Source organism: Microcoleus sp. FACHB-1515, assembly GCF_014696105.1.
Taxonomy (GTDB): Bacteria; Cyanobacteriota; Cyanobacteriia; order Elainellales; family Elainellaceae; genus JAAUTJ01.
In genome coordinates this window covers 169,346-258,422 of sequence record NZ_JACJPO010000056.1, presented here as the reverse complement: position 1 = coordinate 258,422, position 89,077 = coordinate 169,346, and the positions used below count along the sequence as shown (strand labels likewise).

86 protein-coding genes, 1 tRNA gene and 1 pseudogene are annotated in these 89,077 nt (G+C 52.5%); 46 read left to right on the top strand and 42 right to left on the bottom strand.

The features are described from left to right. The first annotated feature begins 159 nt into the window (after window positions 1–159). The 3 genes from H6F67_RS19820 (at window position 160) to H6F67_RS19810 (ending at window position 5,029) form a co-directional block, all read left to right on the top strand. Window positions 160–2,727, top strand: coding sequence for a GAF domain-containing protein (locus H6F67_RS19820; protein WP_206753920.1), 2,568 nt, complete (start codon window positions 160–162; stop codon window positions 2,725–2,727). Between the two features lie 85 nt (window positions 2,728–2,812). Next, on the top strand, window positions 2,813–4,057 hold the full coding sequence (locus H6F67_RS19815) for a sensor histidine kinase (RefSeq protein WP_242020718.1): 1,245 nt from the start codon (window positions 2,813–2,815) through the stop codon (window positions 4,055–4,057). Window positions 4,058–4,216: 159 nt separating this feature from the next. Beyond that, window positions 4,217–5,029 carry an alpha/beta hydrolase gene (locus tag H6F67_RS19810; RefSeq protein WP_242020717.1) on the top strand — a complete coding sequence of 271 codons (813 nt, stop codon included), beginning with the start codon at window positions 4,217–4,219 and terminating at the stop codon, window positions 5,027–5,029. A gap of 15 nt (window positions 5,030–5,044) precedes the next feature. Here the strand turns inward: H6F67_RS19810 and H6F67_RS19805 are convergent, their stop codons facing one another. Then, window positions 5,045–6,523, bottom strand: coding sequence for a hypothetical protein (locus H6F67_RS19805; protein ID WP_190768343.1), 1,479 nt, complete (start codon window positions 6,521–6,523; stop codon window positions 5,045–5,047). 96 nt (window positions 6,524–6,619) lie between these two features. Here H6F67_RS19805 and H6F67_RS19800 point away from each other — a divergent pair, with 96 nt between their 5' ends. Continuing rightward, window positions 6,620–8,209: a glycoside hydrolase family 57 protein gene (locus tag H6F67_RS19800; RefSeq protein ID WP_190768342.1), complete on the top strand. Its 1,590-nt coding sequence runs from the start codon at window positions 6,620–6,622 to the stop codon at window positions 8,207–8,209. A gap of 296 nt (window positions 8,210–8,505) precedes the next feature. On the opposite strand, the gene H6F67_RS19795 is transcribed toward H6F67_RS19800, so the two are convergent. From H6F67_RS19795 to hpxO, 6 genes are all read right to left on the bottom strand, one after another. Next, window positions 8,506–9,669 (bottom strand): fasciclin domain-containing protein, encoded by a 1,164-nt coding sequence (locus tag H6F67_RS19795; protein WP_190768341.1) that lies wholly within the window; start codon window positions 9,667–9,669, stop codon window positions 8,506–8,508. Window positions 9,670–9,771: 102 nt separating this feature from the next. Then, the gene (locus H6F67_RS19790) at window positions 9,772–11,949 is read right to left on the bottom strand and encodes a putative PEP-binding protein (protein WP_190768340.1); all 2,178 of its coding nucleotides are present in this window, start codon (window positions 11,947–11,949) and stop codon (window positions 9,772–9,774) included. A 155-nt stretch (window positions 11,950–12,104) separates the two neighbouring features. Further along, entirely contained in the window at window positions 12,105–12,608 is a 504-nt protein-coding gene (gene uraD / locus H6F67_RS19785) for a 2-oxo-4-hydroxy-4-carboxy-5-ureidoimidazoline decarboxylase (RefSeq protein ID WP_190768339.1), read from the bottom strand. A gap of 22 nt (window positions 12,609–12,630) precedes the next feature. Beyond that, the gene (locus tag H6F67_RS19780) at window positions 12,631–13,206 is read right to left on the bottom strand and encodes a GNAT family N-acetyltransferase (RefSeq protein WP_199304523.1); all 576 of its coding nucleotides are present in this window, start codon (window positions 13,204–13,206) and stop codon (window positions 12,631–12,633) included. Between the two features lie 7 nt (window positions 13,207–13,213). After that, window positions 13,214–13,567, bottom strand: a complete 354-nt coding sequence (uraH, locus tag H6F67_RS19775; RefSeq protein WP_190768338.1) for a hydroxyisourate hydrolase — start codon at window positions 13,565–13,567, stop codon at window positions 13,214–13,216. A 13-nt stretch (window positions 13,568–13,580) separates the two neighbouring features. Continuing rightward, entirely contained in the window at window positions 13,581–14,738 is a 1,158-nt protein-coding gene (gene hpxO / locus H6F67_RS19770) for an FAD-dependent urate hydroxylase HpxO (RefSeq protein WP_190768337.1), read from the bottom strand. 185 nt (window positions 14,739–14,923) lie between these two features. On the opposite strand from hpxO, the gene H6F67_RS19765 reads away from it, so the two are divergent. Continuing rightward, on the top strand, window positions 14,924–15,175 hold the full coding sequence (locus tag H6F67_RS19765) for a hypothetical protein (RefSeq protein ID WP_190768336.1): 252 nt from the start codon (window positions 14,924–14,926) through the stop codon (window positions 15,173–15,175). A gap of 188 nt (window positions 15,176–15,363) precedes the next feature. On the opposite strand, the gene H6F67_RS19760 is transcribed toward H6F67_RS19765, so the two are convergent. Continuing rightward, on the bottom strand, window positions 15,364–17,364 hold the full coding sequence (locus H6F67_RS19760) for an iron uptake porin (protein ID WP_199304522.1): 2,001 nt from the start codon (window positions 17,362–17,364) through the stop codon (window positions 15,364–15,366). Between H6F67_RS19760 and H6F67_RS19755 the strand changes: the two genes are divergently transcribed. The 4 genes from H6F67_RS19755 to H6F67_RS19740 all read left to right on the top strand — a co-directional run bounded on the left by H6F67_RS19755 (window position 17,357) and on the right by H6F67_RS19740 (window position 20,796). Beyond that, the gene (locus H6F67_RS19755; protein WP_190768335.1) at window positions 17,357–17,560 is read left to right on the top strand and encodes a hypothetical protein; all 204 of its coding nucleotides are present in this window, start codon (window positions 17,357–17,359) and stop codon (window positions 17,558–17,560) included. The two genes, H6F67_RS19760 and H6F67_RS19755, sit on opposite strands and share 8 nt — an antisense overlap. A 410-nt stretch (window positions 17,561–17,970) precedes the next feature. Next, on the top strand, window positions 17,971–19,104 hold the full coding sequence (locus H6F67_RS19750) for an ABC transporter substrate-binding protein (RefSeq protein WP_206753919.1): 1,134 nt from the start codon (window positions 17,971–17,973) through the stop codon (window positions 19,102–19,104). 104 nt (window positions 19,105–19,208) lie between these two features. Then, window positions 19,209–20,033 (top strand): ABC transporter ATP-binding protein, encoded by an 825-nt coding sequence (locus H6F67_RS19745; RefSeq protein ID WP_190768334.1) that lies wholly within the window; start codon window positions 19,209–19,211, stop codon window positions 20,031–20,033. Between the two features lies 1 nt (window position 20,034). Next, window positions 20,035–20,796 carry an ABC transporter permease gene (locus H6F67_RS19740; protein ID WP_190768333.1) on the top strand — a complete coding sequence of 254 codons (762 nt, stop codon included), beginning with the start codon at window positions 20,035–20,037 and terminating at the stop codon, window positions 20,794–20,796. 58 nt (window positions 20,797–20,854) lie between these two features. Here the strand turns inward: H6F67_RS19740 and H6F67_RS19735 are convergent, their stop codons facing one another. The 5 genes from H6F67_RS19735 to H6F67_RS19715 all read right to left on the bottom strand — a co-directional run bounded on the left by H6F67_RS19735 (window position 20,855) and on the right by H6F67_RS19715 (window position 26,362). Next, window positions 20,855–22,192 (bottom strand): TldD/PmbA family protein, encoded by a 1,338-nt coding sequence (locus H6F67_RS19735; RefSeq protein ID WP_190768332.1) that lies wholly within the window; start codon window positions 22,190–22,192, stop codon window positions 20,855–20,857. Continuing rightward, entirely contained in the window at window positions 22,189–23,628 is a 1,440-nt protein-coding gene (locus tag H6F67_RS19730; protein ID WP_190768331.1) for a TldD/PmbA family protein, read from the bottom strand. Before H6F67_RS19730 ends, H6F67_RS19735 begins: the two co-directional genes overlap by 4 nt. 160 nt (window positions 23,629–23,788) lie before the next feature. Further along, the gene (locus H6F67_RS19725) at window positions 23,789–24,778 is read right to left on the bottom strand and encodes a hypothetical protein (RefSeq protein WP_190768330.1); all 990 of its coding nucleotides are present in this window, start codon (window positions 24,776–24,778) and stop codon (window positions 23,789–23,791) included. Window positions 24,779–24,964: 186 nt separating this feature from the next. Then, window positions 24,965–25,714, bottom strand: coding sequence for a hypothetical protein (locus tag H6F67_RS19720; protein WP_190768329.1), 750 nt, complete (start codon window positions 25,712–25,714; stop codon window positions 24,965–24,967). 3 nt (window positions 25,715–25,717) lie between these two features. Beyond that, entirely contained in the window at window positions 25,718–26,362 is a 645-nt protein-coding gene (locus tag H6F67_RS19715; RefSeq protein ID WP_190768328.1) for an AAA family ATPase, read from the bottom strand. Between the two features lie 74 nt (window positions 26,363–26,436). On the opposite strand from H6F67_RS19715, the gene H6F67_RS19710 reads away from it, so the two are divergent. Further along, window positions 26,437–26,781 carry a hypothetical protein gene (locus H6F67_RS19710; RefSeq protein ID WP_242020716.1) on the top strand — a complete coding sequence of 115 codons (345 nt, stop codon included), beginning with the start codon at window positions 26,437–26,439 and terminating at the stop codon, window positions 26,779–26,781. A gap of 92 nt (window positions 26,782–26,873) precedes the next feature. Further along, a complete protein-coding gene (locus H6F67_RS19705) occupies window positions 26,874–28,124 on the top strand; it encodes an MFS transporter (RefSeq protein WP_190768327.1) in 1,251 nt (416 codons plus the stop codon). Between the two features lie 18 nt (window positions 28,125–28,142). Here the strand turns inward: H6F67_RS19705 and H6F67_RS19700 are convergent. Continuing rightward, a tRNA-Arg gene (locus tag H6F67_RS19700) sits at window positions 28,143–28,216 on the bottom strand. A gap of 35 nt (window positions 28,217–28,251) precedes the next feature. On the opposite strand from H6F67_RS19700, the gene moaC reads away from it, so the two are divergent. Next, entirely contained in the window at window positions 28,252–28,827 is a 576-nt protein-coding gene (gene moaC / locus H6F67_RS19695; protein ID WP_190768326.1) for a cyclic pyranopterin monophosphate synthase MoaC, read from the top strand. Window positions 28,828–28,837: 10 nt separating this feature from the next. Here moaC and H6F67_RS19690 read toward each other — a convergent pair whose 3' ends face one another. The 3 genes from H6F67_RS19690 to H6F67_RS19680 all read right to left on the bottom strand — a co-directional run bounded on the left by H6F67_RS19690 (window position 28,838) and on the right by H6F67_RS19680 (window position 31,168). Then, on the bottom strand, window positions 28,838–29,179 hold the full coding sequence (locus H6F67_RS19690; protein WP_190768325.1) for a hypothetical protein: 342 nt from the start codon (window positions 29,177–29,179) through the stop codon (window positions 28,838–28,840). Between the two features lie 372 nt (window positions 29,180–29,551). Further along, window positions 29,552–30,223 carry a queuosine precursor transporter gene (locus tag H6F67_RS19685; RefSeq protein WP_190768324.1) on the bottom strand — a complete coding sequence of 224 codons (672 nt, stop codon included), beginning with the start codon at window positions 30,221–30,223 and terminating at the stop codon, window positions 29,552–29,554. Between the two features lie 168 nt (window positions 30,224–30,391). Continuing rightward, window positions 30,392–31,168 (bottom strand): glutathione peroxidase, encoded by a 777-nt coding sequence (locus tag H6F67_RS19680; RefSeq protein WP_190768323.1) that lies wholly within the window; start codon window positions 31,166–31,168, stop codon window positions 30,392–30,394. 139 nt (window positions 31,169–31,307) lie between these two features. On the opposite strand from H6F67_RS19680, the gene H6F67_RS19675 reads away from it, so the two are divergent. Continuing rightward, window positions 31,308–31,595 carry a DUF2288 domain-containing protein gene (locus H6F67_RS19675; RefSeq protein ID WP_190768322.1) on the top strand — a complete coding sequence of 96 codons (288 nt, stop codon included), beginning with the start codon at window positions 31,308–31,310 and terminating at the stop codon, window positions 31,593–31,595. A 20-nt stretch (window positions 31,596–31,615) separates the two neighbouring features. Next, on the top strand, window positions 31,616–32,695 hold the full coding sequence (locus H6F67_RS19670; RefSeq protein ID WP_190768321.1) for an AI-2E family transporter: 1,080 nt from the start codon (window positions 31,616–31,618) through the stop codon (window positions 32,693–32,695). Between the two features lie 13 nt (window positions 32,696–32,708). On the opposite strand, the gene H6F67_RS19665 is transcribed toward H6F67_RS19670, so the two are convergent. Beyond that, window positions 32,709–33,206 (bottom strand): Crp/Fnr family transcriptional regulator, encoded by a 498-nt coding sequence (locus tag H6F67_RS19665; protein WP_190768320.1) that lies wholly within the window; start codon window positions 33,204–33,206, stop codon window positions 32,709–32,711. A 477-nt stretch (window positions 33,207–33,683) separates the two neighbouring features. On the opposite strand from H6F67_RS19665, the gene H6F67_RS19660 reads away from it, so the two are divergent. Then, window positions 33,684–35,057, top strand: a complete 1,374-nt coding sequence (locus H6F67_RS19660) for a cation:proton antiporter (RefSeq protein WP_190768366.1) — start codon at window positions 33,684–33,686, stop codon at window positions 35,055–35,057. A gap of 48 nt (window positions 35,058–35,105) precedes the next feature. Here H6F67_RS19660 and H6F67_RS19655 read toward each other — a convergent pair whose 3' ends face one another. After that, a complete protein-coding gene (locus H6F67_RS19655; protein ID WP_190768319.1) occupies window positions 35,106–35,252 on the bottom strand; it encodes a hypothetical protein in 147 nt (48 codons plus the stop codon). 175 nt (window positions 35,253–35,427) lie between these two features. Between H6F67_RS19655 and H6F67_RS19650 the strand changes: the two genes are divergently transcribed. The 4 genes from H6F67_RS19650 (at window position 35,428) to sds (ending at window position 39,976) form a co-directional block, all read left to right on the top strand. Further along, complete coding sequence (locus tag H6F67_RS19650; protein WP_190768318.1) at window positions 35,428–37,266, top strand: N-acetylmuramoyl-L-alanine amidase; 1,839 nt, start codon at window positions 35,428–35,430, stop codon at window positions 37,264–37,266. 146 nt (window positions 37,267–37,412) lie between these two features. Continuing rightward, window positions 37,413–38,249, top strand: a complete 837-nt coding sequence (murI, locus tag H6F67_RS19645; protein ID WP_190768317.1) for a glutamate racemase — start codon at window positions 37,413–37,415, stop codon at window positions 38,247–38,249. A 533-nt stretch (window positions 38,250–38,782) separates the two neighbouring features. Further along, complete coding sequence (locus H6F67_RS19640; RefSeq protein ID WP_190768316.1) at window positions 38,783–38,944, top strand: hypothetical protein; 162 nt, start codon at window positions 38,783–38,785, stop codon at window positions 38,942–38,944. A gap of 60 nt (window positions 38,945–39,004) precedes the next feature. Continuing rightward, complete coding sequence (sds, locus tag H6F67_RS19635; protein ID WP_190768315.1) at window positions 39,005–39,976, top strand: solanesyl diphosphate synthase; 972 nt, start codon at window positions 39,005–39,007, stop codon at window positions 39,974–39,976. A 162-nt stretch (window positions 39,977–40,138) separates the two neighbouring features. Here sds and H6F67_RS19630 read toward each other — a convergent pair whose 3' ends face one another. Next, complete coding sequence (locus tag H6F67_RS19630) at window positions 40,139–40,540, bottom strand: gamma-glutamylcyclotransferase (protein WP_190768314.1); 402 nt, start codon at window positions 40,538–40,540, stop codon at window positions 40,139–40,141. Between the two features lie 144 nt (window positions 40,541–40,684). Here H6F67_RS19630 and xdhA point away from each other — a divergent pair, with 144 nt between their 5' ends. Genes xdhA through H6F67_RS19615 form a run of 3 tightly spaced genes read left to right on the top strand, consistent with a single transcriptional unit; the run spans window position 40,685 to window position 45,387 of the window. Continuing rightward, a complete protein-coding gene (xdhA, locus tag H6F67_RS19625) occupies window positions 40,685–42,073 on the top strand; it encodes a xanthine dehydrogenase small subunit (protein WP_190768313.1) in 1,389 nt (462 codons plus the stop codon). A gap of 28 nt (window positions 42,074–42,101) precedes the next feature. Beyond that, the gene (gene xdhB / locus H6F67_RS19620; RefSeq protein ID WP_190768312.1) at window positions 42,102–44,423 is read left to right on the top strand and encodes a xanthine dehydrogenase molybdopterin binding subunit; all 2,322 of its coding nucleotides are present in this window, start codon (window positions 42,102–42,104) and stop codon (window positions 44,421–44,423) included. A 1-nt stretch (window position 44,424) separates the two neighbouring features. Continuing rightward, window positions 44,425–45,387: an XdhC family protein gene (locus H6F67_RS19615; protein WP_190768311.1), complete on the top strand. Its 963-nt coding sequence runs from the start codon at window positions 44,425–44,427 to the stop codon at window positions 45,385–45,387. A gap of 22 nt (window positions 45,388–45,409) precedes the next feature. On the opposite strand, the gene H6F67_RS19610 is transcribed toward H6F67_RS19615, so the two are convergent. Continuing rightward, a complete protein-coding gene (locus tag H6F67_RS19610; RefSeq protein ID WP_190768310.1) occupies window positions 45,410–45,577 on the bottom strand; it encodes a hypothetical protein in 168 nt (55 codons plus the stop codon). A 365-nt stretch (window positions 45,578–45,942) separates the two neighbouring features. Here H6F67_RS19610 and H6F67_RS19605 point away from each other — a divergent pair, with 365 nt between their 5' ends. Together H6F67_RS19605 and H6F67_RS19600 are read left to right on the top strand one after the other, a co-directional pair. Next, window positions 45,943–47,478 carry a calcium-binding protein gene (locus H6F67_RS19605; protein WP_190768309.1) on the top strand — a complete coding sequence of 512 codons (1,536 nt, stop codon included), beginning with the start codon at window positions 45,943–45,945 and terminating at the stop codon, window positions 47,476–47,478. Window positions 47,479–47,608: 130 nt separating this feature from the next. Then, a complete protein-coding gene (locus tag H6F67_RS19600) occupies window positions 47,609–47,800 on the top strand; it encodes a hypothetical protein (protein WP_206753918.1) in 192 nt (63 codons plus the stop codon). Here H6F67_RS19600 and H6F67_RS19595 read toward each other — a convergent pair. Next, window positions 47,788–48,141: a hypothetical protein gene (locus tag H6F67_RS19595; protein WP_190768307.1), complete on the bottom strand. Its 354-nt coding sequence runs from the start codon at window positions 48,139–48,141 to the stop codon at window positions 47,788–47,790. The two genes, H6F67_RS19600 and H6F67_RS19595, sit on opposite strands and share 13 nt — an antisense overlap. Before the next feature lie 168 nt (window positions 48,142–48,309). Here H6F67_RS19595 and H6F67_RS19590 point away from each other — a divergent pair, with 168 nt between their 5' ends. Next, window positions 48,310–49,947 (top strand): CTP synthase, encoded by a 1,638-nt coding sequence (locus H6F67_RS19590; protein ID WP_190768306.1) that lies wholly within the window; start codon window positions 48,310–48,312, stop codon window positions 49,945–49,947. Between the two features lie 66 nt (window positions 49,948–50,013). Here H6F67_RS19590 and H6F67_RS19585 read toward each other — a convergent pair whose 3' ends face one another. From H6F67_RS19585 to H6F67_RS19570, 4 genes are all read right to left on the bottom strand, one after another. Then, window positions 50,014–50,775 carry a hypothetical protein gene (locus H6F67_RS19585; RefSeq protein WP_190768305.1) on the bottom strand — a complete coding sequence of 254 codons (762 nt, stop codon included), beginning with the start codon at window positions 50,773–50,775 and terminating at the stop codon, window positions 50,014–50,016. A gap of 257 nt (window positions 50,776–51,032) precedes the next feature. After that, complete coding sequence (locus tag H6F67_RS19580) at window positions 51,033–51,323, bottom strand: helix-turn-helix domain-containing protein (RefSeq protein WP_396798507.1); 291 nt, start codon at window positions 51,321–51,323, stop codon at window positions 51,033–51,035. Continuing rightward, window positions 51,257–51,478, bottom strand: coding sequence for a helix-turn-helix transcriptional regulator (locus tag H6F67_RS19575; protein ID WP_242020715.1), 222 nt, complete (start codon window positions 51,476–51,478; stop codon window positions 51,257–51,259). The genes H6F67_RS19580 and H6F67_RS19575 overlap by 67 nt, the downstream gene beginning before the upstream one ends. After that, entirely contained in the window at window positions 51,475–51,675 is a 201-nt protein-coding gene (locus tag H6F67_RS19570) for a helix-turn-helix transcriptional regulator (RefSeq protein WP_277874615.1), read from the bottom strand. The genes H6F67_RS19575 and H6F67_RS19570 overlap by 4 nt, the downstream gene beginning before the upstream one ends. A gap of 167 nt (window positions 51,676–51,842) precedes the next feature. Between H6F67_RS19570 and H6F67_RS19565 the strand changes: the two genes are divergently transcribed. Next, entirely contained in the window at window positions 51,843–52,073 is a 231-nt protein-coding gene (locus H6F67_RS19565; protein ID WP_190768302.1) for a hypothetical protein, read from the top strand. 39 nt (window positions 52,074–52,112) lie between these two features. Beyond that, the gene (locus tag H6F67_RS19560; protein ID WP_190768301.1) at window positions 52,113–52,973 is read left to right on the top strand and encodes a 3'(2'),5'-bisphosphate nucleotidase CysQ; all 861 of its coding nucleotides are present in this window, start codon (window positions 52,113–52,115) and stop codon (window positions 52,971–52,973) included. On the opposite strand, the gene recJ is transcribed toward H6F67_RS19560, so the two are convergent. Together recJ and H6F67_RS19550 are read right to left on the bottom strand one after the other, a co-directional pair. Next, the gene (gene recJ, locus H6F67_RS19555; protein WP_190768300.1) at window positions 52,964–55,300 is read right to left on the bottom strand and encodes a single-stranded-DNA-specific exonuclease RecJ; all 2,337 of its coding nucleotides are present in this window, start codon (window positions 55,298–55,300) and stop codon (window positions 52,964–52,966) included. The two genes, H6F67_RS19560 and recJ, sit on opposite strands and share 10 nt — an antisense overlap. A 49-nt stretch (window positions 55,301–55,349) precedes the next feature. After that, complete coding sequence (locus tag H6F67_RS19550; RefSeq protein WP_190768299.1) at window positions 55,350–55,496, bottom strand: hypothetical protein; 147 nt, start codon at window positions 55,494–55,496, stop codon at window positions 55,350–55,352. 398 nt (window positions 55,497–55,894) lie between these two features. Here H6F67_RS19550 and H6F67_RS19545 point away from each other — a divergent pair, with 398 nt between their 5' ends. Together H6F67_RS19545 and H6F67_RS19540 are read left to right on the top strand one after the other, a co-directional pair. Then, on the top strand, window positions 55,895–56,404 hold the full coding sequence (locus tag H6F67_RS19545) for a hypothetical protein (protein ID WP_190768298.1): 510 nt from the start codon (window positions 55,895–55,897) through the stop codon (window positions 56,402–56,404). A 220-nt stretch (window positions 56,405–56,624) separates the two neighbouring features. Continuing rightward, the gene (locus H6F67_RS19540; RefSeq protein ID WP_190768297.1) at window positions 56,625–57,368 is read left to right on the top strand and encodes a calcium-binding protein; all 744 of its coding nucleotides are present in this window, start codon (window positions 56,625–56,627) and stop codon (window positions 57,366–57,368) included. A 55-nt stretch (window positions 57,369–57,423) separates the two neighbouring features. Here H6F67_RS19540 and H6F67_RS19535 read toward each other — a convergent pair whose 3' ends face one another. Continuing rightward, the gene (locus H6F67_RS19535) at window positions 57,424–59,355 is read right to left on the bottom strand and encodes a tetratricopeptide repeat protein (RefSeq protein WP_206753917.1); all 1,932 of its coding nucleotides are present in this window, start codon (window positions 59,353–59,355) and stop codon (window positions 57,424–57,426) included. 117 nt (window positions 59,356–59,472) lie between these two features. Between H6F67_RS19535 and H6F67_RS19530 the strand changes: the two genes are divergently transcribed. Then, window positions 59,473–60,288 (top strand): dienelactone hydrolase family protein, encoded by an 816-nt coding sequence (locus H6F67_RS19530; protein WP_190768295.1) that lies wholly within the window; start codon window positions 59,473–59,475, stop codon window positions 60,286–60,288. 52 nt (window positions 60,289–60,340) lie between these two features. On the opposite strand, the gene hemC is transcribed toward H6F67_RS19530, so the two are convergent. From hemC to H6F67_RS19500, 6 genes are all read right to left on the bottom strand, one after another. Next, on the bottom strand, window positions 60,341–61,324 hold the full coding sequence (gene hemC, locus H6F67_RS19525) for a hydroxymethylbilane synthase (RefSeq protein ID WP_190768364.1): 984 nt from the start codon (window positions 61,322–61,324) through the stop codon (window positions 60,341–60,343). 164 nt (window positions 61,325–61,488) lie between these two features. Then, window positions 61,489–62,268 carry an HAD family hydrolase gene (locus H6F67_RS19520; RefSeq protein ID WP_190768294.1) on the bottom strand — a complete coding sequence of 260 codons (780 nt, stop codon included), beginning with the start codon at window positions 62,266–62,268 and terminating at the stop codon, window positions 61,489–61,491. Window positions 62,269–62,401: 133 nt separating this feature from the next. Further along, window positions 62,402–62,857, bottom strand: coding sequence for a D-aminoacyl-tRNA deacylase (gene dtd / locus H6F67_RS19515; RefSeq protein WP_190768293.1), 456 nt, complete (start codon window positions 62,855–62,857; stop codon window positions 62,402–62,404). Next, window positions 62,854–63,753 carry an alpha/beta fold hydrolase gene (locus H6F67_RS19510; RefSeq protein WP_313926868.1) on the bottom strand — a complete coding sequence of 300 codons (900 nt, stop codon included), beginning with the start codon at window positions 63,751–63,753 and terminating at the stop codon, window positions 62,854–62,856. Before H6F67_RS19510 ends, dtd begins: the two co-directional genes overlap by 4 nt. Window positions 63,754–64,113: 360 nt before the next feature. After that, window positions 64,114–64,560, bottom strand: coding sequence for a hypothetical protein (locus H6F67_RS19505; RefSeq protein ID WP_190768292.1), 447 nt, complete (start codon window positions 64,558–64,560; stop codon window positions 64,114–64,116). Window positions 64,561–64,745: 185 nt separating this feature from the next. Next, the gene (locus tag H6F67_RS19500; protein ID WP_190768291.1) at window positions 64,746–65,111 is read right to left on the bottom strand and encodes a hypothetical protein; all 366 of its coding nucleotides are present in this window, start codon (window positions 65,109–65,111) and stop codon (window positions 64,746–64,748) included. Window positions 65,112–65,162: 51 nt separating this feature from the next. Here H6F67_RS19500 and rppA point away from each other — a divergent pair, with 51 nt between their 5' ends. The 5 genes and pseudogenes from rppA to H6F67_RS19475 all read left to right on the top strand — a co-directional run. Continuing rightward, window positions 65,163–65,834, top strand: a complete 672-nt coding sequence (gene rppA / locus H6F67_RS19495; protein WP_190768290.1) for a two-component system response regulator RppA — start codon at window positions 65,163–65,165, stop codon at window positions 65,832–65,834. A gap of 19 nt (window positions 65,835–65,853) precedes the next feature. After that, window positions 65,854–67,089 carry a cell wall metabolism sensor histidine kinase WalK gene (locus H6F67_RS19490; RefSeq protein ID WP_190768289.1) on the top strand — a complete coding sequence of 412 codons (1,236 nt, stop codon included), beginning with the start codon at window positions 65,854–65,856 and terminating at the stop codon, window positions 67,087–67,089. Between the two features lie 65 nt (window positions 67,090–67,154). Further along, window positions 67,155–67,568 carry a DUF6152 family protein gene (locus H6F67_RS19485; RefSeq protein ID WP_190768288.1) on the top strand — a complete coding sequence of 138 codons (414 nt, stop codon included), beginning with the start codon at window positions 67,155–67,157 and terminating at the stop codon, window positions 67,566–67,568. A gap of 80 nt (window positions 67,569–67,648) precedes the next feature. Then, window positions 67,649–68,920: a M28 family peptidase gene (locus H6F67_RS19480; protein WP_190768287.1), complete on the top strand. Its 1,272-nt coding sequence runs from the start codon at window positions 67,649–67,651 to the stop codon at window positions 68,918–68,920. Between the two features lie 9 nt (window positions 68,921–68,929). Next, window positions 68,930–69,667: pseudogene (locus H6F67_RS19475) on the top strand (trypsin-like peptidase domain-containing protein); the annotation flags it as partial. Window positions 69,668–69,876: 209 nt separating this feature from the next. Here H6F67_RS19475 and H6F67_RS19470 read toward each other — a convergent pair. The 4 genes from H6F67_RS19470 to H6F67_RS19455 all read right to left on the bottom strand — a co-directional run bounded on the left by H6F67_RS19470 (window position 69,877) and on the right by H6F67_RS19455 (window position 76,693). Then, complete coding sequence (locus tag H6F67_RS19470; protein WP_190768285.1) at window positions 69,877–70,311, bottom strand: hypothetical protein; 435 nt, start codon at window positions 70,309–70,311, stop codon at window positions 69,877–69,879. A 317-nt stretch (window positions 70,312–70,628) separates the two neighbouring features. After that, on the bottom strand, window positions 70,629–73,703 hold the full coding sequence (locus H6F67_RS19465; RefSeq protein ID WP_190768284.1) for a non-ribosomal peptide synthetase: 3,075 nt from the start codon (window positions 73,701–73,703) through the stop codon (window positions 70,629–70,631). 59 nt (window positions 73,704–73,762) lie between these two features. Next, window positions 73,763–74,233: an SET domain-containing protein-lysine N-methyltransferase gene (locus H6F67_RS19460; protein ID WP_190768283.1), complete on the bottom strand. Its 471-nt coding sequence runs from the start codon at window positions 74,231–74,233 to the stop codon at window positions 73,763–73,765. Window positions 74,234–74,464: 231 nt separating this feature from the next. Next, window positions 74,465–76,693 (bottom strand): ATP-binding protein, encoded by a 2,229-nt coding sequence (locus tag H6F67_RS19455; RefSeq protein ID WP_190768282.1) that lies wholly within the window; start codon window positions 76,691–76,693, stop codon window positions 74,465–74,467. A gap of 301 nt (window positions 76,694–76,994) precedes the next feature. On the opposite strand from H6F67_RS19455, the gene codB reads away from it, so the two are divergent. Together codB and H6F67_RS19445 are read left to right on the top strand one after the other, a co-directional pair. After that, the gene (codB, locus tag H6F67_RS19450; protein ID WP_190768281.1) at window positions 76,995–78,293 is read left to right on the top strand and encodes a cytosine permease; all 1,299 of its coding nucleotides are present in this window, start codon (window positions 76,995–76,997) and stop codon (window positions 78,291–78,293) included. Between the two features lie 108 nt (window positions 78,294–78,401). Continuing rightward, on the top strand, window positions 78,402–78,593 hold the full coding sequence (locus H6F67_RS19445) for a hypothetical protein (protein ID WP_190768280.1): 192 nt from the start codon (window positions 78,402–78,404) through the stop codon (window positions 78,591–78,593). A 4-nt stretch (window positions 78,594–78,597) separates the two neighbouring features. Here H6F67_RS19445 and H6F67_RS27515 read toward each other — a convergent pair whose 3' ends face one another. From H6F67_RS27515 to H6F67_RS19435, 3 genes are all read right to left on the bottom strand, one after another. Beyond that, window positions 78,598–78,813 (bottom strand): hypothetical protein, encoded by a 216-nt coding sequence (locus tag H6F67_RS27515; protein ID WP_106176044.1) that lies wholly within the window; start codon window positions 78,811–78,813, stop codon window positions 78,598–78,600. Further along, window positions 78,800–79,246 (bottom strand): PIN domain-containing protein, encoded by a 447-nt coding sequence (locus H6F67_RS19440; RefSeq protein ID WP_190768279.1) that lies wholly within the window; start codon window positions 79,244–79,246, stop codon window positions 78,800–78,802. Before H6F67_RS19440 ends, H6F67_RS27515 begins: the two co-directional genes overlap by 14 nt. 208 nt (window positions 79,247–79,454) lie before the next feature. Next, a complete protein-coding gene (locus H6F67_RS19435) occupies window positions 79,455–79,922 on the bottom strand; it encodes an SMI1/KNR4 family protein (RefSeq protein ID WP_190768278.1) in 468 nt (155 codons plus the stop codon). Between the two features lie 340 nt (window positions 79,923–80,262). Between H6F67_RS19435 and H6F67_RS19430 the strand changes: the two genes are divergently transcribed. The 9 genes from H6F67_RS19430 to H6F67_RS19390 all read left to right on the top strand — a co-directional run bounded on the left by H6F67_RS19430 (window position 80,263) and on the right by H6F67_RS19390 (window position 88,716). Next, window positions 80,263–80,388, top strand: coding sequence for a hypothetical protein (locus tag H6F67_RS19430; protein WP_190768277.1), 126 nt, complete (start codon window positions 80,263–80,265; stop codon window positions 80,386–80,388). 152 nt (window positions 80,389–80,540) lie between these two features. Further along, a complete protein-coding gene (panB, locus tag H6F67_RS19425; protein WP_190768276.1) occupies window positions 80,541–81,338 on the top strand; it encodes a 3-methyl-2-oxobutanoate hydroxymethyltransferase in 798 nt (265 codons plus the stop codon). A gap of 47 nt (window positions 81,339–81,385) precedes the next feature. Further along, the gene (locus H6F67_RS19420) at window positions 81,386–82,075 is read left to right on the top strand and encodes a Uma2 family endonuclease (protein WP_190768275.1); all 690 of its coding nucleotides are present in this window, start codon (window positions 81,386–81,388) and stop codon (window positions 82,073–82,075) included. A gap of 38 nt (window positions 82,076–82,113) precedes the next feature. Further along, window positions 82,114–83,421, top strand: a complete 1,308-nt coding sequence (locus tag H6F67_RS19415) for a glutamate-5-semialdehyde dehydrogenase (protein ID WP_190768274.1) — start codon at window positions 82,114–82,116, stop codon at window positions 83,419–83,421. A gap of 5 nt (window positions 83,422–83,426) precedes the next feature. Next, window positions 83,427–83,918 carry a hypothetical protein gene (locus tag H6F67_RS19410; protein ID WP_190768273.1) on the top strand — a complete coding sequence of 164 codons (492 nt, stop codon included), beginning with the start codon at window positions 83,427–83,429 and terminating at the stop codon, window positions 83,916–83,918. Next, window positions 83,915–84,277, top strand: coding sequence for a dihydroneopterin aldolase (gene folB / locus H6F67_RS19405; protein WP_190768272.1), 363 nt, complete (start codon window positions 83,915–83,917; stop codon window positions 84,275–84,277). Before H6F67_RS19410 ends, folB begins: the two co-directional genes overlap by 4 nt. Window positions 84,278–84,338: 61 nt before the next feature. Continuing rightward, window positions 84,339–85,037, top strand: coding sequence for a hypothetical protein (locus H6F67_RS19400; RefSeq protein WP_190768271.1), 699 nt, complete (start codon window positions 84,339–84,341; stop codon window positions 85,035–85,037). 486 nt (window positions 85,038–85,523) lie between these two features. Then, entirely contained in the window at window positions 85,524–86,774 is a 1,251-nt protein-coding gene (locus tag H6F67_RS19395) for a glycosyltransferase family 4 protein (protein WP_190768270.1), read from the top strand. Window positions 86,775–87,057: 283 nt separating this feature from the next. Next, window positions 87,058–88,716: a Ppx/GppA phosphatase family protein gene (locus tag H6F67_RS19390; RefSeq protein ID WP_190768269.1), complete on the top strand. Its 1,659-nt coding sequence runs from the start codon at window positions 87,058–87,060 to the stop codon at window positions 88,714–88,716. Window positions 88,717–89,077: the final 361 nt, after the last annotated feature.

The following is an 89,077-nucleotide window of genomic DNA, read 5'->3' as shown; positions in this document are numbered from 1 at the left end:
GATCTTCCAGGCTGGCAAAATGGTTGAGAATGGTCGGAGCAATCGTCAATTCATCCATGACATGGAGCAGATTTAGCGTAAGCCTGCATCCTACCCCAATTACTCCAACCTCAATTTAGATGCGTTTGCCCTGAAGCAGAGCAATTGCAGCAGATGCGATTGGCCGCTTTGCGTGCAGATATTGGAGCCGCCCTGACCGAAGCGGAATCGCTACACGACATGCTGCAACGCTGCGCGATCGCGCTGCATGAACACCTCGGTGCATCTTTGGCTCGAATTTGGATGCTGGACGAATCAGAACGGGTGCTCACTCTGCAAGCCAACGCCGGAACATCCACCTCTGTCAACCTCAACCATCGCCGTGTTTCAGTGGGTCAATACAAAGTCGGCTGGATTGCTCAACACCGACAGCCATACTTGACCAATCAGGTTGTCACCGATCCGCGCACCAGCGATCGCGAGTGGGCAAAACGAGAAGGAATTGTTGCCTTTGCAGGCTATCCTTTGACCATCAAAAATCGACTTTTGGGCGTGATGGCAATCTTTTCCACTCAGCCTATAACTGAGCAATCTCTGCGGGAAATGGCCGCGATCGCCAGCGCCGTTGCAGTCGGCATCGATCGAAAAGTCGCGGCAGAAGTGCTGTGGCAAACCGCCGAACGAGAGCGAACCGTTGCCCTCATCTTGCGCCGGATGCGTGAAACGCTAAACTTGGAAACGATTTTTCACACGACCACTTCGGAACTGCGGCAGGCGATTGAGTGCGATCGCGTCTTGGTCTATCAGTTCGATGCGAATTGGAGCGGGCAAGTTGTAGCTGAATCAGTCGGCGATCGCTGGACTCCCATGATTCCCCTGCCCCTGAACAATTCAGAACTGGATCAGGTAGTCGATCGAGCGAACTGCATTGTCAAACAGCTTGACGACACAGAAGTACTGATTCGAGATACTTATTTGCAGGAAAATCAAGGCGGGCTGTATCGCCAGAAATCAAACTATTGCTGTGTCACCGATATTTATCAGCAAGGATTTGATCACTGCTACTTAGAATTATTAGAAGCTCTGCAAGCTAGAGCCTACATTATTGTTCCAATCTTCTGCGGCAATCAGCTATGGGGATTACTTGCCACCTATCAAAATGCCCGACCTCGGCAATGGCAGCTTGCCGAAATTCAAATGGTGTCCCAAATTGGCAATCAGCTTGGAGTTGCCGTCCAGCAAGTAGAACTGTTTGTGCAAACGCAACACCAAGCCGCAGAATTGCAGCAGGCGAAAGAAGCAGCGGACTTTGCGAACCGAGCCAAAAGCGAGTTTCTTGCTAACATGAGCCACGAACTTCGTACCCCACTCAACGCGATTTTGGGCTTTACTCAGTTGATGCAGCAAGATTCATCTTTAAGCGCAGAGCATCAGCGATCGGTCAAGATCGTCAGTCAAAGCGGTGAGCATCTGTTGGGACTGATCAACGATGTGTTGGAAATGTCCAAAATTGAAGCGGGACAAGTCACCCTCAACAAAACCGATTGTGACCTGCATAAGCTGCTGCACAGCCTAGAAGATATGTTGCAGCTTAAAGCGCGATCGAAAGGATTACATCTCCAATTCGATTGGGATGCAACCACACCGCAACTGGTTAAAACAGATGAAAACAAATTGCGACAGGTGTTGATTAACCTGTTAGGAAATGCGGTCAAATTCACGCAAGAAGGCAGTGTAACGCTGCGGCTGAAAGTAGAAACCTCAGATTCGGCTTTCTGCTTATTGAGCTTTGAAGTTGAAGATACCGGAGTCGGAATTGCAGCCGACGAGTTAGGAGATTTGTTTGAAGCCTTTAAGCAAACTCGCTCTGGGCAGCAGTCGCAAGAAGGAACAGGTTTAGGATTGCGGATCAGCCAGCGATTTGTGCAGTTAATGGGTGGCAAAATTAGCGTGCGGAGCGAATTTGGAAAAGGCAGTTGTTTTGCTTTTCAAATTCCAGTTGAGCCGCCTGAAGCAGCATCCTTGAAAGCAACAACAAACGCTTTCCGAACTGCTCCTTTCGTTGAGTTTGCTCCTCGATCGATCGAGCACCGCATCTTGATTGTAGAAGACCATCCGGCTAACCGTTTACTATTAAATGCGCTTTTAGAGGACTGGGGATTTGAAATTCAAGAAGCTGAAGACGGACAAGCCGCGATCGAGCTTTGGCAGCAGTGGCAACCTCATTTGATTCTCATGGACATGCACATGCCAATTGTAAATGGCTATGAAGCAACTCGAAAAATTCGAGCTTTGGAGCAGCAATGCAAAGGGAATCAATCTTCCACAAAAATTATTGCCCTCACAGCTAGCGCCTTTGCAGAGCAGCGACAAGAAAGCATAGCAGCAGGCTGTGACGATTTCATCAGCAAACCTTTTCAGCAAGAAGAACTGCTGAAAGCGCTATTTCAGCATTTAGGAGTGTCAAACAGAGAAACTGTTGCAGAAAAATCAGCTTCTTGCCATCCTACAACCCCTCATCAGATTGATCGCATTGACCCAACCATCCTCGCCACAATGTCATCAGATTGGATTGCTCAGATGTGCTTTGCTGCCGCTCAAGGCAACGATACTGCTAGCCTCAACCTGATTGCCCAAATTCCCTCTGAACATCAAGCATCGATCGCAGCGCTCACTCATTTGGTTGAGAACTATCAGTTCGATTCTATTCTGGAACTCATTGAGCTAATTCGTGTTGAGACCAGGTAGAGCAGCCGAATAAACCATGAGACTCATTTTCTAGCCAAGCTCAACGAGTATGGATACCGAAACCACTGAATTTGAAGCAGACATTTTGATTGTTGATGACAAACTTGAAAATATTCGCCTTCTATCGGATTTCTTGTCCACACAACAATATCAAATTCGTAAAGCAATCAATGGCCGAGCAGCATTAACCGCTGTTAAGACGATTCCACCTGATTTGATTCTCCTGGATATTAATATGCCAGGAATAAGCGGCTATGAAGTTTGCGAACAACTCAAAAGCGATTCCAAAACAAGCTCGATTCCAGTCATTTTCTTGAGTGCGGGTGATGATTTAGCCAATAAAGTTCGAGCGTTTCAGGTAGGCGCTGTAGACTACATTACAAAACCGTTTCAACTTGAGGAAGTCTTGATTCGAGTTCAAACTCAACTCACGCTGTGCAAGCTTCAGCGATCGCTTGAAGAAAAAAATGCGAAGCTTAATCAAGCATTAGATAGTCTCAAAGCGGCTCAAATTGCTTTAGTTCAAAAAGAAAAGACGGCAACTCTAAGAAAAGTTGTGGCTGGAGTCGCGCATGAGATTAACAATCCCCTTAGCTTCATCGCCTGCAATATTGAACCCATACGCCAGTATAAAAATCAGCTACTCAATCTCATTTCGCTCTATCAGCAAAAGTTTCCAGAAGTCGATTCGGCGATCGCCAATCTTCAGAAGGAAATCGATTTAGATTTTCTTGCTTCAGACATTGATAAAATCACAAATTCAATGAAACATGGAACAGAACGCATCAGTACGGTCATTTTAGCTCTGCGGATTTTTACTCGTTTGGATGAATCAGATATCAAGCAAATCAATGTCCACGAATGCATCGATTCAATCTTAACTTTATTTCACCATCGGCTGAATTCCAACCATCGCAAATCGATCGAGATTCAGAAGGAGTTTGAAGAACTGCCGCTCATTACCTGCTATGCCGAGCAGTTTAATCAAGCAATCTTCAATCTTGTTTGTAACGCAATTGATGCAGTAGAAGTGAAGCTCGATCAAACTACCGATTCTTCTTATCATCCCCAAATTTCAATTCAGACTCAAGTTGTTAACAATCAACTAGCGGTCAAGATTAAGGATAACGGTATCGGGATCGCTGAAGAAAACCAACCTCGCTTATTTGAACCCTTCTTCACAACAAAATCGGCTGGGAATGGCATTGGATTGAGTCTGGCAACAAGCCAAAGAATCATTGAAGAAGTGCATGGTGGCAGTTTGACTTACAGTTCGATCGCTGATGTCGGAACCGAATTCACAATTCGATTGCCAATTCTTGAGATTTGATACGGCTATCGGGGATTTCATGGTTTGATATTCAATTGTGTCTACCTGCTTAGCAAATGAGATTTGTAAGCAATAGCTCACCATTGCTATCTTGAAGTGAAAGCAGATCAATGAATCGGCTTAGTAAAATAATTGCAGAGGCGATCGATGCCATCTAGAATGAGACGATTGCTAATTGGTGAATGGAGTTGGAAGCGGCTGATGCGATCGCTTTTATTCATCTATCTTTGCTTTGCGCTGTATGTTTATTTTCGAGCAGACAGCATGATTTTTCTGCCGCCGCCTGCAAGCTATCAAGATTCTCCAGAGATTATCAAGATTCCGGTAAGCGATCGCGAGCGAATTTCTGCCATTCATTTACCCAATTCTCAAGCGAAATATACGCTGCTCTACAGTCACGGCAATGCGGAAGATTTGGGTGATATTCGTTCGCTTTTAGAAGAATTGAATCGTTGGGGGTTCAACATTTTTGCATATGACTATCGCGGCTATGGAACGAGCGACGGCAGACCGAGCGAACGCAATGCTTATGTAGATGTTGAGGCGGCCTATGGTTATTTAACGCAACAGCTTCGGGTTCCGATCGATCGCGTCATTGCCTATGGTCGATCGGTCGGCGGTGGCCCTGCCGTTGATCTGGCAACTCGTCATGCGATCGCCGGATTAGTATTAGAAAATACTTTTACTTCGGCTTTTCGAGTGGTCGTTCCGTTTCCGCTACTTCCCTTTGATAAATTTCCCAATTTAAGCAAAATTGCGCGAGTCAAATCTCCAGTTTTAGTCATGCACGGAACAGACGATCGCACGATTCCGTTTAGTCACGGTCAACAGCTTTATGAAGCTGCTCCAGAGCCGAAGATGCACTTGTGGGTTGCAGGAGCCGGACACAACGACTTTACGATCGTGGCAGGCGATCGCCATCGCATTGCTTTACAAGAATTTCAGCAGCTCATTGAACAAAATTCGTCTTGATGGTTCGTTCGCACATCAGCGAGTTAGCGCTACAGAAACCGGAAGCTGTTGCGCTTCACTCGCGCCCGCTGGTGTCCAGTTGATTCCGCTGATCGTGACGTTGCTCACTTGCGGATCGATCGCGATCGACCCGCTAAACGGTACGGTGCGCTGAGGCGGCAGTTCACTAAAATTTAGAGCGCTATTGCCTGCGGGTGGAGCGGCAGGACTGGCGGGTGGAGCAGCAGGGCTAGCCGGAGGCGTCGCTTCAGTCGGCGTGGGGGCAGTGCCCTGATAGGCGATCGACACATTGGCGATCGGCTGGTTGGTGTTGTTTGTGATGCAGCCGACAATCTCACTGCCGCTTTGAAAGCGGATGTTGCTCAGCTCAACGGGTGCGCCGCCTGTGGCTGTAGTCGGACAGCGGACTTCACGAGTGACGGTGAAGGTGGTGTTGGGCGGCGGGGCACTGGCGATTGGACGGCTCGCTTGTTCACGAGCATCGGCAAGCTGCGTTTCTGCCTGTCGCAGTCGCGTTTGCGCCGCTGCATAGTTGGGGCTGTTAGCAGGAATCGATTGAAGCAGATCGATCGACTGTTGCCACTGGCTTGCCACCAAACTCCAATCGTCAGCAGACTGAGCAGCCTGCGCGAGTGCTTGAGCCTGTGTCTGCTTGGCAATCGCATCCTCCAAAGGATTCGCACTGGTGGGACTGGCGGGAGTGGGCGCAGGACTGGCAGGAGTGGGCGCGGCGGCAGTCGGCGTGGGACTAGACGGCGGCAAAATTGGTTCTGGATTGGGAGCCGTGCGATCGCGCCACAAAGCATAACCAACGATCGCGCCAATGAGTGCAGACAGCAACGCCAACACCACCAGCGGCAACAGCAAGCCCGACTGCCGCCGGGGACGCCGAGCGGTCACAATTTCTTCTCCGGGCGGAATTGCTGCTTGAAGCATCGGAGACGGCTGTGATGCGGGCAAAGGCTCGATCGGCGCAACGACTTCGGATTCGATCGGGTCAGGGCTGGCGACTGGAGTGTCAACCGAGGCGATCGGGTCGGGCGGCTGCATCCGAGGAATCGGCGGCGGAGCAGGACGCAAGGGCGGAGGCGGAGGCGGAGGCGGCGTTGGGGCTGTCGGGGGATCAGAAATTGGAGAAGCGCTAGCCACTTCCTGAACCGCTGCGCGATCGCCCTCCTGCCCAACTGCCCGATCGACCACCATTCCCAGCAAAATCTCCTGCACCCAGACGGATCGATCGTCACCCGTTTGTTTGCCGTGAATTTCGATTTCGCGAATCGTTTGCGTCTTCAGTCCCAAAATGCCGTTTTGCACAAAGGTCGTCATCGCCTGACGATTGGGCACCTGAGCCGCTTCGAGGTAGACCAGCAGGCGATCGCCCAGTCGCCCCACAGTGGCAGTGATCCCTTTGGGTTTGAGGGTGCGATTCATCAAAGCAGCGATCGCGCTGGGATCGCCGGATTTCGCTTGTTCGAGCAGATTTGCCTGTGTCATAACGGTCTACTATCGCACGATTGGTTTTACTTTTGCTTTACAATCTTGGCAACGGTCAAACCGCTGATCCCCGATCGATCATCCCCCAGTCTTCCTATGAGTATTGGATATCTTGCGCTTGTTCTGCACGCTCATTTGCCATTTGTGCGCCACCCCGAAAGCGACTTTGTGCTGGAGGAAGAATGGCTCTATGAGGCGATCACGGAGACATACATTCCGCTGCTGATGGTGTTTGAAGGGCTGATGCGCGACGGGATCGATTTTAAGATCACGATGAGCATGACGCCACCGTTGGTCTCGATGTTGCGCGATCCCTTGCTGCAAGAGCGCTATGACGAACACCTCGCCAAACTCGAAGAACTGGCCGAAATGGAAGTGGAGCGCAACGCCCACAATCCCCACATCCGCTACCTAGCTGAACATTATGCCAGCGAATTCAATTCGGTACGCCAAGTTTGGGAAGCGTGCGATCGCGATCTCGTCACCGCCTTCAAAAAATTCCTCGACAGCAACAACCTGGAAATCATCACCTGCGGAGCCACACACGGCTATCTGCCCTTGATGAAAATGTACCCGCAGGCAGTCTGGGCACAGCTAAAAGTCGCGGTTGAACACTACGAAGAAACCTTTGGTCGTCCCCCAAAAGGAATTTGGCTGCCCGAATGCGCCTACTACGAAGGACTAGAGCGAATGCTGGCCGATGCCGGACTGCGCTACTTCCTCACCGACGGCCACGGCATTCTCTACGCTCGTCCGCGCCCCCGCTTTGGCTCTTACGCCCCGATCTTCACAGAAACCGGAGTGGCAGCATTTGGACGCGATCACGAATCGTCTCAGCAGGTTTGGTCGTCGGAAGTCGGCTATCCGAGCGCGGCAGAATATCGCGAATTTTACCGAGATCTCGGTTGGGATGCCGAGTACGAATACATCAAGCCGTACATCATGCCGAACGGCCAGCGCAAAAATACCGGAATCAAGTATCACAAAATCACGGGAAAAGGCTTGGGCTTAAGCGAAAAAGCGTGGTATGACCCGTATTGGGCACGCGAGAAAGCGGCAGAACACGCCGGAAACTTCATGTACAATCGCGCTCGCCAAATCGAACATCTGCACGGCATCATGCAGCGTCCGCCAATCATCGTGTCGCCCTACGATGCGGAACTGTTCGGCCACTGGTGGTATGAGGGCCCCTGGTTCATCGATTACCTTTGCCGCAAATCCTGGTACGACCAAAATACCTACGAGATGACGCACTTGGCAGACTATCTGCGGGCGCAACCGACGCAGCAGGTTTGTCGTCCGTCTCAGTCAAGCTGGGGCTTCCGGGGTTTCCACGAATACTGGCTCAACGAAACGAACGCCTGGATCTATCCGCATCTGCACAAAGCCGCTGAACGGATGATCGATCTCTCGCGCCGTGAACCTGTCGATGAACTGGAATGGCGAGCCTTGAATCAGGCAGCGCGAGAATTGCTGCTGGCGCAATCGTCGGACTGGGCGTTTATTATGCGGACGGGAACAATGGTTCCCTATGCGGTTCGACGGACGCGATCGCACCTGATGCGCTTCAATAAACTCCGCGAAGATTTGCTGCAAGGAAAAGTCGATTCTGGCTGGCTGGAAAAAGTCGAAAAGATTGACAATATCTTTCCGCAAATTAACTACCGCGTCTATCGACCGCTGTAGAAGTTCCTTGCTCTTGAATAAATTGGCGATCGCGCTATTCGACATTTAGTTTTTTCAAACTTAACCTGTCGGTAGCAATCTGCGATCGCCCACTCCACATCAACGGAATTCTCAATTTGCATCGAGGATAAATTGATCATCCACCATCGATTTATGAATCTTCTGCAAATCGATCGCAACTTTGCCAATTTTTCAACTTTCCCATTTTTAACAGTTCAATCGCACTAAAAAGCCGTTCCCGCAAACGGCCAACTGGCGAGCGGGAACGGCTTTTTTAGAAGTGTGACTGTCGTAAATTAGCGGGCAGGGCTGCTGGCACTATCCACATTGACGATCGCTTCTTGCAGTTCCGACTGCAATTCCGGCGTCAAGATGACGCGGTTGATCGCATGGATGACGCCATTGCTTGCTGGGATGTCTGCGCCAATTACGCGAGCCGCACTGATCGAGGTGCCGCTCATCGCCGACGAGTTACCCATGTTCATCGAGTTGCTTGCGGAGTTGCGATCGCCGCGCGGGGAAAGCGTTTCGCCCTGCACGTTCGCCACGTTTTCGTTCGGACGCAGTTCACCCGAAGGCGGCTCAGAGGCTTGGTTGTCGTCACGGCTGTCCATATTCATGTTGCCGGTGCTGCCCATGCTGTCCATGCTGTCCATGTTCATGTTCGAGTCACCGCGCTGCACATCGCCCGGCGTGTCAAATCCGGGTGTAGCTTCGGGACGACCCGGAATTTCCGTTTGAGCAACGCTTCCCACGCCTCCGGGACTGCTCATGCTTTGGTCGCTGTTGGGACGAATCGAGTCGCTGGTGTCCACATTGCCGACGTTATCGTTGGGATTGAAGTCACCCGGAGGTGGCGTCAAGTTGCCTTCTGGCTGCACACCGCTGGAAGGCAGTCCGCCTGCGTTGCTCATGTCGCGATCGCTGTTGGGGCGAATCGACTGGCTGGTGTCCACGTTGGCAACGTTGTCATTGGGGCTAAAGTCACCCGGAGGCGGCGTCAAGCCAGTACCAATGCTGGTGCCCAAATCGATCGAGGCAATTTCCGAGGCAGGAACAACGCCCGGAACGATGTGATTGGAGAGAATGCGAACCAGCAAATCGCGGTTTTGCGGCTGCACCAAAGCGCGAATCGCATCGGGCGGCAGGGCGGCGAAGGCTTCATCGGTCGGTGCAAAAACGGTAAATTCACCACTGCTCAGTTTTGTCGCAATGCTGGGGTCTTCGATCGCTGCGACGCGAATCAAGGCGTTTAGCAGTTCAAACGAATCGCTTTCATCGACGATCGCGACGATGCTTTCTGACTGCGAGTTAGCCGGGATCGACACGGCAGATTGGTAGTTGCTGCCCGTCACACCCTGACGCGAAGGACTGGTTTGAGCAACCGAGGGGAGGCTAACCGACAAGCTCAAACCTGCAACGCCAATAAAGCTGGCGAGAAACTGAAGCGAGGATCTCATTAAAAATATCTCCAGAAAAATTCACACCTGTCCAGATTAGTAACGCCAATTACATTTGGTCGTCCCCCATCTGAAATAAGCCTTTAGTATAGTTAAGTTTTGTTAATGGAAGTCGCGAAAATCAAATTTTCGATCGATCGGCATCCTTGAAGCGCAATGAGCAGCGATCGCCTGTGCGGTGGTTTCGATCGCCTGCGGTTCAACAGAGATTGCCGAAATGCCCCACTGCACCAGCAGGGCAATCAGCTCAGGCTGGCTGGCGGCTTGGCCGCAAATCGAGCAGGAAATGTTGAGCCGTTGAGCCGTTTGAATCAGTTGCTGCATCGCTTGCAAAACGGCAGGATGCATAGCGGTGTGGTGAGCAAACTGCGGCTCATCGCGATCGATTCCCAGCAATAGCTGCGTTAAATCATTGGAACCGATCGCGATGCCCTGCACTCCCGCTTTCACATAGTCAGGCAGCAAAAACAGCACAGAAGGCACTTCCGCCATGATCCAAAGCTGAAAAGAAGGCTGCATCAACCCCGCTTGCTCAACTTGCGATCGACAATACTCAAACTCTTCCACCGTCCGCACAAACGGCAGCAGCAAATGCAAATTGTCATAGCCTTCCTGCTGAAGCTGGCGCAGGGCAAGCAGTTCCCGCTGAAACCAGCTTGTTTCCAGCGCATAGCTAGACGTGCCGTGCAGTCCCAACAGCGGACGACCACTCACCTGAAGCGATCGATCGATCGATCGATAGAACACCGGACGCGGATGAAGGGCAGCGGCAAACGGACGGATACGATCTTTAATTTGAATGCTGGTGGACACTGTTGCCGGAGCTTGCAGCAGATCGAGCAGCAGCAAATCGGCTCGCAGCAAGCCAATTCCCGCGATCGGCACTGACTGAATCGTTTCCAGCGTCGCCGCCTGACTCATATTCACCATCAGCTTTGGCTGCGTCGGAGATAGATGAGGCGGGGACAGGGCGATCGCCCGAATGGGTGCGCTAGGTTTGACCGTCATAGATTTACCCGTCAACTGTCGATCGATCGCGACCGGATAGAGCAGGCCGCGATCGCCATCGAGACACACGCGATCGCCCGTTTTGATTTGTCGCGTCGCATCAATCGCGCCAACGATCGCCGGAATGCCCAGTTCGCGAGCCAAAATTGCGCTGTGGCTGGTCATGCTGCCCTGCTCGATCGCGAAGCCCTGAATGCTGAAGCGGTGAAAAGATGCGATCGCAAGCCGCTTGGCAATCACGATCGCATCCGCAGGCAAATCGGCAGGAATTGTTTCGTCGTTCAGCACCCAAGCTGTTCCGATCGCTTGTCCGCTGGAGGCGGCGAGGCCGCGCACCCAAACCGGATCGCTCGCAAGACTGGGCTGCGGCAGGCCAACCTCGCCGGACAGCGATCGCACCTGCGTCAGCCAAAAGCGATCGGTCAGCAGCCACTCGAATTCGATGCCGCTGTGCATTTCGGCGGCAATGGCTTGGGCAAGCTGCATCAACTGCTGAATTTGACTGGGCTGGAGAATAGGCTGGGCAGTTGCAGTGGTGCGAACAAGGCAATCAGGCGATCGATCGTGACTGTTCAGTTGCAGGTGATGCGGACTGGCGCTCGATCCTTGCAGCAGATTTGCGAGAATCGTATCGGTTAAACCGCTTATGCCGTCGAGTCCGGGCTGACCTTGCAGCAGTTTTTCCGTTTCGCTCAGGCGCAGCCGTCCCGACGCGATCGCGGCTGAAATCGGCTGCACCAAAACGGCCAACTGAATTTCTGCAAGCGGCAGGTGCGATTCCGAAGGGCTACCGGAACGCATTCGCTGCCAGAACAGCAAGCTTTTTGCCCGAAACACTTCGCTCCAAACGCGCTTGAGTGCCACTGCGATCGCGTCCGGTTCTGCCCAGCAAATTTGCGGCGCGAGCCAGTCGTTCGCGCTTGCGCCGGAGTGCAGCACTTGGGGACGCAGCAGCAAGGCCGGAGTTTGCCAGGTGTGGGGCAGCCAGTCAGCCCGCAGCGGCGTGGCGGCGATGCGATCGCGAAGCTGGCGGGCAATCGCCTGTAGCTGTTTGGCATCCGACTCTAGATGCAGCGTCGATTGCGAAAAATCGGTCAGCAGCGGATCGAGCCAGTCGATCGCGGTGCGAAACTGCTCAAAGGCGATCGCGGTGATGACTCCGCCTGCAACCGGGAAACCGCGCTGCATCAATTTACTCAAACTCAAGGCTTGCTCGCCCACAATGCAGTGATGACTCGGCTGCACCTGGTCAAGCCAAAGAAAATGATTCAAGGCAAAAGGACAATGTACGGGCTATACCCACTTATTTTGCCTGAATTTACCTGCTTCTAGAGCGAGTGCGATCGCCAGATTCCAGTAATTTTCGGCTGAGGAAATTGCTGAGCGGAAACAGGCAACTTGTGGGAATTGAACGAGCCAAAACCGCTTTAGGCAGGCTCTACTCGATCGCGCAGGCGAAATTCAGCAATTTTGGTGATTTCTTCTAATGCTTGATCAATCTCAGTATCAAATGGATTTTCGAGACGGCGATCGAACGCTTCTAAAATACTTTCCTTCGTTTGATTTTTCACGGCCATCACGAATGGAAACCCAAATCGCTCTTTGTAGGTTTGATTCAGCGTTTGAAAGCGATCGAATTCTTCGGACGTGAGGCGATCGAGTCCGACTCCTGCCTGCTCCTGGATAGAAGCATCCGCCATTTTTGCTTGACTGCCTAAATCAGGATGTGCCTGAATTAAGGCAAGCTTTGCCGCTTCATCCAGCAGAAAAACCGCATCTTCCATGCGCTCAACCAGCACTTCTAGATCGAAAAACGGACGCTGCTGATAAACTTCACGCGCAATGTCTGGTGTATTTTCAAAAATGTCTCCAAGCGCGGAAACAAATTCAGCTTCGCTCATTTCGTTGAGTTGGGCGATCGAATAAGTCATGTTTTAATTGATGATAAAAGATTCATTGAGCGCGATCGCGTTGCCATTCATCTGCAAGCAGTCCGTAAACGATCAGATCAATATAGCGATCGTACATCCAGTTATCCTGTCGCAGAATTCCTTCTTTTTGAAATCCAAGCCGCTCTGGAATTGCTCGGCTGCGATGGTTTTCAGGCTGGACTCGAATTGTTAATCGATGCAGCTTTTGTTCCTCAAACAGATAGTTGATAATGCCTCGACAAGCATTGGTCATAATTCCTTTGCCCTCTGCGGTTTTTGATAGCCAATAGCCGATCGTGGCTTTGCGGTCTCTCTGGCAAATATCATGCAAGCCAAGACTGCCGACAAGCTGATGTTGAAACCAAATTCCGGCGGCAAAACCGCGATCGCTTTCAAATTCTTGCAAAGAGTCTTGAATGAATTTTTCCGTGTCTTGAAGCGATCGCGAATCATCCACCCAAGATAGCCATTGGCGCAGGCGATCGCGATTTTGGTCTACTAGCGCAAACAGAATTTCTGCATGACGCATTTCAAACAGCCGCAGTTCTAATTCGTCATCAATTTTGTAGTGAAACACCGAGTTGAGAAAATTCGCCAATCCAAGTTTAGCTGCCTCGGTACGTGCTATACGACCAAGGCGAAACTAAAAGCGGCACGTGATAGTGTGCGGCTGCATCGGCAATGCCAAACTGAATCGGAATTCGATCGAGAAACGCTGGATCGCCTAACGTTTCATTCGCGAAATAGCTACCAACAAAAAACACCAGTTCATAAAGTCCGATCGCAAACTCATCATCAGCCAGCATCGGTGTATCAGTGCGGCCATCCAAGTTTGTGGTGACGGTTTTGAGCCGTATTTTTTCACCAGAAGCGCGATCGATCTGCCAAAGTTCGATCGTCAAATTGGCTGCTGGACAGCCGTTCGCCGTGTCAAGAACATGCGTGGTTAATTTGCCCATCGTTCATGCCAAATTACTGAAGTGGCCCCGCCAAAATTGTGCGCGAAATCGCATCCATAATGTTAGAGCCATCTTCGCTTTTCAGTTCTTCATACCACTGCTGAGTTTTCTCCGGTTCCTTGCCGTGCGTCATGTTCGATCGCTTGCGGGCGCGAGTGATCACGTCTGCCACGCGATCGCGCCTCGCTTCTTCATATCGCTTCAAGGCATCCTCAACGCTGAGATTCGTCGTCTGCAAATAGTTTGTCAGCACCAGCGCATCTTCCATTGCCTGACAGCCCCCCTGCCCCAAATCGGGTGCGGTGCTGTGAGCCGCATCGCCAAGCAGGGCAACTCGTCCGCGCACCAAGGTTTGTAGCGGTTCAATGTCGTGAATTTCGACGCGATTGGTTTTGGCCGGATCGAGCCGATCGATTAGTCGCCGCACCGGAGCCGCCCAGCCTGCAAAGAAGCCGGATAGATCTTCGCGGTGATCGCCTGCGGGTGTGCCTTTTGGCAACGGCACGTCAAAGAAAAAGTAGAAGCGATCGCCGCCCACAGGCATCATCGATGCTCGCTTGTGTTCGCCGACATACACATCCCAACTATTTTTCGGGGCGAGGTCTTCGCTGGCGGGAACCAGTCCGTTCCAGTTCACATAGCCCACATAGCGCCGTTCGATCGGAGATCCAGTCACATAAGGGCGAATCATCGAGTGAGTTCCGTCGGCGGCCACGAGAACATCGCCTGTTGCTTTGTGTCCGTCTTCAAAGATGGCGGTGACGCTGTGATCGTCCTGCTCGATCGCGACGCATTTCGAGTTGAGCTGCACGTTTTCCGCGCCGAATTTGTCAAGCAGCATTCCCTGTAAATCCGTGCGAGCAACGGGATACGGAGCTTGACCGACGCGATCGACCAGGGGTTTGAGGCTAAACGCCGTCAGCTTTTCGCCTGTGTTGCTGTAGTAGGCGACCTGCTCCATCGGCCCACCGATTGCCGCGATGTCTTTGCCCAAACCCAGACGGTTGAGGACTTTGACGCCGTTTGACCACAGCGAAATTCCGGCTCCGGCAGGGCGCAGTTCGCTGACGCGATCGTACATTTCGACTGCATATCCGGCCTGCCGCAGGGCAATCCCGGTTGCCAAACCGCCCATTCCCGCGCCAATCACGATCGCTTTTAAGTTTTCCATTTTGAGTTACCCCAGTGGAAGATGTGAAATCTCTAGTACAGCTTGTAAAATAAAAATGTTACTGAAGAACAATTTGACTGCATCTTGTCCGAAATTGCTGCGCCATGCCGCGAGAACCTTGAAAGATTTGGGTTTTCTGGAATTAAGCTGCGCTCAAATTGCGCTTCACTTTCTGGAGGATAACCATGAATCCGCAGTGGCAACGCTATCGAGAACTCGAATTAATTCCCGATTCTGCACCTGCTCCGCGTCAAGCAAAGTTCCAGCTTGGGTTGCCGCTCACGGCAGCTTGGCGATCGCTCCTCAATGCTTTGGCGCGAGAGCAATTTTATGAGCAGCGCACCGAGTATTTAGAGCGCTGCTGGATGCTGAATTACGAAGCACCTTATGCAGGCGAGTCAAAAGCGCTGCATAAGCTGTGGCTGCTGATGGATTAAAAGCATTTACTATCATTTTTTCCTGAGATTCTTGCTCTGAGAAATTTTGCGTTAGAAAAAGGCTGAAAAAGTTGAGCCAGTTTACTTTGATATAGCGTCTTAGAAACCGGAGAAGTGTTGCATCTTTTACACTTTGCCGCAAAAACAGGCAGTCAAGCGCGATCGAAATCTTGACTGCCTGTTTGACGTTAGAACGAGAACTGCGTGCGTAAATTGCCGACCCAAATATTCGGGTTGTCGCTGAAGTTATTCGGATTGCCGATGAAGTAGATTGCGGGCACGATCGCAATATTGTTGGTAATCGGCAAGTAATAGGTCGCTTCAAAATCATACTGCACGCCGCCATCACCGCCGCCCGCAGCGAGGAAGCTGCGTCCGTCGAGAACCGAGAACGGTGTGGTGTAGGAAAGCGTCAGCCGAGCGCCATCCGTGAGGAAATCGAGAAACGAAATTCCTGCCTGAAGCGATTGCGCGTTGATGCTGCCGCTGTCGCGATCGTCATCTTCCGGCACGATGTCGGTTGAGCCATAGGTATAGCGGCCAAACAGCCCGATGTTGTCAGTGATGAACCAGTCGAAGTTGAAGCCAAAGGTGTCGGCAGTCGCGTCTTCGATCGAGCCACCAAAGCCATCGTCTGCCACGCCGTAAATCGGTTCTCCGGTTGCACCGCCGACGCCTTGACCTGTGATCACGCCGTTTTCATTGCGGATGTTCACATTGGCCGCCAAAGTCGATCGATTGTAGATAAACCGCAGATTGGCGCGACTGCTGGGTGAATAGGTGAGTTGCGCCGTGATGGTATTGGTGCCGTTGAATAAGCCGCGACTAGGATTTGACGACGTGTTGAAAAAGGCATCCGGCAAAAACTCGGTATTCTCGCCCAAATAGCCCACCGCGAAATCAAACTGGTCGTTGATATCCCAAACGATGACGAGGCCAGAACCGCGATCGATCGCGTTCAAAAGTGTGCTGCCGCTGGCGTTAAAGCTGCTGGCTCCTGTGAGGAAAAGTGTGAAAGCGTTCTGGTCAAAATAGCGATACCAGTTGATGCGCGGCCCCACAACAAACTGAAAATCATCGCCGACGGGAAAGCTGTAAAACAATTCGCGGACGCTGACGACGTTGGCCGTTGGGGTTCCGGTTTGGTCAGTAAATGGTGTTCCAAACGTGTTGAATAATCCGGCTGAGGCAAACACGTTGCTCGGCGAATTGGACGAACCAAACACCAACTGCGTCACAAGCGAATCGCGCCCTGAAAAAGACGTGTTCAGGCTCAACAGCGCATAGCGGTTAAACACAATTTCCGCGTCGTCGCCATCGACAATGCTGACGATCGGCCTGCCCGTCACTGAATTTCGGCCTGCCGGACGCAAATTCAGCGGTGTACCAAGATTGCTCGTTTCAACCTGTACATCATCGGTCGCTGCTGCACCCGTGACGTTGAACCAAACCTGACCGCGCAAAACGGTTGTGGTGGAAAACTGATTGGCTTCGAGTTCTGCCGTGCGAGCTTCGAGCGCATCAACGCGACCGCGCAAGGTTGCTAGTTCTGCGGCAAATTCTTCTTGCAAGCGCCGCACCGAGGCTAAATCTTCTTCCGTGATGGCATCGGCAAGTCCGGCCTGAATGATTTCATTGATGCGATCGAGACAGGCATTCAATCCTGCCGCAAACTCGAAGCGCGTCAGTGCCCGCTGTCCTCGATAGGTTCCATCGGGATATCCGGCAATACAGCCGTAGCGCTCAACGAGGGATTGCAACGCCTGAAACGCCCAGTCGGTCGGCTGCACGTCCGACAGTTGCGAGATCGATGTCACCTGCGCCATCGCCGTTGCATTCGATCGCGTCGGCTGTATATCGGTTGGCTGCACCTCGGCAAGCTGCGACACCGAAGGAACTTGCGACATAGCCGGACTTGAAGCAGGTTGCTCGATCGCCTTGGTCGGCACAGGTCGTTCAAGCAGGACGGTTGCGGATGGCTCGATCTCCGGGGACGGCTCAATGAATTGGGGCAAATCGTTCAGTTCAGTGGAAGACGGCTCGATCGCATCGGGTGAATCGCTCAGTTCAATCACCAAATCATCTGCCAGAACGGGCGGCGCAATCAGCACCAGCGCCAGAAACAGTGAATTAAAAAGCGATCGCCGCCAAAACAAACGTGCCTGAGTTGAAACGGGTTGAGTGTTCATTGAAGTTGTGAAATTCGTGCAGGTGAAGTTGAACTGTGCGGTCGAAACAACGCAAATCGATCGCACAAGCGGCGTGGAGGAAGCGAATCACCAAACAGCAAACGCTGACCAAATTACTGACAGCGATCGCCTGAACGAGCAGACTTTCGCAGCGCAATCAGCAGAGCTTGATCACAGCAAGAAACAACCAAAGTAAGAGAAAGCCTATGTCACCAAAACTACATCAGCGATCGCAAAAATTCTCGCCCAAAGAATCAAGTTGCAATACAGATGTTGGGAGCGTTGAAACACAGGATATCACCTCAGCAATTGATTCCACTCAAGTTTTAGCTGGATGTCAAAGTTCCTTAACTTTGATGCAATTGTCACACGCTTACTACGGAAGAACGAGTAAAAATAAACTCAATTTGTATATCAAAATACAGAAAATAGCTAAATCTGTCTCTTGAATGAATACTGTATACATTCCATCTCACTCAAGGTAGATCGTAGCGCCCATCGCTCACAATCGAACTGCGATCGCACCGGATGAAAGTAAGAGAAACCGCCTAAGTTCGCTCGACTGCCCCGCTCAACTGCCCTTTGTTTGCACGCTGGAGATTTATTGTGAAGAAAGCGAATTTGAAATACCTGTCTTTGCTTCTCGCCGCAACGCTGATGACGGCTGTGGCCGGATGTGCCACGCAAGCTCCCACCGCAAATTCTGGTGCGGGTGCTTCACCTGCCGCAACCACTGCTGCCTCGCCTGCCAATCAGCAAGGGCAAACGAATGTGCGCGTGCAGCTTTCTTTCTTAACGCAAAGTTTGGATGCACCTTTGATTGTGGCGATCGACAAAGGCTATTTTGCCGAAGAAGGGTTAAACGTTTCTTATGAGCGTGGCTTTGGCAATGCCGACACAATCAGCAAACTCGGCAGCGGAAACTTTGACATCGCCTTTAGCGACATGTACAACGCGCTAGAGTTCAATCAGAAAAATCCCAACAGCAAAGTGATGGCCGTTGCGATTACCCAAAATGCCGCACCGTTTGCGATCGTGACGCTCAAAGATAGCGGCATCAATTCACCGCAAGATCTAGCCGGAAAAGAAATTGGTGCGCCCGCAGGCGATGGCCCTCGCAAGCTGTTTCCGCTGTTTGCACAAGAAGTCGGCATCGACCCCAATTCGGTGAAGTGGGTGACGATGGATCCCAAACTGCGCGAAAGCTTTTTGCTGCAAGGTCAAGTGCCCGCCGTGAGCGGCTTCGCCACCTCGGTGTTGCCCAGCTTGTACAAGGCGGGTCGATCGCCCGACGACATCAACGTCTTCTACTACAACGAAAACGGCTTGGACTTCTACGGCAACGCGATTCTCACCAGAGCCGCCTTTGCCGAACAAAATCCTGAAGCGGTGCGCGGCTTCATTCGCGCCTACATGCGGGGTCTGCAAGATGTGCTGAAAGACCCAAATGCCGGACTCGATGCTGTGATCGCTGCTGACCAAAGCAAGCTGATGGATCGCACAGCGGAAAAAGCAAGATTGCAAATTGCCCTTGAGCGCATGTTCATCACGCCAGAAGTTGAAAAAAATGGACTCGGCGGCGTGGATACGGCTCGTTTGGAGAAATCGCTTCAGCAAACCGCAGAAGGTTTTGGACTGCAAGGCACACCGCAAGTTTCCGATGTGTTTACGGATGAATTTTTGCCGCCAGCCGCCGATCGCCAGCTTCCCCCTGCCAGCGAACGCAAACCGTTGAGCTAAAGCAAGGGTGAGGAATGAGGAAAGCCCCCTCCTCACCTTTCATTCCTCACTCTTCATCTCTTTCCCATCTCGATCGCGCAATTTCATTTCACTCGGTGAAGCTTATGGTTCAACCGCTGACTAATTCTCGTGAGCCTGGTTTTGCGGACGGACAGCCGCTTTTGGAATTTGATGGTGTCGGCTTGGAATATCCGTTTGAGAAGCGGATGCGCCGGATTATTCAAGAAGTTTCGCTGTCGATCGCGCCTGGTGAATTTGTGTCGTTTGTGGGGCCATCGGGCTGCGGCAAAACTTCAATTTTGCGAATGGTTTCTGGGTTGAATCCGACTGCGATCGGTGAAATTCGCTATCGCGGTCAGCGCATCACCAAGCCGCTCAAAAATGTGGGGATTGCCTTTCAGAATCCGGTCATGCTGCCTTGGCGCAACACACTTGATAATGTGCTGCTGCCTTTGGAAATTGTGCAGCCATACAAAAATGAATTTCGTCAAAAGAAAGCGGAATTCATTCACATGGCGCAAGATTTACTCGCAACCGTTCGCCTGCAAGATTTCCAAAAGCAATTTCCCTGGCAGCTATCGGGCGGAATGCGGCAGCGCACTTCGCTCTGTCGTGCTTTGATTCATCAGCCAGAAATTCTATTGCTCGATGAGCCATTTGGCGCACTGGATGCATTTACTCGCGAAGAAATGTGGACGATGCTGCAAGCATTATGGATGCGCGTGAAATGCGTCGGCATTTTGATTACGCATGATTTGAGAGAAGCCGTATTCCTGTCCGATCGCGTCTTCGTGATGAGCGCTCGACCCAGCACAATCATTTATGAAACGAAGATTGATTTGCCGCGTCCGCGCACGCTTGATATGGAATTGAGTGACGAGTTTAATCACTATTTCTCCAGCATTCGCCGCCAGATTCAGCACAACTAAAATGGAAAAATTTCTTAAGTCAAAAACAGCGGGTTTTGTCTTGCCGTTTGTCGCGACGATCGTTCTGCTTGCCCTGTGGGAACTGGTGGTGATTATCTTCAAAATTCCACCGTTCAGCCTGCCTGCACCCAGCGGAATTTTGCAAGCAATGGCAAATTTTGCGCCGCAGCTAATTGCTAATTCCTGGCGGACGCTGTGGACAACTTTGGTTGGATTTGTGTTGGCGGTTGGGTTTGGTGTGCTTCTCGGATTTATGATTGGCTATTCGAGAATTGCCTACCTGACGCTCTATCCCTTGCTGGTGGCCTTTAATACGATTCCCAAGGCGGCGATCGTCCCTTTGCTAGCAATTTGGATGGGTGCGAACGCTCGACCTGCGGTGATTACAGCGTTTCTGCTCGCCTTTTTCCCGATCGCCGTCAACGTGGCTTTGGGACTGGATACCGTTGAGCCAGAAATGAAAGATGTGCTGCGATCGCTCGGCGCAAACCAAGTTGAAACCTTTCAAAAAATCGGCTGGCCGCACACGCTGCCTTATATTTTTGCTTCGCTCAAAATTGCTGCTTCATTTGCCTTTATTGGCACAGTTATTTCTGAATCGGTTGCGTCTAATGCTGGCTTGGGCTATCTGATTGTGCAAGCCACTTCCAGCTTTGATATTCCGCTTGCATTTGCTGCCCTACTCATCCTCGCGTTGATGGGTGTCGTTCTCTATGGTTTCTTTGTTTTTGTCGAAAAAAAAGTGATTTATTGGGCGCGATAGGCTGCTTGAATTAGCATCAAAAATTCCTCAGGAGTCGCATGACTTCCTGCGGAATTTTTTAGAGGGTGTAGGTGAAGTCGTCGGCGATCGCGCCGGGTGTCCAGGTTCCGCCTAAACTGCGGCGATCGTAGCTGCCAACTTCAGGAATAAACTCTTGAAAATCCGTGAGCGCGACGAGATTTTCACCAAAGCAGCGATAAAGGCTTTCATCGAAGCGCAGATTTTCGATCGGTGCAACAATTTCGCCATTTGCCACCCAGAAACAAGCGTAACGAGTCATTCCTGTCACGCGAGCAGTCGGGCGATCGCTCCAGTTCAAATAGTGTAAATTCGACAAAAATAATCCGGTGTCAAGCGTTTTCAAAACATCGTCGGCAGCGAGTTTTCCAGGCGCAACTTCGGGCGATCGCAAATATTCGCCGCCGTCGGCTCCGTTTGCCGTTTTGCCATATTCCTTTGCCGTCCGGGAGCTAACCAAAGTATTCACAAGCTGGCCGTTTTCGATCAGCGGCAGATCGATCGGCGCAACTTCTCCCAAATCGTTGAAGCGGGGAACAAGCCCGCGATCGAAGTTTTCCTTCAGCGTAAACAGCGGCGAAAATCGCTTTTCCCCGCGCTGCAAGCTGGCAAGTGCGCTGTTGCCCTGCTGCAAGGCGGCTTCACTGACTGCCCCCCAGGAAAACATCGCGATTAGTTCGGCCATTGCTGCGGGGGCAAGGTAGGTGCGATATTGTCCTTTGGGAATGGCTTTTGGCGGCTGAGCTAACCGTTCAAGCTGAAGTTTGGCCTGATCGAGTTTGGCGCTGTAGTCCGTTTGGTTCCACGCACTTCCGGCATAAGTACCTTTGACCGCTTGTCCGTCAGTAGTGAAGATCGAATAGTCGATCGCAAACGAATCCGTCGCGAACCAGTGCCGCTGTCCGGCAGAGTCAGCATAAGCACGCAGCACCAAGCCGCCTGCATACAGTCCGGTGAAGTCCAAGCCGCTGACCGCAGGCAAAATTGCGTCGGCAACCGCATCGATCGCCAGCAAATCGCCTTGATGCGAATCGCGACTTGTCGCACTGCCCGCAGGCAGAACAAGATACGGATCGATCGGCAACTGAGGCAGAATCGATCGCAGTTCTTCGATCGCCCTGAGCGCTTGCGGCAGGTCGATCGCGGCCTCTCCGGTAAACGGCACTTCGCGATAGCTGCTGCGCTGGTTTTGCATCAGCGTGATTTGCATTTGACCGTCGATTACGGTTCCTGTTTGTCGCACTTTGGCCTGATTGAAGCGGACAAACTGGCTTTGCTCGCCCCACAGTTCCAGCGTAAAGGCTTCGTCGGGCTGGAGATGCGATCGCAACGCCTCAACCACCTGCGTAAAGGCCGCTTCGGTTTGCTCGATCTTCACGCGCCACCTCCAAACACTTCGATGTTCTCAAACACGCAGACGGGCGAACCGTGACCGACGCGAATCGCCTGATTGGGTTCGCCTTTGCCACACAGCGGCGTACCGTAGACTTCCCAAGTGCTCGTGTCTCCAACTTTCGCCAAACTGTGCCAAAACTGCGGTGTCGTAGCGCGATAGTTGGGATTTCGCAGGGTTTTGGTCAGCTTGCCGTTTTCGATTCGCTTGGCGTATTCGCAGCCGAACTGGAATTTGTAGCGCTGATCATCGATCGACCAGGACTGATTTGCCTCCATGAATACGCCGCGCTCGATGTTGCCGATCAGTGCGTGGAGATTTTCGGTTCCCGCTTCTAGGTTGATGTTTGCCATTCGATCGATCGGCGGGCGATTCCACGAACTGGCGCGAGCGCAGGCGACACCCGGAACGCCCAACCGCTGCTGACTTTCCAAGCTGCCCAAACCGCGCTGTAGGACGCCTTCGCGAATCAAATATTCTTTGCTGGCAGGTGCGCCGATGTCGTCAAAGCGATAGCTGGCAAATTCGCCTTCGACATCCGGGTTGAACGTAATGTTCATCAGCTTGGAACCGTAGGACAAGCTGCCGAAATCAGCGGGTTTGACAAAGCTGCCTCCGGCATAGTTGCGCTCGTCGCCCAAAATGCGATCGAGTTCCAGCGGATGGCCGACGCTTTCGTGAATTTGCAGCATCATCTGGTCAGGGGCAAGAACGAGCGTCGTCGTTTCGCTGGGGCATTCTGCGGCTGTGAGGAGTTCGATCGCCTGTTCACCCACTGTTTTCGCTTGCTCCCACAGTTCCGGCGTCAGAAACAGTTCCCAGCCGCCCTGATAGCTGTGGGCGAGATAGCCGTTGCTGCTGCGGCGCTGCACGATCGATCCATCTTGAGCCGTCGCGCCGAAGTGCGTCTCCAGCATCACAAATTTCTGATGCACTTCCGAGCCGTTGCTGCTGACAAACCACGATTCGGTTTCATCCGTCACGGCAGTTGCACTGGTCTGCACGATCGCATCACTGCGCTTCATCTCGTGACAAAGCCGCACCAAGATTTCGTTAATTTCTCCAGGACTGAGCAGATCCAGCGCTTTTTGGACAGGCGAAGCATATTGGCCGACGACTTTCGGACGCGCCGCTGTTGAGGTCGGAAAAATTGCCCATTTGCTGGCGGCGATCGCCTGCCGATAAGCCGCTTCTGCGGCAGCTTGCAGATCAATCAGGCGTAGTGAATTTACGGCGCTGTAGCCGATCTGCCCTCCTGCCAACACTTCGACCATCACACCCTGACTGTGCGATCGCCCGTTGCGCTGCGGCAGTCCGTCGCGCACTGTTGTCATGCCGATTGCAGACTTCACCGCTCGCAACCCGATCCAGTCCGCTGCCAGATCGATCGCTGCCAGCGCTTGAGAAAGTTCAGAAATCATGCCATCCCGCCGAAAATTGCTTGTCTTCAGTCTAGCGGGAGAAAGTGAAAGGTCGGAAGTGTCGCACTGCCCGCTGGCTGCTCAGCGCAAAAACTTCTCACAGCCAAAAGCGATCGCGACGGTGCGATCGCTTCGAGCACCTTTGGATGGAAGGCAAAATTTAGAAGTTGTAGCCCAAGCCGAGCAGCAAACCAACAGCGGTATTGTCAACGAACGTGACGTTGACCTGGGCAGTGGCCGTGAGACGATTGCTCAGTGGCACATCAACGCCGCCTGTCAGCAAGAAGTCAACGCTGCTGTTGTCGCCTGTCGAGATCGCGGCTCCCGCGCCAGCATACGGTGAAACTCGCAGGCCGACTGCTTCGCCCACGTCGCGAGTGGCAGGCGTCAGGAGCGGAATGAAATCGAGCGTCACCGGAATCAAGAATGTCGCGTCGTCTGAGAACAGCACAGCCGGACGAATCGAGATTTCCTGCGTCAAGCCAATTTTGCTGAAGACCGCAAAGCTGCCGTCTCCCACTGCACTGTCACCTTCGCCGATGCCGATGTTCGCACCTGCCCCAATGTAGCTTGCTCCTGTTGCAGTCGCCCGCCCCGGCTGAATTCCACCTTCCTGGCGAGGTGGCGGTGCGGGTCGAGTTGTGGGCGGTGGGGTGGTTGGGGTGGTCGGCGGCGGAGTGGTTGGAGTCGTCGGCGGCGGCACAGTCAAGCTGGGTTCGCTAGGCTGATCAGGAATTGGCTGACCAGGCGGCGGCAGTTGGTTGGGCGAATCAAGCGGCGTCGGCTGCGTTCCCGGCGTTGATTCGGGAGGCAGCGTGACGGGTGCACCCGTCCGACCCGGCTGCGAAGGCTGTTGCGGCACTGGTTCGCCGGGCGGCGGCAGTTGGTTGGGCGAATCAAGCGGCGTCGGCTGGGTTGTTTGGGCGACGATCGCCTCCGGGCTAAATCCTTCTGTGGCAAACAGCGATGGCTCTTGCAGCGCGATCGTCGCCTCAGTCGGAACGATCGTTTCAGTTGCAGCGGGTTCAAGCAGAGCAGCCGCAGAAGCAACCGTTTCGGCCTGGGCAGTTGAGGCAATTCCGGCAACGCCCGCAACCAGCACGGTTGCAGCAAGTCCTTGAGAAAAGCGATCGAGACAAGTTTTGTTCACATCCACACCCCTTACATCTAGAGATCGTAAGAAATAAAGCGTCACCATAAACGCTTGGCAGCGATCGCCACCAGCCAAAAGTCACGGCTAGTCGCGATTGCAAGCCCAATACAACTTGTAGCGTAGCGGGGGTAGTTGCGCTCCACCTCTCCCCCAGGAAGGATGTCAAAAACAGCGTAAATTGCGTCAGTCTACCCAGCCGATATCTGCATCTGACAGGCGCGTGTCGCTTTCAGACGGCATCATTGGCACGTTGTTTGGTGCGATCGGACGAGTCGGCACGAAGGGGCGCGGCTGAACAGCCGGACGCGCAGGCGGAGCAGGCGGACGTGCAGGCGCAATCGCTCCGCCCCGCTGGGGAAGCGGTTTTGCCTGTAGGGGAGCGCGTTGGGGTGCGGGAGCAGGGCGATCGATCGCTTTGGTTTCTGGCGCTTTTGCTGCTGGCTTACTGTTCGCCTCGCTGAGCTTCAAGATAAGCTGCTTGGCTTCTTCGAGTTCTGTTTTAAGCTGTGCGGTTTGGGCTTGCTCCGCTGCGAGTCGCTGCTGAACCTGGACAAGTTCGGCAGACTGGTCGGCCTGCTGCGCTTGGTCTAGCTGCTGCTTGAACTGGTCGGCCTGCTGCTGAAGCTGATTTTGAAGCTGCTCGATTTCGGTTTGACGGGATTTTAATTCAGCTTGAAGTTCAGCAATTTGATGATCAAGCTGCTGCTCGCGATCGCGCAGTGCTTCCGATTCGACTGTCAAATCGGTGACGATCGCTTGCAACTCCGCCTTCGTAGGTGAATGTGGACGGCGAGTCGGTTCGATCGCGCTTTCGTCGGCAACTTCAGCAGAAACATCAATTGTCTGCTCAGCCGCAGGTGGCTCGTCACTAGAGTTGTCCAGCGCTCCGGCCTCGTCGCGGAGCAGATCGGATAAATTGCGCTTTCTTACCATTTTTTATCTCCAGTCTTGCTGTATCTCAGTTGCCACGCGGCGATAGTCGGCTGCGGCTTCTTTGGCTTGTCTGCCGCGCCACTGCGTAATTGCGACGCCTTCCAAGGCCGATCGCTCATGTGCTTTATAAGCTCGAATAAAGGCACGACAAGCCGGAATCCCTAGCTCCATTAAAGTGCTTTGTGCTTCTTTCGCTTCATTGATGCTGCGCGGATCAACTCTCGTAAGCAGCACGCGATGCGGAACACGAGAGGGACGCACCGCAGACTTCACTGTTTCAATCAAAACCGCCAGATCCATCGGTGCAGGCGGCGTCGGCAAAACCAAATAATCCGCTTGCGCCACGACTGCTGCCAGGGTTTCAGAATTCAGGGCAGGCGGCGTATCCACCACGATCAGCCCGTAGCCTTGCACCTTGCGTAAACGGTTCAACAGTTGCGGATTGGTTTCTTGCGTAATGTCAAAGCCGATATTGATGGGATTGCGATCGCTCCACCAGGTGGCTGAGCCTTGCGGGTCGGCATCGACAAGCAAAACAGGCCATTCTTTCGCCAAAATTGCCGATAGATTAATGGCCGTTGTGGTTTTTCCCACTCCGCCTTTCCCGTTGAGTACGGCGAGAATTTTGCCCGGAGCAGTCGAAGTCACAGCCAAATTACTGATAGAAATCCGCTGTTTGAATATACCGCGATCGAGCGAAGATGCAGCGATTCAGTTGCGGAATGTCACAAGGGGCTGTCGGGAATTCAGGTCGGCTTTGCTATGGTTGCTACATGATTCGCTTCCTGTGTCTATTTCTGTTCGTGGGCGGGCTGCTGTGGACGCTTCCGGCTGCCGCCTTGCCGCCGCCTGATGATCCGCCAGAGGAAGTGCTGCGGACGGAAATTATTACCGAGGCGCGATCGCCCGTTGATGGTGAACCTGTTTCGCCCGGAGAATATGCGCGGCTGCAAGAGGAATTGAGCGATCGCGGCACGCCGATCTTGAGCCGTCGCGTCAGCAATACGATTCGGCTGTTGCGAATTCGACAGGCAATTCGATCGCTGTTTCCGTTTTTGTTGCCTTAGAAATTGGAGCGCGAACGCTTGCACCATAAGCCAGATGTCGTACTCGTAGTTTTGGCGCAACAATCAAAACGGCGTTATGCTGCATCTTCACCTTGAACCTGATTTTTTCTTTTAGTCCCAGCTTGCGGAAAAATTTGCTGATTTTGTTTACGGCAGGCTTGCTGTTTTGGTCAGCGCTGGCCGCTCTACTGCCAACTTTGCCGCTGTACATTCGCGATCGTGGAGCAGACAGTCAGGCGATCGGCATCGTCATGGGCACGTTTGCGATCGGACTGTTGATTTCGCGCAGTTGGCTGGCGCAGTTGGCCGATCGCAAAGGCCGCAAACTCGTTTTGCTGATCGGCATGGCAGCAGTGGCATTCGCCCCGATCGGCTATGCGCTTACCGATTCGATTCCGCTGCTGATGGGGATTCGCGCCCTGCACGGACTCAGCATTGCTGCGTTTGCGCTGGCCTACAGTGCGCTGGTGGTGGATTTTTCGCCGCCTGCTCATCGCGGCGAACTGATTGGCTACATGAGCTTGGTGAATCCGATCGGCATGGCGCTTGGTCCCGCCTTGGGCGGCTATCTGCACGAATGGCTGGGCTATCTGCCGATGTTTGCGGCGGCAGCAGGTTTGGGAATGATCGGGCTGCTGTGTACGGCTCAGGTGCAGGAACCGACGATCGATCGCACCAGTGCCGAAACCGATAGCAGTCAGTTTTGGGGTTTGCTGATCACGCCGCGCGTTCGCATTCCAGCGGCGGTTTTGCTGCTGATCGGTTTGGCGTTTGGCACACTCAGTACGTTTGTGCCGCTGTTCGTGCAGGAAGCGGGAGTCGATCTGAATGTTGGCTTGTTCTATACGGCAGCGGCGATCGCCAGCTTCAGCATTCGGCTGGTGACGGGTCGCGCCTCCGATCGCTACGGGCGCGGCTTGTTCATTTCCTTCAGCCTGATTTTGTACAGCTTGTCGATGCTGCTGCTGTGGCGAGCAACCAGCGCGACGGAATTTTTGCTGGCTGGCGCGATCGAAGGCGCAGGAGCCGGAACCTTGATTCCGATGATGGCCGCGCTGATGGCCGATCGCGCCATGCCCAACGAGCGCGGGCGAATTTTTGGCGTTTGCATGGTCGGCTTTGATTTGGGCATTGCGATCGCGGGACCCGTCTTGGGAACGGTGGCGATCGCGATCGGCTATCGAGGCATTTTTGGCCTAGCCGGATTGCTGTCGATGCTGGCGATCGTTGTCTTTGCCACGCTGTCGAGCAAGAATTTGGCGCATTCGTTTCGCTTTGCGATCGGGCGGGGACGCGACATCTACGCGATTAACGGGCCGCAAGCAAAAAGGGTAGACTCTTAACGAGTCCACCCTTGGGGACGGGCTAGGAGGGATTCGAACCCCCGACACCGTGGTCCGTAGCCACGTGCTCTAGTCCACTGAGCTACAAGCCCTTTCACAAGTTCTAATAGTAGCACAGGTAATCGCGATGACGCAAAGTAATTTTCCCAATCCCGAAAACACCGCAGAAACCGACTATCTCGACGCGGTTCAGCCCGACCAGCCCGATCGCCCTGAGGCCACGCCAGCCGACCTGACGCACCTTAGCGCCAGCGGCGAAGCCAACATGGTTGACGTGTCTGAAAAAGCGGTGACGGTGCGTGAAGCGATCGCCGCTGCTCAAGTCCGAATGCAGCCGGAAACCTTGGATGCGATCGAATCGGGCAATGCGCCCAAAGGCGACGTGATTGGTACAGCCCGCCTCGCCGGAATTATGGCCGCGAAACAAACTGCGAATTTGATTCCGCTCTGCCATCCGCTGCCGCTGCAAAAAGTTGAAGTGCAAATCACGCCCGATCGCGACCTTCCGGGATACCAGATTCGAGCGACCGTCCGCATCAAGGCCGAAACCGGAGTTGAAATGGAAGCGCTGACAGCAGTTTCGATCGCCGCTCTGACGCTGTATGACATGGCAAAAGCGATCGAAAAGTCAATGTCGATCGAATCGATTCGATTGCTCAGCAAAACGGGCGGCAAGTCGGGAGACTATCAGCGCGAAGCATGAACCGACTGGCTTATTCGATCGTGCCTGCATCACTCGCTTGTTCCAGTGCCGCATACCAATCGGCATAGGGCGTATTTTTGGCAAATTTACGATTGTAGTCGGGTGCGCCATCTGTCCACCACACGGCTCCTCGTTCGCCTAGTGCCACTTTTGCGGCGTCCACCTGTTGCCGCGCCTGCTGAAGGGCATTTGCATCTTTGTGTTGAAGGGCGGTTTTGACGGCGCGTCGTGCCTGCATTAGTTCTTTGACCAGTCGCGATCGATCAGCCTCGGAAAGCTGCGGATTAGTGCATCGCCAAAGCTGACCTTTCACGACGAAATAGCGACCATCGGGCGTGACGGGATAGCGCATAACCGTAGATCACCAGAGTCTTCATTAATACTTCAAACAGTCTTGACCGAATCGAGTCATTTACTTCCCAATAATCACCATCATTCAGGTTAGAACTAAATAGTAGATGCACCCTGATTAGCACCTCTGGTTCACCGCCAGAGGTCTTTTTTTGCCTTTTGTTTTTTCTTTTGAAAGAAAATTATCTAGTGCAAACACGGCTGCTTCAGGTAAGATTTCTCACTTCAGCTTTTCAAGCGTCAGAAGCAAAATTTCCACGCGATCGCCAACCAGCAAATCGAGCTTGAATCGTCCTGAATTTCGATCGCCGAAAGCTCAAACGCTATCGAACAATTCAGCCAGTGGGGGCAAGGCTGGCGCGATCGATCGCGCCTACTGAAAGCGAAACGGATTGAAATTCGTTTCCACGTCGTAATAATCTTCGCGCTCTTGCTGCTTCAGCCAGCCAACGATCCAATAGGTGATGGGCGTAAACAGAATTTCGACGCCGCACTTAAAGATGTAGTTGGAAATAATCAGTTGAGTCAGCAGGGCATTCGGAATCACGCCGGAAAACGCGACGATCGCAAAAATTGCAGTGTCTACGACTTGACCAATCAGCGTTGAGCTAATGGTGCGGCTCCAAAGCCATCTGCCGCGCGTTCGGACTTTCAGCTTGGCTAACACAAAAGAATTTGAGAATTCACCCGCAAAATAAGCAAGCAGGCTGGCAAATACAATTCTGGGCGTGAAGCCTAAGATTTGCTCGTATGCGGTTTGAAACTGCCAGTCTGGAGCGGGCGGCAACGCTCCCACAACAATGATTACGATCGACATTAGCAGCGCCGAAATGAAGCCGAGCCAGATCACTTTTCTCGATCGCGCATAGCCATACACCTCGGTTAAAATGTCGCCAAAAATATAGCTGAGCGGAAATAAGATTGTTCCGCCATCAAACGTAAATGGCCCTAACTCCAAAATTTTTGTAGAGGCAACATTGGAGATTAACAGCACTGCCACAAACAGCGCGGTAATTGTGTCGAGATGCTTGAACGATTTATCCATGTTTCACTTTGATCTGAGCCTGTTGATGCGAGCCGGATTGACCCAATGGCGAGAAGCAGCAATGAGAATTTCCATCCTACCATTTGCTTTTCGTCCAACAAAAATTCGATCGAGTGGTTTCCAGCCAATCACTCGATCGAATTCAGCTTAAAAATGTGACGCGAAGGATTAGGCGGTTGCAGTTGTCAAGCAGTCATCGACGTTTCCTTGCTCTAGACCTAGAAAATAATCTGCCAGCGCTTCGGAATCGCCGATCAGCGTGCCATCAACAAACACTTGCGGGACGGTGGTTGCACCTGTGACCGCGCGGAGCGATCGCGTCGTGATATCCCGGTTCAAAACAATTTCTTCAAATTCCAAATCGCGCTCTTTCAGCATTGCTTTGGCGCGAGCGCAGAACGGACAGCCAACTTTGGTAAACAGCGTAATCAAACGCGGATGGACGGCATTGGGATTGATGTAGTTGAGCATCGTGTAAGCATCCGACACCTTGAACGGATCGCCCGGCTCTTCTGGCTCAATAAACATTTTTTCGATCACGCCGTTTTTGATCAAGGCAGAATAGCGCCACGATCGCTTGCCAAATCCTAGATCGGCTTTATCAACCAGCATTCCCATTCCCTCAGTGAATTCGCCGTTGCCGTCGGGAATCAGCTTGACGTACTTTGAGTTTTGGTCTTTTGCCCATTCGCTCATCACAAACGGATCGTTGACCGAGAAGCACAAAATGTCGTCAACACCGTTGCTGTAGAACACGCGAGCCAGTTCGTTGTATCCGGGTAGATGCGTCGAGGAGCAAGTCGGCGTGAAGGCTCCGGGCAGCGAGAAAATGACAACGGTTTTGCCTGCAAACAGTTCGTCGGTCGTGACATCCACCCACTGATTGTCTTGGCGGGTGCGAAAGGTAACGGTGGGAACGCGCTGTCCTTCTCGGTTGGTTAACATTGCGGAAATCTCTTGGTGAAACATTTCTCAATAAACGTACTCGTTATGAGTTTGTTTTGTCAAGCGATTCCTACCCCCGGTGGACAGGCGTACCCGAAAAGCCAAGGTAAAATAAAACCTTGGTTAATCTGCCGCCATCATGCAAGACCTCAAATCTGAACTGACTGAAATGATCGATCAGGCCGAATGGGACTGGCTTGTGCCCCACGTGCAGCGCGATGCGATCGTCATTGTCGATACGAATCTGGATCTGGCCGATGTGGGTGTGGCGATCGCCAGCGATAACGTCATGTCGGTACAGCACTGGATTGGCGAAGGCTTGATCAGCAAACCGACGCAGGCGCAGCTAACCGACTGGGAGCGCGATCGCCGCAAACGCTTCACCACGCTGATCGTGCAGCCTTACGTTTTAGTCCAAACCCTTTAGTCGCCCGTGAAGCCATCGCTATGAGCCATCCTTCTGCTTCTTCGCTGTGGGAGCGTCTTCAGACGATGGCGCTTGTCCGATTTCTGCTGCTGTTTGCCTGCGGTTGGGCGATCGTGCGCGTTCTCGCTTATTTTGAAACGGTCGTCGTCATTTTTATTTCAGCGACGCTGCTCGCCTTTTTGCTGAGTCATCCGGTGCGAGTGCTGCGCCGATTTGTGCCGCATGGCTGGGCGGTGTTCATTGTCTTTTTTGTCAGTCTGACGCTGATTGTTGGCTCAACGGCCACATTGGGGCTGGCGATTTTGTCGCAGTGGCAGCGGATGACCGAAAGCATTGCCGATTTCATTACCTCGCTGACTCCGGTTTTGGAGCAGGCCGAACGCTATCTCGAAAGCCGCAATCTTTATCTTGATTTGAATTTGGTGGGCGATCGATTTCGCGATCAGGCACTTTCGGGAATTACATCGAGCCTTTCGCTGCTGCAAATTCTGCTACGCAACCTGATCAATTTGATTTTCATCGCCGTGATCGCCTTTTTCATGCTGCTCGATGGAACGCGGCTGTGGGAATTTGTACTGAAGCTCGTGCCGATTCATCTGCGCGATCGCTTCTCCTACGTGATCCGGCGCAACCTGCAAAACTACTTTTGGAGCCAACTGCTGATCGGGCTGTTTTTCATCGCCTGCTCGTTTGTGGCATTTCTGGCTTTGGGCGTACCGTTTCCCTTGTTGCTGGCCGTGATCGCAGGCGTGTTTGATCTAATTCCAGGCATCGGGGCAACGCTGGGAATCAGTGTGGTGTGTTTGTTTTTGCTATCGCAAAGCGTTTGGCTGTCGCTGAAGGTACTGGTTGCCTGCGTTCTGATTCAGCAGGTGCAGGAGAATTTTCTGCTGCCGCGCCTGATGCAAAATTCGCTCAACATCAATCCGGTCTTGATGTTTCTCGCCCTGCTAATCGGCGCGAGAGTGGCCGGAATTTTAGGAATTTTTCTGGCAATTCCGATCGCAGGCGTGATCGTCAGTCTGTTCGAGATTGAAGAAATGCAGGCGCGATCGCCCGTTCATTTGCCTCGCGATCCGGTTTCGTCTGAGCCGCGCTAGTGGCTGCCAGAAACTAATGGCTAGCGGAAAATGGCGCAGTTTGGGGAATTTGCCCGATCGCCTGCGCTGCATTTGCTTGATTTCTTTGAGCGTCTAGCTTGTGGTTCAAATCGCGAATGCGGCGCGACATCAAGCGGATAATATTAACGGCAATATCGGGAATTTCGTCGATCGCTTCATAAAGCTGCTGCTGCGTCAAAATTAAGCATTCGCACGGCTCTAGCGTCGTCACCGAAGCCGATCGCGGTTCAGCATCAAATAGCGCCATTTCACCAAAAAAGCCGCCTTTTTCGACGTGAGCAAGGACGCGATCGCCATTGTGGACACGGACGCTGCCCGACACCAAAATATAGAGCGATCGTCCTTCTTGCCCTGCGGTGAAAATCGTATGGTTGCTATTGAATGCGACCTCATCCATGATTGACGCGAGCCGCACTAAAAAATCATCGCGCAGTTCTTGAAAGATGGGAACGCCTCGAACAAACAGCAGGCGATCGAAACTCGATAACATACAGGATTTTGCCTACTTTGAGGAGAATTTAGCGTAGGTGCAGTTTACGTTTACCGAAGCGAAAGATGCATAGCACATTTTATTTTAAAACGAGTCACAATTCCTCGCTTGCAAGGATATTGGTGACGCAGCAATTTTGCCGATCGTTTTGCTGATCGCAGGCTAGGGTGAGTTTTAACAGGCATTCATCCTCCCCAACCCCATAAACAAGGAGGGAGCCGAACAACCTCTCAAAGTCCTCCTTTCCAAGGGGGATTTAGGGGGATCTCAGTGGAGAAATTAAACGACCAGCAGGGTTTAACACACACCCTAGAGATTACCCAAACCCGCTGACCATTACTGCATTTGGTGTCATTCATCTTTGACAAGCGATCGACCTCAGACTGTCTCTGCACAAAAAGAACCTTGTAGAGTAAACAGGTCGAGTATTTTCTCCTGATGGCTGATTTCACGCTTGGGAAAATTTTTCCGCTGTTGATGGGGCAATCAAATCTGTGGCAATCGATTGCGGTTGAACCTGCGGCAGACGCGATCGAAGTGGACGATTCGCTGGTGCTGGGAAGTGTGCTGTTGAGTTTGGTGGCAATTTATTTTGCGGCCAAGCTGGGCAGCGAAATTTGTGCGCGAATCAATTTGCCGCCCGTGCTGGGCGAACTGGTGGGCGGCGTTTTGGTGGGAGTGTCTGCTCTGCGGCTGCTCGTCTTTCCCGAAAGCGGCAGTGATGGAACTGATTCGCTGATCATGCAGTTTTTGGAACGGACGGGCGGGCTGTCAGAAGCGCAAGTGCCGCTGCTGTTTCAAACGCAGAGCGAAGTGATTGCGGTTTTGGCGGAGCTGGGCGTGATCGTGCTGCTGTTTGAGATCGGCTTGGAGTCTGACCTGAAACAGTTGATGTCGGTTGGCACGCAGGCGATCGTCGTGGCCTGTGTCGGTGTGGTCGTTCCGTTTGCGGCAGGCACGGCAGGCTTGATGTTCTTCTTCGGAATTCCGGCTGTGCCTGCGATTTTTGCGGGCGCAGCATTGACGGCCACCAGCATCGGCATCACGTCTCGTGTGCTGTCAGAAATGGGGCGGCTCACGTCTAAAGAAGGCCAGATTATTCTAGGTGCGGCTGTGATCGATGACGTGTTGGGAATTATTGTCCTGGCAGTTGTCGCAAGCTTGGCAAAAACGGGCGAAGTTGATGTTACCAACGTCATTGTTTTAATCGTCAGCGCAACGGCATTTTTGCTGGGCGCAATTTTGCTCGGTCGCATCTTTAATGAAGCGTTTATTACCGTTGTTAGCTGGCTGAAAACGCGCGGCGGCATTATTATTCCGGCTTTCATTTTTGCGTTTGTGATGGCCTATTTGGGAGCCGCGCTGCACCTAGAAGCAATTTTGGGCGCGTTTGCGGCAGGCTTGGTACTCGATGAAACCGATGAGCGCAATGAACTGCAAAAACTGGTAATTCCGATCGCCGATCTCTTCGTGCCGATCTTCTTCGTCACCGTTGGCGCTCGCACCGATGTTAGCGTTTTGAATCCATTTATTCCCGCCAATCAAGAAGGTTTGATAATGTCAATCTTCCTGGTCGCTGTGGCAATTTTGGGCAAGGTCGTGACGGGAGCAAGCGTGTTTGGACAAGGTTCGCTCAACCGCTTGGCGATCGGTGTGGGAATGATTCCGCGTGGCGAAGTTGGACTGGTCTTTTTGGGGGTGGGTGCGGCGAGCGGCGTGCTGTCTGCGCCTTTGAAAGCGGCGATCGTGGTCATGGTGATTTTGACAACGTTCCTAGCGCCCGTCCTGCTGCGCGTTGTGTTTCAATCGCCCGTCGAAGCTCAGGCAGAAGCGCAGCAAGTTGATTCCTAAAAATCAGTGTGAAACTTCTATGAAGTTCGTGCGTCCAAGGGGAAAGATCTACCATTGATGCGCGGCTTTGGCCGAATTTTCGGGAAACTTGATTTCCCCGAAGATTGCATTGATTACTAGCACGATCGATCGCCTGGCAACCCTCTGTAAAGTTGGGACGATCGATCGAAAGTTTCCGGTTTGCTTTCCAGACAATGCGGTATAGTCAGCAACGGCATCGCCCGAATTGACAAAATCGATTCATTCGTGCAGTCTAATTTCGCGTGCTGCCTGCTTCTCCTTACGATCGCTGGTCTTTCTTCATTTTTGGTTCGCCTCCTAAAATTGACTGCTCCTCCACCCGTTTTTGCAAGGAATCTTGAGGTTTAGCGTGAGAGTTTTTTGGCTTCCCAGTTTGCTGGGCGTGATTGGTTCGCTGGTGTTGTCTGCCAGTGTTCAGGCCGCCACTTTGCAATCTTGGCGATTCAATCCCAGCGAAAATCGGCTGGTGTTTACCACTGTCGGCGGCGTGCAGCCGAGAGCGCAACTGATCGCCAATCCAACGCGGCTGGTGATCGATCTGCCCGGAACGACGATCGGGCGTCCGACTGTGAATCAAGCGGTTGGCGGCGGCATCCGTGAAGTCCGCGTCGGCCAGTTTGATGCCCAAACCACGCGCATCGTGATTGAAATGAGTCCGGGCTACACGATCGATCCGCAGCAGGTGCAGGTGCGCGGCGACACGCCCAGCCAGTGGTCGGTGCAGCTTCCCCGCCCGCAGCGTGAAGCTACACCCCCGATCGCGACGCTGCCCACACCCACCACACCGACCACTCCAACGACACCCGCACCCAACCCCACTGCCGCCACCCGGATCGAAGGTGTGCGGATTACCGGAGATGGCTTTTTCATTCGCACCAGCGGCGCAACGCCGCAAATCCAAGTTAGTCGCAGCCGCGATCGCCGTCAGGTCGAGATCAACGTCGCAAACGCGAGCCTGACTTCGCAGGTGCAGGCAGAGCAGACGATCAATCAGTTTGGCGTCGATCGCCTGCAAATCACGCCGCAGTCGAACAACGTGCGAATTACGCTGAACCTCAGCGATCCCAACACCAACTGGCAAGCCACCGCCAGCAACTTAGGCGGCATTGTTGTGCTGCCGATCAGCGGCTCGGTGGCTTCGCGACCGGGAACTTCTCAGCCGAGCAATCCTTCCAGCAATCAGCCCGTGACGCCACCCGTCACAGTTCCAACCACGCCACAGACGCGAACAGCGATCGTGCAGGCGGTTGAACTTGCGCCGAACGGTTCTCAGCTTTTGATTCGTGCCGATGCACCGATTCGCTATACCAGCGGTTTTGACAGCGCAACTGCTTCCTACCGGATTGTAATTCCCAACGCTCGCTTGGCCGATCAGGTGACGCCGCCTGTTTTGCCGCCGACGAGTCCCTTGCAGCGGGTGCGACTGGTGCAGCAAGACGATCGAACGGTGGTTGTGCTAGTGCAGCCTGCTAGCGGTACGCGCATCGGTGAACTCAATCAGCCCAGTTCCCAAACGCTTGCTTTGTCGATTCAGGCGAGTTCGCAAGCGATTCCCGTGCCGCCTCCGGTGCGACCCAATCCCACACCGCTGCCGACCACACCAACCACCCCCGGAACGCTGCCTACTGTTCCGAATGGCCGCGTGGTAATCGTAATCGATCCGGGACATGGCGGACCTGATCCAGGCGCGATCGGCATTGGCGGCCTGCGCGAAACCGATATTGTGCTAGATATTGGTCGGCAGGTCGGCGCAATCTTGGAACGGCAAGGCGTCAATGTGATTATGACGCGCACGAGCGAGCGCAACCTAGAACTTGAACCGCGCGTGCAAATTGCCGATCGCGCCAATGCTGATTTATTTGTCAGCATCCACGCCAACGCGATCAGCCTCAGCCGCCCCGACGTGAACGGCATTGAAACCTACTTTTATGGTTCATCTGCCAGTCAGCGCTTAGCTCAGACAATTCACAGCAACATTATTCGCAATATGGGCGGAAACGATCGCGGTGTGCGCTCTGCCCGCTTCTACGTGCTGCGAAATACCGATATGCCCGCCGTACTGATCGAAACCGGATTTGTGACCGGACGCGATGACGCTCGCAACCTGTCTGATCCAGCCTATCGATCGCGCATGGCAATCGCGATCGCGCAGGGCATTCTTCAATACGTGCAGCAGAATAATCTCTAGAAGGCGAGGCAGAGGGCAGGAGGAAAGAAGACAGTCTATTTTCTGCCTTCTGCCCCGCTGGACTTGACGAGGAGGGTCAAGATTTGGTGTGATGCTGCTAACTTTGATGCGATCGCATTGAATCCCTAACCTGAACGAATTCTTCTATGCAAACAAACCAGCAACATGCTCCGATCGGCATCTTTGACAGCGGCGTCGGCGGACTGACGGTTTTAAGAGAACTCTATCGACAACTGCCAAACGAATCGATTCTTTATTTTGGCGACACGGCCAGGTTGCCCTATGGCGATCGATCGGCAACCGAAATTCTTTGCTTTGTGCGCGAAATTCTCACCTGGATGCGCCAGCAAGAAGTGAAGATGGTGATTATGGCCTGCAATACGAGTTCTGCCCTCGTCCTGGAAACGGTGCGATCGGAATTTGAGTTTCCGATTTTGGGAACGGTTTTGCCGGGAGCCAGAGCCGCTGTTGCCCAGGGAAACCGAATTGGCGTGATTGCAACGCCAGCAACTGCTGCCAGTCAAGCCTTTCGCCGGGCGATCGAAGAAGTGAATCCCAACGCGCAGGTGTGGCAGGTCGGCTGTCCAGAATTTGTGCCGCTGATTGAACAAAACCGCATCCACGATCCGTACACTCGGCAGGTGGCCGAAACGTATCTTGCGCCCTTGCTCGATCGATCGATTGATACGCTGGTCTATGGCTGTACGCACTATCCGCATCTAGCGCCCGTCTTGCGATCGATTCTGCCCAATTCGGTTCGGCTGGTCGATCCGGCTGTGCATGTCGTCGCAGCGGCGGCGCAAGAGCTTGATTTACTTGGCCTGCGTAACACCAAATCTGCCCGACCGACTCGGTTTGCGGTCAGCGGCACTCCTGCAACCTTTCAAGTCTTGTCAACGCAATGGCTTGGCTACACGCCGATCGTGGAGGCGATCGATGTGCAGCAGCTACAGGCGATGCTGCTCGAATCGGCTGAACCTTAAGCTGCGGGTTTAACTAAACCTGAGTGCTGAGGATTGAGAAAAGCGCAGTCCTCAGCACTGGGAAATGAAGCCGATTTGGAAATCAAGCCCTAAGCTCGCGATCGCTCGGCCAAGCGCAGCAGAACGTACACCACGAGTAGGTAGCCTACTGCCAAAATCGGAATTGCCATTGGAACATCGTCAAAAGCCATTGCTCACACTCATTAATAAAACTAATCAATACAGCAAACCTAAATCAGTCGTCAGCCTGACCCGCAAGCTCGAAGCTGATCCAAACTCAATTTCTGCCGCCTGCGAAAAACTCGCGCAGATCAGCGGCCATACAGCGTCAAACCATTGCTAAGCGAAGCTTTCTCGAATTGCGATGTCGAATTCGGTTGCAGCGGCCTGGCTTGACTGGCAAGTACAGCGAGCCACTTGAGACGAACTTGGGCTGCTCGCTGACTCGCGCTATGTAGTTTTGAAATTCTTATATAAAGCTAGCACAAATTTTTGGGAGTGATCCGGCGGATTTTCGGCTTTTTTGTGAAGTGATGTTGCGTCGTTTCGGGCTGATCAGCGATCGCCAATTGCAGCGCGATCGACAAATGAGATTCGGCAAAAAGATGAATGAAGCGCGATCGAATCACGCAATTCCGGATGGATTTGCGAAAGTTGCCCGTTCAAATCCGTCAGATGGAAGAGGGTTAGCTTAGAATGAGTACAAGATCTGTAAGATTTCGTAACCTTATTCCATTCTCCAGAAGCGGCGCACCATGACCTCAGCCACCACGCTCTTTTCCCCTGTAGAAGCAGACCTGCGCTCGCTGACGGAGAATCTCAAGCATCTTGTCGGCAAGGGACATCCGATTCTCTATGCCGCTGCTGAGCATTTGTTTGGAGCAGGCGGTAAGCGGTTGCGACCCGCGATCGTCTTTTTGATTTCCAGAGCAACAACGCCCGACCAAACCCCGACCGAAAAGCACCGCCGTCTTGCTGAAATTACCGAGATGATTCACACGGCTAGCTTGGTGCATGATGATGTGGTGGACGAAGCCGAAACGCGACGCGGCATCGCAACGGTTCACAGCAGCTTTGGCAATCGCGTCGCGGTGCTCGCGGGCGACTTTCTGTTCGCACAGTCTTCATGGCATTTGGCAAACCTGGACAATTTGGCCGTTGTTAAGCTGCTGTCGCAGGTAATCATGGATTTGGCGGAAGGCGAAATTCGGCAAAGCCTGATTCGGTTTGACAGCGATTTGTCGATCGAAGACTACCTCGAAAAAAGCTATTACAAAACCGCTTCGCTGATGGCAAACTCCGCCAAAGCTGCCGGACTGCTCAGCAACGCGACTCCAGAAATGGCCGCCAACCTGTTTGGCTACGGTCGTCACATTGGACTCGCCTTTCAAATTGTCGATGACATTCTTGACTTCACCGCATCGAGCGAAGTGCTGGGCAAACCTGCTGGCTCTGATTTGCAGAGCGGCAACCTCACCGCGCCTGCCCTCTATGCCTTAGAAGAAAAGCCCTACCTCAAAACCTTGATCGATCGCGAATTCGAGCAGGCGGACGACTTCGAGGAGGCGATCGCGCTGGTTAAAGACAGCAAAGGCATTGAGCGATCGCGTGAACTTGCCGCCCATCACGCTCAGTTGGCCGTCGATCACCTTAAAGAGTTGCCGCCAACCGCCTCCAAGCAAGCTCTGATTGACCTTTCTGATTACGTTTTGAGCCGACTGTATTAGCAATTGCGGCGCGATCGCACGATTCGCTGAGGGTGCAAAAACTGCCGCATAACGTTTGTTTGATCCGCAGTTCGCCCGTCCTGCCTTGCGTGCCCGATGGCCTGCAACCCAGGATCTACGGGTTATCGGGCAAGCGATCGATTCCTTGGCGATCGCATCACATCATTCTGCAACGCTGCTGGCTTTGTATGCTGCCCACCCGCCCAAATCGGAAATATCCGGCCAGTTGTATTTCTCAATCAGTTCTTGTGGATAGAGAAACGCCGTCAGCACTTCGCCATCTTCCAGCACGACATCGCTCGGATACATGTTTGGCGGTTCCGTTGCGGCCAGATGTTCAAACTCGGCCTGCGTCAGTTCGTAAACTTCACCGGGAATTGAGACCCCGCCCGACTCAACTTCGTAGATCGCCGGATGCCAACCGTTGCCCGCCGAATGCAGTCGGTATCGCGGCTGCGTTGCTGCCGGACGAATGAACGCTGCCTCTTGCAAATTTTGGTGATCGGGCTGGCCGCGCAGCGCAGAGCCGCAGATGAAAATACGCTTCTTATCGGGAGCCGTCATTGCTGGTATTGATAGACACAGTTTGTTTTGATTCGATCGCTCATTTTATAATCAAGTCAATTAATTTGTATACAGTATGCAGGTTGGCGTTTAGCCCTTTCATGCGTTTATTTTGACTCGATTATTCGCGATCGAATTTTTATTATGACTGAAACCGCTACGCAACTGACTTTTACGCTCAACGGCGAATCGATCGCGCCGCAGCATTCGCCAAACACCACGCTGCTGCAATATCTGCTGCAAACCGGACGGACGGGAACCAAACAGGGCTGCGGAGATGGCGACTGTGGAGCCTGCACGGTCGCGATCGTCAGCAAAGATGCGAACGGCCAGCCGAGCTATCAGGCGGTGAATAGCTGCTTGATTCCGCTGGGCGCAGTGGCGGGACGATCGATCGTCACGGTCGAAGGCATCGCAGGGGAATCGCTGCATCCCGTTCAGGCCGCGATGATCGAAACAGGCGGTTCGCAGTGCGGCTACTGCACACCCGGATTCATCATGAGCCTGTTCGCCGCCTACTATGACGGTGTGGTCGATGACGCCAGCGTCGAAGGCAATCTGTGCCGCTGCACAGGCTATCTGTCCATCCGCAAAGCTGCCGCACAGGTGACACAAGCGCAGCCGAACGACGAGTTTGTCCGCCAGCTTCAATCGATCGACTGCACACCCCAACCGCTGCACTATCAAGGCGTTCACGAATTCTACCGTCCGACGAGTTTGGCAGACGCGATCGCCCTGTTGCAGCAGCATCCCGACGCGACGCTGATCGCCGGAGCCACCGACTTGGGACTGGAGATGAGCCACGATCGCCGCACGTTCTCCAAACTCATTTCCCTGGAAGCCGTGCCGGAACTGCTCCAAATCGATCGCACTGCTGACAGAGTAGAAATCGGCGCAGCCCTGCCGCTGAGCCACATCGAAAGCCAGCTACACGGCGAATTTCCCGCGCTTGACGCGATGCTGCATCTGTTTGCCGCCCGCCAAATTCGCAATCGCGCCACGCTGGGCGGCAACATCGGCACGGCTTCTCCGATCGGCGATCTGCCTCCTGTCCTGCTTGCCCTCGATGCCGAGTTGCAAATTGCTGGACAATCTGGAGAACGATCGCTGCCGATCGCCGAATTCTTTCGCGGCTATCGCCAAACCGCCCTTCAGCCCGGAGAAATCATCGTTTCGGTCAAAATTCCGCGATCGCAATCCGCCCGCCGCCTCAGCCGCTCCTACAAAGTTGGCAAGCGCGGCACAGACGACATCAGCACGGTCGCCGCCGCCTTCACGATCGACCTCGACGCTAACGATCGCATTGTTCACGCCCGACTCGCCTATGGGGGAGTGGCGGCCACGCCAATTCGAGCGATCGCGATCGAGGAGCAGTTGATCGATCGCCCCTGGACGCCGGAAACCATCCAGCAAATCAAACCGCTTCTGCGCGAAACCTTTGCCCCCCTGACCGATCTGCGCGGCAGCGCCAGCTACCGCAAACTCCTCGTCGCCAACCTCTTCGAGAAATTCTTCATCGAAGCGACTTCGTAAGCCCATCCCCTCACCCCCCACTCCTCACATGGTCGGACAGCGCAAATCCCACGAAAGCGCCCAAGGGCACGTCACCGGAAAAGCCGTTTACACCGATGAACAGCGATCGCCCGTCGGAATGCTGTCGGTCTATCCTGTCCTTTCACCCTACGCTCGCGCTCGCATCCTCCGCATTGATCCGCGTCCGGCCTTGGCGATCGAGGGCTGCGTCACCGTTCTGACGGCGGAAGATGTACCAGGCGAAAACAACACGGGCGTCATCGTCCCCGACGAAATTTTGTTCCCGACCGAGGAAGTCAGCTATTGGGGACAGGCGATCGCTTGGGCAGTTGGGGAAACCGAAGCCGCCGCCAAACAAGCCGCCGCGCAAATTGTCGTCGAATACGAGCCGATCGAGCCGATCGTGACGATCAAGCAGGCGATCGCAGCGGGCTGGTTTCTCAATGCTCCTCAAACCGTGCGGCGCGGCGAACCGGAGACGATCGAATCCGCTGAAATGCGGCTGGATGGCGAAATCGAGATGAACGGGCAAGACCACTTTTATCTGGAAACGCAGGCAAGCTGGGTGATCCCCGATGGCGAAGACGGCTACAAAATCTACGCTTCGACGCAGCACCCGACCGAAACGCAAATCATCATCGCCCGCGTTTTGGGCGTTTCCAGCAATCAAGTCGTCGTCACCTGCTTGCGAATGGGCGGCGGCTTTGGCGGCAAGGAATCGCAGGCGAATCCGTATGCGGCGGTCGCGGCAGTGGCAGCGAAAAAGTGCGATCGCCCCGTCCGCGTCAAACTCAGCCGCCACCACGACATGATTTTGACCGGGAAGCGACATGGCTTTTTAGGTCAGTATCGAGTTGGCTTCACGTCTGAGGGAAAAATTACTGCTCTCGATGTCGATTTGTATGCGGATGGCGGCTGGAGTTTGGATTTATCGCCACCCGTTTTGCTGCGAGCAATGCTGCATGTGGATAATGCCTATTACATCCCGAATCTCGAAGTTCGGGGACGCATTGCCAAGACAAATAAAGTGTCGAATACGGCCTTTCGCGGCTTTGGTGGACCGCAAGGAATGGTCGTGATTGAAGAAGTAATCGATCGCATTGCTCGTAAACTCAACCTGCCGCCAGAAGTTGTGCGCGAACGCAATTTCTATCATGGCGAAGGCGAAACCAATACGACTCATTACGGTCAAGAAATTGTTGATAATCGGATTGCTCGCGTTTGGAGTGAAGCGAAAGCAATCTCGGATTTTGCCGAACGAAAAGTAGCGATCGAATCATTCAATCGATCGCATTCTCATCAAAAGCGCGGCCTCGCAATCACGCCTGTTAAATTCGGAATTTCCTTTAACAAAACTCAGTACAACCAGGCAGGCGCATACATTCTGATCTACACCGACGGCAGCATTCAACTGAATCACGGCGGCACAGAAATGGGGCAGGGTTTGCATACGAAAATGCTGCAAGTGGCGGCGAAATCTTTGGGCGTAAAGCTCGATCGATTCCGCATGATGCCGACCAGTACGGACAAGGTTCCTAACACCTCCGCCACCGCTGCTTCTAGTGGTTCCGACCTCAACGGTCAAGCCGTCAAAGATGCCTGTGAAACGTTGAAATCTCGTCTTGCTGCTGTTGCTACGTCGCTCTTAGAACTCGATACGCCAAGCGAATTAGCGTTTGAAGATGACTGGATTTATTGTCGCACTTATCCACAGAAAAAAATCGGCTTTGCAGAAGTCGTGAAGCAGGCGTATGGCGATCGCGTCAGCCTTGCTGCTACCGGATATTACCGCACCCCAAATATTTACTGGAATGCCGATACAGGCAAAGGCCGACCGTTCTATTATTTCGCTTATGGAACGGCAGTCAGTGAAGTGGAAATCGACGGATTCACCGGAACGTTCAAGCTAAGACAAGTCGATATTGTGCATGATGTCGGTGAATCGATGAATCCGCTGATCGATCGCGGCCAAATTGAGGGCGGCTTCGTTCAAGGCATGGGCTGGCTGACAATGGAAGAATTGGTTTGGGATGACCAAGGCCAACTGAAAACCTTTGCACCCAGCACCTACAAAATTCCTACGATTTGCGAAGTTCCTGAACATTTCAACGTGCAACTGCTCGATCGCGCTGCTCAAGACGGCGTGATTTACGGCAGCAAAGCGGTTGGTGAACCGCCGTTCATGCTGGCAATTTCAGTGCGCGAAGCGATTCGAGCCGCGATCGCTGCCTTCGGCCAATCCGAATCAGTTTTACTGGCTTCTCCTGCCACACCGGAAGCAATTTTGTGGGCAATTGAATCAGTCCGCGAATCGATCGCCACGCCAGAGTTGCTATTACCCAAGTCTTGAAATGTCAATTTCCTGCTATCAGAAACTAGCGGAAGTTTTGCCCGTTGAATCGATCGTTTTGGCAACCGTCATTGATACCAAAGGCTCCGTTCCCAGAGAAGTTGGAGCGAAGATGCTAATTTGGGGAAATGGAACGTTTGAGACGATCGGCGGCGGCGCAGGTGAAGCAAAAGTAATTCAGCAGGCGATCGCAGTTCTCAAAACAGGTGAAAAACAATCGGTTGAAATTGATTTATCCGGCGCACAGTGGCGCGAAACGCAAGGCATTTGTGGCGGTTGGATGCGCGTTTGGCTAGAGCGCTGGACGAGTCGTGAACTACCGCTGGTTGAAGCGATTCTCGATCGCCTCCAGTCTGGACAATCGATCACATTAATCACGCCGTTTGATTGTGATCGATCGCCGCATTTGCTTGAAAAAGATGCAGTCGATCGCGGTTTTGTGGAAACGATCGAACCGTCGCCGACGCTGCTAATTATCGGCGCGGGACATGTGGGAGAACAGCTTGCAAAAGCCGCGAATTTTGCTGGTTTTCAAATTATTGTGCAGGACGATCGCTCTGCTTGGGCAAATTCACAGCGCTATCCGCAAGCCATGCAAATTTTGGCAGAATCGATCGAGGCGATCGATCGGCTGGCCGATTATTCTCAGCTATACGTTGCGCTGGTGACGAGAGGCTATCAGTACGATTTATCGGCGCTAGAGCGACTGATGCAAAGGCAAAAACCCTGTCGCTATATCGGCATGATTGGCAGCGAAAAGCGCGTCAAACAGGTGATTTTAACACTCGAAAAATCTGGCGTTGATGCGGCCAAGCTGCGATCGATTTACGCACCGATCGGGCTGGATATTGGTGCATTAACGCCAGAGGAAATTGCGATCAGTATTACCGCAGAATTGGTTTTAGTGAAACGAGGTGGAACAGGACGATCGCTTTCTGAACGATTGCGAACAAATGAGCGATGAAATTGCGATCGCCCTGATTTACCTATTTTTTATCGTCGGTTGCTTCGATTCGGACTTTGACTCCTTTCGAGAGATATTTAACCATTGCGTCGCCCAGTTCTTTCTCTTCAGATTTCGGTTTTTCAGAACGGTCTTTTGCAAGTTCGGCAAACGCGATCGCCAGCAGAAAAATCAAAGGAAAAAGTTCCATGTGTGAGATGACCTTCAGGATAAAAAACGTTACAAACCGTGAATCTAGAACAGTCAAGAGCGATGACCTGTTCCCTATGACAATGATCAGAACAACAAATCAGGAAGAGTTTTTTCCTGAACAAAGATAAATTTGCTACTTGTTGAGCGATCGAGGTTCCCTTTTGTCCAACAGCAACAGCAAACCGCGCGGTTTCGGTGATTCTGACATACCGCAGCCTGACGCGACGTGACAAGATTCACCAACTCTTGTTCCAAACATCACAAATCAGCGTCATTGCTTTACCTGTTGACAAAAGCTGTTTGGCTAGCATGGCGATCGAAGGGTTCTGCCAAATCGAAACAGTTTCAACAGGAGCAAACGACTTGGCAACAATTTTCGGAGACGATCGCGATGAGCAAATCATCGGCACGGCAGACAACGATGAACTCTATGGCAGCGGCGGAAACGACTTGCTGTTTGGCAATTTAGGCAACGATACGCTGTATGGCGGCATTGGCAATGACGCGATCGAAGGCGATGCTGGAATTGATACGCTGTATGGCGAGGCGGGCAGCGACACGCTCAACGGAGGCGCAGATGCCGACTCGCTACACGGCAGCGAGGGCGATGACCGACTCGACGGTGGCAGCGGCGACGACACGCTGTATGGCGAAATCGGCAACGACATCCTCAGCGGCGGAGAAAGCGCAGACGAACTGATCGACGATCTGGGCAACGACATCCTCAGCGGCGGGGAGGGCACGGACAAACTCAGCAGCGGCGGCGGTGACGATACCCTCAATGGCGATGCAGGTACAGATTTTCTTCTGGCCGGAGAAGGAAACGACAGGCTGGACGGCGGTGCAGACAATGACGAACTGCTGGGTGAAGCCGGAAATGACACGCTCAGCGGCGGCACAGGAGACGACAAACTCTTCGGCGGCGAGGGCGATGATGCGATCGCCGCAGATGCAGGCCAAGACGAACTGCACGGCGAAGCTGGCAACGACACGCTCAGCGGCGGAACCGACAACGACAAAATCTTCGGGGGCGTTGGCAGTGACACGATCGCCGGAGACGACGGCAACGATGAACTACTGGGTGAAGCCGACGATGACGCGATCGCAGGCGGCACGGGCGCAGACTTCCTCTATGGCGGCGAAGGCAACGATGCGCTCGATGGCGGCGCAGATGCAGACAATTTGTTTGGCGAAGTTGGAGACGATCGCTTATTCGGCGGAGCGGGAGACGACTCGCTGTTTGCCGGAACGGGAAACGATCGCCTCGATGGTGGAGATGGAAACGATGTACTGTTTGCCGAAGTTGGAGACGACACGCTGATCGGCGGTGCGGGAACAGACTTTCTCTACAGCGGTGAAGGCAACGATTCACTGTCAGGCGGAACGGGCAACGACTCGCTGTTTGGTGAAGCGGGACTCGATCGACTCAACGGCGGCGCGGGCAACGATCGACTGTCAGCAGGTGAAGGCGACGATCGCATCCTCGGCGGTCAGGGGCGCGATCGCTTGGTAGGAGCAGGAGGAAACGATGTCCTGATTGGTGGAGCCGGAGCCGATCGCTTCATCTACAGTACAGAACTCGCTTTTGCGCCAGACGCGATCGGCCTCGATTTGATCCAAGGCTTCAGCAGCGGCACAGACAAAATTTTGCTCGATCGCCGCACTTTTACCGCACTCAAAAGCCGAGCCGGAGCAGGTTTCTCGAACCTCCGCGATTTTGCGATCGTTGCCAGCGATCGCGCTGCCCGCCTGAGTACTGCTGCGATCGTCTACAACAGCAGCAGCGGCAGCTTGTTCTACAACGCCAATCGCGCCGCATCCGGCTGGGGCGGAGGTGAGCAGTTTGTGACGATCGACAGGGCAAGAGCGATCGCCGCGCCAGATTTCCTGATTCTGTAACGAGAACAGCCTCCCCCGCTAACTATCCTCAAAGTCCCCCACCAGTGGAGGATTTAGGGGGCTTCCCTAAGCTCTCACATCTCACATCGATCGCCCAATCACAATAGAATAGGCACACCGAAAACCGCTTGTGCCCATGCCGATCGACCCCGACAAAACCACCAGGGTAATGATCTCGATGCCCAAACCGCTTGCCAAATATTTGCGGCAGGTCGCAAAATCGCGGGCAATTTCTTTGTCTCAACTGATGCTGCAAGCGACACTCGATCGCTATCCGCCACCCTCAGAGGCAACTGAGAATGAAGATGATCACTCCTCCTGATGTTGCCTAAGAAATGCTTGCAAGTCTGTAAGTAAATCCTTTAGACGTGATATTAATTCATCTGTATCATCAAAGGCGGTGTCAGATTCTAAACTGATTTCCGGTAAACCAATCGCCCATACCCTTTGCAAGGCAGCTTCGAGTGTTTCAGCAGATGCCTTTGCATCTGGCAAACTTTCAGCAAGTGGCCGAAGTTGTTCCAGCCGATCGACAAGCACCAATTCTGAAGCTGCGATCGTGGCGGCTTTCATGTACGCAGCTAGGCTGTTGATGCCCTTTGTTGCAGCGGCGAGACTCACAAAATTTAGCTCGACTGGGTTCAGTTCAAACTTTAACTCCATTGGTGGCAACTAAGTGCAACACCTACAGTCTAAATGGCGGTGCATCTAAGTGCAACACTGAAGTAATGAGCATTAATGGTGATCGCTTGCCTTGAGCAACTCGAAGCAGGAAGGTTTGTGGCATCATGAATGGGTTGCACCCGCAGCGATCGCAGCGCTAGCCGACCTATGACGAAATTTGTATTTGTCACCGGGGGCGTGGTCTCCAGCATTGGCAAGGGCATCGTTGCCGCCAGTCTGGGTCGCCTCCTCAAATCGCGTGACTATTCTGTCTCGATTCTCAAGCTTGATCCCTACCTCAACGTTGATCCGGGCACGATGAGTCCGTTTCAGCACGGGGAAGTGTTCGTGACCGAAGACGGAGCCGAAACCGATCTGGATTTGGGACATTACGAGCGCTTCACCGACACGTCCATGTCTCGGCTCAACAGCGTCACAACCGGATCGATCTATCAGGCCGTCATCAACAAGGAGCGGCGCGGCGACTACAACGGCGGCACCGTCCAGGTGATTCCGCACATCACAACCGAAATCAAAGAGCGCGTTTTGCGCGTGGCTCGCAACACGAATCCCGACGTGGTGATTACCGAGATTGGCGGCACGGTCGGAGATATCGAGTCGCTGCCGTTTCTCGAAGCGATCCGCCAGTTTCGCAAAGATGTCGGGCGGCAAAACGTGCTGTATGTCCACGTCACGCTGATGCCTTGGATTCCCTCAGCGGGCGAAATGAAAACAAAGCCCACTCAGCATTCGGTCAAGGAACTGCGATCGATCGGCATCCAGCCGGATATTCTCGTTTGTCGCTGCGATCGCCCCCTCCAGCCCGGACTGAAAGAAAAACTGTCGGAATTTTGTGACGTTCCGGTCGAGTGCGTGATCACGTCGCAAGATGCCGCCAGCATCTATGAAGTGCCCTTGATGCTGGAGCGCGAAGGCATGGCGCAGCAGGCGCTAGAGCTTTTGCAACTGCCGCAGCGATCGCCTGATTTGTCGCACTGGCAAACGATCGTCGAGCGGCTGTATCGCCCGACGCACCCGATTCAAATTGCGATCGTCGGTAAGTATGTCCGGCTGAATGATGCTTACCTTTCGGTTGTCGAAGCCTTGCGTCATGCGGCGATCGCGCAAAGTGGCGATTTGAATATTCGCTGGATTAACTCAGAAGAACTCAGCGAGAGCAACGTCGATCAGATGCTAGCAGGCGTCAACGGCATCGTCGTTCCCGGTGGCTTCGGATCGCGCGGCATCGAAGGCAAACTGATTGCGATTCGCTATGCTCGCGAACGGAAAATTCCCTTCTTGGGCTTGTGCCTGGGAATGCAGTGTTCCGTAATTGAATGGGCGCGAAACGTTGCCAAGCTCGACAACGCCAACAGCGCGGAATTTGATGCGAATACTCCAAATCCGGTGATCAACCTGCTGCCGGAACAGCAAGATGTCGTGGATTTGGGCGGCACGATGCGGCTTGGGCTGTATCCTTGCCGAATTGCAGCGGGAACCTTGGCCGATCGCCTCTACGGGCAAGAAGTGATTTATGAGCGGCATCGCCATCGCTACGAATTCAGTAACGCCTACCGAACGCTGTTCCTCGAAACGGGCTATGTTGTCAGCGGTGCATCGCCGGATGGCCGACTGGTGGAAATTATCGAACTGCCCAATCATCCGTTTTTCATTGCCAGCCAGTTCCACCCGGAATTTCAATCGAGACCCAGTCGCCCCCATCCGCTATTCCAAGGATTTGTGCAGGCAGCGATCGCATTGGTTGCCCCGGAAGTGGACGATCGCGCTTTGGAACCGCTGCGATAAAAACGAAAATACAGCAAAAAGGCCGGATTGCACTCCGGCCAGAAGTTGGAACCCATCCAAGCTTGATTAAGAATCGGCGCGTTTGCCTTGTGCTTTCGCTTTGGCGATCGCGTTGTCAACTTTTGCTTTCGCTTCGTCAGCCGAAGCTTCGATCGAATCGGCGGCCTGCTTTGATTTTTTGCGAGTTGCTTTGGCCGTTTCCTTCACGGCTTCCGCTGTATCTTCGGCAATAGCTTCCTGCTGCTTTTTCGCTTTCTTCGCGACATTTTTGGCTGAATCGATCGCCTCGTCTAATTTTTGTTTCGCTTCGCCTGCGACGTCTTTCGCGCGATCGATCGCACCTTCAACTTTCGGCTTGGCTTCTTCAATTTGCTGGCGAGTCGTGGCCGCCGTGTCTTTCGCTTTTTCGAGCGCTTCCGCTGTCGAATGTTGCGCTTCGATCGCGGCATCTTTGGCGGCTTTCGCTACTTCTGCCACCGCCGGAGTGACATCTTGAACGGCTTCCTTAACGGCATCGATCGCGCCCTGCACCGACCCGCTCAGCTCTGCTGCTTTTTCGTCGCCAACGGCGGCTCGCGCTGCACTGGCAACGGTTGCACCGATTGTTGCGCCTGCTTTGCCGCCGAGCAGTCCGCCGATCGCCGCTCCGACAATTCCCGCTTTTGCAACCGCCATCGAATCGGTTGATTCAGTCGGCTCAGCTTCCGGATCGATCACCGCTTCGACTTCAACAGCAGACTGCTCGACAGGATCGATCGCAGGAGATTCGGCAGGATCGATCGCGGCATCTTGCTTGGAATTCGCACCTTTTTTCTTGCTAGCGGCCATGATTCTAGACTCTCAAGTGCTGGGTTAGTTATGTACACCTTAATCGCAACTTGACTTGAATTGGTCTACTGCAAGGCGGACTGTGGACTCTATCTTTTTGTAGAATTTAGTGATTGCTAATTGAAGATGTATTCAATTTACTGAAGCTGAAAAAGATTATTAAAAGACAACTTTAAACAGGTAGCAGGATGCTTGAAATATTAAAGCCGAAGAGTTTAGAAGAACTTGAGAACGCATTTCAATTTGCCACTAGATCGTCAATCGAGATCTTTTTCTTCGTCTGGAATGTATTCAATTAAATCGAACGGCGTGCAGTCGAGAAATTTACAGAGTGCATTAAAGGTTTCTTCTCCAATGCGAGGGAAAGTATCTTGGTTTCTAAGATACGAAATTGCATTGGGATGAACGCCCATCAACTCGGCCAAACGCTTGTTGGTCATGCGTTGCCGCGCCATTACTTCTCTCAATCGCCAGCGAATCGTCAATCTGAGCCTTTTTCTGGAGTGTATTCGATGAGATCGTTCGGCGTACAGTCCAAGTGATGACACAGCGCATCCAGCATTTCTCCGCCGATTTGAGGCAGTGTGTCTTGATTTTTCAAGCGAGAAATCGCGTTAGGGTGAACTCCTACTAATTCAGCTAAACGCTTATTGCTCATGCGTTGCCGAGCCATGATTTCTCTGAGTCGCCAGCGAATTGTCAATCTGGATCTTTCTCCGGAATGTATTCAATTAAATCATCAGGTGTGCAATCGAGAATTTTGCATAGCGCATCTAGTGTTTCTCCAATGTGCGGTAAGCTGTCTTGATTTTTTAGATTTGAAATTGTGTTGGGATGAACGCCCATCAACTCGGCCAAACGCTTGTTGGTCATGCGTTGCCGCGCCATTACTTCTCTCAATCGCCAGCGAATTGTCAACTTTTCCTTAAATCTTGCAGCAACACAGAAAATTTAGTTGTTCACACAAGATTTCTGTGTGATAAACTCTAACAAGTCAGAAGCCAGTGCGTCCCCTGAGAAGTTCTGCACTGGCCTTGGCTCCGTCGTTGAGTTGGAGACAATCTATTATGACCTACGCAGAGCGCTTACGGAAGCGTTGGGTGGTGGTGCGCCTGCTGCCCAACTGTCAGACCGTTGATGTTGCGTATTTTTGCAGATACACAGATGCTCAGAACTTCGCGCTGCTGATGTCGCGGCTTGATCTCGCCTATCGATTTGAAGTCATGTTTGAGCCGAATGTGCAGTGCAGTTCGATCGCGACATCCCAAAACGGTATCGATCGCAAAATCACACCTTGACTTTTTGTTAAGATCGCTGCGGCATTGCACAGGAAATTCATGAAGCCGTCGATCGAATTTTCTCCAGTGGTTCCTCAAATGCGGCGGCTTTTGCAGGCTTGCGGCCAGATTGCCACAGCGGAACAAAATTTTGAGGTGTTTGAAAAAGGCCGCGACGATTACGTGACGTCAGTCGATCGCGCCCTCGATGCCAAGCTGACAATCGGCCTGCGCGAACTTTTTCCGCACGACCCGATCATCACCGAGGAAAATCGCGACTCGCAAAAGGCGTTTCGATCGAATCCCCAGCGGGTTTGGTGCGTCGATCCGCTCGATGGAACCGACGATTTCATTCAGCGCAAACTGCACTATGCCGTGATGCTGGGTCTGCTAGAAGCGCAGCAGCCGACTGTCGGCTGGATCTATGCACCCGCTTTCGATCAGCTTTTCTTTGGCGGACAAAATTGGGGACTGTTTCAGGCGGTTGGCGATCGTCCAGTCGAGCCGCTGATTTCCACCGCACCGCCGCCACCGGACGATCGCACCTGCGAAATTTTGATTGGCTACAAAGACCAAAAGCGCTATGGGGAGACGATCGCCCGCTTGATTCCGCCTGCACAGTTCAGCACGATCGGCAGCTTTGGCCTCAAGGTGATGCAGGTGGTGCAGGGCAAAGCCGGAATTTATATCTACCTGAATCGGCGCGTCAAGCTGTGGGACACCGTTGGGCCGATCGCTCTCGCCCGCGCTGCCGGATTAATCTGCTGTGACTTGGCCGGAAATCCGCTGCAATTTTCGCCGGACTTCATCGACAACGACACGCTGGCACATCAGCAGGAAATTGTGATCGGCTGGCCTGCCTATGTTCATGCGCTGCGATCGCGTCTGCAAAAAGCCGTCTGGCTGCGAAATCAAGCGTAGTTTGACTGAAGGACAATCTGCTGAAGGGCAGCTTGCAAAATCGCCCGATCGACCTGACAAAAATATTGCTGCCGAAATTGTTCTTCGCGCACGGCGGCCACAAACGCTTGGCGAGCGGCATTCCAATCCGGTTCGATCGATTCGTCCAAACTGAAGGCAATCGCATCTTGATCGATCGTCACGCCAAAGCCAATTTTTTGTAGGCTGTCGAGTCCACAGGTGAATGCAGAATCACCGAACTGGAACTTCGTTTGTAGTTGCGATCGATCCACAGCTTCTCCAGTGCGGCTCAAGAATTTCGCTAGCCCTAGCCAGTCTTGCCATAAATCTTCAGCCGATTTGCTGGAGGGCAGCGAGTAAGCCAAGGCGAGCGATCGCCCCGTTTGTCGAGCGCGGTGTGCCCACTGGTGAAACTCTTCCCAACTGCGAGGACACTCGCGCAATTCCAGCACGGCGGCGGGCGGATCGATCGGTCTTTCCGTGCGCCAGTCAAGTAGCCAATTGGCATCAGGGGCGGTCGCAATCGCGGGAGCGATCGATTGCACTGCAACCAAGCGGATTTCGTAGCGCTTTTGATAGGGATTGTTTTCGAGTTCTGCGATCGCGTCGCAGCGTTCCTGCGGCAAATCAGCGGGCGTGTGCTCCCACCAAACACCGAAAAATTCTCCGGTTTCGTCGCAGATTTTGAAGCTAATTTTGCTGTAGCGAACCTTGCCGCCCTTCCAATCTTGAATTTTTTCTGTCTGAACTTCGCGAAACCAGCAGTTGCGAATCAGCAGGCGCGGCGGCGGATTGCCGATGCCGTAAGGTTCCAAGAGCCGCAGTTCGCGAAACAGCACGCCGCCCAAATCGGCGATCGTCACTGTCAAATCTGCCGTCAGGATGGAAGCAGCAAGCAGATTTTGTCGCCGCAGCGCTTGATTGACTGCCGAGCGAAACAGCGGAATGTTTGCCACAGGCAGACTCAATCCGGCGGCTAGCGGATGTCCGCCGAAGCTGTGAAGCAAATCGGCTTGGTCTTGAACCAGTTCGTACAAATCGATCGCGCCGATCGATCGCGCCGATCCTCTTGCCAGCGGTTCGCCTTCAGGCGAGACTTCTTCGCTCAGCAAAATCGTTGGGCGTCCGTACTGCTGGGCAATTTGTCCGGCAACAAGTCCCAAAATGCCGATCGGCCACTGGGGATCGCTGAGGACAATTACGCTGGTGGTGGACAAATCGATCTGCGCCAGCAAGACCTGCACCTGCTGCAACAAATCTTTCTGGAGCGCTTTGCGGCGGGTGTTCGCCAGTTCGGTTTCGTCGGCAAGCTGACGGCAGCGGTTGCGATCGCGGCTGGTCAACAGCTCAACGCCAAAGCGGGCATCGCCGTGAATCCGGCTAATCGCGTTGATGCGCGGCCCAATCCCAAACGAAATATCGGTGGGGCGATCGCCGCTGCGTTTGCACAGTTCCAGCAGACGAGCGATCCCCGGTCGGGACGCCTTGAGCGGATTGCATTGCTGCTGAAGCTGCACCAGTCCCTGCTGCGCGAGATAGCGACAGTCGCCCCTGAGCTGCACCAAGTCGGCAATCAGCCCGATCGCCACCAGATCGAGCAAATCGGTGAGCGGGCGATACCGTTCCGGGAGCGCTGCACGATCGACTCGATTTGGCCGCGTTTCATACAGCGCTTCCACCAGCTTGTAGGCCACTGCCACGCCGGACAGGTGAGCCAGCGGATGATCGGCAGGCAGATAGCGCGGATTGAGAATGGCCGTCACGGGCGGACGTTCCGCAGGCAAGGTGTGGTGATCAGTGATGATCACGTCCAGTCCGATCGCCTGTGCATACTCCAGTTCCGCCGGATTGGTGCTGCCTGTGTCGCAGGTAATGACCAGCGAAACGCCTTGAGCCGCGAGGCGATCGAGTCCCGCGATCGAAAGGCCGTGCGATTCATGCAGGCGGTTGGGGATCGTGTAGGTCAGTCGATCGGATGGAAAAAACTGCCCCAAGCCTTCCCACAAAACCGCCGTTGCCGTGATTCCGTCGGCATCAAAATCGCCCCAGATGGCGACGAATTCGTTGCGATCGCAAGCAGCGAGGAGGCGATCGATCGCCCGCTGCATTTCTTCCCCGAACGCAAACGGACTCGTTGGCTGATAGCGATTCGCATCGAGAAATCCAGCGAGTTCGTCAAGATCGCGCCAGCCGCGCTGCCAGAGCAGCGTTGCCGCAAATTGTCCCTGCGCCTCGGCATCGGGCAGATAGGTTCGCACAGCCGCAACAAATTCTGCCGACAGGTCGATCGCCGGAGCCACCTGCCACTGCACTGAAGGTTCACGCATTGCCGCAGATTGAGCGCACCATTTGACTACAGTAGCTTGCGGGTGGCACTCACTGGGCAGAGGTATTGGTGAGCAAGCTGATCAACTGGGGCAGGACGGGCTGAGCCGCAATCGGTGCGGCGGGCGACAAGCTCAGATTCATCCAAAGCTGAAAGAAAAGCGTCAGCATCACCGCTTGCAGTAGTTTGGCGAGCATAATCCGGTTCCTCCTGCTGATCTCCTCACTGTTATTGTCCTATCTCAGCGATCGATCGGCATCCGCAGTTCCGCTGTTGATCTAAGCCAAAAGACGGATAGACAACTCCGCTTTCTTTGGAAGATTTCGCCGATGACGCTTCAGGTGAATTTGATGAATGAAGATGAGCTGCAAGTAAGCAAAATCACTTACTGAACAAATTACTGATTGAACATTTCCACGCGATCGCAAACGCAATCGGCAATTGCTCAAATTTACTTTGAATAGTAAGTAATTTTAATCAGTAATCCGCTTGATTGCACTTTTCGGCAACCATTTGATCCAAAGTCGGTTAATTCTTCATTGGGAAACGATTCAAACAAACGTGAAATACTCTACATCCCTTCAAGAGGTAACGTATGCTACATCATATTTCCGTTGCAGTGAATTATCCGGCACAGGTTGCAACTGTGCTTGCCGAAGCGATCGGTGGTCAAGCTTTTCCGTTTCCTCCACATCCTGGCAGCTATTTTGTGATGGCTGGCGATGAATTTGGCACAGCGATCGAACTTTATCCCGCCACGACTCAATTGGTTCCAGGTTCCGATGACGTGGTGTTCGCTGAAGCGGCAAATTCTCCTCACTATCTTTCGGTTCACGCGGCGATTTCAGTTCCAACAACTCAAGCACAAATTGAGGCAATTGGTCAGCGCGAAGGCTGGCTAGTGCGAGTGTGCGATCGCGGTCCTTTCAAAGTGATAGAATTTTGGGTCGAAAATAAACTAATGCTGGAATTTTTGCCGCCAGAATTTGCCGCTACATACATGGGTTTTGTCAAAATTGAAAACTGGAAAGTTTTTCTTGCAATGGCAGAATCGGGCGAATTTGCAGACAAACATCAGTCCCATCAAGTGCCAGCTAGCGTGTAATTTGACAAGATAGAGACCGCAAGTTAAAAATAGGTAGAGCAATTCTTATTGTTGCTCTACCTATTTTTGTTTTTCTATTCTTCTGCGCTTTTCTACAATTTCAACCTCCAATACTGGTCGCTATTTCTAAACAAAACTGAAACATATTAAGCGATCGATCGCCTTAAATTAGTAATTAAGCAAGTTGCTTGGCTTGAGAACTAATTTAAAGGAGAAAGTCATGGAATTATTAGTCGAAAATGCGATCGGATCACTTAACTTGGAACTTCATTCTTCAGCCATTTCGTTTATTGAGATTAGTGTTGCCAAGCTTGAACTGAATCAGTTTATCGGAATTGGAATCGAGCCTGAATTGGAGTCTGATTCTCCGTCTGAAATCGATCGCGATCTCCAGCCTTCCTTATTCAAATCTGCGGGTTTGAACTATTCCCGTTCAGGGCGGAAAATCACAGGAACATCCCGTGCGAATCAGATTGTGGGCACTCAGGCGAACGATATTATTCTTGGTCAGGGTGGCAACGATGAGCTTTACGGTGAAAACGGCATTGACCGCATCCTGGGTGGAACAGGTAACGATTATTTGGAGGGTGGCAAGGGCGGCGATACGCTATATGGCGGCGCTGGAGATGATGTCTTGATGTGCGGAAGAATTGTCGGACAAGCGGATCAATATGACGGTCTGACCCGAATTGAAGATGATGCATTCTACAATTTTGTTTACGGCGGTAGTGGAAGAGATACGTTTGCGTTGGGTTTGAGAGGAAAGGGAAACACATTCATCAGAGATTTCCGCAACGGCGCGGATCAGTTTGCTCTTTCTGAAGGCATGAGCTTGGGAAACATCAGTGTCGATTACAATTCAATCACGAACGAAACGAGAATCTATCACGGCGATAAGGTTGTCGGATTTGTACTTGGAAATGTTGTTGATCAAATCGACTCATCTGATTTCAGCTACATCTAATGGTGAGCATCAATGAATCGTGAGTGTGAATGACTGATTCAGCAATTCGACAGTGCTAAAGCTGTGGCAGCAGTTCCGGCAGCAGATTGGCCGGAAGTTTGGCAAAGGCTTGATTTTGAGCGTAGATGCCGCCCTGCTCGTAGATCGATCGCATCGTCTGAAGCACGCTATCGAGCGCAGTTTGGCGTAAAGGAGAATTTTGCCAGCCTTGCAGTGCTTGCAGGTGATGATGCAGCGATTGTTCAAGCTGAGCCGATCGATCGTCTGTCGTTTCGTGCGGATCGATCGCCAGTTGGTGATAGGCCAGTCCCAAATTGTTTTGCGTGGCGAAAATGTCAAAGCTGAGGGTCGAATCGAGCGTAGCAGCAGTGTCGATCGCAGCTTCATACGCAGCAACGGCTCGCTGAAGATAGCTGCGCTGCATCTGCGGATCGTCGGTGCAGTTTGCCAGATGCCAGCAAGCCGTACCTAAATTGCTCTGCGTGGCGGCAAAGGCAGCAGGTGACACTGTTGCTGTTCGATAGCGCAGGGCTTGAGCGTAACTCGATAGGGCAAGTCGCAGCCAGTCTTGCGGACGTTCGTATTGCGCGATGTTCCAGTAGGCCGTGCCCAAATTGTTCTGAATCATCGCGTAGTTGAGCGGGTCTTGTTCGGGGCGGTAGAAGTGCAGCGCTTCGGAATAGGCGGCGATCGCCCCTCGCAAATTGTCCAACGGTTGCTGATGCTGCGCTAGATTCCAGTGTGCCGTGCCCAGATTGTTCTGCGTTGAGGCATAGCGCTGGGGATCACTTTGGGGCGATCGATTCTGCAAGGCTTGCTGATAGGCGGCGATCGCATTTTGCAGCGCTTCAGTCGGATTTTCGTAGCGAGCCAGATCCGCGTAGGCTGCACCCAAATTATTTTGCAGCATCCCCAAGATCTGCGGCTGCTCGGTTTTGTAGAGCGCCAGTTCATACAGTTCGATCGCCTGCTGCAAATGCGGAACCGGATCAGAATGGCGCGACCGTCCCCAGTGCAAATTGCCCAAATCATTCAGCACATCCGCCCACTGCGACGCGGTCTCCGGAAGCCAAACCAGCACTTGCTCGTAGGCTTCGATCGCCCGCTGCCAAGTTGTATCGGAGGCGTCACCTTGATCGATGCGATCGCGATAGAGATTGGCTAGCGCTCGATAGGCTTCGGCCAGCGTTTCTGCTGCGGCCTGCTGTTGGTGCAGTTGTTCGATGCGATCGAGCAGCGGTTGGGCGATCGGATCCTCGATCAGGCGGCCTTTTTTTGCAGGCAGAATGGCGATCTTGCTGCTGCGGTCTTCGGTTGGAATCAAAGCAGCGGCAGCGGGAAATTCTTCAAGCTGCTGGCGATTGGGCATTGCCGCCGGAACCAGCATCGCTTCTGCATCCAAGTTTGATTCGGGCGTGTCCAAATCTGGCTGCGATCGTTCAGCGATCGGACGCAGCGGCTCGACGATCGGCTGTAAGGGCGTGGGGTCGCCAACAAATTCAAACACTCCGGTATGAATCTGCCAAAATCCCGGAGCCGACTGGCGAATCGATCGAAACCAAGGCTGCGGCATCCACAACAGCAAGTTGCAATCTAGATGCCCGAAAGTGCGATCGAAGGTTTGCAGATTCGTCAAAAACTGCCTTTGCACGGCGGCAGGCTGGCGCGTAAGCTGTTCAACGCCAACGATCTGAAAAGTCGGTTGCTCTCTGGCCTGCTCGATCCAGTCGCTCATTTGGGCGATCGGATTGGCTTGAGTGGCATTCAGGCGCAGCGTCACCAAGCGCATCGGCGGTTCGCCTGCGGCCAAATCGGTTTGCAGTTGTGCGGCTAGTCGATCGCGCAGCACCAAATCATCACACACGGCCACAAACACCTGACGGCGCAATTGCAAACCCAACGCGAGCTTGAGCCGCTGATACGTTTGCTGGTTGAGTCCCAGCACTCGACGAAACGGAATTTCTGCCACAGGAAGCGCGATCATCAAGACACACAGTTACAGATATTGATCCTTTCGGAATGGGGCGATCGAGGTCAGGACGATTTAGAATTCGCAAGGACTACCGATCGCTGTTTCCCTTTTTTGCTGTTTTCTTTTTTTGGTATGAAAAGACGCAACCTGTTAATGGCTTCTTCCGGCTTGGCAACCACAATGCTGTTTGCCAAAACCGCGCACCCCGTCGCTGCCCAAACTGCGATCGGAGAAATGGTGACGATCGCGGGAGATTTGCAGGGGTACTACGTTCGACCCCGGACGCGCAACATCGTTCCCGCCATGCTCGTGTTTATGGAAATCTTCGGGGTGAATGACTACATCAAAAGCGTGTGCGATCGCCTCGCCCAAGCCGGATTTGCCGCGCTTGCTCCCGATTTCTACAACGGTCAAACCTTTGAGTATAGCGATGTTCAAACTGCGATCGGCAGAGTGCGATCGATCGACGACGCCATGATTACCGAAGTCGTCGGCCAATCGATCGACTACCTGTCAGAACGCGGTGATGTGCTGTCTGAGGCGATCGGCGCGATCGGATTTTGCTGGGGTGGACGCACGACTTTCTTGACGAACGAAGTTCACGCCGACAAACTCAAAGCCGCTGTCGCCTACTACGGCGGCGGAATTGCGCCCACCGAAGATCGATTCGGGCGTCCCTCGCTGCTTCCGGGTGTGCCGCAGATGCAAGCGCCGATTTTGCTGATGTATGGGGCAAAAGACGCCTCGATCGCGCCTGAGGAACACGCCCGGATTGCCGAAGCGCTCTCAACCGCAAACAAACGCTATGCAATCAACGTTTTTCCTGATGCGGGACACGCCTTTTTCAGCGATCGCCGCGACAGCTACAATGCCGCCGCTGCCGAAGAAGCATGGCAAATCACAATGAATTTTCTGCAATATCATTTGACGCGATGCGATCGGCTCTAGGGGCAACGACATGTCCTGCCCCTACGCTGGAAATTGATGCTTCGCGATCGCCTTACTGCTCGCTGATTCCCGGTTTGGCTTCGCGCTGAATTTGCGACAAGATTTCGTTGAGGATTTCCTGTGCGCCTTGCGATCGCAGCTTTTTGGCCAGTTCCGTGCCGATTGCTTCGGCCTCAGTCACCGATCCGGCGATCGTGTCTTTCACCAATCGCTGACCGTCCAGACTGGCAACGATGCCTGTGAGCGTCAGTTGGTCGCCGTCGATCGAAGTGTTGACGCCGATCGGCACTTGGCAGCCGCCTTCAAGTTCGCGCAGAAAGGCGCGTTCAGCGTAGCAGCGCTGAGCGGTTGGAGTGTGTTCCAGCGCTTTGATCACCGAGAGAATTTCGGGATCGTCCGATCGACATTCGATTCCCAGTGCGCCCTGTCCAACGGCGTGAAGCGAAATTTCTGGCGGCAAGATTTGGTGAATGCGATCGCTCATGCCCAGACGTTCCAGTCCGGCAACGGCGAGAATGATTGCATCATATTCGCCCGCATCGAGTTTGGCGAGGCGCGTGTTGAGGTTGCCGCGAATGTCTTTGAATTTGAGGTGCGGATAGTGGTGGCGCAGTTGGGCGAGGCGACGCAGTGAGGAAGTCCCGATGATTGCGCCTTCGGGCAGGGTGTCAAGCTGTTTGTCGCGGTTGCGATCGTGAACGACGATCGCATCAGCCGGATCTTCGCGCTCGGTGACGCAGCCGAGCATCAAACCTTGCGGCAAACGAGTCGGCAAATCTTTGAGCGAATGCACGGCAAAATCAATGCTGCCGTCGATCATGCCCGACTCTAGCTCTTGCGTGAACAAGCCTTTGTCGCCAATTTTGGAAAGCGCCACGTCGAGAATTTTGTCGCCCTGCGTGTTCATGGTTTGAACTTCAAAGGTGCGATCGGGAAAGGCTTTTTGGAGCTGTTCTTGCACCCAGTAGGTTTGCACCAAGGCAAGCTGGCTTTTGCGAGAACCGATGCGAATTGTGCGGGGAAGACTGGCGACCATTGGCAGCGACGAACTCAATCCATTGCAAAATGTGAAATGTGCGGTGTGTAACCACTTCATCAGCTTACCGCACGGCGATCGCTTTCGAGTGGCGATCGAACGGCTGTCAAATGTTGCAATTTACGAAGTCGTTTGCGATCGAAATTTTGCCTTCTCGCCAGAAATTAAGCGAAATTTTGGCTGCGCCAGTTGCTATACAAAATCGAATTCACGGCTGAAACCAGATCGCTGTGAATCAAATTGGGATTGAACTGATGGAGATAGCGGCGGCTGCGAATGCCGCAGGTGAGCGCGATCGTCGGCACTTTGGCGGCTTGTCCGGCCAGTACATCGGCTTCGGTATCGCCAATCATCCAGGCTGAATCGCTACTGTGAACGGCGATCGCTTCACTCAAAAGCTGCGTCTTGTGGTCAGCGCAATTTTGATAGGCCGCGTGATCGTCCGTTGCGCCCCAGATGCGATCGAACAGGTGCAATAAATCGTGGCTGTGCAAAAACTGCATCGCCTGCTGACGTTCTCTGAGCGTGACGAGAACCAGCCTTGCGCCCTGACTGTGCAGCAGTTCCAGCGCCCAGCGCACTCCGGGCTGGAGGCGATCGAGATGCAGCAAAGCAGGCTGATTGACGATTTCGCAGACGCGCTGCATGAACCAGGAAATTTGTTCGCCCTGCAAGCCCGATCGCTCGGCAATTTCGACATCGGGGACGCGATTTTGCTTCATCTGCCAAAACTGCGCTTTGGAGAGCGGAGCGATACCGTTCCGCAAGCTCGCGATCGCCCGTCCGCCAAACTGTTCCTGCACGTCCGCCAGCCCAAACTGATAGGTGGTGTAGTAGCGATCGGAAACGTCCACGATTGGACCGTCGAAGTCGCAAAAAACCGTGAGCGTAGTGCAAGCGGAGGTGCTTTGGGAGGGGCGATCGGTTAGCGCGGTTCTGCTCATGAAGCGAATGCAGGAAACAACTCTTTACATTAAGACATAAGCTGCGGCAAATGTCAGCATTCAGAAACATTTGAAGATTTTATCGATAATGTCCGGTCTCACTATCCACCGCAGCCCGTCCCAAGCATCAATTTCAGCCGGAACTCTCGCTTTCCCGCTCTAAGATGATCGTGACCGGACCGGAGTTTTCGATCGAAACCTGCATCATCGCCCCAAATTTTCCCGTCTCAACCCGCAGATTGCTTGCTCGCAGCTTTGCAACAAATGCTTCATACAGCGTTTCTGCCTTGGCCGGAGTTGCAGCGCGATCGAACGATGGCCGACGCCCTTTTCGCGCATCGCCGTACAGCGTGAACTGACTGACGACCAGCAGTTCGCCTTGAATCTCCACAACGGATCGATCGAGCTTGCCGTTTTCGTCGGGAAATAATCGCAAGTCCAGACATTTTCGCGCCATCCAGTCGAGTTCGGCTTCGGTGTCGGTTTCGGCAATGCCCACCAGCAAATTCAGCCCTTGCGCGATCGCCCCGACGATCGTGCCGTCGATCGTCACTTGCGAACTCGTGACGCGCTGAATCACCACTCTCATCCGCCGACTCCGTTGCGATCGCGCACCCAGTCGATCAGTTCTTGATTGACGCGATCGCTGCATTCGTCATAGACACAGTGCCCCGCATCGGGAATTTCCACCAGCCGCAAATCCGTGTGCAAATTGACGAGTTGGCGTCCCCAGGTGAGGGGAATGACGCGATCGCGTTCGCCCCACATCAGCAAAATCGGAACTTGCACTCGTGGCAGAAGCGATCGCGTTTCCAGGCTGAAGTCCGATCGCGTCCGCGCCTGCGACAGACGAGCAAACACTCGCGCCGCGCCGCGATCGAGCGTGGGAATCGTGAAGCTTTCGATCAGTTCTTCGGTGACGCGATCGGCATTCGCGTAGGCAAGTTTGAGAATCGATCGCAAAATTGCTGGACGGCGCAGCATTTGAAACATTGGGCGAATCAAAAACGGTTGCGCCATCCAGCCTTCGAGTCGGCCTGCGATCGCCTGCAATCGACCGGAGAGCAGTTCTTGCCGAGCGGCGGGCAAAGTCATCAGTGCCAAACCCTGCACCATGTCGGGATGCTGGGAAGCGGCAGTCAGGGCAACGAGTGCGCCGAGCGAATGCCCAACCAGCACGATCGGACGGTTGATGAATGTTTGCCAAAATTCATACACCTGCTCGACCCACAAGGCGACATTGTAGGTTGCAGCGGCCTTTTCGGATGCGCCAAAACCGAGCAGATCGATCGCGTAAACGCTGTGATGTTCGCTCAAGGGTAGCAGGTTCGATCGCCACTGCGTCAAAGCCGCCCCAAATCCATGCAACATCAGCATCGGTGCGTTTTCAGAATTCGCACTGCGAAAGAAGCTGTAGCGAATTTGCCAGCCGCGCCAAGCCCAATCGCGCTGGTGGCCGATCGACAAGGGAAGAGAAGCAGTCACAATCTTACGCTTGCAGAACAATCTTTATTTAGCATAGCGATTGCGCTTCCAAAAGGTGATTGAGATCGATTAAAGATAAACCATTCATGAGAATTGAAAAACGCTGCTACCATTGCTTGATTCGAGCAAGTTGGCATCAGAGTCGATCGCGCCTTGAGAAAAGCTATGCTTTCAAGAACGAGCAAATTTAACGACCTGATTTGGCTAATATAAAGTGAACTCGGCTCAGTAGTTCGTTCAACCAAAACAATTTCATTTTCTCAAAAGCCGCTGTAAGTGAGCGATAACATTGCTTCGCTGAGCAGTTGTTCGCGATCGAAATGCAGAAAGTCGAGCAATGTTATCGCTAATTCTTAGTAGCTACCCTTGCGATCGAGCAATCTCAGATTGAGCACAGGTCGAAAGAATTTGTCTGTCGATCGCACCCACTGATTGAATCGGATGCAGACCAACCAGTGACGTATCAGCTTCAACCGAATGAGGTTCTCCGTTGACTGCTGCTTCGACATCTAATCGAGTTCCCTGCATTTCTCCGGCAAAGCAGGAAAACTCCGATCGCGGTGAATAAAATGCACCGATCACTTGACCGTCTTGATGTTCAAATACAACGTAGCTGTGCGAGATTTGGTTAGGTGCGGCTGTATCGCCATAAAGGTAAACGCCATCAGGCAAAGTGGCGTAATTGGAATTAGTTTGACTGGCTTGTGCAGACTGTTTAATGCCAACACTGGCAATTGCGATCGGCAATAGAACAGCCGCCATTTGCATTACCCACGTTCTTTGAGCAGATGCAGGTGGAATCATCATCGCTTCTCCTTGCTTGCTGTCGGTAACACATTAAGACAGCCTCTTTGCTCAATTACTCCTACGCAGGAGTCAGATCTTCTCAGAGAAATTTCTGCCTATTGATGGAGAGGTAAGCAGCTTTTTGAGCGAAATTCAAGATTGTTTTAGCAGACGGCGATCGCGACCATGATTTTCTCGTCCTAAAATTAATCTTTCACCTGATAGCGCACGATCGCCTTAACTTGTTCTGGCGACAGCTTGAACCGCTGTGCGATCGCTGTTTCCACTTGTTTTTGATCGGTTCCAGAAATCTCGAATTGCTGTGTTTTCGTAGTGCTGGTTATGGTGCTGGCGCTCACCCGTGAAACGTTGCGATCGCGATCGATCTCGACTTTGATCGAGAGCACTTGGGCAGCAGGCGTTTGGCGCGGTTCCACCTGAATTGGGGTAACAGTATTCGATCGGTTCAGCAGTTGATGTTCGATCAGGCTGCTGCCCGCCCAAAACAATCCGCCGAGCAGCGGCAGCGGCAGCCAAAATTCAAGTCCTAAAGAACGCAGCGATCGAAACATCTGAAATTAAGTCACAATTTGGTCAAAACGAAAGGCCAAATTCACTCCGTCATGGTCATTCTACTGGTGGAAGACGACCCGGAACAGCTAGAGCCGCTGCATACAGCGTTGTCGCAGGCAGGACATATTGTCGATGCGATCGCAGATGGCGAAACGGCACAGTGGCTGATTGCTCAAAAAGAATACGACTTGCTGATTCTCGACTGGATGCTGCCGCAGGTTAGTGGTGTTGCCTTGTGTCGGCAGTCTCGACAGTTGGGCAAAACGGCTCCTGTCTTGATGCTGACCGCCAAAGACACAACGATCGACAAAATCACCGGACTCGATGCGGGTGCGGATGACTATCTCGTGAAGCCTGTGGACGTGATGGAACTGCTGGCGCGGGTGCGAGCTTTGGGGCGACGATCGCCGCTGTGGAACGGCGATATTCTGAATCTGGCTGACTTGCAGCTTCATCGGCAAACACTGATGCTCGAACGCGATCAGCAGACTGCTCTGCTTTCGGTGCGCGAATTTCAACTGATGGAGTATTTGATGCGTCATCCCAATCAGGTTTTGTCTCGCGATCAGATCGAGCGATCGCTGTGGGAATGGAGCGATCAGCCAGAGAGCAACGCCGTCACCACGCTTGTGCGTCGGTTGCGCCAGCGGCTCGAATCCGTCGGGGCAAAAGACTGGCTCGAAACCGTCTACGGCATGGGCTATCGCCTTGCTCCGCCTTAATCTATATTTAATCGCAGCCGTGTTTAATCGCAGTCGTCGTCGTTTGGCCTCGTGGTTTGCCCTGTCAATGGGCGGCATTTTGATTTTCTTTGCGGCTGTCGTCTACTGGCGCGAAGTGCAAGACCAGTTGCGATCGCTCGACCAAGACCTCTATGCCAAAAGCAAAGCGATCGCCGCTGCAAGCGACTATCAGTTTGAACAAAATCAGTGGCAGGTCGATCTCGCCAACGCTGAAGCAGTTTCGTACCTGCGCTGGTATGACGCGAAGGGCAATCTGCGGCAGTTCACCGGAGTGCCGCCTGTGGAATCGCCCGTCGTTGGCTTTGAGACGATCGCGCCCGATTCGCGTCAGGTTACTTTGCCCGTATATCGCAATATGGTTGCGGGAGCACCAAGCGATCGCGTGTTGATTGGCTATCTTCAAGTTGGGGTGTCGATCGCTCCGGTGCAAGAGCGTCTACAGCAGACTCAACTCTTTTTGGCGATCGGGGTTCCCGTCACGTTGGGGGCGATCGGGCTGGTGGGCTGGTGGCTGGGCGGACTGGCGATGCAGCCGATTCGCCGCTCTTACGATCAGCTTCAGCGCTTCACGGCAGATGCTTCGCACGAACTTCGCGCCCCGCTTGCCGCCATTCAAAGTAACGCACAGGTGGGATTGCTTGCGCCGTCAGAAGATACCACGCAGCCCCGCCAGCGGCTCGACAAAATTGTTGAACTGACCAAGCTGATGAACGGTTTGGTCAGCAATCTGCTGTTTCTGGCTCGACAGGAAGGCCAGTTGACGCCCGACGCGCTCAAGACCCTTGATTTAGTCGCGCTGCTGCAACCGTTGGCTGAAGAGTACGCAGAAATTGCAGCAGCAGCAGAATTGCGCTTTTCGATCGATCTCTACCCATCCCCCATTCTGTTCCGCGCTGATGCCGATCTACTCCAACAGGCTGTCAGAAATTTGCTCGATAATGCGATCAAGTACACGCCTGCGGCAGGTGCGCTCGAATTTCAACTGACCGCTCAGGCAAGACGCATCGTCATTCGCGTGACGGACAACGGCATTGGCATTCCGGCTGCGGATCTGCCGCATATTTTCGATCGCTTCTACCGGGTCGATCAAGCGAGAACTCGGCAGACAGGCGGTTTTGGGCTGGGACTGGCGATCGCACAGCAAATCATTCGGGCGCATGGCGGACAAATCACGGTCAGTAGCGTTCTGGGTCAAGGATCGACGTTTGCGATCGAACTGCCCCTCAAAGCCTGACACTTTTCGGTCACTTTTGCCGCTCATACTCAGAATGAGTAGAACGCGATCGCCCCTTTACCGCCATGTCTAAACCTTCGATCGAACGCACGTTTCACACCGTCCGACCTCGGCTGAGAAACCGCTTTTTGCTGACGGCGGTTGCGGCTGCCGTGTTTACGACTGCTTCGATCGCCACAGGCAGCGCATCTGCTCAAAGCTGGAGCAACTACAACCGCAGCCAAACGCTGAATCTGATTGGCGAAGTGCAAAGCATCCGCTACCGCAATCCGATCGTGACGCTTCAACCTCAGGCGGGTGAACAGGTGTGGCAGGCTTTCCTCGCTTCTCCTGCCCAGATGCAGCAGCGCGGCTTGCCACAAACGGCTTTGCGAGTTGGGCAAACGGTGAGGCTCGTTGGCTTTCCAGATCGGGCACAGGCGAATCAGATGCGCGTCGAGCAAATTGCGATCGACCAGCAGGCGATCGAACTGCGCTGATCAACTTGCGCTGACATTTTGATGTCACATTTGCTGTTCACAATCAAGTAAAAGAGTAGGAAAAACGTTCGATGCACGCCATGAATGGCCGATTACAGTTTGTTCGCTCAAAGCGCTGGATGCAGTTGATCGTTGCGAGCGTGGGTGTGGTGGGCGTTGGCCTGACCGGATGTAGCCAAACTGCCGTTTCGATGCGACAGGCGATCGATCAACCTAACTCGTCCGCAGCAACAGCCCCGCAACCGGATCGTTCTGCGATCGCGGATGCTGAGGCGTTGGTGGCGATCGGGCCACGAGTTGCAGGAACGCCCGCCACTGAACAGGCCAGCCGCTATCTCGAAGAAGCATTTCGGCAAGCCGGATATGCAACCGAGGTGCAGACCTTTACCTACTCGAAGTTTGTCGATCGCGGCTCTACCTTGACCGCAGGAGGCTTTACCTTGGAAGGACGCGCCTTCAACGGTTCGACTTCTGGCAATCTGACGGCGTCGCTGGTCGCTGTGCCCAACGTTGGACGCACCGAGGATTTTGCTCAGGTGGATGTGCGAGGCGCGATCGCGATCGTGCAGCGTGGTGAAATTCGCTTCCTCGAAAAGGCGAACAATGCAGCAAGGGCAGGCGCGATCGGACTGGTGATTGTCAACACCGAAGCCGATAACTTTTGGGGAACGTTAGGCGGCGAGGCGGCAATTCCCGTTTTGTCCTTGGGCGGGGCAGAAGGACAAACACTGCTCTCTGGCTCAACTTCTGACTCGGTGACGCTCAATGTGAATGCGATCGAGGAAACGGTTACAGGCCGCAACGTCATCGCTTACATGGAAGGCGTCACACAGCCGGAAGTGCTGTTGGGCGCTCACTACGACTCGGTGGCAGGTTCTCCGGGTGCAAATGACAACGCTTCGGGCACTGCGGTTCTGCTCGATCTAGCGCGGCAGATGTCTGATACACCACTGGCGCATCAAGCGTGGTTTGTCGCATTTGATGGTGAAGAAGACGGACTGCATGGATCGCGATCGTTCGTGCGTAACGCCCAGCCACAGTTTCTCAGCCAGCTTCGCGCCATGCTCAACTTTGATATGGTCGGCATCAACGATCGCCTAGAAGTAAGCGGCGCGGAGTCACTCACCAGCCTTGCCAAGTCTGTCGATGGCTCGATCGCCACAGTCGGCGAATCGGGCGGCAGCGATCATATCCCTTTTGCCGATGCCGATGTGCCCGTTCTCTTCTTCACGCGCGGCATGGAGCCAAACTATCATTCACCTCGCGATCGACAGGTCAACGCTTCACTTTTAGATGAAACTGCTCGAATTTCGATCGCCTTACTTGAACGCCTTCTTACTTCTGGTTCTTAACGTCCTGCAATGAAAAAGTCAGTCGTTTATCTATCTGCTTTGCTGATTGGTTCAGTTGTTAGTTTCTCGCTGCTCGATCGCCCAACGCCGCTTCAGTCTCAGCCGTTTACTTCGATTGCCGCTCAGTCAAACGACGCCAATTCCAACTTCGTTACTGCTGTGGTTGAAGAAGTAAGTCCCGCCGTTGTGCGAATCGATTCAACTCGTGCTTCACAACGCGCTCAATCTCGAATTGTTCGCGGCACAGGTTCCGGTTTTATCTTTGATGAAAGCGGTTTGATTTTAACAAATGCTCACGTCGTGGATAGCGCCTCAAATGTTCGAGTTACCTTAAATGATGGCCGCACCTTTACAGGTCAAGTTTTAGGAGAAGATGAATCGGCAGATGTCGCTGTTGTTCGCATTCAAGCCAACAATTTGCCAGTGGCAACATTGGGCAATTCGGCTCAAGTTCAACCGGGAGAATGGGCGATCGCGATCGGCAATCCGCTCGGCCTCGATCACACCGTTACCGTTGGCATTGTCAGCGCGACGGATCGATCGGGCAGCGCGATCGGTTCTCCCAATCGACGCGATAGTTTCATTCAAACCGATGCTGCAATTAATCCGGGTAATTCCGGTGGTCCACTGCTCAATCAGCAGGGCGAAGTGATTGGCATGAACACCGCAATCATTGGTCGCACTCAAGGCTTGGGATTTGCGATTCCAATCGATCGCGCTCAAGCAATTGCCGCACAAATTGTTAGCTAATTCAAGGAAGATTTGAAATTGAAGCGATCATACTTTGATAAGTAGCCTCTGATTCAAAACCAGATCCAAAACCCAGTAACGCCCGCTACGAGTGCTACTGGGTCTATTGGTTTTATGTTTAATCATGTCTAACTACTTAGGTTGATTTCAAACAAAAGCCTCCAGCGGTCAAACTGGAGGCTTTTGTTTAGTCGAACTGCAAGCAATTAACGGGCTGAAGTCAACTCATCAGATACTTCTGAAGCTTGAATTGATTGCAAAACTTCAGGTGGAATCACGATCACAAACTCAGACGGCTCAAACAAAGGTTCTGGCAGTTGACTGGGCAGAACTTCGGTTTGTGATTCTTCAATCAGCGGTTCAGACTTCCGATCAAATCGCTGCTTGAGAAGCATACCCCCTGCAAACAAACTGCCCAAAATTGCAAAGCTTGCACCGACAATTCCCAGTTTATTGAGATTGCCAACATCAGCTTGCGTCGTGATTGGATCGATCGATGGTGCATCAGAAGGAGTGGTGTTTGTGATTCCACCTTGCTCACCATAGATGCAGGGTTGAGCCTGGGCAGTTGTTGTTATCAGAACTGCGCCTGTTAGAGCAGTTGTTGCTGCGATCGCTGCAAAAGCAGACTTCAATTTCATGATTGTCTCCTCAGAGAGTGAATCGTTGAATTAGCCTTCAATTTTGAACACAGTCTGATGAATGAATGCAGCTTAAGCATACAAGTATTATAAAAGAGAAGTTGTGTTTTTGAACTTTCAATCCATATAGAACCCAAATATTTCAAAAGCTAAATAAAAATGAGTTTTTGTTGTTGCAATTCGATTATCTAGTACTAAATGAATTGGCGAGTCGGGTAAATTTTCGTAGGGGCGTGGCAATACCGTTCCCCTACGAAAACCTGTTCTAGCCATCAATTCGATCGATAGGAAAATCGAGTTTGATTACCAGCAGGATTCTAATGCTCAGGTGCCGTAGCAGACGTGAGTAACCGAGGCTGAACTGTTGACAATTCAACCTTTTCGGGCGGGGTCAAAAATCCGCTGCGAATCCAAGCGGGCAGGTAGGTTTTGAGCAAGACTGGCTCAATTGATGAAAATGTCATTTCGATCGCTGCAAGTGCTGCTTGCGTTGTGCAACAGTCGTAGTCTGGGCAGTGTTCGTAAAGTTCAATCAGAGATTTGCCCTGATAAACAGGTTCGCTAAATAACGGCAGCAGCGGATAAAGCGAATTGGTCGGAGAACTGGCGAGTCGTTGCGTCCATTCTGAATAGCTCACCCAATCAAGAGAGTAGCCAAATTTTCCCAATAACCGATACAGTTGGTGTGTGTTGATGTCGCGGCCAGGGGGCGGTGTTAGATGAAAAATCTTGCCGATGTGCTGAGAACTTTTTGAAAGATAAACGATCGCTCGTGCCACGTAATCGACCGTAACCATCTGATCTTTTTGTCCAAAGATCGGCGATACACAGCCTAGTTCGATGCAGCCTTTGATCAAGCGAGAAATGTAGTCTTTGTGGTTGGCGGCTCCAGTTTGGCTGTGACCAAAAATGAATCCTGGTCGCACGATTGCGATCGGCAATTTCTGCTGTGCCTGCTGAACCATTCGTTCCGCGACCCACTTGCTTTGAGCATAGCCGTCGTCTAAGCCAATAAATGGCTTGCTGACTGAAAGCGGCGTTTGCTCGTGAATCACGGTGTTGCCTGTGAAGTAGCCTGCCGCTCCAAACACGCCGATCGTGGAAATGTAAATCAGCGGTTTGATGGCCGTGCCGCTGCTCGCAAGCCGCAGAATTTCTGCTGTGCCAAGGACGTTGGCGGCTTTGAGCAGCGAATAGGGTTTGATAAAATCAACGATCGCGCCGCTGTGATAAATCGCTTCAACGCGATCGGCAAGCTGAAGAAATGCGGCTTCGCTGAGGCCAAGCCGAGGCTGGGCGAGATCGCCAGGTAGAATCTGAATCCGGTCGCGATCGGCGGGATTCCACAGGTGATATTGGGTCAGGATCGATTGCAGGCGGGCTTGTCCTGCGGTGGCATCGCGACACCGAACGAGACAGACGATCGTTGCCGTCGTAGTTTGCAGCAGTTCGTGCAGCAGAAACGCACCCAAAAATCCGGTGGCTCCCGTCAGCAAAATGGTTTGAGCGGCTGCGACAGACAGCACGGGCTTGGCGCGATCGACCTCCAGAGAAAACTGAGCTTCCGCCTCAAAATCGATCGACTCGTTCAGCGATGGCTTGCCTTGCTGTGCAGCAAGCACAATTTGAGCAAGTGCCGCAGGCGTGGGTGACTGATAAAACTGACGCATCCACACAGACACTTGCCAAGTGCGAGTGATCTGCGCGAGGGCTTGAGCGGCGAGCAGCGACGTTCCTCCCCAATCAAAGAAGTTATCGTCAAGGCCGATCGATTGCTGAAGCAGACCTTGAAAGATATTGGCAATTTGAGCGGCGATCGAGCTGTTCGATCGAGTTGATGGCGCTATTTCAGTTGCTACAGATTGCGCCGCGAGCTTTTGGCGATCGACTTTTCCGATTGGGCTAAGCGGCAGCGCGTCTAGCGGCACAAACCGCACCGGGATCATGTAGGCGGGTAGCTGCTGCTTCAAGAACGATCGCAATTCTGCAAGGGCAACCGTTTCTTCAAACACAATCGATTGGAAAACCACATAGGCAATCAGGCACTTTTCACCCTGCCCCTGATCTGCTGCGATGACAACGGCTTGATCGACGCTCGGATGCTGCGCGATTTGAGCTTCAATCTCAAACAGTTCGACGCGAAATCCACCTGCCACTTTAACTTGATGATCGATTCTGCCGACATATTCAAGCTGCTGATCCGATCGCATCCGCACGCGATCGCCCGTGCGATAGAGGCGAGTGCAATTGTCGAACGGATTGAGAATGAAGCGTTCCTGCGTGAGTTGCGGCTGATTTAGATAGCCTCTGGCAATTCCCACCCCGCCCAAATACAGCTCTCCGACCTGAAACGGTGCAACAGGATTCAGGTCAGCATCGAGAACGTAAGCTTCGACTCCGGCGATCGGCACACCGATGGGGAGTTCGCCCTCGATTGCTTCGAGCTGCGATAAGTCGCTCATCGTTGCCACAACCGTTGCCTCGGTCGGCCCATAGCTGTTGATCAAGCGAATCGAGTTGCCGACGCGATCGCGCCAGCGCTGAAACAATTCTGGTCGTGCTCGTTCTCCGCCCACGCTAATGAGATGCAGCGTCTTGGGCAGTTCCAGCGCCTCTTCAACGACAGCAGTTGCGAGGAAGTGCCACAGCGCAGTTGGCACAAACAAAGCGCTAATCTGCAATCGCTGACATTCGCTCAAGAAAAAAGCTGCCGTGCTCAGCATGTCTTCGCTGCGGATGATCAATGTTGCGCCGATCGCAAATGTGCAGAATAATTCTTCAATCACCGCATCAAAGCTGAGCGAGCAGCACTGCAACACGCGATCGATCGGCGTCAAGCCATATGCTGCCGCTGCTGTCACGGCGTAGTGAGCGGCAGAGCGGTGTTCGATCATCACACCTTTGGGAACTCCGGTCGAACCAGAGGTGTAGATCACGTAAGCGAGATCGCTCGGCTGAACGCAACTGACCGGATTGGCCGTACTTTGACGCTGAATTAAAGGCTGAGCGCGATCGAGGTGGAAGCTGGGAACCGGAAGTTCGACGCCCGCAAACGCCTGTGTGGTCAGCAGCGGCGATCGCGCTTCAGAAAGAATGTGCAAAATGCGATTTTCAGGCAGCGATCGGTCAAGCGGAATGTAGGCAAATCCGGCCTTCAACACGCCCAAAACGGCAATCACAAATTCGCAAGATCGATCGAGCGCGATCGCCACCAGGTTCGTGTGGTTTGCCCAGTCACACTGCTTGAGCGCGTGAGCAAGCTGATTGGCTTTGGCGTTGAGTTCTTGATAGGTAAACTGGCGATCGCCTTCGATCAGCGCGATGCGATCGGGCGTTTGTTGAACTTGTGCTTCAAACAGCACAACGAGTGTAGCAGAATGCAACAACGTCATGTAGAAATGCCCGAATTTTTGATTAGATGGCTGTAGTTAATAGCAAGTGCTCAGCCGAGCTAGGCCGCCTGTACAAACTGGCTCGCCTGCGCCAAGCTACTGAAGATTTGAACGCAGATGTGTCGATTGAGTGTGTACTGACTCAAGGTTTCGATCGAGAGATATTTTGCTCCAGCAATTCGCTTTAGGCACCGAGGCGACTGACACAAACAGTCAAACGGCGCGTCCATTTCCCATTCTGTACTGGGATAGAAAAAGCTCAGTTCTTCTCCGACAGCAATATCGCGAATGGCCTGCAATTCCAAAGTTTCAAGATTAATCAAAACATTTGGATCGCAACTGTGATTGAGCGAGGCAAGATACAATTCTTCGATGTGCAAATTTGCGCTGAGCTGCACACTGGTATAGGTCGGAGTATGACGAATTTGATAGTGGCGAATGTGATGAATTGTTGTTCCTTGAGCAATATCAATTGCAGCAACAGCACGCTTTCCAGTTCGCGTGGTGCGATCGAGCATGATCGGTGTCATTTCAGATTCAGGCTCCTATTCAAAGTGACTCAAACGGTGTATTGCAGCAGCAAGAAGTTAGGCTTTTGGCCTTAATGACGCGCGAGAATCTACGAGTATTTAGCTCGTCCAATCAAAGCGCTTTACAGTTTGTGAAGACTGAATGTCCGTAATTCTACTCCGTCGAAATCCGGATGACAAGCTGAACACAAAGTGATTCGACTTAAGTCGGATTGCGATCGCTTTAGCGCCTCAAATCTCGATAGATGTCCGCTTTTGTGTTATGGGTAGCTCAACGACAAACTCGGTTCCGCTGCTAGAGGTGGACTGACAATACAGTTTGCCCTGATGCCGATCGCTAATAATTTGATAGCTAATTGAAAGACCAAGACCCGTTCCTTTGCCAACAGGCTTAGTTGTAAAAAATGGATCAAATAGTTTGTCCTGAGCGGACTTAGAAATACCTGCGCCGTTATCAATTACTCGAATCGCAACTGTGCGATCGTCCTGCTGCTCAGTGACAACTTCGATTGTGCTTAAAGCTTGCTTTGCGTGCTGATCCGATCGCACTATTCGAGCTTCTTCGACGGCATCGATCGCATTGCTTAAAAGATTCATAAACACCTGATTGAGTTGACCAGGGCAACATTCAATTGGCGGCAAATTACTGTAGTTTTTAATGATTTTAATTTCAGGTCGATCGAGCGATGCTTTAAGACGATGATGCAAAACCATCAAGGTGTTATCAATGCCTTCGTGAATATCAACAATTTTGAATCCGTCTTCGTCCAAGCGTGAAAAATTGCGGAGCGATCGAATAATTTCTGCAACTCGACTGGTTCCAGTTTGCATCGAAGCAAGCACTTTCGGCAAATCTTGCTTGACAAACTCTAAATCGAGTTCGTCAATTTCTGCTTGGATTTCATCTGGCAAAGCAGGCGCATATTTTTGATAGTGTTGAATGCTTTCGAGCAGCACTTGCGAATATTGTTCTGCAAAAGTGAGATTGCCGTGAATGAAATTGACCGGATTATTAATTTCGTGTGCAACTCCGGCCACAAGCTGTCCTAAACTTGACATCTTTTCGGTTTGAACAAGCTGAATTTGCGTTTGACGCAGTTCTTTTAAAGCTTGAGAGAGCGCTTCAGTTCGAGCTTCTACTCGATTTTCCATTTCGCGAAACGACTCGTTAAGCTGCTCTGCCATCTGATTAAACGAGTCGCTGACGACATCAACTTCTTGAATGCCCGTATACTCTAATTGCTGATCGAGCTTGCCTGCGGCGATCGCTTTTGAAGCTTGAGCAAGCTGCAAAATTGGGCGCGTAATCCAGCGAGCCGTGTAAATTCCCAGCGCGATCGTTGCGCCCAAAGCCGCCAAACACAGCAAAGCTGTCGTGCGAGCGTTGGCATTGATCTGAGCCATAAAGTACGATTCTGGCACGGTCACAACGACAAGCCAGTTCAAGCCGTAGCGGTCTTGCCAAGGCGTAATTCGCACATACTGCGGCTCTCCAGCAACGCTCACTTTTAAGTGTTGAGCACGATCGATCGCGTTGAGGTCAATTCCTTGAGTTTTTACCGTTTCACCGATCGCGTGCAGCAGCGGGTCAGGGCTATTGAATGCGCTGAGGCGTTCTGTGGTTGTGCCTGTTGTTTGCAAGATTGGATGGGTGCTTGAACTTCCAACTAAGTTGCCATCGCGCTCTAGAATAAACACTTCACCGTTGGGACTCGCTTTAAGCTGCTGCAAAAACTCGCTGATGTTGGTGAGCAGCAAATCGATATTTAAAATTGCCAGCAGTTGTGTTCCCTGATAGACCGGGGCGACTGCTGAAACTGCAACATAAGGTTTGGGTTCTGTAGTTTGTTGCTGATTTGCGATGATGTTCGACACCTGTGCCGTATAGATGGCGCTCCAGGCAGGCTGCCGCTCAGCGATCGCTCGCTCATACCACGAATCGCTGAGCGGATTGTAGTCATAGCTTTGCAGCAGCACTCTTCGCTCTCCTGCTGCATCTGCCAAAAAATCAAACGTTTTACCTTCACCTGGCAAATTCTCATACAGCAGTAGATCGACGCCATTGAGCCAGCGCCCCGCTCCGGACTGCCGCCCATCTGGAAGCGCATAGCCGATGTAGCTCAGGGTTTCAAAGGTTTTCGCCTGCTGCCAAAAAATCTGCTCGCTGTCCTTTGCATTGTTGAGATCGATTTTGCCTGTGACGATCGCGCCTGCGTTGAGTTCGTTGAGCTGTTGCGGCAGGGCGAGATACAGATTCAGATGAGCGTTTACCTGCTGGCTCGTCTTATCAATGAGCTGATCGGCCAGCGCACTGACGGCTTTTTGACCGCTGCGAAATGAGAAAAACCCAACCAGACCAACAGCAGAAACGGTTTGAATGACGAACGGAACAACGAGAATGAGCTGAAGGGGAATCTTCTTAATCGCTCGTTTGAGCGGCAGGCGATGGGCGTGTATCATCTCGATCGCAATGCGAATTGATCGAACTAATTATTCCCAGGAATCTCTCAAAACCGCGATGATGAAAATCGATCGCAACTTTTGACGATCGAGTTTGCGTGCTGCATCCCTTTGATCGCCATATCCCTATCTCCAATGGTCGATCGCTTCAGCGAATCAAGATTGAATGAAACGCAGATGCAGAGCGGCAGATTGCTTTTGCGGAGGCGATCGCCACTTCGTCTTCGTCACACAGAATACTGTCCTGCAACCGAACAAGCTCAACAATAAGCCCAGATTCAAACATTTTGAAAGGGCAGCCATGACAACTTCTGAACCTGGCATTGGCGCATCGACCACACAAGCCAGCCAGGATTATCCGCTTTCTCCAGTTCCTCTGACGGCAAGGCGATCGTTCTGGTCGCTGGCTCCGCTGATGATCGGCTTTGCCTTCACCTCCACCACGCTGATTGCAGGCGGACAAATTGGCCCCGCCTTTCGCTTCTTTCCCGATTTGATTGCGATCATTGTGGTCGGCAATATCATCTTGGGTGCATACTGCGCTGCTTTGGGCTACATCGCGCAAAAAAGCGGACTGGCAACCGTGCTGATGGCGCGGTTTAGCTTTGGCAATGTCGGGTCGCGCTGGGTTGATTTCATTTTGGGGGCAACGCAAATCGGCTGGTATGCCGTCACCAATGCCTTTGTCGCCCAAGCGCTCAATCAGCTCATCGGTTTGCCGGAATCATGGAACTGGCTGGTTGTGCTGATTTTCACGTATGGATTTTGTGCGACGGCGTATTTTGGCTATACGGCGATGGATTGGCTCAGCCGCTTGGCCGTGCCTGCGATGTTGATTTTGCTGGCGATCAGTTTGGGAATTGCGATCGGAGATGGCGGCAGCTTTGCCGAATTGCAGGCGATCGCACCCACAGGCAACCTCAGTTTCTCTGCCGCGCTCGCCGTTGTGATTGGCACGTTCATCTCCGGCGGCACGCAATCGACCAACTGGAGCCGCTTTGCCGATACGGGCAAGACTGCGATCGGCAGCACCCTTCTGGCGTTTCTGGTCGTCAACGGCATTCTCGTCTTCGCCGGAGCCTTTTGCACCCTTGTTTACGGCAGCGAAGATTTGATTCAGGCAATGGCGCAGCAGGGTTTGCTGTTTTGGGGCTTGATTTTGCTGATCCTCAACGTCTGGACAACGCAAGACAACACGATCTATGCCTTTTCGATGGCTGGCGCAAATTTCTTTCGCGTCACCAAGCGGACGATTTTTGTTCTTGGTGGTGCAACGCTGGCCTACATCCTCTCCCTCAGCGGCATCTACAACCAGATTATTCCCTACCTGATTTTCCTCGGATCGGTCATTCCTCCGGTCGGCGGCATTATTATGGTGGATTTTTGGCTGCGGCACAGAGGGCAGTTTCCCGCAATGGATTCGCCCCAACCCGCCTTCAACTGGGCAGGCATCATCGCCTATGTCGCTGCTGCCTCGATCGCATTTCTCTCCGGTCGATTGGGCTGGGGAATTCCGGCTGTCAACGGCATCATCATCGCCGCTGGCTTGTATGCGATTTTGATTCGCGTTTTGCCGCAGCGCGTTCCCACCCTGCGCTAGTCGGGTGATGCTCGATCTCAAAAACTGTGTTGTGCTGCACGATGCGGTCTGAGTCCGCACCACTGCGATTGCCTCGTCGTCCAAGCGGACACGATCGCTCGTTTCGATTTGGGTTCACCCGTTCAGGCGATCGATCACGGGGCGATCGTCGTCATGCCCGGACTGTACAACTGTCATATGCACATGGGCGACTCATGCCTGCCGGATGGCGCGACGGGCATGACGGGAACGGCTCAAATTAGCGGCAGCAGATACCATTGCACTCAACACCAACGGCTTTCAACTGTCCGCTGCATTTGAATTGTTAGGCTTCGCGCTTTGATGCTTGAAAATCTACAATTTTGGAGTACAAACTGCTTACTGATTCTTGAGCAAAAAGTTGGTCTTTGAGTTTCAAGTAGTCTCCCTTGCCGATATTACATGCTGCCCAAAACCGAGCAACAGTAGACGGTTCCATATTAGATAACAAAATCTGAAATCCTTCTTGTAAAACTTGCTGCTCACTTTTAACTTGGATCATCGCTACTCATCTCCAAAACAAAATTCGCTGGATTCATAACTTTCATGGTTAGCTTTGAGCAACGATTGATCAAACGCTTATCACAAGTAATGAAATAATCACTGTTAACCGCTTCAGCACATGCAACATGCAACGCATCAATCGCTTTTAATCCGTCTTTTTCTAATTCTTCAGCTCTCTTACGAATTGCTTCATCAACTTCTTGCCTTAAATCGGCTAACTGGAGATACCGATTCATTGCCTCCTGTTTGATAGGATAAGGGTTACGGCTGTTCTCATACTCCAAAACAAAGGAACTGATTAACTCAAAAGCCTTGACTTCAACCATTTGTAAAATGATAATCACAGCCTGAGTTTCAAGGAAAATTTTGGGCTGAGTTTGATCGTCGAATGGACGGTTATAAGTACTGGTATCTAAATATACTTTTGTCATGCGATCGCTCGAAGCAAGGCTACTCTATTTTAGCCTGTTGCTCTTCACGCTAAATACTACGAGTCAGAAGCTTTCAAGAACTACCTCAGCCAAGAGCTAAGAAGCCTAACGTTCCGCCTCACCCGCCGCTAGTAACCTTTTGAACTCAACGAAAAGACTCTAAACGGTCGGGTGCAGGCGGATTGTTATACGGGTGGCAACAACTTCATCATCTTAGATCTTCCATCGGTTCAATCAACTTGTTCATCATGTCAGTTAAGCTTTCAAAACTCGGCTCATCTGGCAATTCGTCTACGTCATTGATAAAAATTGGAGCAGTAGCTTCTCGTTCACTACAACCAACAATCCAAAAAATGCTTCCGTCAGTATCGAACAGTGGAAACCAGCCTTTATTCCAGCTTCTCGCCACCTCCACAGCCTCGTTGAGAGATAGGAAACCATGAATTCGCTCATAGCCTTCCTCGCAATCCTCAAAACTTGGATAAGGAAGCGACTCCAGCGATCCACCATTGCGCCACATATAAAGTTGGTACACCTCCATTGGCAACTCGAAGGGTAAAATGCTGACTGCCCGCTCGATATCTTCAAAATCCAACCCAGGATTCAATGATTGACCTGCAATCTCCTGTTCAAGGTAGTCAGACATCAAATCAAGAGCCGCTCTCAAATCAGTCATCGATCAATCTTCCTAAATCGCTTCAATTTGTATTCAAGGTTTAGGCTGCCCTTTTCAAGCATTTCGATAGCTCTTCCCCTGATTTTGGACTTGAACGAGTTGTCTCAAAGTACAGTCACAACCTGCAACCGAAGCCGTATAACAATTTATTATACGGGCGCTTTCCGTATAAATGCCCCTCATAAAGGCATTACCTTGAAACATTCCGTATAACTACCCTTCTGATCGGTATTACCCGGATTGCTTTCCGCATAATACTCCCTACTCAGAGAGTTACCCAGACATTTTCCGTATTCCTTCGGGGTTCGCAATTCGACCCGACCCGCGATCGATTCTGCAAATGGCAACCTGCAACATTCGCGACTTCTTGGGGGGCGACACTTACGGCTATCTGGAAGCGGGACTGCCTGCTGATCTCGTTGTGCTGGATTTTATGCAGCCGCAGTTGCGATCGACTCGGCATTGAATCGCCTCTGTCGTGTCTCGCGTCACGCCCGCTGATGTGCCGCTGACGATGCGGCGGGAAGTGCTGTATCAAAGCGATGGCTTCGCCTCCTTTGGGCGAGCCATGCGAAATCTCTAGTACGCTGGATTTATTGAATCCGGCAGGTTTTCAAGATGGCTATCACGATTCCCAAACTGATGCGCTACAAGCAGCAAGGCCGATCGATCGTCGCGCTGACTGCCTGGGACTATCCGTTTGCCCAAATCATGGATCAAGCCGGAGTCGATCTGATTTTGGTTGGGGACACTTTGGCGATGGTGGCGCTGGGATATGAAACCACGCTGCCCGTCACGCTTGACGACATGATCCACCACGCGAAAGCCGTCCGGCGCGGAGTCAAAGAAGCCTTGGTCGTGTTCGATCTGCCGTTCATGAGCTATCAGGAAAGCATTGAGCAGGCGTTGCGATCGGCAGGTCGCGCCTTGAAGGAAACGGGAGCACAAGCCGTCAAGCTCGAAGGCGGCTATCCGATCGCTGTCGAAACCGTTGCCCGTCTGGTTCAAGCTGGAATTCCCGTCCTCGCGCACATTGGCCTGACGCCGCAGTCCGTCCATCAGTTCGGCGGCTTTCGCAAGCAAGGAACTTCAAGCGAGGCAGGCGATCGCATTTTGGCTGAGGCGATCGCGCTGGAACAAGCCGGAGCCTTCGGCATCGTCCTTGAACATATTCCTGACGAACTCGGCCTGCAAATTTCGCAAAAGCTGACCATTCCCACGATCGGCATCGGCGCGGGGCCAAACTGCGACGGTCAAGTTTTAGTGACGCACGATTTGCTGGGTCTCTCAGACTGGCAGCCACCGTTTGCCAAGTCGTATGTGAATCTACGGGAAATTGTGACTGAGGCGATTCGTAGTTATGCCAGCGAAGTGCGCGATCGCCAATTTCCAGCGTCGGAGCAGCCGCGCACCTGAAGAATATTCGACAATCAAAACAGCTTTAGCAAGCGGGCGATCGAACTATGGTCACACAGATTTCTTCGACGTCGGGCGTTATTTACCCCGAATCCGACGGCAAACCGATGGCAGACAATACGCGACAGTATCTTTGGATTGTTTTGATCAAAGAAGGACTGGAGTTGCAGTTTGCCGATCGCGAAGATGTGTTTGTCGCTGCCGATCTGCTCTGGTATCCGGTCGAGGGCAACAATCGCGTCTGCACTGCGCCCGACGTGATGGTGGCGATTGGACGACCCAAAGGCGATCGCGGCTCGTATCTTCAGTGGCAAGAAGGCAACATTCCGCCGCAAGTCGTGTTTGAGATTCGATCGCCCAGCAATCGCCAAACCGAACTGGATGAAAAATTGGTGTTCTACGATCGCTACGGCGTCGAGGAATATTACCTCTACGACCCCGATCGCAACGACTTTAGCGGCTGGCAGCGACAAAGCTCACGACTGAGCGTGATCAATCCAATCAGTAGCTGGGTGAGTCCGCTGTTGGGCATTCGCTTTGAGCCGACCGCAACGACCCTGGAAATTTTTCGATCGAATGGCGATCGCTTCATCTCTTTTGCAGAAATGGCGCAGCAGGCCGAGCAAGAACGCCAACGGGCAGAGCAGGAACGCCAGCGAGCCGATGCAGCAGAAGCACGGGCGGCACGATTGGCCGAACAGCTACGGGCGGTGGGAATTGATCCGGATGCACCTTAACTTGAACTAAGATAAAAGTTTTCAGCGCAAGTCTACCGATGACAGCTTCACCTTTGACTTCTGCCTCGCTGGTCAGTTTGGCACAACGCACTCGTCAGGCCGCCCGACAGCTTGCCCTCACGTCCAGCGAGCAGCGCGATCGCGCGATCGAAGCGATCGCCCGTGCCCTCGAAACTGCCGCTCCAGAAATTCTCGCCGCCAATCAAGCCGACTGCGAAACTGCGCTGCAAGACGGACTGGCGCGATCGCTCTACGGACGCTTGAAGCTGGACGAGAACAAACTCAAAGGCATCATCTTGGGTGTGCGCGACGTGCAGCGGTTGGCCGACCCGATCGGACAGGTGCAGATTCACCGCGAACTGGACACGAACTTGATTTTGAAGCGCGTCACTTGTCCCTTGGGCGTGTTGGGCGTGATTTTTGAGTCGCGTCCAGATGCCGCTGTGCAGATTGCCTCGCTCGCCGTCAAGTCGGGAAATGGCGTGATTTTGAAGGGCGGCAAAGAAGCGGTGCGATCGTGCGAAGCGCTCGTTCAAGCAATTCGTCAGGGCTTGAGCGAAACCGGACTCGATCCGGATGTCGTTCAGCTTTTGACGACGCGATCGCAAACGATCGAACTGCTCAAGCTCGATCAATTTGTGGATTTGATCATTCCCAGAGGCTCGAATTCGTTCGTCCGCTTCGTGCAGGAGAATTCCACCATTCCCGTCTTGGGTCATGCGGATGGAATTTGTCATCTCTATGTCGATCGAGCCGCCGATCTCGATCAGGCTGTTGCGATCGCCGTCGATGCCAAAGCCAGCTATCCCTCGGCCTGCAACGCGATCGAAACGCTGCTCGTGCATGAAGCGATCGCGCCGGAATTTTTGCCACAGGTTGCCGCTGCTTTACGTCAGCAAGAAGTTGAACTGCGTGGAGACGATCGCGCCCGTGCCATTGTCGAGATGAATGCAGCAACGGATGAAGATTGGGCGACTGAGTATAGCGATTTGATTTTGTCGATTCGCATCGTCAATTCGCTGGAAGCAGCGATCGATCACATCACGACTTATGGATCGCGACATACCGAGGCGATCGTCACGCAAGATCAGCAGGCGGCGGAAACGTTTATTGCTCAAGTGGATGCAGCGGGCGTATTTCACAACTGCTCAACGCGATTTGCCGACGGCTTCCGCTACGGGTTTGGGGCAGAAGTCGGCATCAGCACGCAAAAAATGCCGCCGCGTGGCCCCGTTGGACTTGAAGGTTTGATGACATATAAATACCAGCTTGTGGGTGAAGGTCAAACTGCGGCCATGTATTCTGGTTCTGATGCCAAGCCGTTTCTCCATCGCGACGTGAAGTAAGTTTTATGACGGCAATTCCCGACGAGCCGCAAGCCTGGAAGTTTTATTCCTCTGATAGCTTTGTGTCGATTACCTATGAGGACGAGCTGATCGGCTTTTGCAAACCTGATTTTGCCAGTCGCATCGTGGAAGCAATGAACGACGACGAACGCCTGCGACGCGCCCTACGCATTGCCTGCACCGATCTGGCAAGTATGGCAGGCGGAAGCTCGATGCCGCCCGATGATCTTGTCGCATTCTATCTGGCTAAAACGACTCAGCCCAAAACCGGAACAGCGGCGATCGCGGCTCTCTTGCGGCAGCGGCAAGACGAACTCGACGTGAGCAACAAGGAATTCATGCGCTTTTGCGAATCCTACCGCCTCTCGAAAGTAGAACTGCAAGCAATTTATGCGGGCGAAGAAATTGACAGCGCCATGCTGATGCCGCTATCGCGCATTTTGGGACGATCGATCGAAGATCTTTTACAGGTGCTAGACGGCACGATGGAAGCATGAGCGATTGCATTCACCTTACAGGTATTCGTGCTTACGGCTACACAGGTCTGTTTGCAGAAGAGCAAACGCTGGGGCAGTGGTTTGAGATTAACCTCACTTTGCGGCTTGATCTGAAGCAAGCGAGTGAAAGCGATCGCCTCGAAGATACTTACGATTATGGTTCCGATGTGGCAGCTATTGTAAAACTGGTTGAAACTTCGCGATTTAAGCTGCTCGAAAAGCTAGCCGCAGAAATTGCCAAAATTGCGTTGCAATCGGGTCGAGTCAAGCAGGTGACAGTGCGATTAACGAAGATGCATCCACCGATTCCAGACTTCACCGGATCAGTATCGATCGAAATCACGCGCGATCGCCATTAGTTGTTTGGTCAGCGCTTTAATGCGCTTCGGGCAATTTATTTCTGAAGTCTGCTATTCACTGATGATTTCGATTTCGCTCCATAAAATCTACCGATTGCTTTGCTGTGCTGTGCTGGGTCTAACGCTGGCAAACCTGGCAGCTCAGGTCGCAAGATATTTCCTAATTCTCGATCGTCGATCGGCGATCTATCGTCTGCTGAATGTCAACAACGAAGCAAATATTCCCACTTGGTATTCAACGATCGCTCTGCTCGTTTGCGTGCTGCTGCTGGCGCTCATTGCAACTTTAAAGCAACAGCAGAACGATCGCTTCACTAATCACTGGCGCGGTTTAGCACTGTTGTTTCTACTGCTGTCGCTGGATGAAGCAGCAAGCCTCCACGAAAAGCTGAATCCTTTTATGCGATCGCTGCTCAATGTTGATGATAATTTGCTGTTTCTTTGGGTAATTCCAGGCAGCATCTTTGCAGGCGCGATCGCCCTATTTTATTGGAAGTTCTTGATGAGTCTACCTTCGCAGATGCGAAATTTAATTCTCTTCAGTGCTGCGCTTTATCTTAGCGGTGCGATCGGACTAGAGTTGCTTACGGGCTTTGCGGTTTTGAATATTTCCGGCTTACATCAACTGCTGCTAGCTTTAGTGGTTGCGATCGAAGAGCTATTAGAAATGCTTGGCATTCTACTTTTTATTCGAGCGCTGCTGCTCTACATTGGCTCGCAATTTCCAGCCGTTCGCATTCATTTTTCGCAAAAGGATTGAGCGATAGAAATAATTCGATTGTGTTATTGGTTGCTGTGTTGAGCGATCGCTATTTGCTGTGCAATTGCCTCTAGTATATTTGAGCTTTAGCAGATCGAAGCGATCGATTTCTGCTTCAAGCAAGACACGATCCGTTTACGAATGATTTCATTTCGATCGTAGAAATTAATAGAACCAGATTCAGATCAGGAAAGGTCAGTAAAAGTACGGTTGCGCTCTCCGTGCAGCAGTACAAATCTTCATACATCTGGTCGAAAGTTAGTCTTAAACATTGATTAAAGTCTATATAAAACTAATTATCAATAGATTATTTTCTATCAACTTTGCTATTTAAACATCAATGTTTTGATTCTGTGAAGCTTTCAAGAAGAGTCTAAGAAATAGAGGTTGGCTTTGCTATCAGTATTAATACGTTGCTTTTGAACAGTTACTAATTTCTCATGAATCAGGTTAAAGTGTGCTTCTAGATACATTAAGGAGATTTTGATGCTTCGTGTACTCTACGCGGCTGGCCCCGGCAATGTGTTAGGAACTTACCAACATTGGGCGATCGGAGAAGAAGATCCTTCCCAAGTTAGCGTCACCTATTCCAGTCAGTTCTTCAACGTTTGCCGTCAAATTGGTGCGTTTGGCTACATTATTTCTCATCATTCAGAAGCAAAGCTTTCAGAATCAGAACAATTCAAGATTGAACATCGTCCTAAGAGCATAGAAAGCAAGTCCAGCCTCCACTATCATCTCGGTCAGTTGCAGTATGGATTAAGCTTGCTGCTCTCGGCATTGCGCTGGCAAGCAGACGCAGTTGTTATTGCCGATGGAACAACCCATTGGTTCGTGTTGAGCATTTTGCCCCTTCTCGGTGTGAAGATCATTCCTTCTTTGCACTGTATGCCTTGGAACAGATACGCTCCTCAAAACAAGGTGAATCGGCTCATTTGGCGGTTGAATCGCTTTTTGTTTGGAAGATGTCATCAAGCGCTTGTTGTTTCTCAAGCAATTGGAGAACAAATCAAGCAGTGGATGGGCAAAGAGTACCCGCCGATTCAAGAATTTCTGCCTGTTTACCGACAGTCTGAATTTGCGTCGATCGCGCCACCTTCTGCCGATCGATCGCTCTTCAATGTGCTTTATGTTGGGCGAATTGAAGCTGACAAAGGTGTTTTTGATCTGCTCGAAGTTGCTAAACGATTTTCAGCCGAAGGAAGACAAGATATTCGCTTTGATTTGTGTGGCGATGGTTCAGCTTTGATTGCTTTGCAGCAGGCCGCTTCCGAGGCTGGACTATCAGATTCATTCGTTTGTCATGGACACTGCAACAAAACTCAAATGCGCGATCGATTCAGCCAGTCGCATGTGGTCATTGCTCCTACAAGAACTGAATTTGTGGAGGGATTCTGCAAGGTGGTCGCTGAAGGAGTGCTGATCGGTCGTCCGGTCATTACATCTGCCGTTTGTCCTGCGATCGACTATGTGCGTCCGGCGGTGGTTGAGGTGCAGCCCAATGATGTCAAAGGCTACGGCGATGCGCTGCTGAAACTGTGTGACGATCGCGCCTTTTATGAAGACAAGCGCAAAGGCTGCTTGGACGTTCAACATCAGTTTTACACGCCGATCAAAAGCTGGGGATCTGCCCTCAAATCAACGTTGCTTAGCATTTGTGAAGCACGACAAGGCAAGCCTGCATTTGTGAAGCGCAGGAAAGCAATTCAGATCTTAATGAGAGCTTTTCCTGTCTGAGGGAGGCTTTTAGGGATTCGATCGACCCCTCGGTCGATCGAGAACGACACAACGCTTCGATCGTGCGATTGGCAGAGCTAGTTAGCTGAAATGCGGAATCGGAGGAATCACCTATCTGACCTGCAACGGCTGCGTGTTCTCCGCGCTTCTGTGAAGAACTTTACAAAAATCACTGAATTTCCACTGAATCTATCCTGATTCAGATGTGTAGCACGGTAGGATCTGGGAGGTTTGAAGCACCGTTTTATCGGATTGCTGCCCTGCTCAAAACTGCATCCCGCCAATGATTCATTTGATCACCGAGCGTCAACCGCTGCCGCTACCGATCGATCGCGACCGCATCATGGCGGCGATCGATGTGGGGACAAATTCGATCCACATGGTCGTTGTGCGAATTCAGCCCCGCCTTCCCGCCTTCACAATTATCGCGAGGGAAAAGGAAACGGTGCGGCTCGGCGATCGCGACAAAACGACGGGAATGCTAACGGCTGCCGCGATCGATCGTGCCGCTGCCGCTCTCAAACGCTGTCAAAGCATTGCCCAAAGTCTCAAGGCCGAAGAAATTGTCGCAGTTGCAACAAGTGCTGTGCGCGAAGCTCCCAACGGGCGCAACTTCCTTCAGCAAATTGAAGCCGATTTGGGACTGGTCATCCACTTAATTTCTGGACAAGAAGAAGCACGTCGTATCTATTTGGGCGTGCTGTCCGGGATGGAATTTAGCTTTCAGCCGCATATTGTCATTGACATCGGCGGCGGCTCAACCGAGTTAATTTTGGGCGATGGACACGAGCCGCGCACGCTCAGCAGTACAAAGGTGGGAGCCGTTCGCCTGACTCGCGAGCTGATCAGCACCGACCCGATTAGCAGCTCGGAATTCAACTATCTCCAAGCTTATGCGCGGGGAATGCTGGAGCGATCGATCGATGAACTCAAATCTTATCTGCATGTCGGTGAACAGCCGCGACTGGTCGGCACATCCGGCACGATCGAAGCCTTAGCCGCTTTGCACGCTCGCGATCGCTTGGGGATTGTTCCTACGCCGCTGCATGGCTACGAACTGCCTCTGCACGATTTGCAAGAAATGCTCAATCGTCTGCGCCGATTGAGCTTGAGCGAGCGCGCTGCCCTGCCAGAAATGTCTGAGCGGCGAGCCGAAATTATTTTGGCGGGAGCGGTGATTTTGCAAGAGGCGATGCTGCTGCTGGGAATGGAAAGCGTGGTGATCTGCGAGCGATCGCTGCGCGAAGGCGTCATCGTTGATTGGATGCTGACGCATGGACTCATCGAAGACCGCTTGCGATTTCAAGGCTCGGTGCGCGAACGCAGCGTCATGAGAGCAGCAGAAAAATATCAGGTGAATCTCGATTACAGTCAGCGAGTTGCAGCGTTTGCGCTGGCCTTGTTTGACCAAACACGAGGCAAGCTGCACAACTGGGGCGAAGAAGAACGCGAACTATTGTGGGCGGCGGCAATGCTGCACAATTGCGGCCATTTTGTGAATCATTCGGCTCATCACAAGCATTCTTACTATCTGATTCGCAATAGCGATTTGTTGGGATATACCGAAGCGGAAATCGAAACGATCGCCAATCTTGCCCGCTATCACCGCAAAAGTAATCCCAAGAAAAAACACGACAACTATCGCAATATTTCTAGCAAGAAACATCGCCGCATCGTCGATCAGCTTCATACGATGCTGAGGCTCGCTGCCGCGCTCGATCGCCGCCAAATCGGTGCGGTTGAACAAATTCAGTGTGAATTTATTCCAGACCAAGCAACGCTATTTCTGCGCGTTCGATCGAGCCATCCACAAGACGATTGTGCGCTGGAACTGTGGAGCCTGAATCTGAAAAAAGACGGCTTTGAATCAGAATTCAATCTGAAACTAATTCCCGTTTTGGAATGTTCAGTAGCGGCGATCGCGAGCAACACTGCTGATTAGCCTATGAAGATACTTTGCGTCACAGGAAATGTGTCATCAGTTTGTGTCCGGCGATCGCTACAAAAGTAAAGATTGCTGACCTAAAAGACAATTTAGATTTAAGTCGATTAGCCGCTATTTCTAAACAGGATTTGCAGCGATCGCAAAAGTATCAGCGAGCGTTAGACCTGCTCAAAGCTAATTTTCAGGCCAAATCAAAAGCGGGTTAAACCCGTCAGAATGTCAGCGATCAGCGTCAGCACTTCCCAGTCAGCGAAGCCGATCCGGACCGGATCGCACACCCTCCACTCCTGCTAGCGCTTTGAAAACACGCATCAGCGATTCTGATTCCCAAACTGCTTTAAAATACTTGATGCAGGTT

Excerpts from the sequence above, each read along its gene's own strand:
- H6F67_RS19810 (WP_242020717.1), top strand. The coding sequence starts at position 4,217 with ATGAGACGATTGCTAATTGGTGAATGGAGTTGGAAGCGGCTGATGCGA.
- H6F67_RS19805 (WP_190768343.1), bottom strand. The coding sequence starts at position 6,523 with ATGACACAGGCAAATCTGCTCGAACAAGCGAAATCCGGCGATCCCAGC.
- H6F67_RS19800 (WP_190768342.1), top strand. The coding sequence starts at position 6,620 with ATGAGTATTGGATATCTTGCGCTTGTTCTGCACGCTCATTTGCCATTT.
- H6F67_RS19795 (WP_190768341.1), bottom strand. The coding sequence starts at position 9,669 with ATGAGATCCTCGCTTCAGTTTCTCGCCAGCTTTATTGGCGTTGCAGGT.
- uraD (WP_190768339.1), bottom strand. The coding sequence starts at position 12,608 with ATGACTTATTCGATCGCCCAACTCAACGAAATGAGCGAAGCTGAATTT.
- uraH (WP_190768338.1), bottom strand. The coding sequence starts at position 13,567 with ATGGGCAAATTAACCACGCATGTTCTTGACACGGCGAACGGCTGTCCA.
- hpxO (WP_190768337.1), bottom strand. The coding sequence starts at position 14,738 with ATGGAAAACTTAAAAGCGATCGTGATTGGCGCGGGAATGGGCGGTTTG.
- H6F67_RS19765 (WP_190768336.1), top strand. The coding sequence starts at position 14,924 with ATGAATCCGCAGTGGCAACGCTATCGAGAACTCGAATTAATTCCCGAT.
- H6F67_RS19760 (WP_199304522.1), bottom strand. The coding sequence starts at position 17,364 with ATGAACACTCAACCCGTTTCAACTCAGGCACGTTTGTTTTGGCGGCGA.
- H6F67_RS19745 (WP_190768334.1), top strand. The coding sequence starts at position 19,209 with ATGGTTCAACCGCTGACTAATTCTCGTGAGCCTGGTTTTGCGGACGGA.
- H6F67_RS19740 (WP_190768333.1), top strand. The coding sequence starts at position 20,035 with ATGGAAAAATTTCTTAAGTCAAAAACAGCGGGTTTTGTCTTGCCGTTT.
- H6F67_RS19730 (WP_190768331.1), bottom strand. The coding sequence starts at position 23,628 with ATGATTTCTGAACTTTCTCAAGCGCTGGCAGCGATCGATCTGGCAGCG.
- H6F67_RS19720 (WP_190768329.1), bottom strand. The coding sequence starts at position 25,714 with ATGGTAAGAAAGCGCAATTTATCCGATCTGCTCCGCGACGAGGCCGGA.
- H6F67_RS19710 (WP_242020716.1), top strand. The coding sequence starts at position 26,437 with ATGTCACAAGGGGCTGTCGGGAATTCAGGTCGGCTTTGCTATGGTTGC.
- moaC (WP_190768326.1), top strand. The coding sequence starts at position 28,252 with ATGACGCAAAGTAATTTTCCCAATCCCGAAAACACCGCAGAAACCGAC.
- H6F67_RS19690 (WP_190768325.1), bottom strand. The coding sequence starts at position 29,179 with ATGCGCTATCCCGTCACGCCCGATGGTCGCTATTTCGTCGTGAAAGGT.
- H6F67_RS19685 (WP_190768324.1), bottom strand. The coding sequence starts at position 30,223 with ATGGATAAATCGTTCAAGCATCTCGACACAATTACCGCGCTGTTTGTG.
- H6F67_RS19680 (WP_190768323.1), bottom strand. The coding sequence starts at position 31,168 with ATGTTAACCAACCGAGAAGGACAGCGCGTTCCCACCGTTACCTTTCGC.
- H6F67_RS19675 (WP_190768322.1), top strand. The coding sequence starts at position 31,308 with ATGCAAGACCTCAAATCTGAACTGACTGAAATGATCGATCAGGCCGAA.
- H6F67_RS19670 (WP_190768321.1), top strand. The coding sequence starts at position 31,616 with ATGAGCCATCCTTCTGCTTCTTCGCTGTGGGAGCGTCTTCAGACGATG.
- H6F67_RS19665 (WP_190768320.1), bottom strand. The coding sequence starts at position 33,206 with ATGTTATCGAGTTTCGATCGCCTGCTGTTTGTTCGAGGCGTTCCCATC.
- H6F67_RS19660 (WP_190768366.1), top strand. The coding sequence starts at position 33,684 with ATGGGGCAATCAAATCTGTGGCAATCGATTGCGGTTGAACCTGCGGCA.
- murI (WP_190768317.1), top strand. The coding sequence starts at position 37,413 with ATGCAAACAAACCAGCAACATGCTCCGATCGGCATCTTTGACAGCGGC.
- H6F67_RS19640 (WP_190768316.1), top strand. The coding sequence starts at position 38,783 with ATGTTGCGTCGTTTCGGGCTGATCAGCGATCGCCAATTGCAGCGCGAT.
- sds (WP_190768315.1), top strand. The coding sequence starts at position 39,005 with ATGACCTCAGCCACCACGCTCTTTTCCCCTGTAGAAGCAGACCTGCGC.
- H6F67_RS19630 (WP_190768314.1), bottom strand. The coding sequence starts at position 40,540 with ATGACGGCTCCCGATAAGAAGCGTATTTTCATCTGCGGCTCTGCGCTG.
- xdhA (WP_190768313.1), top strand. The coding sequence starts at position 40,685 with ATGACTGAAACCGCTACGCAACTGACTTTTACGCTCAACGGCGAATCG.
- xdhB (WP_190768312.1), top strand. The coding sequence starts at position 42,102 with ATGGTCGGACAGCGCAAATCCCACGAAAGCGCCCAAGGGCACGTCACC.
- H6F67_RS19615 (WP_190768311.1), top strand. The coding sequence starts at position 44,425 with ATGTCAATTTCCTGCTATCAGAAACTAGCGGAAGTTTTGCCCGTTGAA.
- H6F67_RS19610 (WP_190768310.1), bottom strand. The coding sequence starts at position 45,577 with ATGGAACTTTTTCCTTTGATTTTTCTGCTGGCGATCGCGTTTGCCGAA.
- H6F67_RS19595 (WP_190768307.1), bottom strand. The coding sequence starts at position 48,141 with ATGGAGTTAAAGTTTGAACTGAACCCAGTCGAGCTAAATTTTGTGAGT.
- H6F67_RS19590 (WP_190768306.1), top strand. The coding sequence starts at position 48,310 with ATGACGAAATTTGTATTTGTCACCGGGGGCGTGGTCTCCAGCATTGGC.
- H6F67_RS19585 (WP_190768305.1), bottom strand. The coding sequence starts at position 50,775 with ATGGCCGCTAGCAAGAAAAAAGGTGCGAATTCCAAGCAAGATGCCGCG.
- H6F67_RS19565 (WP_190768302.1), top strand. The coding sequence starts at position 51,843 with ATGACCTACGCAGAGCGCTTACGGAAGCGTTGGGTGGTGGTGCGCCTG.
- H6F67_RS19560 (WP_190768301.1), top strand. The coding sequence starts at position 52,113 with ATGAAGCCGTCGATCGAATTTTCTCCAGTGGTTCCTCAAATGCGGCGG.
- recJ (WP_190768300.1), bottom strand. The coding sequence starts at position 55,300 with ATGCGTGAACCTTCAGTGCAGTGGCAGGTGGCTCCGGCGATCGACCTG.
- H6F67_RS19550 (WP_190768299.1), bottom strand. The coding sequence starts at position 55,496 with ATGCTCGCCAAACTACTGCAAGCGGTGATGCTGACGCTTTTCTTTCAG.
- H6F67_RS19545 (WP_190768298.1), top strand. The coding sequence starts at position 55,895 with ATGCTACATCATATTTCCGTTGCAGTGAATTATCCGGCACAGGTTGCA.
- H6F67_RS19540 (WP_190768297.1), top strand. The coding sequence starts at position 56,625 with ATGGAATTATTAGTCGAAAATGCGATCGGATCACTTAACTTGGAACTT.
- H6F67_RS19530 (WP_190768295.1), top strand. The coding sequence starts at position 59,473 with ATGAAAAGACGCAACCTGTTAATGGCTTCTTCCGGCTTGGCAACCACA.
- hemC (WP_190768364.1), bottom strand. The coding sequence starts at position 61,324 with ATGGTCGCCAGTCTTCCCCGCACAATTCGCATCGGTTCTCGCAAAAGC.
- H6F67_RS19520 (WP_190768294.1), bottom strand. The coding sequence starts at position 62,268 with ATGAGCAGAACCGCGCTAACCGATCGCCCCTCCCAAAGCACCTCCGCT.
- dtd (WP_190768293.1), bottom strand. The coding sequence starts at position 62,857 with ATGAGAGTGGTGATTCAGCGCGTCACGAGTTCGCAAGTGACGATCGAC.
- H6F67_RS19505 (WP_190768292.1), bottom strand. The coding sequence starts at position 64,560 with ATGATGATTCCACCTGCATCTGCTCAAAGAACGTGGGTAATGCAAATG.
- H6F67_RS19500 (WP_190768291.1), bottom strand. The coding sequence starts at position 65,111 with ATGTTTCGATCGCTGCGTTCTTTAGGACTTGAATTTTGGCTGCCGCTG.
- rppA (WP_190768290.1), top strand. The coding sequence starts at position 65,163 with ATGGTCATTCTACTGGTGGAAGACGACCCGGAACAGCTAGAGCCGCTG.
- H6F67_RS19485 (WP_190768288.1), top strand. The coding sequence starts at position 67,155 with ATGTCTAAACCTTCGATCGAACGCACGTTTCACACCGTCCGACCTCGG.
- H6F67_RS19480 (WP_190768287.1), top strand. The coding sequence starts at position 67,649 with ATGAATGGCCGATTACAGTTTGTTCGCTCAAAGCGCTGGATGCAGTTG.
- H6F67_RS19470 (WP_190768285.1), bottom strand. The coding sequence starts at position 70,311 with ATGAAATTGAAGTCTGCTTTTGCAGCGATCGCAGCAACAACTGCTCTA.
- H6F67_RS19465 (WP_190768284.1), bottom strand. The coding sequence starts at position 73,703 with ATGACGTTGTTGCATTCTGCTACACTCGTTGTGCTGTTTGAAGCACAA.
- H6F67_RS19460 (WP_190768283.1), bottom strand. The coding sequence starts at position 74,233 with ATGACACCGATCATGCTCGATCGCACCACGCGAACTGGAAAGCGTGCT.
- H6F67_RS19455 (WP_190768282.1), bottom strand. The coding sequence starts at position 76,693 with ATGATACACGCCCATCGCCTGCCGCTCAAACGAGCGATTAAGAAGATT.
- codB (WP_190768281.1), top strand. The coding sequence starts at position 76,995 with ATGACAACTTCTGAACCTGGCATTGGCGCATCGACCACACAAGCCAGC.
- H6F67_RS27515 (WP_106176044.1), bottom strand. The coding sequence starts at position 78,813 with ATGATCCAAGTTAAAAGTGAGCAGCAAGTTTTACAAGAAGGATTTCAG.
- H6F67_RS19440 (WP_190768279.1), bottom strand. The coding sequence starts at position 79,246 with ATGACAAAAGTATATTTAGATACCAGTACTTATAACCGTCCATTCGAC.
- H6F67_RS19435 (WP_190768278.1), bottom strand. The coding sequence starts at position 79,922 with ATGACTGATTTGAGAGCGGCTCTTGATTTGATGTCTGACTACCTTGAA.
- H6F67_RS19430 (WP_190768277.1), top strand. The coding sequence starts at position 80,263 with ATGGCAACCTGCAACATTCGCGACTTCTTGGGGGGCGACACTTACGGC.
- panB (WP_190768276.1), top strand. The coding sequence starts at position 80,541 with ATGGCTATCACGATTCCCAAACTGATGCGCTACAAGCAGCAAGGCCGA.
- H6F67_RS19420 (WP_190768275.1), top strand. The coding sequence starts at position 81,386 with ATGGTCACACAGATTTCTTCGACGTCGGGCGTTATTTACCCCGAATCC.
- H6F67_RS19415 (WP_190768274.1), top strand. The coding sequence starts at position 82,114 with ATGACAGCTTCACCTTTGACTTCTGCCTCGCTGGTCAGTTTGGCACAA.
- H6F67_RS19410 (WP_190768273.1), top strand. The coding sequence starts at position 83,427 with ATGACGGCAATTCCCGACGAGCCGCAAGCCTGGAAGTTTTATTCCTCT.
- folB (WP_190768272.1), top strand. The coding sequence starts at position 83,915 with ATGAGCGATTGCATTCACCTTACAGGTATTCGTGCTTACGGCTACACA.
- H6F67_RS19400 (WP_190768271.1), top strand. The coding sequence starts at position 84,339 with ATGATTTCGATTTCGCTCCATAAAATCTACCGATTGCTTTGCTGTGCT.
- H6F67_RS19395 (WP_190768270.1), top strand. The coding sequence starts at position 85,524 with ATGCTTCGTGTACTCTACGCGGCTGGCCCCGGCAATGTGTTAGGAACT.
- H6F67_RS19390 (WP_190768269.1), top strand. The coding sequence starts at position 87,058 with ATGATTCATTTGATCACCGAGCGTCAACCGCTGCCGCTACCGATCGAT.